This window comes from Cellulomonas sp. URHB0016, assembly GCF_054057935.1.
The window spans coordinates 739168-854510 of sequence record NZ_JBSRZU010000001.1 but is presented as its reverse complement, the minus strand read 5'-3'; the positions used below and the strand labels follow the sequence as shown (position 1 = coordinate 854510).

Here is a 115343-nt window from a genome sequence, read left to right as displayed (position 1 = left end):
GGGGCCCGTGGTGCTCGTGGGGGCGGACGGCACGGCCGTGCAGAGCACGCAGGCGCCGAGCTTCGCGTTCGGGTACGACCCCCGCGACCGGGCGGTCCGCCTCGTCGCCGGCGACGCCCCCCAGGGCCCGGACGAGGTCGTCGTCGAGGCCGGCACGCTCGACGCGTCCGGCCTCGCCCTCGGCGACGCCACCACGCTCGTCATCGGGGGCGAGCTCCGGCCCGTCCGGGTGGTCGGCGAGGCGGAGCTCGGTGCGGCGCTCGCGGGCGCGACGGTCGTCTTCGTCGACCGGGCGACCGCGGAGGCCGCGTTCGCGCCCGACGGCACCGCGACGTCGATCGCCGTGAACGCCCGGCCCGGCGTCAGCGAGGACGAGCTCGCCGACCGGCTGGCGCCCGTGCTGCGGGCGCACGCCGTGCCGGGTGCGCCCGCTGTGGCGATCACCGGCGACGAGATGCGTGCGGAGGCGATCGAGAGCATCGAGGAGGTGCTGGGGTTCGTCACCACGTTCCTGCTGGTGTTCGCCGGGGTGTCCCTGTTCGTGGGCGCGTTCATCATTGCCAACACCTTCGCGATGTGGGTGCGACAGCGCACGCGTGAGCTCGCGCTGCTGCGCGCCGTCGGAGCGTCGCCGTCGCAGGTCTTCGCGTCGATCGTGCTGCAGGCGTCCCTGGTCGGGGTGGTCGGCGCGATCCTCGGCGTGGCCGGGGGGCTCGGCCTGGTGGTGCTGCTCCGTCGGGTGCTCGCCTCGTTCGGCATGGACCTCGCCGGGCGGGTGCCGATGGACGCCTTCACCGTCGTCGTCTCGGTGCTGCTGGGCACCCTGGTGAGCGTGGCGGCGGCTGTCGTGCCTGCGCGACGGGCGGCGCTCGTGCCGCCGGTGGACGCCCTGCGTGACGAGGTCACGCTGCCCGAGCGGTCGCTGGTACGCCGGGCGCTCGTCGGCGCGGCGTTGCTCGTGGTGGGTGCCGCGGCCGTGTCCGGCGCCCTGGTCCGACCCGAGCGGGACGGTGCGGACCGCCTGCTCGGCCTCGGGGCGTGCGCGGTCGTCGTCGGTGTGCTCGGCGTGGCACCGGTCGTCGCACGGACCGTCCTGACGGCGGTCGGCGCGCCGCTGCTGGTGTTCCGGCCGGTCGGACGGCTGGCGCGCGGCAACGTGGTCCGCAACCCGCGACGGACGGCCAACACCGCGGGTGCGCTGATGATCGGCATGGCGCTCGTCGGCGCGTCGGCGGTCATCGCGGCGACCGCCCAGGCCTCGACGCGCGCGATCGTCACCCAGGAGGCCAGCACCGACTTCATCCTGCGCGTGGCGCCCGCCGGCACCGTCCCGGCGCAGGCGGTCGCCGACGTCCGTGCGCTGCCCGACGTGCGGGCCGCCGACACGTTCGCGACGGCCGCCGTCCGGGTGGCGCAGGGCGGCGACGACTCGTTCACCGTGACCGCCGTGGACCCCGAGGCGATCGGGCGCAGCGTCCGGACCACCGAGGTGCAGGGGTCCTTCCACGACGCCCTCGCGGGTGGTGCCGTCGCCGTCCAGCGGACCACGGCGCGCGACGAGGGGTGGAAGGTCGGCGACGAGCTGACGCTCACGGGCACGGGGGAGCCGCTGTGGGTCCGGATCGGCGCAGTCATCGACTCGCCCGCTTTCGGGGTGCCGCTCGTCGCGCCGCAGGCGGTCCTCGACGAGCTCGTGCCTGCAGACCAGCAGCAGGTCACGACCGCCTTCGTCACGGCGGTCCCGGGCGCCGACCTCGAGGTGCTGCGCACGCACCTCACCGAGACCGTGCGCCCTTACGTGGTGGTCACCGTGATGGACCCCGAGCAGTTCGTCTCCGACCTTGCCGAGCAGGTGGACCAGGTGCTCGTGATCCTGTACGCGCTGCTGGGGCTGTCCGTGGTGATCGCGGTGCTCGGCATCGTGAACACGCTGGCGCTGTCGGTCATCGAGCGGACGCGCGAGATCGGCCTGCTGCGGGCCGTCGGGCTGGGCCGTGTCCAGCTCGGCTCGACCATCACCGTCGAGTCCGTCCTCACGGCGGTGTTCGGCACCGCTGTGGGACTCGTGGTCGGGGTCGCCCTCGCGTCGACGCTGCCCACGGTGTTCGCGGACCGCGGTCTTCGGACGCTGGCCGTGCCGTGGGGGAGCCTGCTGGTCATGCTCGCGCTCGCGGTCGCCGTCGGGGTGCTCGCCGCGGTCTGGCCGGCGGTCCGTGCGGCGCGCCTGCCGGTGCTGGAGGCGGTGAGCGCGGAATGAGCGACCCGTCTCGATAGGCTCCGGCCATGCACCGCACGGGGAGCACGGCGCGATGAGCGACACCGGCTACGGCGACTTCGAGTTCGAACGGCGGTTCTGGGTGGAGCGCCCGCCCTCCGAGATGCTGGAGACCGCCCCGGCCCTGATCGTCCAGTCGTACCTGCTGGCGCGGGACGGGTTCGCGGTTCGGGTCCGAGCACAGGTGTCGGCCGTGACGGAGGCCGTCGACCCGGGCGACGACGAGCTCGCTCTCCTCGAGCGGCACGTGCGTGCGGTCGACTTCTGCGCGATCACGGTCAAGGGTCCGATGGTCGAGGGGACCCGGTACGAGGCGGAGCGCGAGCTCGACCCCACGGTGGCCGTCGAGCTGATCCGCCGGGCGGAGGCGCGCGTCGCCAAGCTGCGGCACTCGGTCTGGCTCGGCGAGGACGGCTGGGTGATCGACGTGTTCGCGGGCGCGAACGCCCCGCTCGTGGTCGCCGAGGTGGAGCGCGGGAGCCCGGTGACCGACCTGGTGATCCCCGGCTTCTGCGTCACGGAGGTCACCACGGACGGCCGGTTCTCGAACGACGGGCTCGCGTGGTCGCCGTACGGTGCGTGGGCGGAGTCCTTCGCGACCGAGCTCGTCGCGACGGGACCGCGGTTCCTCGAAGGGCTCGGTCACAACCACCGCGCCGGTGAGCCGCGGCCTCCCGCCTGAGGAACAAAGTTGAACTCTCAACCATTGTGAGAGGCATGCCCACTGCACCCACCCCCGGATCGGGCCGGGCCGTTCCCCTCCGGGCGTCGCACCCGCACGACGCCCTGCCGGCCGGCACCGGCATGGACGCTGTCACGCTCCTGGTCGGCGATCTCGACCGCCAGCTGCGGTTCTACCGCGACGGGCTCGGGCTCGACGTGGTGACCGAGCAGGCGGAGCGCTTCGGCGCGAGGCGGCGGGAGGACACCGTGACCCTCGGTCGCGGCAGCACGCCGCTCGTCGTCCTGCAGCACGCGCCGGACCTGCCGCCCGCGTCCCGCAGCTCCGCCGGCCTGTTCCACACGGCGCTCCTGTTCGAAGACCGGGCCGCCCTCGCGGCCAGCCTCGCATCGGTGGCCCGACGTGAACCTGGCGCGTTCGCCGGTTCCGCGGACCACCTCGTCTCGCTCGCCTTCTACCTCACCGACCCCGAGGGCAACGGGGTCGAGCTCTACTGGGACCGTAGCCGGGCCGTCTGGGAGCATGACGCCGACGGCCGCGTGCGGATGGACTCCCTGCGGCTGGACCCGAGCGCGTTCCTGCGCGACCACCTCACCGACGCGCCCGGTGACCGGCCGGGAGCCGGTGACGCCGTCGTCGGGCACGTGCACCTGCAGGTCGGCGACGTGGACGCCGCCCGGCGCTTCTACGTCGACACGCTCGGGTTCGACGTCACCGCCCAGTGGCAGGGCGCCCTGTTCGTGTCTACCGGCGGATACCACCACCACCTGGCCATGAACACGTGGAACAGCGCCGGCGCCGGGCCGCGTGCGTCGTCCCTCGGACTGGGCGAGGTCCGGATCACCGTGCCCACGGCCGACGGTCTCGGGTCGCTCGTCGACCGGTTGCGGTTCGCGGCGGTGCCGCTGGCCGACGACGGCGTGACCGTGCGGTTCGAGGACCCGTGGCGGAACGTCGTGCGCGCCGCGGCGGACTGACGGGCCGCGGCAACCGTTCCGGGACCAGGCTCAACCCATCCAGGAGCGGTGCCCCGACCGCCGCGCCCGCGCGAGCGACCGGTCCGCCTCCCTCGCCGCGACCTCGCCGCCCGCCTGCTCGAGGGCGTGCAGCCGGCCGAACGTGAACGAGTTCTCGCCGTCGAGGTACGCCTGCACCCCGATCCGGCGGAGGGTCTCGCGCCGCACGACGGTGTCGTGCTGCGCGCCGAGCACGTCCTGCACGTCGCGGGCCCGCCGCGCGCTCCTGCGAGCCGGGCGCCCGACGACCGGGACGGCCACCTCGGCGGCGTACCGCGCCCGACGGGCCGCCTTGCGGACCTCGTGCCGAGCCTGGTCGGCCGCAGGACCGGGCGCGACCTCCGCGACCTCGGAGAGCTCCTCCGTGCGGCGGTCCAGGCGGCGCCACGCGCGTCGGGCCCGCCTCGGCACCACGTCGGCGGCCGGCCGGCCGGCCGCCGGTCCGGCCGGCGCGTCGTCCGCGAGGTGGTCGAGCTCGTCGAGCATCCGCCAGTACCTGGACGAGCCGAGCAGGTCCGCGAGCCGCTCCACACCGTCCCGACGGGCACGCGACCTGTCGTCGTCCAGCCGGCGGGCCACGGGACCGATCACGAGCTCGACGGGTTCCTGCTCGACGAGGCGCAGCAGGCCCTGCAGCTCGACGTGCGGGTCGCGCGCCGCGCCGAGCGCGTGCCCGAGCTCCGCCAGCCGGTCGCGCAGCGGCTCCGTCACGTGGCGGCCGAGCATCGGCCGGTACACCGACAGGACGGTGCGCAGGCGACGCGCGGCGACCCGCGCGTCGTGCACGGCACGGTCGTCGCCCTGGCGCGCACCCGCGTCCGCGCGCAGCAGTCGTTCGACGTGACGCGCCGCGTACGCGCGGACCACCTCGCCGGCCGTCTCGTCGCGCGGCTCCGTGCGGCGGCGGTCCGCACCGAGGTCGCGCAGGGCGCGCTCCAGCTTCGACGAGCTCCGTGCGACCGCACCGGGCACCGCGGCGAGCAGCTCGCTCACCGCGGAGAGCGCGCTCTCGTCCCCATGGACGAGCTCGACCTCCCACTCGCGCCACGTCTCGACGACCTGCCCGTCGCGGTCGGGGCGGTGGACGACCGCGTGGACGTGGTCGTCGGTCACCTCGACGACCGCTCGCCCGGTGTCGTCCAGCCATCGGTACGGCACCCGTCGCGTCCTCAGCTCGGCGACGAGCGTCGTCGGCCGGTCGCGCAGCCGGGCGCGCACCGGGTCGAGGAGGGCCTCCGGCGCGGCCGGGTCATCGAGTGGCAGGCGGTGCTCGGTCCGGGCGCGCGCCTCCCGCCCGGCGGCCGTCGTCGGGACCTTGAGGTGCCACCCCTCGTCCGACCCGCCGGTCCGCCGGCGCAGCGTGACACCCGCGCGGAGGAGGTCGAGCGCGTCGGTGTCGTAGTACTGCGCAACGAGGTCCACGGGCTCCGGCCGGTCCACCTGGGTGAGCCCGCCGACGCCGCTCAGGTCGGGTGGTGAGGCGTCCTCGGGCACCTCGAACGCCGCCTCGACCTCGCCGTAGGTCCTCATGTCCTGAGGCTGCCAGGACCGGCCGACGCACGCCTCCCGACCGTCGAGCAGGGGGAGCGCTCAGTTCCCGGCGGGCGTGGACGTCACGGAGACGACGGCGTGCGCGACGACGTGCCGCACGTGCCGACCCGCAGCGAGCCAGCCGGCGGCGACGGCACCGAGCACCTCGGCGAGGTCACCGTCGAGACGGGTGACGAAGTGCTCCGGCGACACGGTCGCGCGGGTACGGGCCACCGCCACCGCCTGCTCGATCGCACGCATGTGGTCGCCCGGGTGCCCCACCCGGCCGTCGTCGAGCGGGTAGAGCGCCCAGTGGGCGGCGGCGCGCAGGCCGGTCGCCGGGAGCTCGGGGGGCTCGACGTCGGCGAGGACGGCATGGTCGGCCAGGCCGCACGCCACCTCACCGGGGCAGCCGCGGGACAGCTGCACGTGCGCGACGACATGCCCCGCCACCCTCGCGCCGGCTGCGACGACGTGGTGCACGAACAGCAGGACGTCGCTCTCGGTGCCGCGCACCAGGGTGGACAGGTCGTCGACGGTGACCTCGAGCCCGGACCGGTCGGCGGCGGCGGCGACGTCGACCAGGCCTCCCGTCGCGGGGTGGAGGGAGAAGCGGGCGCCGACCCCGAGGTCGGTGGGCGTGAGGGCCTGCCCGGAGGCGGTGGTCGCGGTGCTCATGAGGGTGCTCCTGGTGTCGCGTGCGGACCCCCGGGGCGGACCGCACGTGTCCTTCCGGCACGTGAGTCCCGTCGCCCGGCACGCCGACGGCGCACCGGCCCGACGGCACGGCCACCGGCGTCCGGCCGGCGACCTGCGCCCTGCTCCCTACGCTGGTGCGAACCAGGTCAGGTTCCACGGGTCTGCGGGGAGGACGTGGTGTCCGGCCGCACTCTCAGCGCGCTCTCTGCGCTCCCCGGGGGCTGTGTCCCGCCGACCGTAGACCGTCGACGTCACCCGCGGATAGGGGGCTTCCGGTCCGTGGGCGGCGGACGCGCGACCTACAGTGGCGACGATGCCGACGATGCCGGACCCCCTCGTGCCCTCCGGTACCCGACGGGTACGCGGTCCGCTCCTCGTCGCCCTCGCAGCGCTGCTGGTCCTCGTCGGGTGCACGCCGGACGGCCGCGCCGCCGGCCCGTCGCCGACCCAGGCCTCGAGCGGGTCGCCGACGCCGACGCCGACACCCGTGCCGCTGACCGCGACCGTCGCTGCACCCGTACCGGCCGCGGTGGTGCTGCCCGCGGCGACCGACGAGTCGGCGGCCCTCGAGGCGTCGAGGGCGCTCTTCACGACAGCCCCCGTCGTGGTCCTCGCCGCTGCCGGGGACGCGGCCGCGCAGGTCGCCGCCGCGGCGGCCGCGACGGAGGTCGGTGCGCCCCTGCTGCTCACCGGTCCCACGGTGGCGCCCGATGCGCTCCTCGGCGAGCTCGACCGCCTCGGTACCCGGTGGGTGCTGGCAGTGGGCGCCGCGGACCTCGCCGTGCGGGCCGGTGTCACGGTGGTCCGTCCGGCGGCCGCGCCGTCGACCACCCCCGGCCCCAGCGGTGCAACCACTGCCCCCGCCGCAAGCACTGCCTCGGCCGCAAGCTCTGCCTCTGCCTCTGCCTCTGCCTCTGCCTCTGCCTCTGCCTCCGCATCCGCCTCGGCGACGCTCCCGCTCACCGAGCGCCCGCAGCCCGTGCACGGGACGGTGGCCCTCACCGGCGTGGGCCCGGTGCCGGCCGCGGCGCTCGCGACGATCGCAGCGGCCGGCGTCCCTGTCGTGGACGTCCCGGGCGGCGACCCTCGCGCGACCACGCCCGGTGTGCGGGCCGTGGCCGAGCACCGTCCGGAGCACGTGGTCGCGCTGGGTGCCGCGTTCGGCGACCCCGCGCTGCTGGCGTCCCGGGTGGCGACCGCTTCCACCGGCGTGCTCGCCCCGGGAGGTGGCCAGCTGATGTTCCCGCAGGTGAACGGCGTGCCGGGCAAGAAGTACGTCGCGCTGTACGGTGCCCCCGGCATACCGGCGCTCGGCGTGCTGGGGGAGCAGGACGTCCCCGCGACCGTCGCCCGTGCCCAGGCCCACGCCGACGCGTACCGACCCCTGACCGGGGACACGGTGGTCCCGGCGGTCGAGATCATCGCGACCGTCGCGTCGGCCGCCCCCGAGGCCGACGGCAGCTACTCGCGGGCGATCCCGGTCGACACGCTCCGTCCTCTGGTCGAGGCGGCCGGCGCCGCGGGCATGGCCGTCGTGCTCGACCTGCAGCCCGGCCGCATCGACTTCCTCACGCAGGCTCAGCAGTACCAGGACCTCCTGGCACTCCCGTACGTCGGCCTGGCGCTCGACCCGGAGTGGCGGCTCGCTCCCGACCAGGTGCACCTGCGGCAGATCGGCTCGGTCGGGGTGGACGAGGTCAACGCCGTCGCCGGGTGGCTCGCCGACCTGACCCGGCAGCGGGGCCTCCCGCAGAAGATGTTCGTGGTCCACCAGTTCTCGACGCGGATGGTCGACGGGCGGGAGCGGCTCGACACCTCGCACGACGAGCTGGCGGTCGTCATCCACGTGGACGGTCAGGGCACGCAGCCCGCCAAGGCCGGCACGTGGGCGCACCTGCGTGAGGGCGCGCCACCGGTGCACTGGGGCTGGAAGAACTTCTACGACGAGGACCAGCCGATGCTCGACCCGGCCGCGACGTACGCGGTGCAGCCGGTCCCGGACCTGGTGACGTACCAATGACCTCGACGTCGTTGCCGCCGGCAGTGACCTGCGCCAGGGGAAGGCGCCCCCTAGGCTCCTGCGCATGACTCCTCCCGTCCGCGTCGGCGTCCAGATCCAGCCGCAGCATGCCGACTACGCACAGATCCGTGACGCCGTCCGCCGGTCCGAGGACCTCGGCGTGGACGTGGTCTTCAACTGGGACCACTTCTTCCCGCTGAGCGGTGACCCCGACGGCCTGCACTTCGAGTGCTGGACGATGCTCGGCGCCTGGGCGGAGCAGACCAGCCGCGTCGAGATCGGGGCGCTCGTCACGTGCAACTCGTACCGCAACCCGGAGCTGCTGGCGGACATGGCCCGGACGGTCGACCACATCAGCGGCGGCCGGCTGATCCTCGGCATCGGTGCCGGCTGGTTCGAGAAGGACTACGACCAGTTCGGCTACGAGTTCGGCACACCGGGCGGCCGCATCGCCGACCTGGCGGCGGCTCTGCCCCGCATCAAGTCACGGTGGGCGGCGTCCAACCCGGTGCCGACGCGGGACATCCCGGTGCTGGTCGGCGGGGGAGGGGAGCGCAAGACGCTCCGGGTCGTCGCCGAGCACGCCGACGTCTGGCACGGGTTCGGAGACGCCGAGACGGTGCGGCGCAAGAGCGCGATCCTCGACGAGCACGGCGCGGCCGTCGGCCGGGACACGGCGTCGCTGGTCGAGCGGTCCACGGCCGTCTCGGAGCCGCCGGAGGCGGTGGCCGACGACCTGCTCGACGCGGGTGTCAGCCTGTTCACCGTGGGTCTCAGCGGACCGGACTACGACCTGTCGCTGGTGCAGCGGTGGGTCGCGTGGCGCGACGCCCGGGCCTGACCCGGCGGCCGAGAGTTCGCCCACGGGTTCGCCCCCTGCGGAGGGCCTCCAGCAGGATCGTGGGACGTCGGCGCGTCTAGGCTCGTAGTCCCATGGACGGACCGACGAGCACCGAGCCGGCACCGGCGGCCGGCGACCGGCGTGCCGCCCCCCGGTGGGCGCGTGTCCTGCTCGCCGTGGTGGCCGTGATGGCCGCGCTCGTGTTCGGTGTCACGACCGCGTCGGTGGACGGCAGCCTCGGCCCGCACAAGGCGCGGTACGACGTGACGACCGACGCGACCGTCACGCTCGACCTCGGACCGCTCGGCACGCTGGAGATCGACTCGCCCCTGCCGTTCACGCTCGGCCTGCGGGTGACGGTGCAGGAGATCCCGGAGTCGTTCACCCAGCTCGAGCGTCCCACCACGATCCAGGCGCTCAACGGGGACCTGCAGGGCTACGTGCAGCTGTTCTCGACGCCGCAGGCGACCGTGCACGACGTCGCACGCGAGCTGCTCCTCGACGTGGCGGGCCGCACGGCGGGGGCGCTCGCGGTGCTGGCCGTCGTGTGGTGGATCGGCCGGCTGCTGCTCGGGGCCGCCCGCCGCCAGGAGCTCGCGGCTGCCCTCGCCCCCCACGCGCGGACCATCACGGCCGGCGGGCTGGTCGTCGTCCTGGGGGCGACGGTGCTCACGTCGAGCGTCGGCGAGCAGGACCGCCCTTCCGGTGCCGTGCCCGCCTCGGCGGTGTTCGACGGCACCCCTCTGGAAGGCGCCAGGGTCACGGGTCGCCTCGGCGGGGTGATCGACACCTACGGCGGTCAGGCGGTCTCCGCCTACCGCGCCAACCAGCAGTTCTACGTGCGGGCCGGCCAGTCGCTGGACGACGCCTGGGATGCCCGGGAGGCGTTGGACGACGAGCTGGCGCAGGTCCATCCGGTCCCGACGCCGGTGCCGAGCGGCACCGCGCAGCCGGAAGCGGTCGAGCCCTTGATCCTGGTCCTGGTCTCGGACCTGCACTGCAACGTCGGCATGGCCCCGCTCGTGCGCGACGTGGTGAAGCGGACGGGTGCGCGCCTGGTGCTCGACGCCGGTGACACGACGATGAACGGCACGACGGTCGAGCAGTACTGCGTGACGACGTTCGGGCGGGCGATCCCGAAGGGCGTGGAGCTGGTCACGTCGCCGGGCAACCACGACTCGGCCGAGACGACCGCGATGTACGCGCGGGCGGGCGCCAAGATCCTCGAGGGCGAGGTGGCGGAGGTCGACGGGCTGCGGATCCTCGGTGACAGCGACCCGAACCAGACGCGGGTCGGCAGCGGGACGTCGTCGGCGGGCCGGGAGTCGGCCACGGAGGAGGGCCAGCGCCTGGCGTCGGTCGCCTGCGACGACGAGGACGGCGTCGACCTGCTGCTCATCCACACGCCGTCCGTCGGCCAGGCGGCGCTCGACGGCGGCTGCGTGGGCGTCCAGATATCGGGCCACCTGCACCAGCGGATCGGCCCGCTGGTGGTCGGCGACGGCGTCCGCTACATCAGCTCGAGCACCGCGGGAGCGACCCTGGGGGAGCCGACGATCGGCCCGCTGCACGGCGTCGCGGAGATGACCGTCCTGAGGTGGGACAAGGTGTCCCGCCGGTTCCTCGACTACCAGATCATCCAGGTCCGGCCGGACATGTCGGCGTCCGTGAGCCCGCGGCTGCAGTGGCCGGTCGTCTTCCCGAAGGGACCACGTCTTCCCGGGAGCGGCGCCAGCCCGTCACCGGTGTGACGGCGGCTGCCTCTGCGAGAGCCGGCCTCGGCGTCGGACGTGGCCACCGCCGTGGACCGCGCTGGTCTGCCCGGCCGGAGGCGGTCCTGGTCCTACGCTGGTCGCCGTGAGCCTGCCGCCGACCATCCCCGTGCTGACCTCCGTGACGCAGGACTACCTCAAGGTGATCTGGTCGGCGCAGGAGTGGTCGGACGTGCCGGTCACCACGAAGCTGCTCGCCGCCCGGCTCGGCGTCGGCGCCTCCACGGTGTCCGAGACGGTCCGGCGGCTCGCCGACCAGGGGCTCGTGACCCACGAGCCGTACGGGGCGGTCGAGCTGACCGCGGACGGGACGCGCCATGCGCTGGTGATGGTCCGCCGCCACCGACTGGTCGAGACCTTCCTGGTCGAGGTGCTGGGCTACGGCTGGGACGAGGTGCACGACGAGGCCGAGGTGCTCGAGCACGCGGTGTCGGACGTGTTCGTCGACCGGATCGACGCCCAGCTGGGCCGTCCGCGGCGCGACCCGCACGGCGACCCGATCCCCGGCCCCGACGGGTCGCTCGACGTGCCGCCGGCACACGTCCTGTGGGACGTCGCGCCCGGGCGGTGGGCGGTGGCCCGCATCTCTGACGCGGACCCCGAGCTGCTGCGCTACGTGGAGTCCGTCGGTCTGGTCCTCGACGCGCCGGTCACGGTGGTGGAGCGGCGGGCGGTGACCGGGGTCGTCTCCGTCCGGGTCTCCGAGGCGGACGGGACGGTCGAGCTCGGCGAGGTCGCTGCGCGCGCGATCTGGCTCGTCCCGGGCGGCGTCGCCTAGCCTCCGGGCGCCCACCAGCGCTGCGCCGGTCCTCGTCGGATGACGCCCGCGCCCCTGCCCTCCGTCGGCCCGCGGCGTCCCTGGTGAGGCCGGATCCACGTGGCCGTGCGCCCCGGTCCGGCCGGTAAACTCGCCGGGTGACCGCGCAGCACGTCCCCGCCCCCGCCTCGTCGTCCACGGACGACGTCCCGTTCCGCTACACCGCGGACCTCGCCAACGAGATCGAGCTCCGCTGGCAGGACGAGTGGCAGGACCGTGGCACGTTCTTCGCCGCCAACCCCGCCGGCGAGCTCACGGACGGTGAGGGGCGGCTGGCGGACCCGGCGCAGCGCTCGTTCTTCGTGATGGACATGTTCCCCTACCCGTCCGGCGCCGGCCTGCACGTCGGCCACCCGCTCGGGTACATCGCCACCGACGTCGTGGCCCGGTTCCGGCGCATGCAGGGCGACAACGTCCTGCACGCCCTCGGCTTCGACGCGTTCGGCCTGCCGGCGGAGCAGTACGCGGTCCAGACCGGTGAGCACCCCCGGACCTCGACCGAGGCGAACATCGTCATCATGCAGCGTCAGCTGCGCCGCCTCGGCCTGGCGCACGACCCGCGCCGGTCGTTCGCGACGATCGACCCGGGCTATGTGCGCTGGACGCAGTGGATCTTCCTGCAGATCTTCGACTCCTGGTACGACGAGGACGCGGTCCGCCCGGACGGCGGGCGTGGGCGTGCCCGGCCGATCGCCGAGCTGGTCGCCCGGTACGAGTCCGGTGAGCGCGCGCTTCCCGACGGCGCCGAAGGGACGTGGGCCGAGCTCGACGAGGTCGGCCGCCGCCAGGTGGTCGACAGCCACCGGCTGGCCTATGTGTCGGAGACGCCCGTCAACTGGTGCCCCGGGCTCGGCACCGTGCTGGCGAACGAGGAGGTCACGTCCGAAGGCCGCTCGGAGCGCGGCAACTTCCCCGTGTTCCAGCGCAACCTGCGTCAGTGGAACATGCGCATCACCGCCTACGCGGACCGGCTGATCGACGACCTCGAGCTCATCGACTGGCCGGACAAGATCAAGGCCATGCAGCGCAACTGGATCGGTCGCTCGTCCGGCGCCCGCGTCCGGTTCGCCGTCCAGGGAGGCGCCGAGGTCGAGGTCTTCACCACCCGACCCGACACGTTGTTCGGTGCCACCTTCATGGTCGTCGCCCCGGAGCACCCTCTGCTCGACGAGGTCCCGCCCGCCTGGCCGGACGGCACGCACGCGGCGTGGACCGGCGGTCACCGCACCCCGGCCGAGGCCGTCGCGGCGTACCGGAGGGAGTCCGCGGCCAAGACGGCGGTGGAGCGGCAGGCCGACGCGGGCCGCAAGACGGGCGTGTTCACCGGGCACCTCGCCACGAACCCGGTGAACGGCGAGCTGTTGCCGGTGTTCACCGCCGACTACGTCCTGATGGGGTACGGCACCGGGGCGATCATGGCGGTCCCCGGCGGTGACGCACGCGACTACGCGTTCGCGCAGGCGTTCGAGCTGCCGGTCGTGTACACGGTGGACGCCGCTGAGGGGACGCCCGAGGGTGCGCGCACCGGGGACGGGGCGACGATCAACTCCTCGAACGAGGAGATCAGCCTCGACGGCCTGCAGGTCGCCGAGGCGAAGGCCGCGATCATCGGCTGGCTCGAGGCGCGCGGGGTCGGCGAGGGCACCGTCACCTACCGCCTGCGGGACTGGCTGTTCAGCCGGCAGCGGTACTGGGGCGAGCCGTTCCCGATCGTCTACGACGAGAACGACCTCCCCCTGGCAGTACCGGAGTCGGCCCTGCCGGTGAACCTGCCCGAGGTGCCGGACTATTCGCCCCGGACGTTCGACGCGGACGACGCGCACTCGACCCCCGAGCCGCCGCTGGGCCGCAACGAGGACTGGGTGCACGTCACGCTCGACCTCGGGGACGGCCCGAAGGTCTACCGCCGCGACACGAACACCATGCCCAACTGGGCAGGCTCGTGCTGGTACTACCTGCGCTACCTCGACCCGACGAACGACGACGTGCTCGTCGACCCGGCGCTCGAGAGCTACTGGATGGGTCCGGGGCACGGTCACCAGGCGCCCGGCTCGGTCGGCGGCGTCGACCTCTACGTGGGTGGCGTCGAGCACGCGGTCCTGCACCTGCTGTACGCCCGGTTCTGGCACAAGGTCCTGCACGACCTGGGCCACGTGACCAGCGGTGAGCCGTTCCACCGGCTCTTCAACCAGGGCTACATCCAGGCCAGCGCCTACACGGACGACCGCGGCGTGTACCTGCCGTGGCAGGAGGTCGTGGAGGATCCCGCGTCCGCGAGCGGCTTCTCCTGGCAGGGACAGGCCGCGCACCGCGAGTACGGGAAGATGGGCAAGTCCCTGAAGAACGCGGTCTCGCCCGACGAGATGTACGCCGAGTACGGCGCCGACACCCTGCGCGTGTACGAGATGTCGATGGGCCCGCTGGACCTGTCCCGCCCGTGGGAGACCCGGGCCGTCGTCGGGGCGCAGCGCTTCCTGCAGCGGCTGTGGCGCAACGTCGTCGACGAGGGGTCGGGAGAGGTCACCGTCACCGACGGTGACCTCGCGGCGCAGACGCTGCGTGTCCTGCACCGGACGATCGCGGATGTGTCGGTCGACATGGAGGCGATGCGCATCAACACCGCGATCGCCAAGCTCATCGTGCTGAACAACCACCTGACCACGCTGCCCGAGGTACCCCGCGGGGCGGTCGAGCCGCTGGTGCTCATGACGGCGCCGATCGCACCGCACATCGCCGAGGAGCTCTGGGCGCGGCTCGGCCACGGTCGCTCGCTGGCCCACGAGCCGTACCCGGTGGCCGACCCGGAGCACCTCGTGGAGGACACCGTGACCTGTGTCCTGCAGGTGCAGGGCAAGGTCCGGGGCCGCGTGGAGGTGAGCCCGGACGTCGCCGACGACGAGCTGCGAGCCCTCGCGCTCGCCGACCCCGGGGTGCAGCGGGCGCTCGACGGCCGCGACGTGCGGACCGTCGTCGTGCGCGCGCCGAAGCTCGTCAACGTGGTGCCGGCCTGACCACCGGGCCGCCCGACGGTCCGGCCGCCACCCGTCCGACGGCGGACGGCAGCCGGTCCGGTCCGGCTGGACGGCCGACGGTCGCGGTCGTCACGGACTCGACGGCCTCCCTGCCGCCGGGCGCGGCCGAACGGTGGGGGATCGGCGTCGTCCCCCTGGACGTGGTCGTCGGCGGGGTGCGGCATGCCGAGGGGGTGGACCTCACGCCCGCAGAGCTGGTCGACGCGCTCACGCGCGGCGGCCGGGTCACGACGTCGCAGCCGCCGCCCGCCGCGTTCGCCGCTGCCTACGCTCGGGCGGCCGCCGCCGGCGCACGGGAGATCGTCTCCGTGCACCTGTCCGGCGAGCTCTCGGGCACCGTCCGGGCCGCCCGGATCGCGGCGGCCAGCTCTCCCGTCCCCGTCCACGTGGTCGACTCGCGCGTGGTCGGCATGGCCCTCGGGTTCGCCGTTCTCGACGCCGCCCGGTGCGCCGCGGGCGGTGACCTGCCCGAGGAGCCACTCCCGGCCGGCCGGCTGGCCGCCGCAAGGTCGTGGTGGCGCGCGCGCCGCCGCACCGCCCCCGCCGGACCCGACGCCGCGACGGTCGCCGCCCGCGCGTCCGCGACGGCGGCGGCGACCCGGGTCTGGTTCCTCGTGGAGTCCGTCGACCACCTGCGCCGCGGCGGGCGGCTCAGCGCCACCGCCGCGGCCATCGGGACCGTCCTCGGACTGCGTCCGCTGCTCGCGCTGCAGGACGGCAGCGTCATCGTCGTCGAGAAGGTGCGCACCCGCCGGGCCGCCAGGGACCGGCTGGAGGCCGTCGCGGTCGCTGAGGCCGCCACCAGGCCGGCCGTCCGGGTCGCCGTGCATCACCTGGGACAGGCTGAGCTGGGCGCGTCCATCGCCGCGCAGGTGGCCGCCTGGGCGGGCGACCGCGTCACCGAGACCGTGGTGTGCGAGTCGAGCGCGGTGCTCGCCGCCCACGCGGGACCAGGCCTCCTGGCGATCGTCGTCGCCGACGGCTGACGCGGCCGGGTCCGAGCCGTCCACAGCGACGCTCCGTCGGAGCACCGTTCACCCCGGTGGTGCTCCGAGGGCCGTCGGCCGTGGCGGGCACCTAGCGTCACGGCGTGGCCAGACGCGACCGGACGCCGTCCGACACCCTCCGACGCCTCGGCATGCTCAGCGCCGCAGGCCCTGCTTCGGCTCGGGTCGGGTGGACGCCCCTGCCGGAAAGGTCTCCCCGGACCGCCTCGGACCCGCGGCCGAGCCACCGTCCCGACAGCGAGCCGTTGCAGGAGGCCGCCCTGGACGGGATCACGGCAGAGGGCCCGACCGCCGTGACCAAGGCGTCCGACCCGCTTCCACCGGCGACGCCAGGACCGCTCGCAACCGCAGGCCCCGACCGGGACCCGACACCGGCGTTCGACCAGCCCGTCGTCGAGGGTGGGCGGACCACCCGTACCGAGCGGGCGTGGGGGACGGCGCGTGCCGGGTACTCCCGCTCCCACGGCCACCCGCTCGACCGGACACCGCATGTGGTCCGTCGCCGTGTCCGGTGGGCCGTGCCGTGGCGGCTGGCGGGCGCGGCCGGAATCGTCCTGCTGGTCGTGGCGGGCGCGGTGGCCCTGCGAGCGGCGACGGTGGCGCCGGGGGCACCGGTCGCACTGCCGACGCCGGCTCCTGACGGCAGGTCTGCCGTCCGGGTGGACCCGCAGGCAGCGGGAGCCTCCGTCGGGCCGGTGCCCGGTCCGACGGACGGGTCGGGGGCGTCGGTCGTGCCCTCCGCCCAGGTCGTGGTCCATGTCGCGGGTGCGGTCATGAGCCCGGGTGTCGTCCGCCTGCCGGTGGGCTCCCGTGTGGTGGACGCGCTCGCCTCGGCGGGAGGCGCCACGGCGGACGCCGACCTCACCTCACTCAACCTCGCGCGCGTCCTTGTGGACGGCGAGCAGGTCCTGGTCCTGCGGCCGGGCGAGAGCGGCCCGGTCTCGGCACCATCGGCCCCGGGCGCCCCGGGCGCCCCGGCGGGTCTGGTGGACGTCAACACCGCCGACGCTGCCGCCCTCGACGACCTGCCCGGCATCGGTCCCGTGCTCGCCCAGCGGATCGTCGAGCACCGCGACGAGCGGCCGTTCGCGACGGTCGACGAGCTCGGCGACGTCCCGGGCATCGGTCCCACGCTGCTCGAACGCCTCCGCGCCCTGGTGTCGACATGACCAGGACCGCTGACCGCACCTCGAGCGTGCCGACGGTGACCGTCGACCTCCGGCTCGTACCCGCGGCCCTCGGCGTGTGGATCGGGTCGTTCGCGGTCACCCGGATGCCTGCCCGGGTGTCGTGGACACTGGCTGCCGTGCTCGTGCTGGCCGCTCTGGTCGCGGCCCGGGCGGCCGCTGGACGGTGTCCGGGCCACGGGACACGTGGCCCCACGGGCAGCCGTCGTTCGAGGGCTGCCACGTACCCAGCTGCCGATTCGCTCGCGGCGACCGCCGCGCTGGTGGCCGTCGCCGTCGCGGCGCTCCTCGCCGCCGGCGCCGCACAGGTCGGCTGTCGCTCGGCCGGTCTGCTGCCCGACCTGGCCGCCGCGGGTACCGGCGCGGTGGTCGTCGGGGTCGTCGACGGCGACCCGCGGGTGGTCCCGCCGGCGTGGCCGGGCGCGCCGATGCGGGTCCGGGTGACGCTGTCCGCGCGGCACGTCGAGGGTGCCGGCCGCACCGGCGCGGCGGCAGGCCCGGTCGTCGTCCTCGGCCCGCCGTCCTGGTCGGCCGTGCCGTTCGGCGCTCGTGTCGAGGTCCACGGGAAGCTCGCTCCGGCGACGGGCGGGCGGGACGAGGCGCTCGTGCTGACCACGGAGGACCCCGTCGTCGTGGCATCGGCGGCCCCGTGGCACGCCATCGCTGCTCCGGTGCGGGCGCACGTCGTCGACCTCGCGTCGGGGCTGCCGGGCGACGCCGGATCACTCCTGCCCGGTGTGACGGTCGGCGACACCACGCACGTCCCCGAGGACCTGGTCGCTGCGATGCGCTCCGCGGGGCTCACCCACGTCACGGCGGTCTCCGGGGCGCACTTCTCGCTCGTGGCGGCTCTCGTGCTCTCGGGGGGTGCGGCGCTGGGGATCCCCCGGCGAGCGCGGGCCGTGTCGGTCGTCGCGTCGACGCTCGCTCTCGTGGTGCTGGTCCACCCGGCCGCGAGCGTGCTCAGAGCCGCGCTCATGGGGTCGGTCGGGGCGCTCGGGCTGGTGGTCGGGCGCCCGTCCCGGGCCCCGGCTGCGCTGGCGCTCACCGTCATCCTGCTGCTCGTCGTGGACCCGTGGCTGGGAGCGGACCTCGGCTTCGCCCTCTCGGTCGTCGCGACCGCCGGCCTCGTCCTCGTCGGCGGACCGCTCGCGGAACGATGGTCGGGGCGCGTCGGCCGGCCTCTGGCCACGGCGCTCGCGATGCCCGTCGCCGCGCAGGCCGTCTGTGCGCCGCTCGTCCTGCTCGCGACACCGACCGTCGCACCGCTCGCCGTCCCGGCCAACCTGCTCGTGGCGCCGGCCGTCGGGCCCGCGACCGTCCTGGGACTGGCGGCCGGCGTCATGGACCAGGTGTGGCCGGCGGGTGCGCAGGTGCTCGCGTGGTGCGCCGGGGCGGCATGCTGGTGGATCGGCGAGGTCGCGCGGCTCGCCGCAGGTGCGCCCCTCGCCCAGCTCTCGTGGGCGGGCGGCCCGATCGGCATCGCGCTGCTCGCGACGAGCGGGCTCTGCGTCGTCCGGCTCCTGCTCCGTGCGCCCGCCACGGTCCGCGGTGCCCGCCGAGCGCTGCCCGACGACGGTTGAGCGGTGGCGTGCCGGACTGTGCCGGACGGGTGGTGTCGGTGACGTCTGGCAGGCTGGGAGTGTGCCACCAGCCGCTCGCCGAGCCTCGTCCCGTGCCGCACGCCCGTCGGGCGGGCTCTCGTGGGAGGAGGTCGCCCTCGCTCCTGTCGTCCTGGTCAGCGGGTCGGAGGGTCTGCTCGCGGACAGGGCGGTCGATCGGCTCGTCGGGTTGGCGCGTGCGGCGGACCCGGCCGTCGAGGTCACCCGTCTGGACGCGGCCGAGTACAGCACCGGGATGCTCGGGGTCGTCACCAGCCCTTCGTTGTTCGCCGAGGACCGTGTGGTCGTCGTCGACGGCCTGGAGCGCGCCGGCGACGACCTGCTCGCCGACGCACTCTCGTACCTCGACGCGCCGCCGTCGGACGTCGTCCTGGTGCTGCGCCACGGCGGTGGTCAGCGCGGCAAGAAGCTCCTCGACGCGGTCCGGGCGTCCGGCGCCCCCGTCGTCGCCTGCGACGTCGTGAAGTCCGACGCCGACAAGTCCGCGTTCGTGCTGGCCGAGTTCCGACGCGCAGGCCGTCGGGCCGACGCCCAGGCCGTCCGGGCGCTCGTCGACGCGGTGGGCAGCGACCTGCGTGAGCTGGCGTCGGCGTGCTCCCAGCTCGTCGCCGACACGTCCGGGCTCGTGGGTCCCGACGTCGTCGAGCGGTACTACGGGGGACGCATCGAGGCGAGCGGCTTCCGCGTCGCTGATGCGGCGGTGGCCGGGCAGTCCGGCCAGGCCGTGGCACTGCTACGGCACGCCCTCGCGACCGGCGTGGATCCTGTCCCGATCGTCGCGGCGCTGGCACTGAAGCTGCGCACCTTGGCGAAGGTTGCCGCGGTCCGCGGCCGAGGCGCCGGGGCCCTGCGCGACCTGGGTCTGGCCCCATGGCAGACCGACAGGGCCGTGGCCGACCTCCGGCGGTGGACGCCCGAGGGGCTCGCGAGCGCCTTCGCAGCCGTCGCCCAGGCGGACGCCGAGGTCAAGGGGGAGGGCCGCGACCCTCAGTTCGCCGTGGAGCGGGCGGTGCTGCGCGTCGCCGCGGCGGCAGGACGCTGAGTCACAGGGGGAGTGTGACTGCAGGCCCGAGGATGTCACCCTGGAACAGGTCGAAGCCGAGGCTTGTGCACGCCGTGAGTCGTTCCGCGGTGGACACCCGCTCGGCGACGAGACGGCCGCCGCGGCTGCGCGCGAGGTCCACGAGCGCGTTCCCCTGGCTCTCGACGGCCCGGCAGTCGAGCTTCACGTAGTCGGCGTAGGGCAGCATCCGCTGCTGCCCGGCGGTCGCCTCGAAGTCGTCGATCGCGATGAGGTGGCCGACGGCGCGCAGGGCTGCCAGGCCTGCCAGCACGTCGTCGTCGACCACGACCGACTCCACGACCTCGAGCACGAGCCGGTCGTGGGCAGCCGGCAGCGGTCGGTCCTGCACGAGGAAGGAGCGGGTGACGTTGACGAACGCCCGGGCCTCGCCGGGCGGCTCACCGGCGTCGTACAGCGTCTCGAGCACCGACGCCGTGGCGAGGTCCTGGTCGGAGGCCGACCACAGGTCCACGTGTGCCGGACGCCCCTGCCGGGAGCGGTACAGGTACTCGTAGCCGTGCAGCTGGCTGGCCGTGGTCCAGATCGGCTGACGGGCGACCGGCAACCGTGCGGGCGTCCGCGGACCGGCAAGTGAGGCAGTCACATCGGATGAGAGGCGCGGAGAGACAGATCATGACGCGACTTCGTCGAAATTGGTTGCCCGATGCGACGAACCGAGGGAGGAGGCCGTGGATCGGCAGGTCAGAGGCTCACGCGGCGGGCGCCGGCGCGATCCAGAACGCCGGCACGCTCGAGCAGGTTCCCCTGGAACAGGGTGAAACCGAGGCTCCGGGCGTGGCGCAGCGTCTCCGGGTTCTCGACGTACTCGGCCACGAGCAGCGCTCCGTACGACCGTGCCAGGTCGACGACAGGGTGCCCCTCGACGTCGAGGTCGCGGACGTCGATCTTCACGAAGTCCGCGTGCGGGAGGAGCCGGCGCTGGTCGGCCGTGCTCACGAACGACGGCACCGCGATCCGGAAGCCCTCCTCACGCAGCCGTCGGACACCGGCGAGAACCGCGGTGTCGACGCACATGTCCGTGACCTCGATGACGAGCCTGTCGGGCCGTCGCGGGATGGGCAGCTCCCCCACCAGGTACGCACGTGGGCACCGGACGAACAGCAGCCTGCCGTGGGCGACATGCTCCAGGTCGGCCCGTCCGAAGGTCGCGCCGAGCACGTGCGCCGTCGCGCGTTCGTGCTGGTGGGCGCTCCAGGTCCCCGCCGACACGGTCAACAGGTCCGGCGACCGGAAGGAGAGCTGGTAGGCGAAGGCGCGCCCATGGGAGGAGAAGATGCCCTGCCTCGCCACCAGGACGGGCTCGTGCGCGACGTGGCGGTCCCACTCCTGGCGGAGAGCGCTCGGGATCGCATCCTCGACGGCTGCAGCCAGTCGCGCGAGTCGCCCGTCGGCCTCGTCCGGTGTCATGGGAACTATGACACCACAACTTCGGCGTTGTGAACCGGCGGATCGCGGGTGGATTTCGAGCGATTCGCGCAGGATGATCTCGACAACCCTGCAGAGGTGTCACCATCTCCTCTAGCGGGTGACGGCGCTCGATTCCAGAGACAACCTGGCAGTGCGGGCGTCATCATGTACATGACCTTCAACGTGCCCAGCATGACAGGAGCCTCGCCCATGTCCCGTCCTCTCAAGAACACCGCTGCTACCTTCGCGTTCCTCATCTTCCTCGGCCTCGGCGGCGGGGCGGCGCTCGCGGACGGCGCCACCACGCAGACCGGCGGCGCATCAGGGTGCTGCCGCCAGCTCATGGAGTGACCTGACGCGGGACGGGTCGTACCCGGGGCGCGGCGACGGAGCCGGCGTCGCCCCGGGAACGATCCGTCTGCGCAGGTCAGGCGAGGCCGTCGCTGTGAGATCGGGCTCGATCGGCGCCGGTGGTGGACAGAATGGTCGTCACACATACAATGACTTGACATGACGACCATTGCTGACCGGGTGCGCGAGGCCCGGCTCGCTGCAGGACTCTCCCAGACCGCCCTCGCGGGGTCGGCCTTCTCCCCGAGCTACATCTCTCTCATCGAGGCGGGGCACCGGGAGCCGACCGACGCCGCACTGGCGGTGCTGGCGGGCCGGCTCGGTACGACGCTCGAGTACCTGCGCCACGGCGAGGACGGTCCGAACGAGGCGCGGACGCGGCTCGAGATCGACTATGCGCGTCTCGACATGTCCCAGGGTGACGCGGCAGCGGCGCTGCGTCGGCTCCAGAGCCTCGACCTCGACGTCATCACACCGGCCCTCCGCGTGGTCGCTCTGACCTCCATGGCCCGGGCGCACGAGTCCGTCGGCGAGCTGGAGGAGGCCGTCGCGATCCTCGAGCCCCTGCTGGCGGACGCCCGCGAGCGCGGCAGCCACCTCGAGTCCGCCAGTCTCGCGACGGCGCTCGTGGGCTCCTACATGGATGCCGGTGACCTCCACCGCAGCGTCGAGGTGGGGGAGCGGGTGCTGGCCGAGCTCGAGCAGGCAGAGCTGGCCGGCGTCGACGAGCACCTGCGTCTCGCGTCGACGGTGCTGTGGTCCTACGTCGAGCGCGGTGATCTTCTCTACGCGACGCACCGCGCGGCCGAGCTCATCCGGCTCGCCGAGTCGCTCGGCACGCCACGCGGTCGGGGCAGCGTCTACTGGAATGCCGCCCTGGTGGCGGAGCAACGGCGTGACTACGTGCTGGCACAGCGCTACACGGAGCGGGCACTGGCGCTCCTGGCTGAGGGGGGCGAGCCGGACCGTGACCTGCCGCGGCTCCGCCTGAACTACGCGTGGCTCCTCCTGCGGTCCGACCCGGCCGAGCCCCGTGAGGCGCTCGACCAGATCGAGCGTGCCGCGCCCGATCTGGCGCTCCTCGGGTCCGAGCTCGACCTCGCGCGGCTCGACGTCGAGCGGTCGCGTGCGCATCTCCTGCTGGGTGACCTCAGCGCGGCCGACGCGTTCGTGAGCTCCGCGCTCGAGCGGCTCGGCGAGCCGCCCCGGCTGGAGACCGCGGTCGCCCAGCTGTCGCTCGGCGACGTGCGCCAGGCGCAGGGCGACAGCGTGGGAGCGACGCGTGCCTACCAGTGGGCTGCCGACATGCTCGGCATGATGTCCGCGTCACGCCAGTCCGCGGCGGCCTGGCGTGACCTCGGCGACCGCTTCGTCCGTCAGGGCGACGCCGCTGCCGGCGCGCAGGCCTATGACAGGGCGCTGCGCGAGGCAGGCTTCCGGCCGTCGGTCCCGCTCAGCAGCTGGGAGACCTGGTCGCTGACCTGACCGGGCTGGACGACAGTGAAGGCGTCACCCCGCAGGGGGGGTGACGCCTTCACTGTCGTCTCAGGCGGGGCGTGACCCGCTGGACTGGACGTGCCCGTGGGCGGTGGCTCAGATGGCCTGGACCGACTTCGCCAGCGCCGACTTCTTGTTGGCGGCCTGGTTCGAGTGGATGACACCCTTCGAGACGGCCTTGTCGAGCTTGCGCGACGCAGTCACGAGCGCGGCCTGGGCCGCCTCCTTGTCACCACCGGCGACGGACTCGCGGACGCGACGGATGTGCGTCTTGAGCTCCGACTTGACGGCCTTGTTACGCAGGCGCGCCTTCTCGTTGGTGGTGATGCGCTTGATCTGGGACTTGATGTTGGCCACGTGTGGACTCTCTTGTGCGTTCGCCGAAGCGATCTGACAGGTCTAGAGGGCGCGCACAGCTCCGGGACTAGGGCGTGGGGATACCCGCGGAGAGGAACTGGGCTTGTGCCCGCCGACCCGGGCGGACACGCGAATCTCCATGCTACCAGCCGTCGAGGCGGCTGCGAGACCCGCACTCGGGCCCGACCTCTCACCGTCTCTCGTGCGTCTCGCCGATCTCCGCGACATCTGCGGGGCCCACGCAGGCGGGTCCACAGGTCCCGGACCTGGGCGCCGGCCGCCGCTCAACGGAGCTCGCGCGCGACCTGGTCGAACAGTGCACGGTCCAGCACCGCACCCTCTCGGCGCACCGAGCCGGGGTCGATCCGGAGCACGCGGTCGAGCCGGACCTCGCTCGGCCGGCCCTGCCGGTCCCACGCGCCCGGACCCAGGTCCAGCCACCGCCGGCCCCACCGTTGCTCGTCCGCAGCGTCACGGCTGTGGTCCTTGCTCGTGAGCATGAGGGCGAGCAGCACGCCGCGGTCCCGGCCGACGACCAGGACGGGGCGGTCCTTGCCCTGCGTCGGGTCGTCCTCGAACGGCACCCACGTCCAGACCACCTCGCCGGGGTCGGGCGCGCCGTTCGGTGACGGTGCGTACTCGGTGCGGACCGGACCGCGGTGGTCGGGCAGCGCACGAGGTGCGGGGGCGAGCGTCGGCCCCGCGTCCCGCCGGACCTTCGGGCCGGCAGCCGGTGCCGTCCGGGACGTGCGACGGCTGGGTCGGTCCGCGCCGACGAGGCGACGGACGGCGGCGGTCAGGCGGCTGGTCAGGCGGCTGGTCCTGGTCACGGCATCGACCGTACCGGGGCGCTCGGCGAGCGGTGCCCGGATGTAACGCAGCGTTGACACGCCAGGTCTAGGGTCGCGGCATGGCGGACCTGTTCGACGACTACCCGGCGGGGCCGGCCTGGGACGAGATGATCGCGCCGGGCGGCGAACCGAGAGCGGCATACCAGCGCGTGCACGAGGCGCTCGCCCAGCTGTCGGCCGGCGAGCTGCGCGCGCGTGCGGACACCCTGGCGCGCTCCTACATGGCGCAGGGCGTGACGTTCGACTTCGCGGGCGAGGAGCGGCCGTTCCCCCTGGACGTCGTGCCCCGGGTCATCGCGGGCGACGAGTGGGAGCACATGGCCCCCGGCGTCGCGCAGCGGGTCCGCGCGCTGGAGGCGTTCCTCGCCGACGTGTACGGACCCCAACGGGCCGTCGCGGACGGCGTCGTGCCGCGGTCGTTGATCGTGTCGTCGACCCACTTCCACCGCGCCGCCCGAGGGATCCAGCCGCCGAACGGCGTGCGGGTGCACGTCTCCGGCATCGACCTGGTTCGGGACGGCAACGGGGACTGGCGGGTGCTCGAGGACAACGTGCGCGTGCCGAGCGGCGTCAGCTACGTCCTGTCCAACCGTCGGGCGATGGCCCAGACGTTCCCGGAGGTGTTCGCCGCACTGCGGATCCGCCCGGTGTCCGACTACCCCCGCCGGCTGCTCGACGCGTTGACCGCCGCGGCACCGTCCGGGGTGGACGAGCCCACCGTCGTGGTCCTCACGCCCGGCGTGTTCAACTCCGCCTACTTCGAGCACTCGCTGCTGGCGCGCTCCATGGGCGTCGAGCTCGTCGAAGGGCGCGACCTGTTCTGCGCGAGCGGGCGGGTGTGGATGCGGACCACCCAGGGCCGGCGCCGCGTCGACGTGATCTACCGCCGCGTGGACGACGACTACCTCGACCCGGTCGCGTTCAAGTCCGACTCCCTGCTGGGCAGCCCCGGGCTACTGAGCTGTGCGCGCAACGGCACCGTCACCATCGCGAACGCGGTGGGGAACGGCGTCGCCGACGACAAGCTCGTCTACACCTACGTGCCGGACCTCGTGCGGTACTACCTCGGTGAGGAGCCGATCCTGCCGAACGTCGACACGTGGCGGCTCGAGGACCCCGGTGCACTCGAGGAGGTCCTGGATCGCATCGACGAGCTCGTCGTGAAGCCCGTCGACGGGTCGGGCGGCAAGGGCCTCGTCGTGGGACCGGCCGCGTCGCGCGTCGAGCTCGCCGAGCTGCGGACCCGGCTGATCGACGACCCCCGCGGGTGGATCGCGCAGCCGGTCGTCCAGCTCTCGACGGTGCCGACCCTCGTCGAGGACGGTCTGCGGCCCCGGCACACGGACCTGCGGCCGTTCGCGGTAAACGACGGCGACTCGGTGTGGGTGCTCCCCGGCGGCCTGACGCGGGTGGCGCTGCCGGAGGGGCAGCTCGTCGTGAACTCGTCGCAGGGTGGCGGGTCGAAGGACACCTGGGTGCTCGGTGGTGCAGTCCCGCGCCGTGCGACCAGGCCGTCGGACCTGCCGCACCCGGTACCGCTCGACGCAGCGGTGCCCATCGACTCCAACCCGAACGACGTCCGAGCGCAGGTCATGCAGCAGCAGCAGGCCCGTGTCCGCGAGAACGGGGGCCGCCCGTGCTGAGCCGCATCGCCGAGTCGCTGTTCTGGATCGGACGGTACGTGGAGCGGGCCGACGACACGGCGCGGCTGCTCGACGTGCACGTGCAGATCCTTCTGGAGGACCCCTGGGCGGAGGAGGACCTCGCGTGCCGGTCGCTGTTGTCCGTCATGGACCGACCGGCCCCGCCCGTGCAGATCGAGGTGGGCCGCGAGTACGTGCTCGACATGCTCGCGTACGACCGGTTCGCACCGTCGTCGATCGCGGGGTCGCTCGTGTCCGCCCGGGAGAACGCCCGCCGTGCGCGGGAGATCATCTCGACCGAGCTGTGGGAGTGCCTCAACACGACCTGGAACCAGCTGCCCTCCCACCTGCGACCGGCCCGTCCGCACGACTACTTCACCTGGGTGCGGGAGCGAGCCGCGATCGTCGCCGGGATCATGGACTCCGCCACGTCCCGCGACGACACGTGGCAGTTCATGGTGCTCGGCCGGTCCATCGAGCGCGCGGACATGACCGCCCGGCTGCTGACCACGCGCGCCCTGGCGGGTTCCGCCGGGCCGAGCTGGACCACGTTGCTGCGGTCCTGCGGCGCGCACGAGGCGTTCCTGCGGACGTACCGGGGCACCGCGTCCGACGAGCGGGCAGCCGGATTCCTGCTGCTGGACCGGTTGTTCCCGCGGTCCATCGTGTTCGCGCTCAACCAGGCCGAGACGTGCCTGTCCCTGCTGGAGCCGGTGACGGATCGGTCCTTCGTGGACGACGCGCGCCGGCACATCGGCTTCGTCCGCACCAGCCTGGAGTACCGCCCGCTGGACGAGGTGCTCGGCGACCTGCCGAAGGCGATGGAGCAGGTGCAGCGGGCGTGCTCGTCGGCGTCCAACGCGATCCGTGGTCGGTACTTCCCGTCCGGGTCGGCGACGAAATGGGTCGGGGAAGCACTGTGAGGGGATCGCTGTGAGCAGGCTGCGGGTGGTGCACACCTCGACGTTCCGGTACGCCGGGGCGGTGCTGGCGTCGTACAACGAGGCGCGGATGACCCCGTTGTCCCAGCAGGGCCAGACGGTCATGGAGTCGACGCTCGACGTGCAGCCCCACACGTGGTGGCACGAGTACCGCGACTACTGGGGCACCGTCGTGACGGCGTTCGAGGTGCTGACCCCGCACGACTCGATGGTCATCACCGCGGAGCACCTGGTGGAGGTGGCCGAGCGGGGACCGGTCCGGACGCCGGCCACATGGGACACGCTCCGGGGTGCGGAGCTGCGCGACCGGCTCGCCGAGTTCCTCTCCGACACGCCGACGACGGAGCCGCCCGACGACGTGGTCGCCCTCGCGCGTCGCGTGGCAGGCGAGCTCGACCCGGCGGACGCCGCCCTGGCCGTGTGCGCTGCGCTGCGCGACGAGATGGAGTACATCCCCGGCGTCACGACCGTCCACACGCCGGCGGCCGAGGCGTGGGGAACCCGGGCGGGCGTGTGCCAGGACATCGCGCACCTCGTCACCGGCGCGCTGCGCGCCATCGGCATCCCGGCGCGGTACGTCTCCGGGTACCTGCACCCCGACTCCGCCGCGGAGCTGGGCACCACGGTCCTCGGCGACTCGCACGCCTGGGTGGAGTGGTGGGTGGGCGAGTGGTTCGCCTACGACCCGACCAACCGGGCGATCGCCGGTGACCACCACGTGGTGCTGGCCCGGGGCCGGTCGTACGACGACGTGCCGCCGCTGCGCGGCATCTATGCGGGCGCGGGCACGCAGGACGCCGAGGTGCAGGTGAAAATCACGCGCGAGGCGTGACGAGCGTCGCCGGTCACGGGGTGAGCGGCCGTGCGAGCGCGTCGGCGAGCACCGCGCGGTCACCGGTGACCCGGGCGCCGTCGTCGTCGGGCGCGCGGCGACCCCACAGGAGGAGGGCGAGGTCCTGCGCCGTCCCGTCCACGGACACGGGGGCCGCAACCGGTCCGCGGGCCTCGGGAGCACCACCGAGGAGCCAGCTCCGGCCCGCGTCCGTGGCGTGCAGCTGGACCGGGACGGGCAAGGGCTCCATGCGGCCCATGCGCACCTGGCGCGGCGCGAGGACCGTGACGACCTCGTCGACGGTGTCGGCCCAGACCGCCGGCTCGACCGTGAGGACCAGACCGCCGGCCGTGCACAGGTCCCAGAGGTGCACGAGCGTCTCGTGGGTCTGCCGGCGGTGCCAGAAGGACGCCGGGCCGTCCCCGACGAGCGTCCACGAACGGGCGTCCGGTCCGAGCGCGGCCAGGGTGGCGCGGAGCTCGGCGGCGCACGACGCGTAGAGGTCGGTGAGGTCGAACGGGCCGCGGCCGAGCGGTGTCTCGGGCCGGCGACCGGCCTGTGCGGCGGCCCAGTGGTGGATCCGCGCGAGGTGGACGACCAGGTCCTCGACGCGCCAACGCCCGCACCACGGCACGCGGGTCGCGGGGTCGACGCCCGGGATCGTCGTCAGGAACGTGTCCTGAAGGCGGGCGAGCGTGCCGAGGAGGTCGAGATGGGCGGCGGGCGGATCGGTCCGGCTCGTCGTCATGGGACCATGATGGGATCGACCACCGGCAGCCGACAGGCTGTCCTCGGTCACCGTTCGTCGGGAAGCCGCCACGTCGTGCTCCCGACTCCGACGCCCAGGAGCAGTCCGCTTGTCCCCGATCCCGAGTGCAGCCGTCGCGTCGCGCATCCGTCCCGCTGCCACGACGCCCGAGCTGCTGCGCAACTTCTGCATCATCGCGCACATCGACCACGGCAAGTCGACGCTGGCCGACCGCATGCTGCAGCTCACCGGTGTCGTGGACGCCCGGGCCATGCGCGCGCAGTACCTCGACCGCATGGACATCGAGCGGGAGCGCGGCATCACGATCAAGTCGCAGGCGGTGCGCATGCCCTGGGGCGTGGGCGAGGAGGCCTACGCGCTGAACATGATCGACACTCCCGGGCACGTCGACTTCACCTACGAGGTGTCCCGGTCGCTCGCCGCGTGCGAGGGTGCCGTGCTTCTGGTCGACGCGGCACAGGGCATCGAGGCGCAGACGCTCGCCAACCTGTACCTGGCGCTCGAGAACGACCTCACGATCATCCCCGTGCTGAACAAGATCGACCTCCCGGCCGCACAGCCGGAGAAGTATGCCGAGGAGCTCGCCAAGCTCATCGGCGGCGACCCGGAGGACTGCCTGCGGGTGTCCGGCAAGACGGGTGAGGGCGTCGAGGCGCTGCTGGACCGGATCGTCGAGCTGGTCCCGCCGCCCACGGGCGACGCGAACGCCCCGGCCCGCGCCATGATCTTCGACTCCGTGTACGACACGTACCGCGGTGTCGTCACGTACGTCCGGGTCGTCGACGGCAACCTCAACCCGCGCGAGAAGATCGTCATGATGTCGACGCGCGCGACGCACGAGCTGCTCGAGATCGGCGTCATCTCACCGGAACCCGTGCCCACGAAGGGCCTCGGTGTGGGGGAGGTCGGCTACCTCATCACCGGCGTGAAGGACGTGCGCCAGTCGAAGGTCGGCGACACCGTCACCAACGCGAGCAAGCCGGCCGCGGCGGCGCTGGGCGGGTACTCCGACCCCAAGCCGATGGTGTTCTCGGGCCTGTACCCGATCGACGGCACCGACTACCCGATCCTGCGCGACGCCCTGGACAAGCTGAAGCTCAACGACGCCGCGCTCAACTACGAGCCCGAGACGTCGGTGGCGCTCGGCTTCGGGTTCCGGGTGGGGTTCCTCGGCCTGCTGCACCTCGAGATCATCCGCGAGCGCCTGGAGCGCGAGTTCGACCTCGCACTCATCTCGACCGCCCCGAACGTGGTCTACGAGGTCACGCTCGAGGACAAGAGCGTGGTCACCGTCACGAACCCGAGCGAGTTCCCGTCCGGGAAGATCGGCGAGGTCCGCGAGCCCGTGGTCAAGGCGACGATCCTGGCGCCGAGCGAGTTCATCGGCGCCATCATGGAGCTCTCGCAGACCAAGCGTGGCGACCTGCAGGGCATGGACTACCTGTCCGAGGACCGGGTCGAGCTGCGCTACCTGCTGCCCATGGCGGAGATCGTCTTCGACTTCTTCGACCAGCTGAAGTCCAAGACCCGCGGGTACGCGAGCCTCGACTACGAGCGCATCGGCGACCAGGTGGCCGACCTCGTCAAGGTCGACATCCTGCTGCAGGGCGAGACGGTCGACGCGTTCAGCGCGATCGTGCACAAGGACAAGGCCTACGCGTACGGCGTCATGATGACCGCCAAGCTCAAGGACCTGATTCCCCGACAGCAGTTCGAGGTGCCCATCCAGGCGGCGATCGGTGCCCGCGTGATCGCGCGCGAGACCATCCGGGCCATCCGGAAGGACGTCCTCGCCAAGTGCTACGGCGGCGACATCACCCGCAAGCGCAAGCTCCTCGAGAAGCAGAAGGAGGGCAAGAAGCGCATGAAGACGATCGGCCGGGTCGACGTTCCGCAGGAGGCCTTCATCGCCGCGCTCTCGAGCGAGCCCGCGGGATCGGCCGGCGGCAAGGACGCGAAGAAGAAGTGAGCCCGGCCCTTCCGGAGGGCGACGTCGCTCCGGACGACGGGCGCCTGCCGGCCTCGGCGGCGCACGGGGCGCACGACCGCGCGTTCGGCGTGTACCTGCACGTGCCGTTCTGCACCGTGCGGTGCGGCTACTGCGACTTCAACACCTACACCGCGACGGAGCTGGGCGGTGGCGCGAGCCAGGCCGCGTACGCCGACACGGCGCTGCGTGAGATCGAGCTCGCCGCCGGTGTGCTCGCAGACCTGCCGCGGCGGCCCGTGCGCACCGTGTTCGTCGGGGGCGGGACGCCCACGGTCCTCGCGGTCCCGGACCTCGGCCGGATGCTGGGCGGTGTGCGCGACGCCTGGGGCCTGGCCGACGACGTCGAGGTGACCACCGAGGCCAACCCGGACTCGGTGACCCCCCGGTCGCTGGCGGCGCTCGCGGACGCCGGGTTCACACGTGTCTCGTTCGGTATGCAGTCAGCGGTGCCGCACGTGCTCGCGACCCTCGACCGGACCCATGACCCACGGCGCATTCCGGACGTGGTCCGCTGGGCCCGCGACGCCGGCCTCGCCGTGTCGCTGGACCTCATCTACGGCACACCGGGGGAGTCCCTCGACGACTGGCGGACCTCCGTCGAGACCGCCCTCGCGACCGGCGTCGACCATGTGTCGGCGTACGCGCTGGTCGTGGAGGCGGGTACGCGGATGGCCGTGCAGGTCCGCCGAGGTGAGCTGGCGCTGCCCGACCAGGACGACCAGGCCGCCAAGTACGAGCTCGCGGACGAGCTGCTGGTCGCCGACGGTCTTCGCTGGTACGAGGTCAGCAACTGGGCCCGGAGCCCCGACGACGAGTGCCGGCACAACCTGGCCTACTGGCGTGGGGACGACTGGTGGGGTGTCGGGCCCGGGGCCCACAGCCACGTCGGCGGCGTGCGGTGGTGGAACGTGAAGCACCCGCGGGCGTACGCGGACCGGCTCGCGCGAGGGCTCAGCCCGGCTGCGGGCCGGGAGGTCGTGGACGGGGACTCCGCCGAGCTCGAACGCCTGATGCTGGGCGTGCGACTCGCCGAGGGGATGCCGTTGGACGAGCTGCCCGGTCCCGCGCGGACCTCGGTGGCGGGTCTGGTGGCCGACGGGCTCGTCGACGGTCCGGCCGCGCTGGGCAGCACCGCCGACGGCCGCCGGCGCGTCGTGCTCACCCGGCGCGGCCGGCTCCTGGCCGACGCCGTGGTGCGGACGCTCGCGGCCTGACCTCCGGTGCGGGCCCGCCCTGCGGGCCCGAGCGCGAGGTCAGCGGACGAGCTCGAGCGAGAACGGGTAGCGGTAGGCACCGCCGCGCTGGACCGCGAGGGCCGCGAGGATCGACACGACGAGGCTGATGATCGCGAGCGCGAGGAACCCGATCCAGCCGATGACGCCGATGCCCGGGATCTCCTGGAGGATGCGGCACACGACGAGGCCGACGAGCACGGTGATCTGGAAGTTCAGGGCGGTCCGCGCCTGCTCGGCGGCGACCCCGCCCCGCTCGCGGTGCACCAGCCACACGACCAGGGCGGCGACCCAGCCGACCCAGAAGTACGCGAGGATCCCGCCCAGGTGGGCCACCGTCGCCCACGTGCGCTCGTCCGTGGGAGCCGAGGGACGGCTGGCCGGCGGGTACTCGTTCGACATCGGGTGACTCCTCGGTATGCGTCGGGGCCGCCGTGGCCCGCGGCCTGGGAGCCTACCGACGGTTCACCGCCCCCGCTGCCGAACGGTCCGGATCGTGCGTCACCCGTCCGTGTGCAGCGGCCTGCCCGAGATGTCCGGACGGCCGGGTTCCTTGACACGTCCACGTGGCTTCGGTTCGCTCAGGCGGAGGACCCTCCAGGCAGGACCAGCCAGAGCACGAGCTTGCACCCTCGGCACGACCAGGCACGACCGGGCTCGACCAGGCACCATCCGCGCACGGCCCAGGCATGGCCTCGAAGGAGACGCATGACCGAGAACCCTGGCGGCACGCCGCCCCGCGACGACGAGGCCGACCCGGCCACCCCCGTTCCGCCCGTCCACCCGCCTGCCCCACAGGAGCCCGAGGTCGTCGGTCCCGTGCCGCCGGGAGCGCCGCCGTCTGAGCCCGAGATGCCGGCAGCGCCGGCCTCCCCGGCGCCGCCCGTCTACCCGCCGCCGGGGGTGGGCGCGTACCCGCCGCCCGGGGTAGGCGCGTACCCGCCGCCTCCCGCTGCCTACGGTCCGCCGGCACCCGGGTACGGGCAGCCCGCAGCGGGCCAGTACCCGCCGGGAGCGGGCCAGTACCCGCCGGCCAGCGCGGGCCAGTACCCGCCGGCGGGCGCGGGCCAGTCCCCGTCACCGGGAGCCGGCCAGCACCCGCCGGCCGGCGCGGGCCAGTACCCGTCACCGGGGGCGAGCCAGTATCCGCCGGCAGGTGCCGGCCAGTATCCGCCGGCAGGTGCCGGCCAGTATCCGCCGGCAGGTGCCGGCCAGTATCCGCCGGCGGGGGCGGGCCAGTACCCGCCGCCTCCTCCGGGGCCGTACCCGGCAGGGCCGGGCCAGTACCCGCCGCCCGGCGGTGGCTACCCGCCGAACGCCGCGACGCCGCTGGGGGAGTCGCTCTCGTACGGGTGGAACAAGTTCACGCGGCACGGCGGCACGTTCATCGGCGCGGGCCTGGTGTGGATCGTCGGTGCCTCCCTGGTGGGCTCCCTCGTCCTGCTGGTCTTCGGAGGTCCGGGCGAGGTGTTCGGCACGCGTACAGGGATGGGCATGGGCCGGTTCTCCTTCCCGTGGATCCTGGTCTCGACCCTGTGGTCGTTGTTGGCCTTCGTGGTCCAGGCCGTGTTCCTCCGGGCGGCGCTGCGCGTGACCTACGGGCGGGAGATCGGGTTCCGCGACTTCTTCGACTTCGCCGACCTCGGTCCCGTGCTCCTGACGGCCCTCGTGCTCGCGGGCGTGAACCTGGTCGTCGGGTTCGTGAGCTGGATCCCGGGCATCGGATTCCTCGTGTCGGTCGTCGTGAACTTCTTCCTGTACTTCACGCTGTTCTTCGTCGTCGACAAGCGGCTGCAGCCCGTCGAGGCGATCCGGGCGAGCGTCGACCTGATCCGCGCCAACCCCGGGAGCACGGTGCTGTTCGTGCTGGTGGCGGGTCTGCTCGTGCTCGCGGGCTTCGTCGCGTGCGTCGTGGGGTCGTTCGTCGCGATTCCGGTGGTGCTGCTCGCCAGCGTGTATTTCTACCGGCGTCTGCTGGGCGAGCCGATCGCCCCGTGACGCACGGATGCGGCGGCCGCCGGGGCGGACCCGGCCGGCCGCCGCGTCATGTGGTCACGAAGTCGATGAGCTCCTCCACACGGCCGAGCAGGCTCGGTTCGAGGTCGGCGTAGCTGCGGACCGTGCCGAGGATCCGCTTCCAGGCGTGCGCGACGTCCGCCTGGTCGTTCGCGGGCCAGCCGAGCTCCCGCAGGATGCCGTGCTTCCACTCGGTGCCGCGCTCGATGGTCGGCCAGGCCGCCAGGCCGATCCGCTCGGGGCGGACCGCCTGCCACACGTCGACGTACGGGTGGCCCAGGACGAGCACGCTGCCCGCCGGGGCCGCCTTGACGGCCTCCGCGGCGATCCGGCTCTCCTTGGACCCCGCCACGAGGTGGTCGACGAGCACGCCGACACGACGTCCGGCACCTGGGGAGAACTCGCGGATCGCGTCCGGGAGGTTGTCCACGCCGTCGAGCAGCTCGACGACGACGCCCTCGACGCGCAGGTCGTCGCCCCACACCTTCTCCACGAGCTCGGCGTCGTGGCGGCCCTCCACCCAGATCCGGCTGCCCCGGGCCACGCGGGCCCTCGCGTCGTGCACGGCGACCGAGCCGGACGCGGTCCTGGTCGGACGCGCGGGTGCCGTGCTCCGCCCGGGGGCGACCAGCGCCACCGGTTCGCCGTCGAGCCAGAAGCCCGGGCCGAGCGGGAACGTGCGCGTGCGGCCCCGCCGGTCCTCGAGGACCACGACGTGCATGCCGCCGGACTTCTCCACCCGCACGACGGCGCCGACCCACCCGGTGGTGACCTCCTCGACCACCAGGCCGGGATCGGCCGGCTGTGGGCGCGAGGTGCGCGCGGGGCGGTGGTGGGTGGAGCCGGAGCCCCCGAGCACGTCCGAGCCGTAGCGGTCCTGGGTCACGCGGGCACTCTAGAGTGCCGGGGCCGCCGGAGCCCGGGCTCGCCCCGTGCCCGGCGTAGGATTGGCACTCGTGTCGGGGGAGTGCTACTCCGGCCGCCCTGAGCGAGAGAGCGCGAGGCAGCGCTGGACGGTGCGGGACAGTGCGAGGCATGAGGGAGGCGAGATGAGCGAGGACCGTCGGCTGGATGTGCTGCGGGCGATCGTCGAGGACTACGTCGCGACCCGCGAGCCCGTCGGCTCCCGAGCCCTCGTGGAGCGGCACTCGCTCGGTGTCTCGCCGGCCACCATCCGCAACGACATGGCCGCGCTCGAGGAGTCCGGGTACATCGCGCAGCCGCACACGTCGGCGGGCCGGGTGCCGACGGACAAGGGGTACCGCCTGTTCGTGGACCGCCTCTCGACCGTCAAGCCCATGTCCGTCCCCGAGCGGCGCGCGATCGGGGCGTTCCTCGAGGAGGCGCAGGACCTCGACGACGTGGTCGACCGGGCGGTGCGCCTCATCGCGCAGCTCACACAGCAGGTCGCCGTGGTCCAGTACCCCTCGCTGCGCCGTTCCGCGCTGCGGCACGTGGAGCTGGTGCCGGTCGGTGCGCGCCACCTGCTCGTCGTGCTCATCACGGACACGGGTCGCGTGGAGCAGCGCACCCTCGAGCTCGGCGCCGACCTCGACGAGGTGGTCGTCAGCCAGCTGCGGGCCCGCCTGAACGTCAGCGCCGCCGGCCGCCGGCTCTCCGAGCTGCCGGTGGCGCTCGCCGAGCTCGCCGACGCGTTCGGTCCTCAGGACGCCGTGCTCGTCCAGGCCGTGGTCGGCGTGGTCGAGGAGACGCTCGCGCAGGAGAGCGAGGAGCGCGTGGTGCTGGCCGGCGCCTCGCACCTCGCCCGGGGAGGCGCGATCGACTTCGCGGGCAGCATCGGGCCGGTCCTGGAGGCGCTCGAGGAGCAGGTGGTGCTGCTGCGTCTGCTCTCGGAGATGGCCGAGGACAACGCGACCGTGGCCGTGCGGATCGGCCGCGAGACGCAGCACGAGGGCCTGCTCGAGACGAGCTTCATCACCAGCGGCTACGGCGACGAGACCGGGACCTCGGTGGCCCGCGTCGGGTCGATCGGGCCGCTGCGCATGGACTACCCGGGCACCATGTCGGCCGTGCGAGCGGTCGCCCGGTACATGACCCGGATCCTGGCGGGGTAGGTGCCGTGCCTCCCCGCTGCCTCGTCCACGCACGCCTGAGCACAGGAAGCGAGCACAGTCTCACGTGACCGACTACTACGAGATCCTCGGGGTCCCGCGCGACGCGACGCCGGAGCAGATCAAGAAGGCGTACCGCAAGCTCGCCCGGGAGCACCACCCGGACGTGGCGGGCGAGGACGTGGCCTCCGAGGACCGTTTCAAGGACGTGTCCCGCGCGTACGACGTGCTCGGCAACCCCGAGAAGCGGCGCGCCTACGACATGGGTGCCGACCCGGCATCGCCCGGGGGCGGCATGGGCGGCGGCTTCGGCTTCCAGGACATCTTCGAGACGTTCTTCGGCGCCGCGTCCGGGGCGAGCGCCCAGCGTGGGCCGATCCCGCGGGCCCGCCGTGGTCAGGACGCGCTGGTCCGCCTCGACCTGGACCTCGCCGAGGTCACCTTCGGCGTGCACCGGGACGTCCCCGTCGACACGGCCGTCCTGTGCCCCACCTGCGGCGGGTCCTGCTGCCGGCCGGGCACGGCCCCGCTGACGTGCGAGGTGTGCCACGGCCGCGGGTCGGTTCAGCGGGTGGCGCGATCGTTCCTCGGGCAGGTGATGACGACGCAGCCGTGCGCCGCCTGCCACGGGTTCGGCACCGTCATCCCCGAGCCGTGCCCGGAGTGCTCCGGCGAGGGTCGGGTCCGGTCGCGCCGGACGCTCAGCGTCGACGTGCCCGCGGGTGTCGACACCGGCACCCGGATCAAGCTGACGGCCCAGGGCGAGGTCGGCCCGGCCGGTGGCCCCGCGGGTGACGTGTACCTCGAGGTCCGTGAGCGCAAGCACGACACGTTCGTGCGACGCGGGGACGACCTGCACGCCACCGTCCAGGTGCCGATGACCGCCGCCGCGCTCGGCACGCTGCTCAAGCTCGACACCCTCGACGGCGAGCGTGAGGTGGACCTGCGTCCCGGCACCCAGCCCGCTCAGGTCGTGACGATCAAGGGGCTCGGCGTGGGGCACCTGCACGCCGCCGGCCGGGGAGACCTGCACGTGCACGTCGACGTGCAGGTGCCGACGACGCTCGACGACGAGCAGACCGAGCTGCTGCGCCGGCTCGCCGTCCTGCGCGGCGAGGAGCGTCCCGAGTCGCGCCTGGCGACCGCCAGCTCCGGCGTGTTCTCCAAGCTGCGCGACAAGCTCGCCGGGCGCTGAGGGTGAGCGCACCGGTCTTCCTCACGGAGCCCGGCACGCTCGGCGCGGTGGTGACGGGCAGCACGTACCTGCTCGGCGGCACCGAGGGACGGCACGCGGGCGTGGTGCAGCGCCGCGGTCCCGGCGAGCGTGTCGACGTGGTGGACGGCGCAGGTGTCCGGCTCGCCGGTGCCGTCGCCTTGGTCGGCCCGGACGGGGTGCTGCTCGACGTCCTCGACGTGGTCGTCGAGCCGGTCCCGGACGTCGCGCTGGTGCTCGTGCAGGCGCTCGCGAAGGGCGACCGCGACGAGCTCGCGATCGAGGCCGCGACGGAGGTCGGCGCGGACGCGGTGGTGCCGTGGCAGGCCGAGCGGTCGATCGTCGTCTGGCGTGGCGACCGGGCGGCGAAGAGCCGGGCACGGTGGCTCGGGACGGTCCGTGCGGCGGCGAAGCAGGCCCGGCGGGCGCGCGTGCCGGACGTGGCGACCGCCGTCGACACCGGTGCGCTCGCCGACCGGGTCCGGGCGACCGTCGCGGCCGGCGGGGTCGCGCTCGTGCTGCACGAGGAGGCCGTGGTGCCCATCGCCGACGTCGGTCTGCCCGGCGGGCCCGGCGTGGAGTGCCTCGTGGTGGTCGGCCCCGAGGGCGGCATCGGCGACGCGGAGCTGGCGCGGCTCACGGGCGCCGGTGCCCACGCCGTGCGGCTCGGCCCGCACGTGCTGCGGACGTCCACGGCGGGCCCTGTCGCCCTCGCGGTCCTCGCCCAGAGGCTCGGTCGTTGGTCGTGACCACCGTCCCCTCGAGCTGACCGCTCAGCCGCGCGCGCAGGGCGGTGTTGTCCGCCCTCGTGGCGGGTGTGCGCCGGAGCGGCTCACGGACGAGACCCTCGTCAGGTGACCCGGAACGTGGACTGCACCAGGTGGGAGGCGTCGTCCGGGGCCGTCGCGTCGTCCGCCACGTCCGGCTCCCACACGCGGACCGTCCAGGTCCCGGGCGGGAGGTCGACGGTGAACGAGAACGGGCCGATCTCGCCGTTCGAGCCGGCGGTGGTGGAGCCCGCGGCGACAGCCGGCGAGCTGAGGTCGGCCGCCGGGTGCACGTCCCACGCCATCGTGGCCTCGAACGCGGTGCCGGTGCCGGAGACGGTGACCGTGGGACCCGGGACGGTCGAGCCGGAGGAGGGCGAGGAGAGGGTGCTGGTGCCTGCGCGGGCGACGTCGCCCGGCGGGGGCAGACGGTCCGGACGGGTCTGAGGGACCGGACGGGTCAAGGGCGCCCGAGGCGGTGGGGGACGCCGCGGGAGGCACGGTCGCCGACGTGCCCGCCGGCCCGCCGGCGCCGTCGTCGGACCCCGACGGGCGACCGCCGCAGCCCCCGACCACGAGAGCGGCGGCGAGCGTGGCGAGCGCGATCCGGGTGTGCGTGCGGGCGGTCCCCATCGGCGGTCCTCCGGTGCTCTCGGACCCGTGCGGCCTCGGCTCGTAGCCCGTGCGGCCTCGGCTCGTAGACTGTCCCGGTCACGCTACGGCGTCGGACCGTGCCGGGACAGGACGGCGAGCCGGACGCAGCGCGGCGGAGCACCGCCACCGACCTCTCGACCGAAGGAGCGCACGGCGTACGCCGAGCACATGACGCAGCCGATGTCATCCCCACACCAGCCTGGGACGCCCGCGCGCGTCGAGCACAGGATCAGCGTCCCTGCCGACGTCTCCATGGTCGAGCTGCTCGGTCTGCGCGACGAGGTGCTCCGCGCGATCGAGTCCGGCTTCACCACGGTCGACGTGCACGTCCGGGGCAACGAGGTGACGCTCGCCGGACCGGTCGGCGACGTCGCGCTCGTCGCACGGCTCGTCGACGAGCTCGTCGAGATGGCGGCGTCCGGGACGCCGCTCACGCCCGACGTGGTGACGCGGTCCGTCGCGATGCTGGCCGCCGGGTCCACGGCCCGGCCCGCGGACGTCCTCACCTACAACATCCTGTCGTCGCGGGGACGCACCATCCGGGCGAAGACAGCCGGGCAGAAGGAGTACGTCGACGCCATCGACCGGCACACCGTGACGTTCGGCATCGGGCCGGCGGGCACCGGCAAGACGTACCTGGCGATGGCGAAGGCCGTCCAGGCGCTGCAGGAGCGCAAGGTCAACCGGATCGTGCTGACCCGTCCCGCCGTGGAGGCGGGGGAGCGGCTCGGGTTCCTGCCCGGCAGCCTGTCGGAGAAGATCGACCCGTACCTGCGACCGCTGTACGACGCGCTGCACGACATGGTGGACCCCGAGTCGATCCCGAAGCTCATGGAGGCCGGCACCATCGAGGTGGCGCCGCTGGCGTACATGCGCGGCCGGACGCTCAACGACTCGTTCATCATCCTCGACGAGGCGCAGAACACGTCCGTCGAGCAGATGAAGATGTTCCTCACGCGCCTCGGCTTCGGCTCCAAGGTGGTCGTGACCGGTGACGTGACGCAGGTGGACCTCCCGTCGGCGACCACGTCCGGGCTGCGGGTCGTCGAGCAGATCCTCAGCGGTGTCGACGACGTCGAGTTCTGCCGCCTGACGTCGTCGGACGTGGTCCGGCACCGCCTGGTCAGCGACATCATCGACGCGTACGCGCGGTGGGACAGGAGCTGACCGTGAGCATCGAGGTGAACAACGAGTCGGGGTTCGACGTCGACGAGGCGGAGTTCGCCGCGCTGGCGCGCTACGTGCTCGACGAGATGCACGTGCACCCGCAGACGGACCTCTCGATCCTGCTCGTCGGCACGGACGTGATGACGGACCTGCACGTCAAGTGGATGGACGAGCCCGGCCCCACGGACGTGCTGTCCTTCCCGATGGACGAGCTGCGACCGGGCCGGGACGGCGAGCCCACGCCGGCCGGCCTGCTCGGTGACGTGGTGCTGTGCCCCGAGGTCGCCGCGCAGCAGGCCCGGACGGCCGGGCACTCGACCGCCGAGGAGCTGCTGCTGCTCACCACCCACGGCATCCTGCACCTGCTCGGGTACGACCACGCCGAGCCGGTCGAGGAGAAGGAGATGTTCGCGCTGCAGCGCCGTCTGCTGCTGACGTTCCTGGCTGGTCGATGAGCGACGAACCGGTCGCGCTGCTGATCCTGCTGGCGGTGCTCGGGATCGCCGGCGCTGCCGCGCTGTCCGCCGGCGAGGTCGCGGTGAACCGGGTGTCCCGGGCCGCGGTCACGGAGCTCGTCGTCGAGCGGCACCCGGCCGCCGGTCGGGTCCGGGCGCTCGCCGACCACCCGGTCCGGGTCACCGCCGCGGCGTCCTTCGTGCGGCTGCTCCTGGAGATGACGGCGACCGTCTGCATCGTCCTCGCGGTGTCGTCGGGGTCGTGGCAGTGGTGGGTGGTGCTCGTCGTCTCGGTCGCCGTCTGCGGGCTCGTCGCGTTCCTGTTCGTGCGGGTCAGCCCGCGCAGCCTCGGCCGCCGACACCCCGTGCGGACCCTCACCCTGCTGTCCCGGCCGCTCACCGTCGCGACCGCGCTCGCCGGCCGGCTGGGCCGGGCGGCGAGCAGCCCCGGGGGCTCGACGGAGGAGGACGAGGAGGAGCTGCGGGACATGGTGCAGCGCGTCAGCGAGTCCGAGGCGATCGAGGACGAGGAGCGCGAGATGTTCCGGTCGGTCCTGGGCCTCGGGGACACGCTCACGCGCGAGGTCATGGTGCCGCGCACCGACATGGTGACGACGACGGCGGACACCCCGCTGCGCAAGGCCCTCGCGCTGCTGCTGCGGTCGGGCTTCTCGCGCGTCCCCGTGGTCGGCGAGTCCGTCGACGACATGCGGGGGGTGCTGTACCTCAAGGACATCGTGCAGCGACTCACCGAGGGGCCGGACGACGGCCTCGACGCGCCCGCCTCGGCGCTGGCGCGGCCCGCGGTGTTCGTCCCCGAGTCGAAGCCGGTCGACGACCTGCTGCGCGAGCTGCAGGACGGCGCGTCGCACATCGCGCTCGTGGTCGACGAGTACGGCGGCATCGCCGGCCTCGTCACCATCGAGGACGCGCTCGAGGAGATCGTCGGGGAGCTCACGGACGAGCACGACCCGAGCGCCCCCGTGGTCGAGGAGGTCGCGGACGGCGTGTACCGGGTGCCCGCCCGGTTCGGTCGCGACGAGCTCGGCGAGCTGTTCGGCATCGAGGTGGACGACGAGGACGTCGACACCGCCGGCGGTCTGCTGGCCAAGGCGCTGGGTAAGGTTCCCCTGCCGGGGTCCGAGGGCGAGATCCACGGGCTGCACCTCGTCGCCGACCGCGCCGAGGGTCGTCGCCGCAGGCTCGCCACGGTGCTGGTCGACCTGGTCGAGCCGCACCCGCCGGTGGAGGACACCCCGCCGCCGGCGCGCACCACGAACGAGAACCACGGAGCCTCACGATGACCTTCCGCTCAGGATTCGCCTGCTTCGTCGGCCGGCCCAACGCCGGCAAGTCGACGCTGACGAACGCCCTCGTCGGGCAGAAGGTCGCGATCACGTCCGGCCGCCCGCAGACCACGCGGCACACCGTGCGCGGTGTCGTGCACCGGCCCGACGCCCAGCTCGTCCTCGTGGACACCCCCGGTCTGCACCGGCCTCGCACCCTGCTCGGGCAGCGGCTGAACGACCTCGTCAAGGACACGCTCACGGAGGTCGACGTCGTCGGCTTCTGCCTGCCGGCCGACCAGAAGGTCGGGCCCGGCGACCGGTTCATCGGCGAGCAGCTCACCCAGCTGGCGGGGGACGGCCCCGGCGACCGGTTCATCGGCGAGCAGCTCACCCAGCTGGCGGGGGACGGCCGCGGTACGCCCGTCGTGGCCGTCGTCACCAAGGCGGACCTCGTCGGCAAGGGACGGCTCGCCGAGCACCTCATGGCCGTCGCGAAGCTCGGGGAGTGGGCCGACATCGTCCCGGTGTCCGCCACGTCCGGGTACCAGGTGAAGGTGCTGGAGGACGTGCTGGTGAGCCACCTGTCGGAGGGCCCGGCGCTGTACCCCGACGGTGAGCTGACCGACGAGCCGGAGGCGGTCATGGTGGCCGAGCTCGTCCGCGAGGCCGCGCTGGAGGGCGTGCACGACGAGCTGCCGCACTCGCTCGCGGTGGTGGTGGACGAGATCGTGCCGCGCGACGAGCCGTCGAGCGACGGTCGCCCGTTCCTCGACGTGCGGGTGCACCTGTTCGTCGAGCGGGACAGCCAGAAGGCCATCATCATCGGCAAGGGCGGCGCCCGGCTGCGGGACGTCGGCAGCCAGGCACGCCGGGGCATCGAGGCGCTGCTGGGTGCGCGCGTCTTCCTCGACCTGCACGTCAAGGTCGCGAAGGACTGGCAGCGGGACCCCAAGCAGCTCGGCCGGCTGGGGTTCTGACGTGCTGCGCAGCGAGCGGAGCGTGCGCGTGCGCCGCAGGCTCGCGCGGGTCACGCACGTCGCGGCCGGCCCGTACCGCCTGGTGGCGAGCACGGCGCTGGGCATCGTCGTCCTGGCGGTCCTCGGTGCGGTGACGGGACCGCAGTGGGACCCGGTCCCGCTCGAGGACCCGCTCCCGGTGACGTCGTCGTCGACGGTGATCGGGAACGCGCCCCCGCTCACCAGGTACGAGGTGCGGACGTCCGTCGTGGACGTGGAGCTCGCCGACGGCACCACCGTCGAGGCGCAGATCAGCGAGCCCGTCGGGGTCGACGGCCCGGCGCCCGGCGTCGTGTTCGTGCACGGCGCCGGCACGGGCGAGTTCGCCGTGGCCTTCCTGGCCCAGGCGCGGGCGCTCGCCGCGTCGGGCGTCGTCGCGATGGTGCCCAACAAGCGGCTCGACACCTACACCACCCGGCACCGGGACTACGTCCAGATGGCGCACGACTACGACGCGTCCGTCGAGCTGCTGCGCGGCCGCCCGGGTGTCGACCCCGACCGGGTCGGCGTGTACGCGGAGAGCGAGGGCGGCTGGATCGCGCCGGTCATGGCGACGGTCGACCCCCGGATCGACTTCGTGGTGCTCGTCTCGTCGCCGGTGGTGCCCCCTCGCGAGCAGGCCGCCTTCGCCGTCGACTCCTACCTCCGCAACACTGGCGTCCCGCAGGAGGTGTTCCGGGCGATCCCGCGCGCGGTCGGCATGTCGTTGCCCGGCGGGGGGTTCGAGTACGCGGACTTCGACGTCACGCCGTACCAGCGCGGGCTCACCCAGCCGGTGCTGATGGTCTACGGCACGGGCGACGCGTCCATGCCGGTGCTCCAGGGGGCGGAGCAGCTCATCGGTGATGCCGCGGTGAACGGCGACACGGACGTGACGGTGCGCTACTACGAGGGAGCCAACCACGGCATCCGGGTGGGCGGCGTCGTGTCCGCCACGTTCCTGCGCGACCTGTCCGGCTGGGTCCTCGGGCTTCCCGCCACCGCCGACGCCACGCCGCGGGTGGCGGGCGCGACTCCCGAGCAGACGTACGTCGCCGCGCCGGTCCCGGAGCCGCGGTGGCTCGGCGACGGTGACGTGGTGCTCGGGACGGTGGCGGGGTCCGTCGCGCTCCTCGTCCTCGGTCCGCTCCTCGTGCTCGTCGCCCGCGGCGCCGAGCTCGCCGGTCTCGGACGCCGGCGCACCGTGGACCGGCGACCGAGGTTCGCCCCGGGGATCCCCGGGCGCCTGACCGGCCTGGCCGTCGGAGCGTTCGCGACCGTGGTGGGACTCGCGTGGTACCTGGTCTCGATCGCACGGCTCGCGCTCGACTACGAACGCAACGACTGGGTCGTGCGGGGCGGTTGGGTCGCCGTGCGGCTGCTCGGGGTCGCCGCCGTCGTCTCCGCCGTGCTGCTGATGCGGCGCGTGCACGAGCTGCACGTCGCGGAGCGCATCGCCGCCGGCGGGGTCGTGCGCAAGCTCGCGTTCGGGGCCGTGGCCGCCGGCTCGACCGTGCTCCTCGCTGTGCTCGCATACTGGGGCGTGTTCCAGCTCGGGATCTGACCCGGACCCGGCGTCCGGGCGGTGCTCGGCTCTTCGTACCTGCCCGCCAGGTGGACATCTGCCCACCAACCGGTCGCAGGTGTGACCTCGGCGCTCAGGTAAGGCACGATGTGCGCCGATGCTTTCCATGATGGCCCCGACGACGGGGTCACCGGGGGGCAAGTGATGAGGGGGTCGCGTGCGTACGTCGTGGGGCTCCGCGACCGACCGCGGGCTCGTGCGGGAGGTCAACGAGGACGCGCTCCTCGCCTACCCGCCCGTCTTCCTGGTGGCCGACGGGATGGGCGGTCACGACGCGGGCGACCTCGCCAGCCGGATCGCCGTGGAGGAGTTCGCCCAGCTGGCCGGTCAGGCGGCTGCGACCGCGGACGACGTGCACGCGTGCTTCACCCGGACGGCCGGTCGGATCCGCGGCGAGTTCACCGGTGGACGACAGGGCGGCACGACCGTCGCAGGCGTGGCCGTGACGGAGCACGACGGCGGCTCGTACTGGCTCGTGTTCAACGTCGGCGACTCCCGGGTGTACCGGTGGGCCGACGAGGTGCTCGAGCAGGTGAGCGTGGACCACTCCGTGGTCCAGGAGCTGCTGGACCTGGGCGAGATCGACCAGGCCGGAGCGGAGTCGCACCCCGAGCGGCACGTGCTCACGCGCGCCCTGGGCACCGGTGACGCCCCCGAGCCCGACTACTGGCTGCTTCCCGCCGGGCTGAACGACCGGCTGCTGATCTGCACCGACGGGCTCACCCGCGAGGTGCAGGACGCCGACCTCGCGGGCGTGCTCGCCGCCGCCGAGGACGCCCAGGACGCGGCGGCCGCGCTCGTGGGTCTCGCGCTGGAACGCGGCGCCCGCGACAACGTCAGCGTCGTCGTCGTCGACGTGGCGACGTCGGCGGGCGCCCACGACGACGTGCACATCACCGTGCCGCGGGTGGGCGCCGAGCTCGGTGCCCACCAGTGGGACGAGATGCTCAACGGCGCGACGGTGCCGCGACCGGCCCGCCCGCGGGGACCTGTGTTCCCCGCGACGGACCCGACCCCCGCCCGTGGCATCGACCGGCTGCGCAGGGAGGAGCCGGCCCAGACGCCGTCCCTCGACGAGGGTCACGGCGACGGAGACGACGACGGCGGTACCGGCGGCCGCCCCGACGACGAGAGCACAACCCCTGAGGAGACCCGGCCATGACCGTTCCCGAGTACATCACCGGAGATCTGACCGCCGTCGTCCGCCCGGGTTTCGTCGCCCTCGTCGGCCCCGAGGTGAGCGACGACGTCGTGCGTGCCCTGTGGGACGCGGCCGGAGACGGCGTCGTGGGTGCGCTCGCGGTGCTCGCGCGCGACGGTCTGACCGGCCTGCCCTCCTTCGCGCTCGTCGCCTCGACGGGAGGACGCGTGCACGTCGCCCTGCGCGGCGACGTCGAGGTGGTGCTGACCGGTGGGACCGACCAGGTGCTGCGCGCAGGCGAGGTCAGCACGTGGAGCGAGCGGACCGTCGAGGGCGTGACCGAGGTCAGTGTCCGGGTGCCCGGCGACGAGGCGGACGGCTCGGCGCTCCCGATCGCCGACGGCGTGGTCCGTGCGGCGGAGGTCTGGGTGGCGCTGACGCCGGTCGACCTGCCCGCCGTGGAGCCGGTGCGGGCGTCACGCCGTGCTGCTGCACCGCATGACGCGGTGGTCCCGCGCGACGTGCCGGTCGGCGACGCGCCTGTCGAGCCGGTGGAGCCTGAGGTCCTGGCCTCCGACCACCGCCGGTCCGGCGACGTCCCCGTGCCCGGCGACGTCCCGGTCGTCGGCGACGTCCCGGTGGTCGAGGAGGCGCACGACGACGGGGCGCACGACGACGGGGCGCACGACGCGCGACGGGGTGCACGACGACGAGACCTCGGAGCACGACCCGGTCGTCGATGTGCCGGGCGCCACGGACCTGGGGTCGGACGGCGCTTCCGGGGCCGACCCGGACGACGAGCGTCCGCAGCTCGCCGCGACGCCGGACGGTCGGCTCGACGACGGCCCTGGCGTCGGGGAGGGTCGGTTCGACGACGGCCCCGGCGCCACGGAGGGTCGGCTCGACGACGGCCCCGGTGCGGCGGACCTGGCCGAGGTGGTGGCGGCGGCGGAGGCGTTCCTGGCAGGACCGCGGCACGTCGCGCCGCACCGGCTGATCGACCTCCCCGACGTCCCGACGGCGTCCGCGACGCAGGAGCACGCGGGGGACACGGCGCTGGGCGCGGCGTCCGCCGACGACCACGACGGCCTGACGATCCTGTCGAGCGACCTCGCGGCGATCCGCGACCAGCTGCCGTCCTGGGCGGCCGACGAGGCGCCGGGGCCGTTCCGCGCGCCGACCGTCGTCCAGCCGGCCCGCATCGTGCTGTCCACCGGCCTCGTCGTGACCCTGGACCGCGCGGTGCTGCTCGGTCGCGCGCCCCAGGTGGCCCGCGTGACGAACCGGGAGCTGCCCCGGCTGGTGACCGTGCCGAGCCCCCAGCAGGACATCTCGCGCACGCACGCCGAGGTCCGGGTCGAGGGCGAGCACGTGCTGGTCACCGACCTGGACTCCACGAACGGCGTGCACGTGTCGCGCCCCGGCGAGGGCGCGCGCCGCCTGCACCCGGGCGAGGCGAGCGTGGTGGGCACGGGCGAGATCGTCGACCTCGGTGACGGCGTGACGTTCACGGTGGAGCGGGGTTCGTGACCGCACGCCGCGAAGCCTCGACGCCGCCCCGGCTCCCGGGGTACGAGTACGTCCGCGTGCTCGGACTCGGTGGCTTCGCGGACGTCTTCCTGTACGAGCAGGAGCTTCCACGGCGTGAGGTCGCCGTCAAGGTGCTCCTGGCGGGCAGCCTCGACGACGACGTGCGCAGCCGCTTCCAGACCGAGGCGAACCTCATGGCCCGCCTCTCGCACCACCCGTCGATCGTGACGATCCACCAGGCCGACATCGCCGCGGACGGACGCCCGTACCTCGTCATGGAGTACTGCTCGAGGCCGGGTCTGGCGGAACGGTACCGCCAGGAGCGGCTGTCCGTCGCGGAGTCGCTGCGGATCGGCGTCCGGCTCTCGGCGGCGATCGAGACCGCGCACCGTGCGGGGATCCTGCACCGTGACATCAAGCCCGCCAACGTCCTCACCACGGACTTCGGCTGGCCGGCGCTCACCGACTTCGGGATCGCCGCGACCACCGGTGGCGTCGGCGCGACGGTGGGCATGTCGATCCCGTGGTCCCCGCCCGAGCTGCTCGCCGACCGTCCCACGGGCGACGAGCGGTCCGACGTGTACTCGCTCGCGGCGACCATCTACTCGCTCCTGGCCGGCCGCACCCCGTTCGAGATCCCCGGCGGCCAGAACGGCGCGCAGCAGCTCGTGGCGCGCATCGAGCGCAGCCCGCTGCCGCCGACCGGGCGCGACGACGTGCCGTTCGACCTGCAGGCGCTCCTCGAGCGGGCGATGTCGAAGCACCCCGCACGCAGGCCGGCGTCGGCAGCCGCGGTGGGCCGCGCCCTGCAGCAGATCGAGGCGGAGCTCCGTCTCCCGGTCACGCCGCTCGACCTGCTCGACGACGTGGACGACGCCCTGGCGCCGACCGGGCCCGTGACCGGTGGCGGCCCGGTCAGCGACGACGCCACCCGGCTGCGTTCCATCGTCACGGTCCTCCCCGCGCCCCTGTCCGCACCTCCGGCCCCACCGCGGGCCGCCCCGGCAGGAACGGTCCCGGCGACGAGGACCGCGACCGCCCCGGACGACGACTCGACGCGGCTGCGGCCCGTCGTGACCGTCGGCCCGACCGCTCCCAGCGCGCCGGCGGCTCCGACCGGCGCGCCGTGGCCGCCGAGCGGTCCGCAGGCGACCACCACCGGCACCTTCCGACCGGTCGTGGTGGACCCGGGCGTGCCCCGACGGGCGCGCGGCGGGCGCCGGACGCGAACGGTGGTGGGGTTGCTGTCCGCCGCGGTCGTCGTGGTCGCGGGCGTGGCGATCGCCATGTACGGGTCCCGGGACGCGGGTCCCTCGACGCCGCCGGCTGCGACGCAGGACTTCACCGACGGCACGCAGGCCGACGTCGCGCAGGCACCGGTACCGTCGCCCCACTCGCTCGCGGGCACCCGGCAGGCGGACGGCTCCGTGGTGTTCACCTGGGAGAACCCGACACCGCTGGACGGCGACCACTACCTGTGGGGGATCCGCACGGCGACCGGCGAGCCCGCGCTCGAGATCGTCGAGGTGCCGACCGTGACCGTGGCGGCGGCGTCGGCGGCGGGTCAGGTGTGCATCGAGGTGTCGATCGTCCGTGCGAACGGGCAGGCGTCGGCGACACCCGCTGAGGGATGCGCGCCATGACCTGGCGCTCGTTGAGGTCGCGGACCACGACCACCGCCGCGGTCGTGACCGTGCCCGTCGTCGTCGCCGTGCTCGCCCTCGTGCATCCCGGCTTCCCCCTCGCGCGCCTCGACCTCAACGACGGCGCGGTCTGGCTGACGGCGACGAGCCAGCACAAGGTCGGCCGGTTCAACGTGCCGGTCGAGGAGCTCAACGCCGGACTCGTGACGGAGGGCAGCTCGTTCGACGTCTGGCAGGACGAGGGCGACGTGCTGCTCGTCGGGTCCGGGGGTGCGGTCTCGGTCATCAACCCGGCGGACGTCGCGCTGTCGGCGCCGGTGCAGGCGCCGGGCACCCACGTGTCGATGGCGGGGGGCACGGTGGCCCTCGTCGACGGCGGCGGGGACGCGTGGGTGCGTCCTGTCTCACGGCTCGACGGCCTGCAGGTGGCACAGGACCCGCCCGACCTCACGCTCGGTGAGGGCGGCGCGGTGGTCGTCACACGGTCGGGGTCGGTGCTCGGCGTGTCACCGAAGGACGGCGCGGTCACCCGCGTCGCGAAGGCGGCCGACGGTCCCGAGCTCGAGGAGGTCGGGTCCCTCGGGGCCGGCGACGTCGACCAGCTGACCGCCGTCGGTGACGAACCCGTCGTCCTGTCGGGCAGCACGCTGCGGACCCTCCGGGGAAGCGTGGAGCTGGACGGTCAGGACCTGAAGCTGCAGCAGGCCGGCCCCGGGGCGTCGACGGTCCTGGTCGCGAGCCGGACGGCGCTCCTCGAGGTCCCGCTGGACGGTGGCAAGGTCGTCGAGCACCCCACCGGGGGAGACGGCGTGCCGGCCGCGCCCGTCCGGGTGGGGTCGTGCGCGCACGGGGCATGGGCCTCCGCGCAGGGCTCCTACGCCGAGCTGTGCGACGGTGCCGACGCCCGCGTGGAGAACCTGCAGGACATGTCGTCGTCGGACGTCCTGGTGTTCCGCGTGAACCGCCAGATGGTGGTGCTCAACGACACGGTGCAGGGCCGGCTCTGGATGCCCACCGAGGACACCGACCTGCGGGTGCCCAACTGGCAGGACATCGTGCCGGAGGAGGAGCCGGACGACTCGCAGGAGGAGTCCGAGAGCCCGGACACGACCCAGGACCTCGTGACCACCTGCACGGAGGAGTCCTCCCCGCCGACGGCGGCGGACGACACGTTCGGGGTGCGCGCCGGGCGGACCACGATCCTGCCCGTGATCGACAACGACTCGTCCTCCGACTGCGGGATCCTCGCGGTCACGGAGGTGGACCCGGTGCCACCGGAGTTCGGACACCTGGAGAAGATCTACGGCGGTCGGGCGCTCCAGGTGGTCGTCGCTGCCGGCGCGACCGGCAGCATCGACGTGAAGTACACGATCAGCGACGGACGGGGCACGAGCGCCCCGTCCACCGCGGACCTCCACCTGACGGTCCGCGACGACGGCGAGCAGGAGCCGCCGGTACAGGTGCGGACGGGCTCGGTGCAGGTGGAGCAGGGCGGGCAGGCCGAGCACGACGCGCTCGCCGACTTCGTGGACCCGGACGGCGACGACCTGCTGCTCGTGGGCGCCACCACGGACCCGACGAGCGGCTCGGTGCGCTTCCGCCAGGACGGCTCCGTGACGTTCAAGGCGGACGGCACGTCCCTCGGTCGCACGCGCGTGACCTTGCAGGTCTCCGACGGCACCTCGGTCGTGGAGGGCACGCTGGACGTCGACGTGCGGGCGGCCGGGTCCATCGCGCCGCAGGTCGACCCCGTGCACGCCGTGACCTACGTCAACCAGCCCGTCACGTTCGACCCGCTGAGCGCCGTACGGAGCACGGGCAGTGAGCCCGCGCGGCTCGCGAGCGTCGACGACGTCGTCGGCGCGACCGTCGTCCCGGACTTCGGTGCGGGCACGGTCAGGTTCGAGGCGGCCCGTGCCGACACCTACTACGTGCGCTTCGTCATCACCGCAGGCCCGCAGCAGGCCGTCGGCCTGGCGCGGATCGACGTGCGTGAGTGGCCCGAGCGGGCCGAGCCGCCCGTCGCCGTGCGGGACCGCGCGCTCCTGCCGGCCGGTGGTGAGGTGACCGTCGACCCGCTCGCCAACGACAGCGACCCGGCCGGCAAGGTCCTGGTCCTGCTCTCGGTCGACGGCGGCGAGGCCGCCGGCCTGAAGGTCGCGATCCTCGACCACCACCTCGTCCAGGTGCGCGCGCAGCGCACGCTCGACGGCCCCGCCGCCCTCCACTACGTCGTGTCGAACGGCGCAGCCGAGGCCGCGGGCGAGATCGTCGTGCATCCTGTGCCGCCCTCCACGACGTCGCAGCCACCGGTGGTCAAGGACGTCGAGGTGAGCGTGCGGACCGGCGGGGTGGTCACGATCCCCGCCCTGGAGTCCGCGTACGACCCGGACGGCGACCACCTCACCCTCGAGCGTGAGCTCCCGGAGCCGCTCGGGCCCGGTCAGGGCCTGCTGTTCGTCTCCGGCGACGTGCTGCGCTACCAGGCGCCGGACGAGCCGCTGACGGCGCACGCGACCTTCTCGGTGCGGGACGCCACCGGCAACCGCACGGCGGCACAGGTGACCGTCCGGGTGCACGCGTCCGACGCGTCGACGAAGGCGCCGCCCCGTCCGAGGGACCTCGTCGGCCGGGTGTTCGCCGGTGACACCGTGCGCATCGACGTGCCCCTCGTGGGCATCGACCCGGACGGCGACGGCGTGACGCTCCTCGGCGTCGCCCAGGCGCCCGTCAACGGGCGCGTCACCACCGTGGGCGCGGACTACCTGCTCTACGAGTCGCTCCCGGGCGAGTCCGGCACGGACACGTTCACGTACGCGGTCGAGGACTGGACCGGGCAACGCGCCGTGGCGACGATCCGCGTGGGCATCGCACAGCGCCCCTCCGGCGCGGCCAGCGTCGTCGCGCGCGACGACGCCGTCACGGTGCGGCCGGGGCGGACGGTGGAGGTCCGCGTGCTCGCGAACGACGTGGACTCCAGCGGCGCCGAGCTGGAGCTCGCACCCGAGCTCGAGATGCCGGAGGGCACGGCCGCGAAGGTCGACAACCGCAGGATCATCGTGCAGGCCCCGTCGGAACCGACCGTCATCCAGATCGCGTACACCGCGCAGAACGCCCGCGGCGGGCACGACACGGCCGTCCTCACCATCACGGTGACGGACGACGCCCCGGTGCTGCCGCCGACCGCGCGCGACGTGGTCGTCCCGCCGACCGACACGATCGGCAGGCTCGACGTGTCGGTGGACGTGCTCGCAGTGGCGCAGAACCCGAGCGGACCGCTCAGCGACCTCAAGGTCTCGGTCCCGACGTCCGTGGCCGACGTCGCCCAGGTGACCGCGGACGGGCACGTCCTGGTGACGCTCGTGGACCACACCCAGACGCTGCCCTACCTGCTGACCAACATGACGGCGCCGAAGGGCGCGTCGGCCTCGTCGTACGCGTTCATCACGGTGCCTGCGCTCGGGTTCTTCCCCCCGACGGTGCGGCGCAACGCTCCCGAGCTGCGGGTCGCCTCGGGCGAGAAGCTCGTCATCTCCCTCGACGAGCAGGTCAAGGTCGCTCCAGGCAAGCACGCGTCGGTGAAGGACCCGGTCGGGGTCACGGCGACGAAGTCGGACGGCACGACCCTGGTCGCCGACTCCCACACCCTGCAGTTCACGTCGGCGCCCGGCTACGCCGGACCTGCGTCGATCTCGTTGGAGGTCACGGACGCCGCGGGCGCGGGCGACGGCTCGGCGAACTGGTCGTTCATCACGCTCCCGATCGAGGTGTACGCGGTCGACGACCACCCGCCGACGTTCACGCCGTCGACCATCACCGTCGCGCCCGGCGAGGCCCCGATCTCCGTGGACCTGCGATCGTTCACCACCGGTCCGGAGGGGCAGAGCGCCGACGACGACCGGTACACCTACCAGATCCCGTCGGCGAACCCGGACGGCTTCGTGGTGACCCTCGACAAGAGCGTCCTGCGCGTCTCGGCTGACGCGAAGACACCCAAGGGACGCATCGACCAGGTCAAGCTGCGGATCGGGTACGGCCAGACCGGCTCGCTCGACGCGACGCTGGACCTGCGGGTCATCGCCAGCACGCGGGCGGTGGCGCGCGTCGACCCGCAGGAGCAGATCGGTGTCGAGGGCCGCGAGACCACCTTCGACGTGCTCGGCCACGCCTGGAACCCGTTCTCGGAGCCGCTGACGGTGCTCGGCGCGACCGTCGAGACGCCGGAGGCGGGCACGGCGTCCACCAACGGCGGCGCGGTCAGCGTGCGCCCGGCGGTCGGATTCATCGGCCGGATGGTGACGCGGGTGCGTGTCCGCGACGTCACGGGCGACCCCGACCGCGAGGTCGAGGCGCGCATGACGGTCGTGGTGCGCGGCAAGCCCGCCCAGCCCACCGCCCCGAAGGTCGTGGAGGTCCGCGACCGCACGGTCGTGCTGCAGTGGGACGCTCCCGACAGCCGCGGCGCGGAGATCACCGGGTACCGCGTCGTCGCCAGTCCCGGCGGCAGCGCCCGCCAGTGTGCGAGCACGACCTGCACCATCGACAACCTCACCAACGACGTGGACTACACGTTCACGGTCGCCGCCCAGAACGCGGTGGACCTGTCCGACCCGAGCAACCCGTCCGCGCCCGCGCGGCCGGACGCGGTCCCGGACGCACCCGGTGCTCCGACGTTGGAGTTCGGCGACCGGTCGGTCACCGCGCAGTGGGCGCCGGCCACGTCGCCGGGCTCTCCCGTCACGAGCTACACGGTCGAGATCTCGCCGCTCCCGGAGGCGGGAGTCGCCTCCATGACGGTGTCGTCGCCCCGGGCCGTGTTCACAGGCCTGCGCAACGGCACCGCCTACTCGGTCCGGGTCCGGGCGCACAACAGGGCGCCCGACCCCAGCTCCTGGAGCCCGTTCTCCCAGCCGATGGCCCCCGCCGCGCCGCCAGACGCCCCGACGGTGACGGCGACCCGCAGCACCACTGGCTGGTTCGGCGACGCCCGGATCGACGTCGCCTGGAGCGCGCCCGCGGACAACGGTGACGACGTCCAGGGCTACGAGATCGTCATCGACGGCGGCGCCGCGGTGGCCGTCGGGGCGGACGTCACGACCTATGCCATCGCACCGGCCCAGCGCGGCCACGACTACCAGATCGTGGTCCGGGCCCGGAACAAGGCCGGCTGGTCGGCCTACGGGTCGACCACCGGTCAGAGCTGGAGCGCACCCTCGCCGCCCCAGGCGGTCACGCTGGCGGTGCCGGCCGGCGACGCCCCCGCCTGGGGTCAGGGCCGCGTCGAGCTGTCGTGGCAGGCGCCCGCCCAGACCGGCGGCGCCGGCATCGCGATCGAGCGCTACGTCGTGACCGGCCCCTCGTTCAGCAGGGAGGTGGGCGGAGGCACCCTGTCGTTGCTGATCGACGGCCTGGCCGCCGGCAGTGCAGGTCCCTTCACCGTGGTCGCCGTGAGCACGCGGGAGCACCTGACCAGCGACGCGGCGACCTCGGGCACGACGACGGTCCGCACCGCGCCCGAGAAGCCGGTCACCACGGCGGCGACCGTCGGTCTCGACCTCGTCCAGCTCACGTTCATCGACCGGGGTGACGGCGCGTCCGCCATCACCGACCGGGAGTACGACGTGGACGGGACGGTGACCACGGAGCCGCCGCCGTCGCCGTACCCCTCCGACAAGCGGGTGACCGCACGGTTCAGGGTCCGCAACGCGATCGGCTGGAGCGAGTGGTCGGACACCGCGTCCGCGCAGCCGGGCCAGCCCTCGGCACCCGGTGCGCCCACCGTCGTGGTCGCCACCGGCTCCCCGGCCGGCGCCCTGTCGTTCTCGTGGACGGCACCGGACAGCGACGGCGGGCGCTCCGTCAACCGGTACGACTGGGTCGTGGTCTCCGTCGCCGACGGGCACACGATCGACGAGGGGCACACGGGCGGCACGCCCTCGCCGGTCGAGCTCACCGGCCTCGACCCCGGCGATGTGCTGATCCGCGTCACCGCACGCAACTCCGTCGGCAGCGGTCCTCCCGGCGAGACCCGCGCCACCATCACCGCCGAATGACCCGCCCCACCACCGCCCCCGCACCAAGGAGACCCTTCGCCATGACCCCCGAGCAGAGCACGTGGTTCGCGGAGACGTTCGACGCGCTCGTCTCGAACGTCGGGCAGGCGCTGCTCGGCAAGGAGCACACGATCCGCCTCGCCCTCACGGCGATGGTCGCCGAGGGGCACCTGCTCCTCGAGGACGCCCCGGGGACGGGCAAGACGTCGCTCGCCAAGGCGCTGGCGGCGACGGTGCAGGGCACCCAGCACCGCATCCAGTTCACGCCGGACCTGCTCCCGTCGGACGTCACCGGCGTGACGATCTACGACCAGGGCACGCACCAGTTCGACTTCCACCCGGGGCCCATCTTCGCGTCGGTGGTGCTGGCGGACGAGATCAACCGGGCATCGCCGAAGACGCAGGCCGCCCTCCTCGAGGTGATGGAGGAGGGCAACGTCACGGTCGACGGCGTGACGCACCCGGTGGGCCGCCCGTTCATGGTGATCGCGACGCAGAACCCCATCGAGCAGGCCGGCACCTACCGGCTCCCGGAGGCGCAGCTCGACCGGTTCCTCATCAAGACGTCGCTGGGCTACCCGGACCGTGCGTCGGCCGTGGAGATCCTCGGTGGCGTCAAGGACCGCACCACCCACCTCCAGCCGCGGATCACGACGCAGGCGGTCGGGACGATGGCGGACATCGCGCTCACCGTGCACGTCGACGCGACGGTGCTCGACTACGTCGCCCGGCTTCTCGAGGCCACCCGCCACGACGCGCAGACGGCGCTGGGCGCGAGCGTCCGTGGCGGTCTCGCGCTCGTGCGGTGCGCGAAGGTGTGGGCCGCGTCGCAGGGCCGCGACTACGTGATCCCCGACGACGTCAAGGACCTCGCCCAGCCCGTCCTCGCACACCGGCTCATCCTGGACACGGAGGCGGAGTTCGCCGGTGTCAAGGCCGCCGACGTGCTCGAGCGGATCCTCGAGCACACGGCGCCGCCGGTGCTGCGGGCGGCGGTCTGAGCGTGAGCCTGCGCATCTCCCCGCTCGGCTGGGGCATGGCGGCGGTCGCCGTCGTCGCGCTCGTGCTGGGCCGTCGGTTCGGCTGGCTGGAGCTCGCCGCGCTCGGCGCCGCCCTGGTCGCGGTCGTCGTCGTCGCGCTCCTGCTCACGACCGGCCGGAGCCGCTACGAGGTGCGTCTCGACATGGCGGACCGTCGCGTGCGGATCGGGGAGCGGGCCGTCGGTCGGGTCGAGGTGCACAACGTCGGCCGGCGCCGTGCGATGCCGTCGCGCATCGAGCTCCCGGTCGGCGCGTCGGTCGCCGACCTCGGCGTCCCCGCGCTGGCGTCGAACGCCCGGCACGACGAGCTGTTCGCGATCCCGACGTCCCGGCGTGCGGTGGTCGTGGTGGGCCCGGTGCGCTCGGTGCGCGGCGACCCGTTCGGGCTGGCCCGCCGCAGCGTGCTGTGGACCCAGCCGGTCGACCTGTACGTGCACCCGCTGCTCGTCTCGCTCGCCGGTGCGAGCGCGGGCCTGCTGCGTGACCTCGAGGGGCAGTCGACGCGGGACCTGTCGGACTCCGACCTCTCGTTCCACGCGCTGCGCGACTACGTCGCGGGCGACGACCGCCGGTACATCCACTGGCGGACGACCGCCCGCCGCGGCGTCCTCATGGTCAAGCAGTTCGAGGACACCCGCCGCACGCAGACGGCGCTCGTCCTGGCGACGGACGCCCGGGACTACGCCGAGGACGACGAGTTCGAGCTCGCCGTCTCCGTGCTCGCCTCGGTGGGGGTGCAGACGATCCGCGAGGAGCGCGACCTCGCCGTGCTCGCCGGTCCGGGAGCGTTGCGCGTGCAGACCCCGGCGCTCCTGCTCGACGACTGCTCGGCCCTCGCCGTCACGTCCGGCGGTGCGGGCGCCGCGCTGCTGGGCCGTCGCGTGGCGCGCGAGGCCCCCGACGCGTCCGTCGCGATGCTCGTCACCGGCTCGGTCCCGTCCGAGGCGGACCTGCGCGTGGGCGCCCGCCACGTGGCGGCAGGCACGCGCACGGTCGTGGTGCGGTGCGCGCGTGGTGCCGAGGTGTCGGTGCGGACGCAGGGGTCGCTGAGCCTCGCGACCATCGGTGCCCTCGACGACCTGCCGAGGCTGATGCGTCGGGTGATCGCGTGACGGCGGCCGCCCGGCCGCGCACCACGGTCCAGGCCGTGGTCGACGTGGTGTGCCTCGTCGGTTGTCTCGCGGTCGTCCTCGTCCCGCTCCTCGCCGTGTACGGCGGCCTGGCTGCCCTGCCCGCCCTCGCCGGCGGGCTCGTCCTCGGGACGGCCGTCGCCGTGGGGTCCGCCGTATGGCGCTGGTCGGCGGTCACGACCGTCGCGGCCGCCATCGCGGCCTACGCGGTGGCAGGCGGCCCGCTCGCGGCGCCGTCGACGATGGACGGGCTGCTGCCCACCGCACAGACCGCGACCGCGCTGGTGTCCGGGCCGGCCGCGGCGTGGAAGCAGGTCCTCACCCTCCAGCCACCCGTCGGCTCCACGGGGTCGCTGCTGGTCGCCGCGTTCCTGCTCGCGCTCGTGGGCTCGGTCACCGCCGTCGCCGTGGCGCTGCGCGTGGAGCGGCCGGCGGCGGCCACGGCCGCCGCCCTGGTGCCGTGCGGCGTGCTGGTCGCCGTGATCGTGCTCGGTACCGCGCACCCGACGGTGCCGCCCGTGCTCACGGGCACCGTCCTCGCCGTCGTGCTCGTGCCCTGGGCGGCCGCACGGTCCGGGGCCTTCCGGGTCCGCCGCGTGGTCGCCTCGACGCTGCTCCTGACGGTGGCCGCCGCGGCCGGCGTCGCGGGCGCGCCCGTGGTCGTCGGCCAGACGCCCCGGCTCGTGGTGCGTGACGAGATCGTGCCGCCGTTCGACCCTCGCGCCTACCCGAGCCCGCTCTCGGCGTTCCGCGAGTTCACCAAGAAGAACAAGGACACCACCCTCTTCACCGTCGAGGGCCTGCCGGCGGGCGCCCGGGTGCGGCTCGCGACGATGGACCGCTACGACGGTGTGGTCTGGAACGTCGCCGGTGACGGCAGCGCCGAGGCGTCCGGCGAGTTCCGTCGGGTCGGCGACGACCTCGACCCGTCGATCCGCGGCGACGACGCGCAGGTCGAGGTCACGATCGAGGGCCTGGACGGCGTGTGGCTGCCGACCGTGGGTCAGGCCCGGTCGATCCGGGTCCACGACGCCGCCGCGGCCACCGGTCTGCGCTACAACGACGCGACCGGCGGAGCCGTGCTGACCGGTGGGGTGCACCAGGGGTTGAGCTACACCGCGGACGTGGTGGTCCCGCGGACGCCGAGCGACGAGGAGATCGGCCGCGCCCCCGCGGGCGACATCGTGCAGCCGGCCGTGCAGGGCGCGCCCGACTCCGTGGCCGTCACGGCCGCGGACGTCGCGCGGGAGGCCGGCAGCCCGGTGGAGATCGCCCGGGCGCTCACGGACCAGCTGTCGCAGGAGGGCTACTTCAGCCACGGCAACGTGGAGGCCGGTGACTTCCCGTCGCTCTCGGGCCACGGCGCCGACCGGTTGAACACCCTGCTCGCCGGCGACCTCATGGTGGGCGACGGCGAGCAGTACGCCGCGGCGCTCGCCCTGCAGGCCCGTGACAGGGACCTCCCCGCGCGGGTCGTGATCGGGTTCGTGCCGCAGGGCGTGGGGGGCAAGGGCCCGGTGAAGGTCCGGGGCGAGGACGTCGAGGCCTGGGTCGAGATCGCGTTCGCCGGCGAGGGGTGGGTGGTGTTCGACCCGACCCCGCCGCGCACGCAGACACCCCAGGAGGACACCGAGCAGAAGCCGACCGAGCCGGATCCCCAGGTCGTGCAGCCCCCGCCCGCGCCCCCCGCCGCGGTGAACCCACCGGACGAGGACACCGAGCAGCCGAACAACGACGCCGACGACGACGCGGACCGGTCGCACCCGCTGTGGCGTCAGGTCGTCCAGGTGGCCGGCATCGTGTCGCTGCCGCTGCTGGTGCTCGCCGCACCGTTCCTGGTCGTCGGCGCGCTCAAGGCACGGCGTCGCCGCCGCCGTCGGCGGGAGCCGGACTCCGTGGTCCGGGTCGCCGGGGGCTGGGACGAGGTGCTCGACGCGGCCCGTGACCTGCGCCGGCCCGCGCCGCCCACCGCGACCCGTCTCGAGTCGGCGCACCTGCTGGCGTCGTCCTTCGCGGACGTGCGCGCCGAGCACGCCGTGACGGTGCGGAACGCCGTCCGCGATCTCGCGCGCTCCGCCGACCGGGCCGTGTTCGGGCCGGGGGCGCCCGACGACCGGACCGTCGCGGCGTACTGGACACAGGTGGAGGCGGCCGTCGCGGCGATGCGCTCCGGTGTCGGCTGGCGGCGCCGCTGGCGGTCGCGCGTCTCGACCGCCTCGCTGCGGCACCGTCGCCGACTGCGTCGGGACCGTGGTCGTGCACGCGGACGGGGACCCGCGGACAACCCGGGACGCAGGCCCGACCGGCGGGCCGCACGGTCCGGGCGAGGTGCCCCGTCGTGAACCCGGCGCCACCGCGCACACCCCCGACCACGCCACCCGACGGAGTCCCCGTGCAGCACCACCCTCCCGCCTCCACGGCGGACGACGCCGCGCTCGCCTCGCTGGGGCGGCGTGCCGTCGCCTACCTCGTCGACCAGGCCGTCGTCCTGGCCCTCGGCGGCTGGCTGGTGCTGCGCGCGTCGCTGGGCTGGACCGCGGACCTGCGTGCTGCGGCCGGCGAGGGTTCCGGTGCGGTGGCCGCGGCTCCGTCCGGTCCTGCCGTCGTCGCCGGGACGGTGCTCGTGTCCACCGTGCTCGTCGTGCAGTGGCTGACCCTCGGCCGGTCGGGGTGGACCGTCGGCCGGCTCTTCACCGGGCTGCGCACGCTCGACGTCGAGACCCGACGGCCGATCGGCCTGGCCAGGGCGCTCGTCCGTGGCCTCGTGCTGGTCGCGGGCGCGCTCGCGTGCGTGCTCGGGCTGCCGCTCGTCCTCGCGTCGCCGCTCCTGGACCGGACGGGCCGGCGGCGCGGATGGCTCGACCTCGCGGCGCAGGACGAGGTGCTCGACGTGCGCGGAGGCAGGGTGGCGGAGCGTGCGGCCGCCCTCGCCGTGCCGGCGAGCACACCGTGGCCGCCGGACGGCAACGAGCACGTCGAACCGAAGGCCGTCACCGCGCAGGTGCCGGCGTGGGCGGGCCGGAGCTCCGGTGGGACGGAGCAGCTGGACGCGTGGCTCGACGAGGGCGCGCAGCCGGCGCTCGTGCTCGCACCGCTCGCCCCCCGCCGCAGGGGACCCGACCTCGACACGCGGGCGGTGCCGCTGGTCCGGCCGGCGAGCGACCCTGCGACGGTCGAACCGGCGGCCGAGCCGCTCGTCGGGCGTCCAGGGCTGGACCCCCAGGTGGAGGCGACCCGCCGGGTGGCACCGCGGGGGGACCTGGTCGCCGAGGACCACGGGGGCGGCGCCCTGCGCCCTGCGAGCGCGGAGATCGAGCTCAGCGACGGCCGCCTGCTCACGATCGAGCGGACGGCGCTCGTCGGGCGCAACCCGGCGGCCGACGTGGACGTGCAGCTCGTCCGTGTCGTGGACCCGGACCGCTCGGTCTCGAAGACGCACCTGCAGATCGGCGTGGAGCTCGGCGGCGTGTGGATCGCGGACCGGGGCTCGACGAACGGCACGGTCGTGACGCTGCCCGACGGCGCCCAGGTGGTGTGCGGCGCCGACCAGCAGGTGCGGCTGCGGGTCGGGTCGACCGTGACGTTCGGCGACTGCTCGCTCCGACTGGTCCGGGCGCCCGGACTGCCCACCGTGTCCTAGGCTCGGCGGCATGACGGGCAGGCGCCCCGCTGCACGGATGCAGCAGATCGAGGTCGACGACCCCGGTCTGGAGGGTGGCGCCGTCCTCGGTGCGCTGGACAACGGCCGACCCCACCACGGCCGCGGAGCCGTGCGGGACCAGGACCGCGCGGGGCCCGGCGACGCCGGCCGTGACGACACGCAGGAGCAGCCGCCCGCCCGGACCCGCGCCCTCGCCCGCCTACGACGGTGGTGGTGGCTGGGGGCCGTCGGGGTCGCGGCCGTGGTCGCCACGTCGTTGGTCAGCGCGGCTCGGGACCGGGCCTACGTGGCGCGCATCGGTGCCGTACCGGGGTTGGTGCGGCCGATCGACGGTGTCCCCACGGAGGCGTGGCGGGCGCCCGGCGTGCCCGCGGACGGTGGGCTCGTCGCCTCCGGCGACACGCTCGTGCTCGTGAGCGAGACGCCCCAGGGGTGGCTCGCCACCTCCAGGGACGCCGCGACGGGCGAGGTCCGTTGGACGGTCACCCTCGGCCCACCGCAGCGCGCCGGGTTCGAGAGCAGCGCGGCGTGGTGCCCCTCGGACGGCGGCGACGTCGGGCCGACGATCCTGTGCCTCGTGACGCGACCGGGGGTCCTGTACTCGCGGTCGGCGGTCGGGGAGGTGCCCGTCCGCACCCGGGTCGTGGCGCTCTCGGCGGCGGACGGTCGCACGCTCGGCGCCTGGGACGCTCCCCGGGGGATGGTCGACGCCTCCCGGGCCGGCGACGACCTCGTGGTCGCGTGGGTCGACGAGAGGCACGTCGCCGTGGAGCGCCGGCGAGGAGCGGCGGGGACTGCCGTCTGGTCCTACCGGGGCACTGAGGTGCTGCAGTCCTGGACGCACCCGACGGTCCGCACCGACCGCGGCACGGTCGTGGTCGCCGACTCCGCGACGGTCGTCCTCGACAGCGCGGACGGCGCCGTCCTCCTCGCGGGACCCCCCTTCCGGTCGCTCCAGGTGGCGACGGTCGGTGACCACTTCGCGACGTGGGCGCCGGTCGGCGACGGGCACATGTACGACAGTGACGGCACGGTCCTGTACGGCGTGCGCGGCCTGCCGGTCCAGCCGTCGGTCGACGACGGGAGCACCGCCGACGTGGTCGTCGTGGACGACGGCGGCTCGCTGTCGGCCGTCGACGCGGACACCGGTGCGCACCGATGGACGACGGAGCAGGCCCTCGACGTGGGGACGGTCGTGTCCCACCGGCTGGTGGTGTCCGGCCTCACGCACTACGGCGTCGTGGACCCGGCCGACGGCCGGCAGCTCTGGTCGTACGACGTGGGGCAGCAGGTGCCGTGGTCGCCGATCTCCGACGGCAGCCTCGTGCTCGGCCCGGCGGTGGACGACCTGGGTGCCCCCGTGCTGGTCGGTCTCGGGCTGCAGGACGGCACCCGGTTCTGGTCGGTGCCGCTGCCGTCGCACGTGCAGCGCGTCGTCGGGGTGGGTGGGCATCTCGTGGTGCTGACCCCGAACGAGACCGTGGTCCTGCGCTGAGCCGGCAGCACGTCCCTCCGGTCGGAGGGCGGTCTACCGTGGGGGCATGAGGCCCCCGAGCCTCGGTGCCCCCATGCAGTCCGTGGTGGTCGACGAGGTCGACGCCGACGGCCTGGTGGTCGCGCGCCCTGCACCGCCCCGCTGGCAGGACGAGGGCCGACGCCTGGGTGGTTGGGCGGTGCGCCGCCCGTTCGTCGCCGCCGGCCTGCTGGCCGCGCTGGTCGGCCTCGTCGTCGGGGTCGGCCTGACCGCACCGGCGCTCGTCACCGCCCACGAACGCCGGCAGGTGCTGGCGCCGACCGCCTTCGCGGAGGCGGTGCACGTGCTCGACGCCGGTCCGGCGGTCCGCTGGTCGGTGCCGTTCGACGACACGGTGGACCCGCTGCTCGTGGACGACACGGTCGTCGTGGTCGCCGGTCCCGACCTGCGGCACCGCTCGCTCGTCGGGCTCGACGTGGTCACGGGGGAGCGACGGTGGTCGCTCGGGCTCGCCGCGGACCCGTCGCCCACGCAGGTCCGGTGCCACGGGATCGACCACCGCCTGGTGTGCGCCGTCGGCGAGGGCCCGTCGCCGGACCAGCGCACCCTCGCGCCGGGCGAGCGCCCGCCCGACCCGGCGCCGGCGGTGCTGCTCGTCGTCGACGCGGCCACCGGCGAGGTCCTCGCGTCGCACCACATCACCGGCCGGGTCGTCGCCACCGCCACGGCCGGCGGCGACCTGGTGGTAGCGACGTACTGGTGGGGGGCCTTCGCCGTCCGGCGGATCGACCCCCTCACGGCCGAGGTGCGCTGGGAGCGTCCGAACGGGACCGCCACGACCGTGCCGGCGGTCGGCGACGTCGTCCTGCGGGCCGGCGGTGGTCTCGTCGTCGCGACGGTGAGCGGCGCCACGCTGGTGCTTCGTGACGCGACCGGCGAGCGGGTGCGTCCCGGGCAGCGCACGGCCGGCACCGACGAGACCCGCATGCTCGAGGACGGGACGCTCGTGCGGACCCGGTACCGGCTCGCCGCCGTCGGTGTCGACGTCGTCTCCGACCTGTCGGCGGGCGACGGTGCGCCGTGGCTCACGGCCCGGGGTGTCCCCGTGGAGCCCGAGGTCAGCGACGGCAGGTCCGGCCTCGTGTTCACCTCCGGCGCGCTCGCGGGCGGCCCGCTCGTCGGCCGGGTGCGCGCCTACCGGCCGGGCGCGTCGGAGCCGGCGTGGCGTGCGTTCGCGCCGGCCCGCGAGATCGCGGCCGACGTGGGGGACCGCGTGGTCCTCCGGGTGGCGGGCGCTCTCGTCGGGGTCGACTCGCACGACGGGGCGCAGGTGTGGCGGCGCGCCTTCGGGCTCGGGCTCGGTGACGCGTTCTCCGACGGCGTCCACCTGATCCTGGAACGGACCACGCCGGAGGAGGGTGCGACTCTGGTAGCCCTGGACCTGGAGACAGGGCGCCTGGACTGGACGTCCCCGCTGCCCGAGGGGACGGGCGGGGCGGTGAGGCTCGGTGGCCATCTGTACGCCGTGGGCGAGGGCCGGCTCGTCGCGCTCCGGTGACCGGCGCGGCCCGCAGATGGCGTGTCGCGCGCCGGACCGGCTTGCGGACCGGCACGTGCGCGGGGGTATGGTGACGACGTGCTGCGGACCACCCTCCTCCTTCTCCGCCGCGACGAGGCCCTCTAGGCCGCATCCTCGTCGCGGTGTTCCGTGCGCCGGCTGAGCCCGCCGATCCCGCAACGAAGGACGAGAACCCGATGAGCTATCTCGACACGAGCCCGCAGCAGCCGTCGTCGATGCCGGTCCACAAGTACCGGCCGTTCCACGAGCAGATCCGCGTCGACCTGCCGGACCGCCGGTGGCCCGACGCGAGGATGACGAAGGCCCCTCGCTGGTGCGCCGTCGACCTGCGGGACGGCAACCAGGCCCTGATCGAGCCGATGAACCCGGCCCGCAAGCTCGAGATGTTCGAGCTGCTGGTCCAGATGGGGTTCAAGGAGATCGAGGTCGGCTTCCCGTCGGCGTCCCAGACGGACTTCGACTTCGTCCGGATGCTGATCGAGGAGAACCGCATCCCGGACGACGTCGTGATCCAGGTGCTGACGCAGGCCCGCGAGCACCTGATCGAGCGGACGTACGAGGCGATCGCCGGCGCCAAGCAGGCCATCGTGCACCTGTACAACTCGACGTCCACGCTCCAGCGCGAGGTCGTGTTCCGTTCCGACGAGGACGGGATCGTCGACATCGCCGTCTCCGGGGCGCGGTTCTGCAAGAAGTACGAGGAGCTGGTGCCGGACACCGAGGTGTTCTACGAGTACAGCCCCGAGTCGTACACGGGCACCGAGCTGGAGTTCGCGCTGCGGATCTGCAACGCGGTGCTCGACGAGCTGGGCCCGACGTCGGACAAGAAGGTCATCATCAACCTGCCGGCGACGGTCGAGATGGCCACGCCGAACGTCTACGCCGACTCGATCGAGTGGATGAGCCGGAACCTGCGCCACCGCGAGAACGTGGTGCTGTCGCTGCACCCGCACAACGACCGCGGGACCGCCGTGGCGGCCGCCGAGCTGGGCTACCTGGCCGGCGCGGACCGCATCGAGGGCTGCCTGTTCGGCAACGGCGAGCGCACCGGCAACGTGTGCCTGGTGACGCTCGGCATGAACCCTGTTCAGCCAGGGCATCGACCCGGAGCTCGACTTCTCCGACATCGACCACGTCCGGCGCACCGTCGAGCGCTGCAACCAGCTGCCGGTCCACGAACGGCACCCCTACGGCGGCGACCTCGTCTTCACCGCGTTCTCGGGCTCGCACCAGGACGCGATCAAGAAGGGCCTGACCGCCATGGAGGCGAGCGCGGCCCGGCAGCACCAGGCCGTCGACGACCTCGTGTGGGCCGTCCCGTACCTGCCGATCGACCCGAAGGACGTCGGCCGCTCGTACGAGGCGATCATCCGGGTGAACTCGCAGTCCGGGAAGGGCGGCATCAGCTACCTGATGAAGTCCGAGAAGGACCTCGACCTGCCGCGACGGCTGCAGATCGAGTTCTCCCAGGTGGTGCAGCGGCACACCGACGAGCACGGCTCCGAGGTCACCGCGGACGACCTGTGGCGGATCTTCAACGACGAGTACCTGCCGGTCGAGCCCGGCGGGCCCCTGGACCCGTGGGGCCGGTTCACGCTGCGTGCCACGCGGGCGACGAGCGCCGAGGAGGGGCCGGACACGCTCGGGGTCGACCTGCTCGACCGTGGCGTGCCGCGGACCCTCGAGGGGTCGGGCAACGGCCCGGTCGCGGCGTTCGTCGACGCGCTCAAGAAGGTCGGCGTCGACATCGCGGTCCTCGACTACGCCGAGCACGCCCTCTCGTCCGGCGGTGACGCGACGGCGGCCGCGTACGTGGAGTGCGCGATCGGCGACCAGATCCTGTGGGGGGTCGGCATCGACCCGTCGATCACGACGGCCTCGCTCAAGGCCATCATCTCGGCCGTCAACCGGCACGAGCGCTGAGACCACCGCCGCGTCCCTGCCGGGCCGTCCCGGCAGGGACGCCGGTCCTGATCGTCCGTCGCGCCGCCCACCACCGCCGCGCGACGGATGCGGCAGGCCGGTCGTCGGCGACCCCGACGACCGGCCCGACCGTGCAAGCCTCGGCGCCGCCGACACCCGATCTGCACGCCGCTCTCACCCCGGGCGAGGCGTGTCCCGCGGAGGGTGTCGGCGGCGCAGGGGATGATGTCCCGGTGAGCCTCTACCGCGACGAGGCGATCGTCCTGCGCACCCACAAGCTGGGCGAGGCCGACCGGATCGTCACCCTCCTGACCCGCACCCACGGCAAGGTCCGTGCGGTCGGCAAGGGCGTGCGCCGCACGTCGTCCCGGTTCGGGTCGCGACTCGAGCCGTTCATGCAGGTCGACCTGCAGCTGAGCACGGGGCGCAACCTCGACATCGTCACGCAGGCGGAGACGATCGGGGCGTACGGCCGCGCCGTCTGCGAGGACTACACGCTGTACACGGCGGGCACGGTGATGCTGGAGACCGCCGAGCGGCTCGTCGAGGCCGAGCACGAGCCGGCGCTGCAGCAGTACTGGCTGCTGGTCGGTGCCGTCAGGGCGCTGGCCACCCGCGAGCACGCCCCCGGGCTGGTCCTCGACTCGTACCTGCTGCGGGCGCTGGCCGTCGCCGGCTGGGCGCCGAGCTTCACCGACTGCGCCCGGTGCGGTGCGGACGGCCCGCACCAGGCGTTCGCCGTCGCGTCCGGCGGGGCCGTGTGCCGGTCGTGCCGCCCGCCCGGGGCCGCGGCACCCGCTCCCGAGACGTTCGAGCTCCTGGCGGCGCTCCTCGCGGGAGACTGGGCTGTCGCCGACGGGAGCGCCGAGCGGCACCGGGGCGAGGGCAACGGGCTCGTCGCGGCGTTCTGCCAGTTCCACCTCGAGCGTCAGCTGCGCTCGTTGCCGATGGTCGAGAGGGTCTGAGTTGCCTGTCGCACCCCCGCCGCACCCGAGCGGCGCACGTCCCCCCGCGATCCCGCTGGAGTTCGTGCCCAAGCACGTCGCGATCGTCATGGACGGCAACGGCCGGTGGGCGAACGCCCGCGGGCTGCCGCGGGTCGAGGGGCACCGCGCGGGCGAGGCGTCGCTCCTCGACGTCGTGGCGGGGGCCATCGAGATCGGCGTCCAGCACGTGTCGGCGTACGCGTTCTCGACGGAGAACTGGTCCCGGTCGCCCGACGAGGTGCGGTTCCTCATGGGCTTCAACCGGGACGTGCTCCGGCGCCGCCGCGACATCATGAACGACTGGGGTGTGCGGGTCCGCTGGGCCGGCCGCCGGCCGCGGCTGTGGCGGTCCGTGATCTCCGAGCTGGAGGAGGCCGAACGGCTGACCGCCGGCAACAGCACCTGCACGCTGACCATGTGCGTCAACTACGGGGGGCGGGCGGAGGTCGCCGACGCAGCGCAGGCGATCGCGCGGGACGTGGCGGCGGGCAAGGTCAAGCCGGACAAGGTGAACGAGAAGCTGTTCGCGCGCTACCTCGACGAGCCCGACCTGCCGGACGTCGACCTGTTCCTGCGCTCGTCGGGGGAGCAGCGGACGTCCAACTTCATGATCTGGCAGGCGGCGTACGCCGAGCTCGTGTTCCTCGACGAGCCGTGGCCCGACGTGGACCGGCGGTTCGCTGTGGCGCGCGTGCGAGATCTACGCGCGGCGCGACCGGCGGTACGGAGCCGCGGTGGACCGTCCGGGCCTCTCCTCCGCCTGACGTGCCGGCACCGGCCGTGCTCAGTCGAGCGCGTCGGCGGGCTGGTCGTCACGGACGTCTGCCGCCCGCCGCAGGAGGCGGCGCCGGACCAACCACGCGGAGCCGGCGAGCAGCACGGCCACCACGACCAGCAGCGCCCAGGGGGAGGCCGCGAACAGGGCCAGCGCGCCCCAGACGGCACCGAAGCCGACCGTGGCCCACACCACGGCCCACACCAGCGCCCCGGGTACCGAGGCGATCGCGAACCGCAGGTACGGCATCCTGACGAGGCCGGCGGAGGCGAAGATCGCCGTCTGCAGGCCGATCGTCAGGTAGGCCAGCGTCACGGCGACCGCACCCCAGCGGCGCACGAGATCGAGTCCTCGCTGGGCCGCCCGCGTACCGGTCCACGCCTCCAGGCGCACGATCGTGGCGCGCCACCAGCCGGGGCCGCGGTCGTTCTCGTGGACCTGCTGCGCGCCCCGGACCACCGCGCGTCCGGCCCAGTACGTGCCGTGCGAGCGGGCGATCACGATGGCGAACAGCACGACGACGGCGATGCCGACGGGCACACCGCCGAGCCTGTACGCCTCCCGGACCTCCGTCACGTGCCGATCTTCTCCTGCCGAGCCGGTGCGGGCCGAATCCAGGGGTCTCAGCGGCTGGGGGTGGCGGTGCCCGGCTCGTCGACGCAGACCTCGTCCACGTCGTCGTCGGCGAGCAGCACGTCGTCGACCATGTCGGGATGCGGGTCCCTGGCCGGCTGCGGGCGCCGCAGCGCGGGCCGCACCGCCGCCGCGACGGCGTACACGAGGATCGCGAGGACGACGATCGTGGCGCCCGGCGGGATGTCCTGCCAGTAGGTCAGCACGAGCCCCACCACGCTGACGGCCACGCCGATGACGCTGGCGACGGCCATGGTCCGCCCGAACGAGCGTGCGTAGAGCTGCGCGATCGCGACCGGCACGATCATCAGCGCACTCACCAGCAGCAGTCCGACGACGCGCATCGCGATGGTCACCGTGAGCGCGGCGATCGTTGCCACCAGCATCGAGAGCACGCGCACCGGCAGGCCGCTGGCGCGGGCGAACTCCTCGTCGTGGCTCACCGCGAACAGGGCGGTCCGCAGCCCCAGGCCGACGCCGAGCACGACGGCGGCGAGCGCGGCGGTCCACCACAGGTCGGAGGGGGACACCGTCGAGATGGAGCCGAAGAGGTAGCTGATGAGGTTGGCGTTCGTGCCGCCCGCCACCTTGATGAGCAGCACGCCGCCGGCGATGCCGCCGTAGAACATCAGCGCCAGCGCCAGGTCGCCGCTGGTGCGGCCGCGCTCGCGGACGAGCTCGATGACGACCGAACCGACGACGGCCGCGACCACCGCGCCGGGCACCGCGAGCGTGTCCTGCGGCACGAGGTTCGCCCAGCTGCCGACGAGCCAGCCGACCGCGACACCCGTGAGCGCCACGTGCCCGATGCCGTCGCCCATGAGGGCCATGCGGCGCTGCACGAGGAACGTACCGACCACCGGTGCCGAGGCGCCGACCAGCACGGCGGCGAGGAGTGCGCGCTGCATGAGCGGGGAGGTGAGCATCTCGACGACCTGGTCCCACGTCACTGGCGCACCTCCACGGAGAGCGTCGGACCGGTCGGCGGTGGTCCGGGGTCGGGATGGGCGTGCGTGTGGTCGTGCAGGGCGTCGGCGTGGTCGCCGCGGGGACGTGGGGGAGCGCCGTCGTGCACCACACGCCCGTGCCGCAGCACCACGGCGCGGTCGATGAGCGGAGCGAACGGCCCGAGCTCGTGCAGGATGACGACGATCGTGGTGCCGGCGTCGCGCAGGCGGGCCACCGTGTCGACGAACGTCGCCTGCGTGGGGACGTCGATGCCGGACGTCGGCTCGTCGAGGACGAGGAGGTCCGGCTGCCGGACCAGCGCGCGGGCGATCAGGACACGCTGCTGCTGGCCGCCGGACATGTCCTGGACACGCTGGTGGACGCGGTCGGCCAGGTCGACCTCCGCCAGGGCCTGCGTCGCCCGCTGCCGCGCGCCGTGCGGGAGCCGGAGCGTGCGACCGTGCAGCAGGCCCGACGTGACCACCTCGAGCGCCGTCGACGGCACACCGGAGGCGGCGGGCAGGCGTTGGGGGACGTACCCGATGCGGGACCACGGGGCGGACGGCCCGAGCGGCGCTCCGAACAGGCGGACGGTGCCGGAGCTGGTGGGGACCACGCCGAGCAGCGCCCGGACGAGCGTGGACTTGCCCGACCCGTTCGCGCCCAGCAGGGCCAGGACCTCCCCGGCGGCGACGCTGAGGTCGACACCCGTGAGGATGTGTTGGCCGCCGAGCGTGACGCCCACGCCGTCCGCCGCCACGACGGGTCGCTCGGCCGCACGTCCCTCGGCCTCGGGCGCGGTGCTCACGAGCAGGACAATGCCATGCGCAGCGCCGCGAGGTTGTCGTCGGCGATCGTGAAGTAGTCCGCGTCGTCGCTCGTGACGCCCTCGGCGGGGTCGAGCACCGCTGCGTCGATGTCGAGGTCGTCCGCGAGCGTGCGCGCGACCTTGGGGCTGACGAGGGACTCGAAGAAGATGGTCGTGACCCGCTCCTCGCGGGCGATCCTCTCCACGGCGGCGAGCCGGGCGGGCGAGGGCTCCGCGTCGGGGTCGAGGCCGGAGATGCCCACCTCGTGCAGGTCGTACCGGTCGGCCAGGTAGCCGAACGCCTCGTGCGACGTGACGAAGGTCCGGGTGTCGCAGGTGGACAGGCCGTCGCGGTAGCGCCGGTCGAGGTCGTCGAACCGGGCCTTCAGCTCTGCGGCGTTCGCCTTGTAGACGTCGGCGCCGTCGGGGTCCACCGCCGTGAGCTCGGCCGCGACGGCGTCGACGACGGCCGGCATCCGGCTGGGGTCGAGCCAGAAGTGCGGGTCGGGGCCCGCGTGGTCGTGCGAGCCGTGCGCGTGGGTCGCCGCGTGCTCGTCCTCGTGCACGAGCAGATGCTCCACGTCTGCCGCGTCGACGGTGTGCTCCGGCGCCGTCTGCTCGACGGCGTCGTCCACCGCCGCCTGGAAGCCCGAGAGGTAGACGACCAGGTCGGCGCGGTCGACGCGGGACACCTGGGCGGGGGAGAGCTCGACGTCGTGCGGTTCGGCGCCCGGCGGTGTCAGCGAGTCGACGGTCACCCGGTCGCCCCCGACCTGCTCGGCCACGAACTGGAGCGGGTAGAAGGACGCGAGCACCGAAAGCGTGGTGTCGTCGGCCGACGAGCTCTCGGCGCAGCCGGCGAGCGCGAGCGTCACGGCGGCGAGGGGCGCGAGGCTCAGGACCGCCCGTCGACCGGGAGAGAACATGACAATGATTCTCAGTGAATCGAGAACCATTGTCAAAACACTGCCCAGCGGCGTGCCACCTGCCCGGTAGCCTGTGCGACAACGCCGACCGTGGCACCCGGCCACGGTCCTCCCAGCCCGCGACCTCCAGCCGCGGGCGCCATCCTCTGGAGTGATCGCACGTGGCTGCACCGTCCCGCCTGGACTCCGTCGTCTCCCTGGCCAAGCGCCGGGGCTTCGTCTTCCCGAGCGGTGAGATCTACGGAGGCACCCGGTCGGCGTGGGACTACGGCCCGCTCGGCGTCGAGCTCAAGGAGAACATCAAGCGGCAGTGGTGGCGCTCGATGGTCACGAGCCGCGACGACATCGTCGGGCTCGACTCGTCCGTCATCCTGCCCCGCCAGGTCTGGGTCGCCTCCGGCCACGTCGGCGTCTTCACCGACCCGCTCACGGAGTGCCTCAGCTGCCACAAGCGGTTCCGCGAGGACCAGATGCTCGAGGAGTTCGAGGAGAAGAAGGGCCGCGCCCCCGAGGGTGGCCTCGCCGAGATCGCCTGCCCCAACTGCGGCACCCGTGGCCAGTGGACCGAGCCCCGCGACTTCAACATGATGCTCAAGACGTACCTCGGCCCGGTCGAGGACGAGTCCGGCCTGCACTACCTGCGGCCCGAGACTGCCCAGGGCATCTTCGTGAACTTCCAGAACGTGCTCACGGCCGCGCGCAAGAAGCCGCCGTTCGGCATCGGCCAGATCGGCAAGTCGTTCCGGAACGAGATCACCCCCGGCAACTTCATCTTCCGCACGCGCGAGTTCGAGCAGATGGAGATGGAGTTCTTCGTCGAGCCCGGCACGGACGAGACGTGGCACCAGTACTGGATCGACCTGCGCACCGACTGGTACACCGACCTGGGCATCGCGCGCGACAACCTGCGGCTCTACGAGCACCCGGCCGAGAAGCTGTCGCACTACTCGAAGCGCACCGTCGACATCGAGTACCGCTTCGGCTTCCAGGGCAGCGAGTGGGGCGAGCTCGAGGGCATCGCCAACCGCACGGACTTCGACCTGTCGACGCACACCAAGCACAGCGGCCAGGACCTGTCGTACTTCGACCAGGCGTCCGGCCAGCGCTACGTGCCGTACGTCATCGAGCCGGCGGCCGGCCTGACCCGCTCGCTCATGGCGTTCCTCGTGGAGTCCTACACGGAGGACGAGGCGCCCAACACCAAGGGCGGCGTCGACACCCGCGTGGTCCTCAAGCTCGACCCGCGCCTCGCGCCCTTCAAGGCCGCCGTGCTGCCGCTGTCCCGCAACGAGAACCTCTCGCCCAAGGCCCGCGACCTGGCCGCCGAGCTGCGCAAGAGCTGGAACGTCGACTTCGACGACGCGGGCGCCATCGGCCGCCGGTACCGCCGCCAGGACGAGATCGGCACGCCGTTCTGCATCACGGTGGACTTCGACACGCTCGACGACCAGGCCGTGACGATCCGCCAGCGTGACGACATGTCGCAGGAGCGCGTGTCCCTGGACCAGGTCACCGGCTACCTCGCGCAGCGCCTCGTCGGCGCCTGACGGGCCCACGGGCACGACGACGCCGCGCGCCCCTCAGGGCACGCGGCGTCGTCGTCCGGCGGGGTCAGTCCCTGAGCGCCGCACGCACCTCGTCGGTGAGCCGCGGGTCGTTCGCCGCGGGGCACCCGCCCACAGCCCACTCGTGGCAGCCGGGCACCACGGTCGAGCCGTCGCCCGAGGCGAACACCAGCTGAAGCATGGCGAAGACCAGGTCCCTGACCTGTGTGCCGGAGAACTGCACCGCGAACCACGGTGCACGAGCGGCCGGGGACCGTTCGACCGACTCCGAGACGTGGAACGTCGGGATCTCGACGACGTGCGTCACGTCACCGTCCGGACCGGTGAAGCCCTTCGGGTAGTAGAGGAGCACCCGACCGTCCTCCAGGTCGGCCGGCACCGTCCCCGTGAGGAGGGTGGCGCCCTCCCACGGGTCGGCCGTGGTCGGGTCGTCCGACGCGCCGTCCCCGTTCAGCACCACGGCGCCGAACAACGCGTGAGGAAGCGGGATCACGGCGCTCTCGCCTTCCGATCCCCGCCCGTCCAGGACGAGCAGCGGCGCCGTCGGTCCGTCCGGACCCACCCGCCCGGGCTCGATCCGCGCGGAGGTGCCGTCCTGCTCGCCGAGCAGCACGTCGCCGCCGGGCACTTCGACACCGACCGCAGCGACGACTCCCGGTCGGAGCTCGACCGTGAGCGGTCGGCCGGTCGACGTGTCCGCGGGCGGTGCGCTCGCATCGCGTGCCCACGGGCCGGGCACCACGAGGGCCGCAGCGAGCGCGACGACCGCGAGGCCGGCGACCGCACCCGTGCCGCGCAGGACGCGACGGCGGCGCCCGGCGGCGATGACCGTGGGGACGTCCCACGTGGCGTGCGGGGCGAGCGCGGTGACCCGGGCCTGCAGCTCGGTGGCGAGCTCGTCGTCGGTGAGGTTCACGGGGTGCTCCGTTCGGTGGTGGTCGTGCGGTCGGTGAGGGCGGAGCGCAACGTCGCGAGGCCGCGGGACGCCGTGGACTTCACGGTGCCGACGCTCACTCCGAGCTGCGCGGCCACCTCGGCCTCGGGCAGGCCGACGAGGTGCCGGAGCACGACGACCCGGCGCTGCCTCGGCGTCAGGAGAGCCAGTGCGCGGACCAGCTGGTCCCGGTCGTTCGCCCGTCCGTGAGCGTCGGCCGAGACGACCTCCGGCAGGTCGTCGGGGGCGCTCAGCACCTCACGGCGCCGCCGCCGCCAGGTGTCGACCCGCAGGTTGACGAGCACCTGCCGGGCGTAGGCGAGCTCGCTGCCCCGACGTGCCCGGCCCCAGGAGGCGTAGGTGCGCACGAGCGCCTGTTGCGTGAGCTCCTCGGCACGGTGCGCGTCGCCGCACAGGAGCCACGCCGTCCGGTGCAGGTCGTCGGCGTGGGCGGACATGAAGGCCGTGAACTCGACGTCCCGCGTCCGGCCGTCCGTGCGGGACCGCCCCGTCGTCACCACCTCGATCCGCTCGGTGGTCTCGTCCGGCGGGTCGACGGCCCGGACCGGGGGCGGGTCCGCGGCGTCGCGGCTGACAGGTGTCGGCATCGTGCTCACACCGTAGGAGACGCACGACCGGCTCCCGAGGTTGAGTCCTCGTATGACATCCGTCATGTGCAGGACGTGACGACCGGCGGGGGAACGTGCAGGTCAGGGCCGCCAGGCTCGTGCCATGACCTTCACCGACACGCTCCCGACACCGGCACCGTCCGGCGCGGGCCCCCTCGCGATCGACCTGCGGGGCCTGCACAAGTCCTTCGGCACCGTGCGTGCCGTCGACGGCATCGACCTGGCCGTCCGGCCGGGCGAGGTCGTGGCCTTCCTCGGCCCCAACGGCGCCGGCAAGACGACGACGATCGACATGCTCCTCGGTCTGGCGAAGCCTGACGCGGGCACCGTCCACCTCAACGGCATGGACCCCAGCCGGGCGATCGCCGAGGGGCGCGTCTCGGCGGTCATGCAGAGCGGCGGGCTCCTCAAGGACCTGTCGGTCCTCGAGACCGTGCGCCTCACCGCCTCGTTCTTCCGCGCCACGCGTTCCGTGCGCGAGGTCATGGAACGGGCGGGCATCGCGGACATCGGCTCCCGCCAGGTCGGCAAGTGCTCCGGCGGCCAGCAGCAACGGCTGCGGTTCGCGCTCGCGCTGCTGCCGGATCCCGACGTCCTGGTGCTCGACGAGCCCACGACGGGCATGGACGTCGAGGGTCGTCGGGACTTCTGGAACGCCCTGCGCGCCGACGCCGCCCGCGGCCGCACCATCCTGTTCGCCACGCACTACCTCGAGGAGGCGGACGCGTACGCCGACCGGATCGTGCTGGTCAGCCACGGTCGCGTGGTCGCCGACGGCTCCGCGGCGCAGATCAAGAACCTCGCGTCGGGCCGCCTGGTCACCGCCCACCTGCCCGGGCTCGACGCCCGGGGTGCGGACACCCTCCGGGCCGTGCCGGGAGTCCAGTCCGTGGAGGTCCGCGGCGACCGGGTGCTCGTGCGCACGGGGGACTCCGACGGCGTCGCCCGCTTCCTGCTCACCGAGACAGCCGCCCGGGACGTCGAGATCACCGCCCGTGGGCTCGAGGACGCGTTCCTGGCCCTCACCGGCGACACGACCAGCACCGACGACACCTTTGGGAGCCTTGCATGAGCACCGTCGCCAGCACCTCGACCAGCCCCTCGACCGTCGTCACCGACGCGTCCCGCGTCCCGCGCACGGGCCTGATCAACCTGCCGTTCCTCGCGATCGAGCTGCGCCGCCTGCTGCGCAACCGTCGCTCCATCGTCTTCACGCTCATCATGCCGCCGGCGTTCTTCCTCATCTTCGGCACGGCAGACGAGTACAAGACCCAGTCGGTCGGGCACGCCAACGTGACCGCCTGGATCATGGTGTCGATGGCCCTGTACGGGGCGATGCTCGCCACGACCGGCGGCGGGGCCACGGTCTCCGTCGAGCGGGCCCAGGGGTGGACCCGTCAGCTGCGCCTCACCCCGCTGAGCCCGGCGACGTACGTGACCACCAAGGTCGTCGTCGCGATGGTGCTCGGCCTGGTCTCGGCGCTCGTCGTCACCGCGGTCGGCCTGGTCTCCGGTGCCGACGGCGACGCGGGCCGCATCGCCCTCGCCGTCGCGCTCGCCTGGGTCGGCTCGGCGGTGTTCGCCGCGTTCGGCCTGTTCATGGGCTACCTGCTCCCGGCCGAGAACGTCATGCAGATCCTCGGCCCGGTCCTGGCGCTCATGGCCTTCGCCGGCGGCCTGTTCATGCCGCTCGGTGACGGCCTGTTCGCCGACATCGCCAAGGTGGTCCCGACCTACGGCCTCGCGGAGATCGTCCGGGCACCGCTGACCGGCGAGGGCGTCTCCGTGTGGGCCGTGGTGAACGTGCTGGGCTGGGCGGTCGTCTTCGTCAGCGGGGCGGCGTGGCGGTTCAAGCGCGACACGGCTCGCGTGTGACCCGGAGGCTCGACCTGGGAGCGGGCGGTCGCCCGGTTACGGTGGGCGCCGTGAGGCGCAGACCGCAGACCGGCGACCGCCCGCCCGGCGTGCCCGCCCGGCGCGTCTGGTCGCGCGGTGACTGGGCCGAGGGCGACTCGGCGATGTGGCCGGCGTCCCATGACGAGACACCGTTCGCCCCGGAGTGGGGGCCGCCGGGCCGGGCACGGCGCGTGATGCGCGTGGCCGGCCCGGCCATGGGCGTGGTGTGGCTGGTCTTCCTGCTGCAACCGTGGAAGTCGGCCTGGGCCAGCCCGCCCGGCGTGGAGCGCACGGTGTCGCTCCTCGCCGTCGCCGCGCTCGCCGTGAGCTTCGGGTGGGTGGTGCTCACGCACGCGGGCCCGCACGGCACGCGGATGCCGACGGACCGGGCGGTGGCGTTCCTCGGTGGCCAGTGCGTGCTCGTGGCGCTGGCGTGCCTCGCGGCCGACCAGGACGGGCTCGTCGGCCTGGTGTTCGTGTGCGTCTCGTCGGTGTTCCTGCTGCGGGACCCGCGGGCGCTGCTCGTCGCGGTCGGCGCCGCCTTCGCGGTCCTCGTGATCCCGCGGCTGGTCCCGGGCTGGAGCACGATCGACGACCTCGTCGCCTCCGTGTTCCTCGCGACGTTCTCGGTGCTCGGGTTCACCCAGCTGGTCCTGCGCAACCGTCAGCTCCAGCTCGCCCGCGACGAGGTCGCCGTGCTCGCCGTCGAGCGGGAGCGCGAGCGCATCGCCCGGGACATGCACGACATCCTCGGGCACAGCCTCACCGTGATCTCGGTCAAGGCGGAGCTCGCCAGCCGGTTGTTCGAGGTGGACGCGGACCGTGCGCGGGGGGAGATCCTCGAGGTCCAGGCGCTGGCCCGGTCCGCGCTCGCGGACGTCCGCGGCATGGTGAGCGCGACCCGGGCGGTGACGCTGGCCGGTGAGCTGGCCGGTGCCCGGCAGGCGTTCGACTCGGCGGCGATCGACGCCGACGTGCCGGGGAGCATCGAGGGGGTGCCCGACCGGTTGCGCGAGCTCTTCGCCTGGGCGATTCGCGAGGGCACGACCAACGTGCTGCGGCACGCGGCCGCCTCGCACGTGAAGGTGAGCATGACACCGGACACCCTGACGATCGACGACGACGGGGCCGGCCCGGACGGCGACGTGGCCTCGGGCAACGGCCTCCACGGTCTCGCGGAGCGGGCTCGTCAGGTGGGCGCACGCGTCGAGATCTCCCGCGGGCCGCTCGGCGGGTACCGCCTGCTCGTGACCACCGCCCCGGACGGAGCCCGATGACCGACCGCCCGATCCGCCTGCTCCTGGCGGACGACCAGGCGCTCGTCCGCGGCGCCCTGGCCGCCCTCCTCGACCTCGAGCCGGACCTGACGGTCGTGGCTCAGGTCGGACGCGGCGACGAGGTGCTGCACGCCGCCCGGGAGTCGGCGGCCGACGTCGCGCTGCTCGACGTCGAGATGCCCGGTCTGGACGGCATCGCCGTCGCCGCCGAGCTCCGTCAGCGGCACCCCGCGTGCCGGTCCCTCATCGTCACCACGTTCGGGCGGCCCGGGTACCTGCGGCGCGCGCTCGACGCCGGTGCGAGCGGGTTCGTCGTGAAGGACACGCCCTCCGACCAGCTCGCCGACGCGGTCCGGCGCGTGCACCGGGGGCTCCGCGTCGTCGACCCGGAGCTGGCGGTCGAGTCGCTGGCCGTGGGCACGAGCCCGCTGACGGACCGCGAACGGGACGTGCTGGTGTGCGCGGCCGCCGGGGGCACGGTCGCGGACATCGCCCGGGACGCGTTCCTGTCCGAGGGCACCGTCCGCAACTACCTGTCGTCCGCGATGGGCAAGACGGGCGGCCGGACCCGTGCCGAGGCGGTCCGGATCGCCCAGGAGAACGGCTGGCTGCTCGGCTGAGCCCGGCGCCGTCGTCCGGAGCGGGCCGGGCCGCCGTCCTGCGGCTTCGTCGCCGGGAACGTCGGATGGGACACTGGTCGGATGACCACGACGACCCCGGCGGCCGAGGTGCGCCCGGCCGGCACCGGCACGGCCACCGGTGCCGTGCTCCCGCCGCTGCGCATCGGACCGCTCACCATCGACACGCCCGTCGTGCTCGCGCCGATGGCCGGCGTGACGAACGCCGCCTTCCGCCGGCTGTGCCGTGAGTCCGGCGCCGGTCTGTACGTGGCCGAGATGGTCACCAGCCGGGCCCTCGTCGAGCGCGGTGAGGAGTCGATGCGGATCATCTCGCACGAGCCCGACGAGCGACCGCGCTCGGTGCAGGTGTACGGCGTCGACCCGACAACCGTGGCGGCCGCCGTGCGGCTGATCGCGTCGGAGGACCGGGCGGACCACGTCGACCTGAACTTCGGCTGCCCGGTGCCGAAGGTCACCCGCCGCGGCGGGGGAGCGGTGCTGCCCTGGAAGCGCGACCTGTTCCGGGCGATCGTGTCGGCGGCGGTGGACGCGGCGTCCCCGTACGGCGTGCCCGTGACGGTCAAGATGCGCAAGGGGATCGACGAGGACCACCTCACGTACCTGGAGGCCGGGCTCGTCGCGCAGGAGGTCGGCGTCGCCGCGGTCGCGCTGCACGCCCGCACCGCCGCCGACTACTACTCGGGCACGGCCGACTGGGAGTCGATCGCGCGCCTCAAGGCGACGGTGACGGACATCCCCGTGCTCGGCAACGGGGACATCTGGTCGGCGGAGGACGCCGTCGCCATGGTCGAGCAGACCGGGTGCGACGGCGTGGTCGTCGGCCGCGGCTGCCAGGGGCGGCCGTGGCTGTTCGCGGACCTCGCGGCGGCGTTCGCGGGCTCGTCAAAGCGCGTGCGCCCGGGCCTGCAGGACGTCGCGCGCGTCGTGCGCCGGCACGCGGAGCTGATGGTCGAGCACTTCGGCGACGAGTCGAAGGCGCTGCGTGAGATGCGCAAGCACATGGCGTGGTACTTCAAGGGGTACGTGGTCGGCGGCGAGACCCGGGCGGCGCTCGGCCTGGTGTCGACGATGGCGGAGCTCGACGACCGGCTCGCCGGGCTGGACCTCGACCAGCCGTACCCCGGCGCACCGGCCGAAGGGCAGCGGGGTCGGGCGGGGTCGCCCAAGCGGCCGATCCTGCCCTACGGGTGGCTGGACTCCCGCGACCTGTCCGAGGACTTCCGCCGCGACCTGCACGAGGCCGAGCTCAGCGTCTCGGGCGGCTGACCGGCTGCCGGACCCGAGCTCACGGGCCCGTCAAGGCGTGGTGGTCCCCGAAGCCCGCGCCGGCTCCCGGGGGATCGATGTCTCGGCTGGTCGGACGCTGGTGGGGAGCTGACCGTCATCACCTGCCGAGACGGCACCATCGCCCGGGAGGGTGACGCCAGCACCGTGGCCCGCCTGGCTTGTCCGACCTGTCACCGACCGGGCCAGCGCGTCTCGTGTCACACGTGGGAGTTCTCGTTCCGAGGTGGACGGACGCGCGAGCCGCGACGCTCGCTCGGGGTTGCCCGAGGGCCGGCGGGCTCGACGCGGTGGGCCGGTGACCAGGACGGGCGGCGGTCAGGTGCGCAGCCAGACGGTGACGTCGGACGGGACCGAGAGCGACCCGTCCGCGGCCGCGGCGAGGCCGGCGGAGTGGTGCAGCACCTGCGCGCCTGCCGGCAGCGGGACGGGAGTGCCGCCGAGGTTCGCCACGACGAGCACCCCGCGGTTCGCGAACGCGACGACGTCGTCGCCGAAGCCGTCGGCCCAGGTCAGCCCGCCGGAGCCGAGCACCTCGGCGCGTCGCACGGCGAGCGCTTTCCGGTACGTCTCGTACGTCGACCCCTCGACCCCCCGTTGCGCGTCGAGCGCGTACCGGGACCACTCCTGCGGCTGGGGGAGCCACGTGACGCCGGTCGGCGAGAAGCCGAACCCCGGCTCGTCGGCTGCCCAGGGCAGCGGCACGCGGCAGCCGTCGCGCCCACGCTCGGCACCCCCGGTGCGGAAGTAGGCGGGGTCCTGCCGCAGGTCGTCGGGCAGCAGGGTGTGGTCCGGCAGGCCGAGCTCCTCGCCCTGGTAGAGGTAGGCCGATCCGGGCAGACCGAGCATGAGGAGGGTGGCGGCCCGGGCGCGGCGCAGGCCGAGCTCGACGTCGGGCTGCTCGTCGCCCCGGCCGATGCCGTGCGGGCGCGAGCCCGGCACGGACAGTCCGAGGCGCGACGCGTGGCGCACCACGTCGTGGTTGGACAGCACCCACGTGGTGGGTGCCCCGACCGTGTCGGCGCTCGCGTACGACGCCGCGATCACCGAGCGCAGCGCGTCCGCGTCCCAGCGCGTCGCGAGGAACGCGAAGTTGAACGCCTGCTGCATCTCGTCGGGCCGCACGTACCGGGCCAGCCGCGACAGCGGCTCCACCCACGCCTCGGCGACGAGCGCCCGGTCGCCGGGGTACTGCGCGAGCACGCGGTTCCACGCGCGGTAGATGTCGTGCACGCCGTCCTGGTCGAACATCGGCCCGTGGTTGCCGGAGCCGGTCACCGCCTCGGCCGGTTCGGCGTCCTCGGAGCCCTCGATCATCGAGACTCGACCGTCCCAGTCGGGAAGTCCCGGCTCCTTGACCATGCCGTGCGCCACGTCGATCCGGAAGCCGTCGACGCCGCGGTCGAGCCAGAACCGCAGCACGTCCTCGAACTCGGCGCGGACCTCGGGGTGCTCCCAGTCCAGGTCGGGCTGCCGTGAGTCGAACAGGTGCAGGTACCACTGGCCGTCGGGGACACGCGTCCACGCCGGGCCGCCGAAGATGGACTCCCAGTTGTTGGGCGGCAGCTCGCCGGCCTCACCCCGGCCCTCGCGGAACAGGTAGCGCGCCCGCTCGGGCGATCCGGGGCCTGCGGCGAGGGCGGCCCGGAACCACACGTGCTCGTCGGACGTGTGGTTCGGCACGAGGTCGACGATCACGCGCAGGCCGAGGTCGTGGGCGCCGGCGAGCAGCACGTCGAAGTCGGCGAGCGTGCCGAACAGCGGGTCGACGTCGCGGTAGTCGGCCACGTCGTACCCGGCGTCGGCCTGCGGGGAGCGGTAGAAGGGCGAGAGCCAGACGGCGTCGACGCCGAGCTCGGCGAGGTGTCCCAGCCTCGCCGTGACGCCGGGCAGGTCGCCGATCCCGTCGCCCGAGGCGTCCGCGAAGGACCGCGGGTACACCTGGTAGATCACGGCGTCCCGCCACCACTCGCCGTCGGGGGACCCGGGGGCGTGCACGAAGGTGCCGGTGGGCAGCGTGTCGAGAGTCGTCATGCAGGCATGCCTCATTTCGGGGGCCGGGCAGGGGAGGCGGCGTCGCCGGCTCGGAGCGGTGCGGCTCGTGGCGCGCGGTGCTCCGGCGATGTCAGAGTACGGCGGACGCCCGGGTGGTCGCAGGTGCAGGGGCGGTGCCGGTGGAGCCGCGCACCACGAGCTCCGGGTGGAACTTCAGCTCCGTGCGGGAGGTCGGGGTCCCGTTGATCTCGGAGACCAGGGCGGACACCGCCGCGTGCCCCATGGCGGCCACCGGCTGGCGCACGGTGGTGAGCGGCGGGTCGGTGAACGCGATCAGCGGGGAGTCGTCGAACCCGACCACCGACACGTCCTGCGGCACGGACAGGCCGCGCGACCGGGCGGCGCGGACGGCGCCGAGGGCCATCAGGTCGGACCCGCAGATGATCGCGGTGTGCCCGCTCTCGATGAGCTCCAGCCCGGCGGCCTGACCTCCTTCGACGGTGAACAGCGTCGAGACGACGTGCCGGTCGGGGTCGGTGATGCCGAGGTGCCGCTCGAGGTTGACGGCGAACTCCTGCTGCTTGCGCAGCGCCGGCACGAACCGCGTGGGGCCGACCGCGAGGCCGATGCTGCGGTGCCCCAGCGAGACGAGGTGCCGGAACGCCTGGTCGAGCGCTGCGGCATCGTCGGTGCAGAGGCTGGGTGCGTCGACGCCCTCCGCGTAGCCGTTGACGAGCACGACGGGCATCCCGCGGCTGCGCAGCCGGTGGTACCGCTCCTTGCTCGCGGTGGTGTCGGCGTGCAGGCCGGAGACGAACACGATCCCGTCGACCGCGTGGTCGAGGAGCATGTCGACGTACTGGTCCTCGGTCGTGCCGCCCGGGGACTGCGTGCACAGCAGCGGCGTGTAGCCGCGTTCCGTGAGCATCGACTCGATGACCTGCGCGAAGGCCGGGAACACCGGGTTGGACAGCTCCGGGACCACGAGGCCCACCAGACCGGCCGACCGGGTGCGCAGCTTCTCAGGGCGCTCGTAGCCGAGCACGTCCAGGGCGGCCAGGACGGCCTGCCGGGCCTGGGCCGACACGCCGTGCTTGCCGTTGAGGACACGCGAGACCGTGGCCGTGCTGACGCCTGCCTGCTCGGCCAGGTCGGTCAGACGGGTGCGCACGGTGGCAGCGTAAGGGACCCGGCACGTCCTCGTCCCGGTCGGTGGAGGGCCCGTGCGGGTCGGCCGCGTCCGCCGACCTCGCGCGGGGGAGGCGCGGGCTGCTGGGCCTCCGAGCGCCGGCACGCCGAGGCACGGCTCGACCGGTTCCGCACGCTGCAGCGCAGCGGGTGTTCGTCCTCGACGAGGCGGGTACGGTCGTCCATCGCCACAGGGCCGCGGTCCTGAAGCGGCCGCCCTTCAGGGCGCCTGCGGAGAGGTGCTGCCGGGTGCGACCGGCAGCACCTCTCCGTCCAGGAGCAGCTGCCCGGCACGGGCCTTCGACTCCGCCGACTCGCTGTGCCAGAGCTCGTTGAGCGCCTGGAGGTCGTCGACGGTGTAGCCGGCCTCCCAGAACGCGTCGTACTCCGCCTGGTGCCCGTCCGGTGGGACCGGCGCGTCGGGGACCGTGGCCGGGGGGCTCGCCGGCGCGTGGGCCGGGAGCGGCCGCCCGTCCAGGAGCAGCTGCCCGGCACGCGCCTTCGTCTCGGTCGGCTCGGTCCCCCACAGGGCGGACAGCGCCTGCATGTCCTCGACGGTGCACGATGCCCAGAACGCCTCGTACTGCTCGCGTGTGTACCCGTCGGGCATGGCCGACCAGTCGATGCCCACGGCGTGCGCCACGTTCTCGACCGTGCGTGCCACGGGGGAGTAGGGGTTCGCCGCTGCGGCCGCACCGGCTCCGGCGACGGCGAGCGCACCCGTCACGACACCGGCGGCCACGACGTAGGTACCGCGACGCGCCAGGGTCGTCACCGGCGCCGGCGGCAGCAGCGCGAGGCGCGCCTCGAGCCGGGCGGCGATGTCCGCCGGATCGGGCTGAGCCGCGTCCCGGGAACGCAGCGCCCGGGCGATCCGTTCGACGAGCTCGGGGTCCTCGCCATCGGGGACCCTGTCCCGGGCCGGCCCGCCCGAGCCTCGCAGGTGGTCGTTCATCGTGTCTCCGGTGAGGTGGGGAGGGAGGTCTGACGCAGGCTGGCCAGCGCGCGGCTGGCGTGGGAGCGGACAGTGGCGCTGGAGGTACCCAGCACGTCCGCGATCTCGGTGTCGTCGAGGCCCTCGTAATAGCGCAGTACCAGGACCGTCCGCTGTCGCGGTGGCAGCTCGGTCAGGCGGCGCCACATGGCGTCGTCCTCGACGACGTGCTGCGCGTGGTCCGCCTGCGGGGTGGCGCGAGCCGCGAGGACGTCGTCACCGGCGACGTCGATGGTCCGCACGTGCCAGCGCCGGCGCCACGAGAGGTGCTCGTTGGTGACCATGCGGCGCAGGTAGAGGTCCGGTCGGGCCATGAGCGCGATGCGCGTCCAGCGCACGTGCGCCCGGAGCAGCACCTCCTGCACGAGGTCCGCGGCGACGTGCCCGTCCCCGGTGAGGACCGTGGCATACCGCAGCAGTCCCGGCAGGTGGTCCCGGACGACGTCGTCGAGCCGCCGGCCGACGACGTCGGTCCCGTGGCGCTCGGTCGTCGTCCCGAGGTCCGGGCCGGGGTCGTCGGGCACGGGGACCGCAGCGCTGCCCGTCTCGCCGGTCGTCGCCCACGGGCTCATCGACGCACCACCCCCGCCAGCTCGTCGAGCGCGCCGCGCGGGTCGCGCGCCGCGCCGGTGCCGGGCCCCGGGAGCGGACGGGCGTCCAGGCAGCGCAGCAGCAGGCGTTCGACGACGGCCGCGGTCCGCACCACGGCGTCACCGTCGATCTCACCGGGCAGGATCCGCACCTCCACCGTGTCCCGCAGGGGACGCGGGCTGACCAGCTGGGTGAGGTTCACGTCCGCGTACTTGGTGAGGCCCACGGAGCGGGCGGCGTCGCACAGCAGACTCCACCCGGCCTCGTCCCACGGCCGCTCGACGAGCTCCACCAGGGCGGGGGGCAGGGGCGCGAGGCGCACGCAGGCCGGGTTCGTGCCGAGCGCCGACCACAGCACCTCCCGCCAGTGGCCGAAGAGCCGCACGAGGTTGGCGAACGCGGCCGGGCTGCGGAACGGCGCGGCGTCCACGTGGACGTGCACCGCCGCCTCCCGTGGGACGACGAAGCCCAGGTCGCGCGCCGGTCCGAGCAGGAGCTCCAGGGCGTCCCGGTGCCCGGCGGCCAGCGGCGGCGTGACGATCTCGCAGGGCCGCTCCCGCCCCGGGGGCAGCGGCAGCGCCACCGCGACGGTGGCACCGCCGGTGTCGTCCACGCGTGCGCCCGCCGCCAGCACCTCGACGCCCACGCCGAACAGCCGCGCGACCGGCTCCAGCACCGTGGTCAGCGGCGCGCCCGGGTCCGACTGGTGCTCGACCAGCCGGAGCAGGCGCGCGTCGTCCGACAGCACCCGGTACCAGCCGCGGTGCCCGGGACGTCCGGGCACCGCGACGAGGTCCGCCGCGATCGTGATGTCGTCGACCAGCCTGGCGACGGGTCGCCCTCGCCGGTCGACCACGTCGAACGCAGGGGAGAGGTGGCGGAACACCCCGACCCCCGGGACCGTCGACGGCTCGCTGTCCGCGTGGAACGAGGGCCGCACCTGACCGTCGCAGCGCGCGGCGATCTCGTCGGCGAGGACCCGCCGGTCGGACCCGGCGGGCGCCAGCAGCTCGATCTCGAAACCGGTGCGCAGCGTCAGGGTGTCCACGTCGGTGCTCGTCTCCTCGGATGCGTCGGGCCGGCCCACCGGTGGGGCGGCGCAGGCGTGGGGTCAGGACCGGCCACCCGCGGGCGTGCTGCCCGGCGCCACGGGAGGAGTCTGCCCGTCCAGCAGCATCTGGCCGGCCCGGGCCTTGGTCTCGATGGCCTCCATGTGCCAGATGCCGCTCAGCGCGGCCATGTCGTCGACCGTGTACCCCGCGTCCCAGAAGGCGGCGAGCTCGGCCTCCGTGCGCTCGTCGGTGCCGTCCGCCGGACCCGCCGGGCCGTCCTCGTCGGGCACGTCGAGGTCGCCGTCGCCGAGGTCGCCGTCGCCGGGGTCCGAGCCAGGCAGGGCGGTCTCACCGGAGGGCGCGACCGGAAGAGGCTGCCCGTCGAGGAGCAGCTGGCCCGCCCGCGACTTCGTCTCCGTGTCGTCCGTGCTCCAGAGCGCGCCCAGTGCGGCCACGTCCTGGGGCGTGTAGCCGGCGCCCCAGAACGCCTCGTACTGGGCCCGCGTGTACCCCTCCGGCATCTGCGACCAGTCGACACCCACCTGGTGGAGCGCACCGGCGACCACGTGGGCCACCGGCGACGTCGGCGCGACCGCCACGGAGGCTCCGGCACCGGCCACCGACAGCCCGGCGGCGGCGACGCCCACCACGACGAGACGGCGTCGGCGGCGTCGGGCGGCGAGCGTGGTGGTCGGGTTCATCAGTTCCTCCTGGTGTGGGGCGAACGTGCTTACCTCCTTGAAACGCGGCTCGGGCCCCAGATGTGGAGTCGGCTCGCAGACGGAGGTCGGGCGTCGCCGCACGCCTGGATACCCTGACCCGGTGACAGCCCTCGAGACCGTGGACATCGACGGCTACGTCGACGCCGACCGGGAGCGGTGGGTCCCCGAGGCGCCGAAGTCCCGGGAGCGCTCGGCCTTCGAGCGGGACCGGGCCCGCCTGGTGCACTCCTCCGCGCTGCGCCGGCTCGGCGCCAAGACGCAGGTGCTGGGGCCTTCCTCGGACGACTTCGTCCGGACCCGACTCACGCACACCCTCGAGGTCGCCCAGGTGGGCAGGGAGATCGGCAAGGCACTCGGCTGCGACCCGGACGTCGTCGACACCGCCTGCCTCGCGCACGACCTCGGCCACCCGCCGTTCGGGCACAACGGCGAGCGTGCGCTCGCCGAGCTCGCCAAGGGCATCGGTGGGTTCGAGGGAAACGCGCAGACGCTGCGCCTGCTGACCCGGCTCGAGCCGAAGGTCGTCGCGACCGACGGTCGGGCGGTCGGCCTCAACCTCACGCGCGCATCGCTGGACGCGTCGGTCAAGTACCCGTGGCGGCACAGGCAGGGCCCGGTGTCGGCTGCGAGCGGCCGGCCCACCCACAAGTTCGGTGTCTACGAGGACGACCTGCCGGTGTTCGCGTGGCTGCGCGCCCGGGCGCCGGAGGGCCGCAAGTGCCTCGAGGCGCAGGTCATGGACCTGGCCGACGACATCTCGTACTCCGTGCACGATGTCGAGGACGCCGTCGTGGGCGGACGGCTCGACCTGTCGGTCCTGGCACGGCCTGACGAGCGAGACCGGGTGGTCGACGCCGTGCAGACCTGGTACGGCGACACGGTCGACGACGCCGGACTGCACGCCGCGATGGACCGGCTCGTCTCCGCCCGGCTGTGGAGCACCGGGTTCGACGGGTCCCGCGGTGCGCTCGCCATGCTCAAGGACGCCACGAGCCAGCTCATCGGCCGGTTCGCGGAGGCTGCCCAGCGGGCGACCCGCGCACAGTACGGCCCCGGTCCGCTGACCCGGTATGCCGCCAACCTCGTGGTGCCCGTCGACACGACCGCCGAGATCCTCGTCCTCAAGGGCCTGGCCGTCGCGTACGTCATGGCGCCGCGTGAGCTCGAACCGCTGTACCACCGGCAGCGTGAGGTCCTCACCGACCTGGTCCGCGTCATGTCGGACCGGGCGCCGCTGGCGCTCGAGCCGCCCTTCGCCGCGGACTGGACGGCCGCCCCGGACGACGCCGCGCGGCTGCGTGTCGTCATCGACCAGGTGGCCTCCCTGACCGACGTCTCGGCTGCCGACCTGCACGCGCGGCTCGTCCACCCGCCGCGGCACTGACCGTCCCGCCCGGCACCTGGGCGAACCCCCGAGCTCGACCGGTCCGGCACCCGTTCTCCGGCCACTCGCTCACCGGCCACCCGCTCACTGCGCAGCGTCAGGCGCCTGCTCGGCCGACCATGCGTCCACGCGGCGCTGCAGCTCCTCGGACGAGAGCTCCTCTGTCTGGTGGTTCAGGAACCAGCGGTGGCCGTACGGGCAGCGGACCTGGGCGATCCGTCCCCCGTGGAAGGCGTCCTCCGGCTCGCTGACAGCACGGGCCCCGGCCTCGACGGCCCGGGCGAAGGCGGCGCCGGTGTCCTCCACCTCGATGGTGAACGACGCATGCGTCGGCTCGTCGGCACCCGGGGCGGCCGACCCGAACGTCGGCCAGGCCTCCGCGACGGTGAAGGTCGAGTCGCCGAGCCTGAGGTCGGAGTGCACGACGGCACCCTGGGCCTCGACCGCGGACACGATCTCGGCACCGAACGCCCGCACGTAGAAGTCGATGGCGTCCCGAGCGCCGACGACGGAGACATTCGGGTGCAGCGTGGGCATGAGGGCCTCCTTGACGGCGACGAGTCGAACACCTGTTCGAACTTCGTCGAGCATGCCACAGGTCACCGACGTCGCACCAGCCCCACGCCGCGGCGGCTCGGTGGGGCGCCGACCGCCCTCGTCTGACGCCTAGACTCGCCGCGTGGCGGGACGCATCGTGCGCGAGGACGTGGAGGCGGTCCGTGAACGCGTGCGCATCGAGGAGGTCGTCGGGCAGCACGTCACCCTCAAGACCGCGGGCGTCGGCTCGCTCAAGGGTCTGTGCCCGTTCCACGACGAGCGCTCCCCGTCGTTCCACGTCCGCCCCCAGGTCGGCCGCTACCACTGCTTCGGCTGCGGTGAGGGCGGCGACGTCATCTCGTTCGTGCAGAAGGTCGACGGGCTGGGGTTCGCCGAGGCCGTCGAGCACCTCGCCGGGCGGGTCGGCATCCAGCTGCGGTACGAGGACGGAGCGGCCCCGCGCACGGGCGAGGAGCCGGGCCGTCGACGCCGGCTGCTGGACGCGCACCGGGTGGCCGAGGAGTTCTACCGCGAGCAGCTGAGCGCCCCCGGGGCCGCCGCCGGTCGGGCGTTCCTCTCCGAGCGCGGCTTCGACCGCGGCGCAGCCGAGCAGTTCGGCGTGGGGTTCGCGCCGCAGGGCTGGGACGGGCTGCTGCGGCACCTGCGCGGTCGCGGGTTCACGGAGGCCGAGCTGACGGCGTCCGGGTTGGTGAGCCAGGGGCAGCGCGGCATCTACGACCGGTTCCGCGGCCGGCTGGTCTGGCCGATCCGGGAGGTGACGGGCGAGACCCTGGGCTTCGGTGCCCGCCGCCTGTTCGACGAGGACCAGGGGCCCAAGTACCTGAACACCCCGGAGACGCCCCTGTACCGCAAGTCGCAGGTGCTCTACGGCCTTGACCTCGCCAAGCGGGACATGCAGCGCGACAGGCGCGTGGTGGTCGTCGAGGGCTACACGGACGTCATGGCGATGCATCTGTCCGGGGTCGGCACGGCGGTCGCGACCTGCGGCACGGCCTTCGGCCCGGACCACGCCCGCATCGTGCGCCGGTTGCTCGGCGACTCCGGCTCCACCAGCGGCGTCCAGCTGGCGTCCGGCACGTCCGTGGGCGGCGAGATCATCTTCACCTTCGACGGCGACGCCGCCGGTCAGAAGGCCGCCCTGCGGGCGTTCGGCGAGGACCAGTCGTTCTCCGCCCAGACGTTCGTCGCCGTGGAGCGCTCGGGCATGGACCCGTGCGAGCTCCGGCAGGCGAAGGGACCGGACGCGGTGCTGGCCCTCGTGTCCGCCCGCACGCCGCTCTACGAGTTCGTCATCCGCTCCACCCTCGCCGCGCACGACCTGACCACCGTCGAGGGTCGGATCGGCGCCCTGCGGACCGCCGCCCCCGTGGTCGCGGGCATCCGGGACGCCGCGCTGCGACCCGAGTACACCCGGCTCCTCGCCGGCTGGCTCGGCATCGACGACCACGACACGGTCCGCCGGGCGGTGGCGGCGGCGTCCCGCGGGCCCGCGCGGTCCACCGAGCAGCGCCCTTCCCGTCGCGACGACGCCCCGGTCCGCAGGAACGGATCCGCCGGCCCCGGCAGCGAGCCGCAGCGGGCGCCGGTGGCGCGCATGCCCGTCCCGGACCGTCGAGACCCCGTCGCCCAGACCGAACGGACGGCCCTCGAGGTCGCCCTGCAGCAGCCCGTGCTCGTCCCGCTCGAGTTCGACGCCCTGCCGTCCGACGCGTTCGCCGCCCCGGCATACCGGGCCGTGCACGAGGCGGTCAGGGCCGCGGGCGGGGTGGCCGCAGCGCGGGCCGTCCAGGTGGCGTCCGGGGGAGCCGCCACGGGCTGGGTCGGCATGGTGAGCGAGCAGGCGGCCGACGCCGTGCGGGCGCTCGTCACCGAGCTCGCCGTCGCACCGCTGCCCGAGGACCGGCCCGAGAGCCTGCCGAACTACGTGCGAGGCGTCGTGATGAGCCTCATCGAGATCGGGTACACCCGGCACATCGCCGAGCTGCGGGGCCGCCTCCAGCGGATGGATCCGGCCGCCGAGGGGTACCGCGCCGCATACGCCGAGCTGGTCGAGGTCGAGGGCCGCCGCAGGCTGCTGCGCGAGAGCGCCTGACCGGCTCGGGGGCCGCGCGGTCGCCGTGGCGGTCCGTGCCCGCCTGACCGGTTTCGCATCCGCCGACCGAGTGAACCTCCGGCACCGGTTTCGTGGCACCGGACGCGGCTGTTACGAATGCCGGATGCCCGAGCCCACGTCGACGTTGCTGCCGCCCGTCCGTCCGGTCACCCGACCGGTCGTGACGAGGCGCGACGAGGCGACGGTGGACGAGGCTGCAGGGCCGCTCGGAGGGCCGGAGGGAGGGACCGGCGCCACGCCGCGCCGACGGTCCCGGAGGCGCAAGGTCGTGGTCCGGGGTATCTGGTCCGTGGTGGCCCTGGTCGTCCTGTCGGTCGTGTGGGTCGGGGCACGTGGCGCGCTCGCGGTCCAGGCCCTCGTCGGCGCGACTCCTGCGATGCAGGACGTGGCGTCGGCACTGTCGCAGGGCCCGACGCCGACCGTGCTGACGAGCGTCGCCGACGTGCGCGACGCGGTCGGCCGGGCGCGCGGCCTGCTGGACGACCCGGTGTGGCGGTTCTACGAGCACGTCCCCGGCGTCGGGGGCCGGATGGAGTCCGTCCGGGCGACGGTGGAGGCGGCGGACATGCTCGCCGACGACGCCCTGCCGCGCGTGGTCGACCTCGCCGGCACGCTCACGTTCGGTCCGTTCGACGACCCGGACGACGGCTACGCGATGCTGGTCCGGGCGAGCGAGCACGACACCGACCTGGAGGCGATCGCCGACGCGGTGCAGCGGGCGCACGCCCGGCTCGACGGCGTCGGCACCGACCTCGTGGTCCCGGAGCTGACCCGCTACCTCACGTCGGCCGTCGAGACGCTGGACGCCGCGGCGGACGTGGCGGCGGTCGCTGCTCCGGCGGTGCACGGGGTGCTCGAGGTGGCCGGTGGTACGGGTCCGGCGAGCACCGCGGTGGTGTTCCTGGACGACCGGGCCGCGCTCCCGCTCGGGGGTCGGGTGGAGCGGGTGGTGCTCGTCACCACCGACCACGGCGTCGTGCAGGACGTCCGGCCCGTCGACCCCGGGGCGGTCGCCGCCGTGGCCACGTCGTCCCCGACGTACGCCACCGCTGCGGCGGGTCCGCTGGCCGCGCTCGTCGCGGCAGGCACGCCCGACGTCGCGCGGCTCTCGTCGACGAGCGAGGCGTCCGCCGCCCTGCAGGCCGGGGTCGCCGTCGCGACGGGGACGACCCCGACTGCCGTCGTCCTGCTGACCGCGCAGGGCGTCGACGCCCTGGGGTCCGCCGCGCCGGCCGCGGTGCCCGCCGCACCCTCGTTCGTCACCACGTTGGCCGGGCTGCCGCCCGAGGCCCGCGCCGGGGCCGTCGACGCCGCCGTGGAGGCCGCGGTGCGCGGTGCCCTGACGTTCCAGGGCCGGGCGGACCTCCTGGCGTTCGCGGTGCGCGACGCCGTGACCGGCGGCGGTCTGCGCATCTGGTTCGGGAACCCTGCCGTCCAGGGCGCGCTGGCCGGGACACGGGGCGCCGGTGCGTTGCCCGCCGACCCGGCCGGCGGCATGCCGCTCGTCGTCGCCCTCGACGCCGGCGTCGGGCCTGCCGCTGTGGTCCCGGAAGCGCTCGAGGTGGCGCAGGGGACGTGCGGACGCCTCTGGGCGGAGCGGCCGGGTGTGCGGCTGACGCTGCGGACGGCGAGCGGCACGGTGGGCGGTACCGAGCCGCGGCTGCTCCTGCAGGTCCCCGCGCAGGTCGACGTGGCGCAGGTCGCCGTCGACGGGGTGGCACGGACCGCCCCCGACCTCGTCGCCGTCGACGGCCACGGGCTGCTCGTGGTCGACGTGCCGGCCGGCACGAGCACCGTCGAGGTGGCCTTGCAGGGTCGAGCGGACGACGCCCACGGGGTGCAGGTCGTCGCACGCGGTGCGATCCCTGCAGCGGTCACGGGCCCGTTCGCCTGCGCCTGACGCCCGCGACGTACCCGTGACCCGCTTAGGTCCGGCCCGGCCCCACCGGGTTCACCAGGGGGCGGGGACGTCCACCACGCCGTCGCCCTGACGGGCCTTGTCGCCCACCCCGCCGTCGCCGGTGCTCGGGCTGTCCTGCTGCGCCCGCTGGGTGCGCTGTGCCAGCTCCTGGTCGCGGGGGGCGCGCTCGCCGGGGGCAGGTGGTGCCGGTGCGTCCGCAGCGGCGTCCGCGGCCGCCTGCTGGGTCGCTTGCTCGGTCGCCGACGACCCCTTGGACTCCGCGCGGCCGGCCGCGTCGGCGAGGTCGTCGGCGGCGGTCCGGCCGTCGCCCCCGTCCCCGGATCCGTCGGGTCCCTCGTCGCCGGCGGTGTCCTGTGCAGGCTGTCCGGTGGCGGCCTCGTCGGCGTCCTGCTGCGCCTGCGACACCGACGGCTCGTGCGCGCACCCGGCCGGCGCGGCCCGTGCGACGTCCCGTGCGGCGGCGTAGTCGGCGGCCGCGGCGGCCGGGGTGTCGGCCTCGAGGTCGCCGAGCGCCTCCAGCACCGCGGAGAGGTTGATCCGGACGGCGCACTGCGCCTCGGGCGGCGCCGACCGCAGCGCCTGGCGCAGCAGCTGCTCGGCTTCCCGCAGCGCGGGGACGGTGGTCGCGCGGGACGCGGCGACCGTGCCGGCGTCGAACGGGGCCTTCCACCGCTCCACGACGTCCACGAACCCGAGGACCGCGGCGGCGCGCGCGGCGGTCCCGGACTGGCCCACGACGTAGGCGGTGCGGGTGACGTCCGCCGCGCCGCAGCCGAGCAGGAGGGTCCCGCCGCCCACGAGCGACAGGGCGAGCGCGGGCGCCGACCATGCCAGGGCGCGCCGGCGCAGGCGCCGGGGGTCGTCGACCGGGGCGCTCATCGAGCACCACGCGGCAGGGCGGCGCGGCCGAGAGCCAGGACGGTCCCCGCTCCGTCGAGGAGCAGGAGCAGCACCACGGCCAGGGCAGCGATCCAGGTGTACTCGGTGGTGCCCGGCGGGAGGCCGCCGACGTCGGTGGTGACCTGGCGCTCGGTCGGTGCCGGGACCGTCGGTGCCGGACCGCCCTGGCGTGCGACCGAGCCCACTCCCAGGTCGGACGCCAGGGCGTGCAGCGCGGCGGCGTCGGCGTGCGAGACGGCGGGCTGGCCCGTGGCCGGGTCGAGCAGCGGGGCGGCGCCACCACCGCTGAGACGTGCGGTCATGGGCGCTCCTTCGGTGGTGCCGTAGCCCAGCACGAGACCGCCCTGGACCAGCCCGTGCAGCGGGGCGAACGACTCCCGCTCGCCGCCGGCCGTGTTCTCCCCGTCACCGAGGTACACCACGACGGTGGAACGGTCGGGGTAGGTGGCGGCGACCTCCCGCAGCGTGCGGGAGAGCAGTGGCGCGGCGGCCGTGATGCTCGAGCCGTGGGACGTGAGGGCGAGCTCGGGCTGCAGGATCGCGACCGCCCGGGGCACGGCCGTCGTGTCGGTCGTCAGGGGGACGACGGTGCGGGCGACCCTGTCGAACGTCACCAGCGACGTCCGTGCGCCGCTGCCGGCCAGCTGGGCACTGATCGCGGCCACGTCGGACCGGGCGGCGTCGAGCCGCGTCGTCCCGTCGGGGCCGTCGCTCGCGCCCATGCTCGCGGTGGTGTCGAGCACGAAGTAGACGTCGGCGTCGGACAGCGACGCCGACGTGAGCTCGGCCGGGGCACCGGGACGCACGCACGCGGCCGCGGCGGCGAGGACCACCAGGGCCCGGGTCAGCCAGCGCGCACGGCCGAGCACACCGACCGACGACCACGCACCTTGCACGCACACCGCGACGCCGACGAGCACGAACGCGGCGACCAGGGCGAGAGGGACGACGGGATGGAGCGTCACGGGCGCACCACCCGCCACGCGACCAGGAGGCCGACGACGAGCGGGAGCAGCAGGTCCAGGGCCACGCCGGGGACGTCGAAGGTCGACGTGACCTGCGGGCCCACGACCGTGCGCGACGGCAGGGCGTGCACGATGGACGTGATGGCGCCGACCGCGGAGTCGCCCTCGACCGCCGCGTACGTCTGGCCGCCGGTGGTCTGCGCGGCCGCGGCGAGCTCCTGCGAGTACGGGTCGCTCCGGTCGCTGTTGGCGTCCAGGACGACGAGGACGGCACCCAGGTCGGCGGTGCGCTGAGCAGCCTCCTGCACGGTGAAGAGCTGGCCGCCCCGTTCGTCGTACTGCTGGTTGTCGGTCGCAAGGATGACCACGCGGGACCGGCCGGCGGGCTCGTCCGGCGCGGTCGACGCGGACCCCTGCAGCCGGGCCAGCTCCTCGTCGCCCCGGAACTGCTCGGCGCACCCCGTGAGCCCGTCGCCGACGAGCGACCCGCCGATCGTCATGTCCCGGGCCCCCGCGGCGATGTCGGGCGCCCCGCTCTCCTTCGCGATGCTCGCCTCCGTCGCCTCGAGCCGGTCGCGCACCAGGTCGTAGTCGTCGGTCAGCGGGAACAGGACGAGCGGCATGCTGTCGAACACCACCAGCCCGATGCGCTCGCCGTTCAGCCCGCTCACGAGCTGCCGGAACGTCCTGATCACGGCCAGGTTCTCCCCGGCCATGGAGCCCGACACGTCGAGGCACAGCACGATGTCCCGGTTGTCGAGCTTCGACTGGCGGGACTCGAGAGCGGAGGGACGCGCCCCCAGCCAGCCGGCGGTCGCGAGCGTGACGAGGGTGAGCAGCGCGACGACGACGAGGCCCGCACGTCGGCGGCGCACCGCCTGCCGGTAGCCGGGCAGGCCGTGCAGACGGGCGACGTGCGCGACGCGGACCGCCCCGGGGCGGGACCGGACGGTCCGGCGCGACAGGACGGCCGCGACCGCCCCGACGACGACCACGAGCACGGCCGTACCGACGAGCACGGCCGGCTGGCTCAGCTGGTGCTCCACCGGGTCACCACCTCTCGGACGGCGCGTGCGTGGGCGGCGACGTCGGTGGTACCGGCGGACGGCGCGAACGTGGCGGCCGAGAGCGTGGACACGACGTCGTGCAAGGGGCGGGGACCCGCACCGGCGAGCTGGCTCGGTGTCATCGCGTCGTAGGGCACGCCCGTCCACGCCGCGGCGAACCCGCGCACGGCCTGCGACAGCTCGCTGGCCGCCCCGGGCGCGTCGAGGCGCCCCGCCTCGTACGACGCCACGACCTCGTCGACGCGGGCGAGCGTGGCGCGCCGCACGCGGGTCGAGCGCCGCACGGCACGCACCCTCGGGAGGCCGCCGGGCCGGGTGGCGAGCACGACGACGACGAGGACGAGCACCGCGACGGCGACGAGGCTCGTCCCCAGCACCGTCCAGGCGGGGCCATAGGTCACCGGCGGGTAGAGGGCCGGGCCCAGGGTCGGCTCAGTGGGCATAGGGGCGCCTCTGCAGCATCGTGAGCAGCTCCCGCACGGCCCCGTCGGACGACTCGAGCCGGCAGCGGGACACGCGGGCGTCGTCCAGGACGTCCGCGAGCCCTTGCCGAAGGCGCGCGGTCAGCGCGTCGTGCTCGCGGGCGATCCGCGCGGAGCGGGAGAGGTAACCCGGGACGCGCCACCCTCCGCCGGCGTCGACGACGGCGCCGCTCGCGAGCTCCCGCGCCGGGTTGGCGTCCGCCACGGCGACCCACAGCGTGTCGTGCGCCGCGGCCAGCCGACGGACGGCCTGCTCCAGGCGCTCGTCGACCGCGACGTCGTCGGTGACGACCACGACGATCGAGTCACGGGACAGCCGCGGCCGAGCGTGGTCGATCACGGCGGCGAGGTCGGGCGCGGCCCGCGACGCGTCGATCGCCGTGCGCGTCGCGCCCAGCAGCTGCTCGAGGTGGCGCTCGCCCTCCCGGGGACGGGCCGTGACGACGCCGGACGCGTCGCCGCGCACCAGCCCCACGCGGTCACCGTGCTGCAGGGCAAGGAACCCCAGGACCCCGACCGCCAGCACCGCGAGGTCGCCCTTGTCCTCGCGGGCAGGCGTGCTCGCGTTCATCGTCGCGGCGGTGTCGACGATCGCGACGAGGCTGCGCTGACGGGTGACGAGGTGCCGGCGCACCAGCGGCTCCCCGCGCCGGGCGGTCGCCTTCCAGTCGATGTCCCGGACGTCGTCGCCGGGCTGGTACTCGCGGAGGTCCTCGAAGTCGAAGCCCCGTCCGCGGGAGCGGGACGCGTACTCGCCGTCGAGGGCGTGCATGATACTGCGCCGGCTGCGGACGTACAGCTTCGACTTGACGCGGACGAGGTGCGAGGGCACGGCGGCTACGGGGCGGTGACGGAGTCGACGATCGCGTCGATGAGGTCCTCGACGCGGATGCCGTCCACGTCGGCGTCGAAGTGCAGCAGCACACGGTGCCGCAGCACGACGTGGCGCAGCTCGCGGACGTCCTCGGGCAGCACGTGGTCGCGGCCCTGGAGCACGGCGAGAGCGCGGGCGGCCGTGACGAACGCGATGCCCGCGCGGGGGCTCGCACCGCACTCGACGTACCGGGCGCGGTCGGCGCCGATGTAGGTCGCGGCGTCGCGCGTGGCCGCGACGATGGTCAGCGCATAGCGCAGGACCGCGTCGCTGACGTGCACGCGAGCGGCGACGTCCTGCAGCCGGCGCACGGTCGTCACGTCCAGCACCGGGCTCACGGTCGCGGGGTCGCGCAGCGTCCGGTCCGTGAAGCCGCGCAGCATCGCGAGCTCGTCGGACACGGCCGGGTAGTCGATGACCTCCTTGAGCAGGAACCGGTCCAGCTGGGCCTCGGGCAGCGGGTACGTGCCCTCCTGCTCGATGGGGTTCTGGGTCGCGATGACGATGAACGGTGACGGCAGCGGGTGGGTGTGGCCGCCGATCGTGACGCGCCGCTCCTGCATCGCCTCGAGCATCGCCGCCTGGGTCTTGGCGCTCGAGCGGTTGATCTCGTCGAGCAGCACCACGTTGGCGTGGACCGGGCCGAGCTGGGTGCGGAACTCGGCGGTCCGGGCGTCGTACACCTGGGTGCCGGTGATGTCGGTCGGCAGCAGGTCGGGGGTGCACTGGATCCGGGCGAACGAGGAGCCGGCGAGCGTCGCCAGCGTGTTCGCGGCCGTCGTCTTCGCCAGGCCCGGAAGGCTCTCGAGCAGGATGTGGCCTCCGGCCAGGAGCGCCACGAGCAGGCTCCGACGCAGCCCGGGCTGCCCGACGACCGACTCCCCGAACGCGGTCTCGAGGCGGCGGAGCACGTCCTGCGCGCCGGCCAGCTCGGCCGCGCTCGTCGGCGGACACTGACGGGTCGTGGTGGCGGTCACGGGGGTGTCCTTCCGATGGGCAACAGCCCTGGACATCGGCAGGTCGGACCCGGCACGTGAGGGTGACGTACGTGACACCGTGAGGTCCCGGCCGCCGTCGGCGTGCCGGCGAACGCGGCCGGAGGGCGCCCGCACCGGGCGCCCGCACCGTGCGCCGTCAGCGCAGGGCGACCGCCCCGGTCCCGTCGTCGACGGGCAGCGCATGGTGGAACGCGGCCGTCACGGTCATCGCCCGCACGGTCAGCCCGCCGCCGTAGTACGACAGGAACGCCGTGTCGGTCGCGTCGCGACCGGTCGCGATCCGCAGGAACGTCGGGCGCGGGGCGAGCCGTGTCGCGTCGACGACCTGCCACGCACCGTCCACGTAGGCCTCAGCCACGGCGTGGAAGTCCATCGGCTTGAGACCGGGGGCGTAGACGGACGCGAGCCGTGCCGGCACGTCCTTGGCACGCAGCAGCGCGACGACGAGGTGGGCGAAGTCCCGGCAGACCCCCCGGCGCTTGAGGAGCGTGTCCGTCGCGCCGTCCGTCGGAGAGCTCGAGCCGGACAGGTAGGTGACGTGGCCGCTGACCCACGCGACGACCGCGTCGAGCAGCTCGCCGCCGGACAGGCCGCTGAACTGGTCGCGGGCGAACGCCAGGAGGCGGTCGGACTCCGCGTACCGGCTGGGGCGCCGGTACTCGATGAGGTCGATGTCCTCGATCTGCGGAAGGTCCGCCTGCCCCGTCACGGTGGCGTGGTAGTCGACGACCACGCGGCCCTGGGGGGCGAGCACCCGATGGGTGCGGCCGCCATGCGGACCCTTGATCTCGACGACGTCCAGGGGGCCGTCCTCGTGCCGCACCGACAGCACCTCGGTGCGGTCGTAGGACCCGTCGGCCACGGCGACGGACAGGAGCATCTCGAGCGGTGCGCGCACGTCGAGCGAGAGGTGGGAGGTCACTGTGCGCAGCACGGCCGCAGGTCCTTTCCCGGCCGTCGGTGGCCGGACCGTCCAAGGGAGCAGCGCAAGTGTGAGGCCCACCAGGTCATCCGTCCAGTGCGTGGACATTGATCACCCGCTGCTGCCCGCACGAAGGCCCCGACGCGGCCCGGCCCGGCCGTCGTCGGGGCCTTCGGCGCCGGTCAGCTGCGCGAGGGCGCCCCCGTGGCAGCCCGGGTCCCACCGGCGTCGGCACCACCCGTGAACGGCTGGATCACGAGCCCCGCGGCCGACGGCGAGCCCTCGTTCACGAGCGACTCGAAGTTGCCGACGTCGTCGAACGCGAACGCGTACGCCTTGCCGTCGGCCATGCTCTCGTGGACGAGCCGGCCGTACTGGTTGGCAGGGCTGCTCGCGTAGAACGCCGACGCGTCCGTGCTCGGCTCGGTGTCGACCGTGCCCAGGGTGCCGCGGTTGAGGGCGGCGCACAGCGTCCGGGCGATGGGCCCGACCACGAGGTCGTTCGGTGCGAGCAACGCTCCGTCGCAGCCCCACACGTCCGCGCTGGTCGGCCGTTCGAACGAGGCGACCTGCCCGCCGGAGGCGTCGGTGAACGTCATCACGGTGCCCGTCGTCCGCCCGAAGTACCTCGTGCCCGGCCGGTCGGCGAACGGCACCACCGTCAGCGGCCTGGTCGCGTAGGCGCTCCAGGCCGAGGCGATGTACGGATCGAGGTACGTGGTGCTCAGCAGGCCGGCACCTGCCGCCTTGCCCGGCGCGAGCACCCGCAGCACCGTGCCGTCGGTCCGCCGCACCACCGTGTCCGCCCAGCCCGGCTGCGCGGCGATGGCGTCGATGGCGCGGTCGCGCCCGTTCGCGACGAGCTCGCCCGACGTCTTCGTGCCCGACGCCCCGGTGACGGTGACCGCGTGCGGCACCGCGAGCATGTCGACCTGCGAGCTGTTCAGCCACAGCCCGGAGTCGTTGTAGGTGAGCTCGCTCCAGTCGAACAGCACGTCCTTGTTCGGGTCGTCCGGGGACCACGGCGCCGGCTGCACGAGCCCGCCCGGCGTGAGGAAGAACGCGAGCTTCTCGCCGAGCGAGAAGTAGACCCGGCCGGAGATGCCGCGCGGCAGGGAGATCGTCGTGCTGCTGCCGTTCGACGGCCCCGCGATCGCGACGTCCGGTGCCGCCGTCGGAGGGTTGCCGCCCGCCGGCCAGGCGGTGAACGTGCCACCGGCGTCCACGTACCCGAGGCCCCCGGTGCTCAAATCCGTGCCGAGCACGTACACATAGACCGCCTCGCTGCGGCCGCTCGAGTTCGTGATGGTGAACGGCAGCCGGTCCGGGCCGGCCGCCTCTGCCGCCGGGGCGACCGCGACCGCCGCCGACATTGCGACGACTGCCGCCACCAGCGCTCCGGACAACGTGCTCGTCATCGACCTGCTTCTCATGACCTGCTCCTCATCGACCTGCTTCTCATCGACCTGCTCCTCTACGTGTTGCCTGCGGGCCGCGCGGGCCGACGAGGTCCGCGCAGCGGTGGTGCCGGGGAGGAGGGGTCACCTCCCCGGCACCGGGTCGGACGTCAGCCGTGCAGCGTCCACTTCTGGCCCTGAGAGCCGTTGCAGTCCCAGATCTGCACCGGCGTGCCGGCGGTGGCCGACGCGCCCGGGTCGTCCAGGCAGCGGTCGGACGCCGGGTTGTAGTAACCACCGTTCTGCGGGATCCAGACCTGGGCGCCGGTGCGGTTGCAGCCGTCCAGCTGCACCCTGGCGCCGTTGGCGGTGCCGGCCCCGACGACGGCGAGGCACTTGCCCTGGGCGTGCAGGGTCGAGCCGGCCTCCACGAAGGTCCACCTCTGGGCGACCGTGCCGTTGCAGCCCCAGATCTGGATCCGGTTGCCGTCGGCCGCGCTCGCGCCCTCGTTGTCGAGGCACATGCCGTTCGGGTTGGTGATCGAGCCCGCGGCGGCCGTGCCACCGCCACCGGTGCTGCCACCGGCGCCGTCGCCAGTACCGTCACCACCGGTGCTGCCACCGCCACCGCCACCGGCACCGCCGCTGCCGCCCGCGGTGTATGCCGCGACGTAGTCGACGACCATCGGCGCCCCCGACTGGGTAGCGCTCGTCGGGCCGCCGCCGAACGCCGCGGGGAACCCGCCACCGATCGCGACGTTGAGGATCATGAAGAACCCGTGGTGCGTGGCGTTGTCCCAGGTCGTCGCGTCCACCTGGTCGGCGTTGATGGTGAAGAAGTTGCTGCCGTCCAGGTAGAACCGCAGCTGCTCGGGCGAGACGCTGCGGTCCTGCTCCACCGCGTACGTGTGGAAGCCGCTCTGGCACCCGGCGCAGGCGTGCTCGCCGCTGCCGACGCCGGTCGTCTCGTTGCACGGGCCGCCAGGGTTGGAGCCGCAGTGCAGCGCCGAGAAGACCGAGCTGCGCCCGTTGATGTCCTCCATCACGTCGATCTCGCCGATCGACGGCCAGCCCGTCGCACCCGTGCCTCGTGCGGCGTTGCCGAGGGCCCAGAACGCCGGCCAGTAGCCGGCCGCTGCGGCGCCGCTCACGTCCGGCTGCTGCAGTCGTGCCTCGAGACGGAGCCTGCCGCCTGCCGGTGCGGCGAGGTCGGTCCGCTGGGTCTCGATGCGGCCGCTGGTCCACTGCCCGGAGCTGTCGCGGACCGGCTTGATGACCAGGTTGCCCGCACCGTCCTGGTAGACGTTCCGGGTGCTGCTGGTCATCGTCTCGATCTCTCCGGTGCCCCAGTTCCAGGCACCGCCCGGGTAGCCGGTTCCGGTCGCGTACTGCCAGTCGGCGGTGTTCACGCCGGTGTTCGCGGCACCGTCGAAGTCGTCGAGGAACTGCTGGGTCCATCCGGTGGGTGTGGACGGCGCGGTCGCCGAGGCGTCCCCGGTCCCCGCGAGCACGGCTGCCACGAGGGCGGCCGTGACGAGGGCGGCTCGGGGGAGGAGCCTGCGGCGGTGTGCGGGAGGGCGGACGTACGTCATGGAGGTGCACCACTTTCGCGGGGTGGGCTGCATGAGACGGCGGCGGTCGACGGGCGCACCGGAAGCCGTGGGCGCGGGCGCGCCACAGCTGCTGCGAGGTGCGGAGGTCGTCGGCGCGGCGCGTGGAGGGCGCTCCGGGGGAGAGCACTCGGTCGGCGCTCGTCGGTGAGCGCGGTGCGACGCTGTGTCGGTTCGGGGCGAGATCGCTGATCAGGTCGCTTTCGCCCGTGTCACCGTAGGGGCATAGGTGACACGAGTCAACACGAGCGTCTCGCGGAGCAGAGGCGGGCCCGGTGCCCGCGAGCTGCCCTGAGGTGCGGCCGGGTCGTCCGCCGCGCTCGGCTCGCTGGTTCGGTCGACCGCGACGACGATGGGGCGGTCGGCATCCAGCGATGAGAGGTCAGCATGAGCGTGTACCGAGTGATCGACGTGATCGGGACCAGCGACTCGTCGTGGGAGGAGGCCGCTGCCGAGGCGATCGCCACCGCGTCCGGATCGCTGCACGACCTGCGCGTCGCGGAGGTCACGAAGCAGGACGTCGTCGTCGGCGAGGACGGCGCACTGGTGTACCGGACCCGGATCCAGCTCTCGTTCAAGTACAAGCCCGAGTAGCGGTACCGGCCTGTCGGCGGCACAGGCGCGCCGCCGGTCGGTGATGCCTGGGACCGGGTCCCGTCATCGGGACGGCGGCTCGATCAGGTCCCACGCGCCGCCGTCAGGTCCTCGAAGACGGTGACCGTGCCGTACAGCTCCCGCCCTGGCGCCTCCCGGAAGCGCACCCGTGCCGGAGCATCCGCTCGTGCTGCGCCTCGACGCCGTCCGTCTCGAGGTAGGACGCCACGGCGCCGCCGGTCTGCCGACCGACCGGAGCGCCCTCGCCGGCCAGCGCGAGGACGAGCCCTGTCCCACCGTCCGCGCAGCCGGATCCTCCAGGGCCTGGCCACCGGTCCTCGTGCGCCCGGGCGCGGGTCCGCGCCGCGTCCGGGCTGTGCCAGGATCACCCGAGCGCGACGCGCGCCCGGACGAGGGAGAGCTGATGGCAGGCGGTCTGGCCGCACTTCTGGACGACATCGCCGCACTGGCGAAGGTCGCGGCGGCATCGGTCGACGACGTCAGCGCGGCCGCCGGCCGGGCGAGCGCCAAGGCCGCAGGCGTCGTGATCGACGACACGGCCGTGACTCCCCGCTACGTCACGGGTTTCACGCCGGACCGTGAGCTGCCGATCATCCGGCGGATCGCCGTCGGCTCGCTGCGCAACAAGCTGCTGTTCATCCTTCCCGCCGCGCTGGTGCTCAGCCAGTTCGTCCCGTGGCTGCTCACGCCGATCCTCATGGTCGGCGGCGCCTATCTCTCGTACGAGGGCGCGGAGAAGATCTGGGAGCTCGTCAGCGGACATGCCGAGGAGCACACGACCACCCCCGTCGCGGCGCAGGGCCCCGACACGGAGAAGGCGATGGTCGGCAGCGCGATCCGCACCGACTTCATCCTGTCGGCCGAGATCATGGTCATCGCGCTCAACGAGGTCGCCGACGAGCCGTTCGTGTCCCGCGCGATCATCCTGGCGGTCGTCGCGCTGGCGATCACGGCGCTCGTCTACGGGGTCGTCGGCCTCATCGTGAAGCTCGACGACATCGGCCTGCACCTCGCCGGTCGCAGCAACAAGGCCGTCGCCGGCACCGGACGCCTGCTCGTGCTCGCCATGCCCAGGATCCTGTCGGTGCTGTCGTCGGTGGGCATCGTCGCGATGCTCTGGGTCGGCGGGCACATCCTGCTCTCCGGCGTGGACAAGCTCGGCTGGCACGTCCCGTCCGAGGCGCTGCACCACCTGGAGGAGGCCGTGCACGGCGTCCCGGGCGTCGGTGGTCTGCTGGCGTGGCTCGTGGACACCCTCGGCTCGGCGCTCGTCGGCCTCGTGGTGGGCGCCGTGATCGTCGCCGTCATGCACGTGGTCCCGCGACGCCGGAAGGTCCAGCCGGCGGGCGAGACGCACGTGCAGGACGACCCGGCGGCGTAGGTCGCCGACCCGACGTCGCCACCGCTGCCACGGGAGGCCAGGAGCCGTCCTGAGTGCCGGGCCAGGGAGGTCCGGGGCCGGCGTGGCGACCTCCTGAGGTGGTCGTCATGCTCCCGTCATGGTCCGCGCCGTGGCCGTCGTGCGAGTGTGAGGCCGTGGGACGACGCCCGCCGGCCGCCGGCGAACGCGAACGCACGGCACCGGCGGCGAACCACCGGGCCGGGGTCGCGGTGGCCGTCTGGATCGTGAGCGTCGCGGGTCTCTGGCTGGTCGGGCGCTCGCTGGCCGACCGTGGTGCGGTGCTCACGTACGGGAGCGCTCCGCCGTTCGTCGGGTACCTGCACGGGCGGGTGTCGGTCGCCACCCTGGCGGCCGTGCTCGTCGCGGCGGCCGTCGTGGGCGTCGGCCCGAGGTTCGTGCTCTCGGGCGCGTGGGTGCCCGTGCTGCTCGTCGGCTGGGCGGCGACGGCGACCTTCGCGGTGACCCTGGCGGCGACGGACGGGCCCGCAGCGCTCACGGCACCGCTGACCAACGAGAACGACTACCTGGCCGTGGTGCCCCGTGTCACCCAGGCTCCGGGCGCCTTCCTGCGGACGTTCACCGACCACGCCCTCTCGTACCCCGTGCACGTCCGGGGACACCCGCCGGGCATGCCGCTCCTGCTCGCCGGCCTCGACGGGATCGGGCTCGGCGGCGCGACCTGGGCGGCGGCGCTGTTCGTCGCGGTGGGATCGAGCACGGTGGTGGCCGTCGGGCTGACCCTGCGCGTGCTGGACGGCCCAGAGGGTGAGATCACGGCCAGGCGGGCGCTGCCGGCCGCCGTGCTCGCGCCGGCGGCGATCTGGGGGGCGACGTCGGCGGACGGGTTCTTCGCCGGTGTCCTGGCCTGGGGGGTGGCCCTGCTGGCGGTCGCCTCGACCCGGCGCCGACGATCGTGGCCGTGGGCGCTGGCGGCCGGCCTGGTGCTGGGCGCCTGCCCGTTCCTGTCCTACGGGCTGCTGCCGATGGGAGCGCTGGCGCTGGTCGTCGGCGTCGTGACGCGCCGCTGGGCGCCCACGGTCGTCGCCGGCGCGGTGGTGGTGGGGAGTGCCGGAGTCTGGGCCGCGGCCGGGTTCTGGCTGCCGGACGGGATCGCCGCCACGCACATCGCGTCGTCCTTGGGCCGCGCGGCGGACCGGCCCTACCTCTACTTTCTCGTCGCCGACCTCGTGCTGCTCGGTGTCCTCGTCGGGCCGGCCGGCGTCGGCGGCGTGGTGGGTGCCCGTGCCCTCCCGCGTGCCGTGCGGTTCCTGGTCCTCGTGGCACTGGGCGCGGCGCTCGTCGGGGCGGTCTCAGGCGTGGAGCGCGGCGAGGTGGAGCGCATCTGGCTGCCGCTGGCGTGCTGGGTGCTGCCCGTGGCGGCCACCCTCGCAGGCAGGCGGGCGTGGCTCGTCGCGCAGGCGGCCGTGACGGTCGGGCTGCAGATCGTGCTGGTCTCGCCGTGGTGACGCTGATCGTCAGGTAGCCGTCATCGACGGTCCCGGTCGTGCCCTGCGCTGCCGACCTAGGGTCGAGAGCATGGCCCGCACACGGCTGAGCAACCTGCGCAGACGACCGCCGGAGCAGGCGGACTTCGGTTCACCGGTGCACGACCCACGCGTGGTGGCCCGGGTCGGTGTCCTGCTGGCCGCGGCCATCGTCACGGCGTTCGTCACGGGTCTGCTGTCCCACCTCCACCAGCACCCTGCGGCCTGGCTCCCGCTCCCGCCCGCGCCGGTCTGGGGCTACCGGCTGAGCCAGGGCGTCCACGTCGCCGCGGGCCTCGCGGCGATCCCGCTGCTGCTGGCCAAGATGTACGCCGCCTACCCGGCCCTCTTCCAGCGTCCGCGGCTGCGCGGCCCGCTGCACGCCCTCGAGCGCGGGTCCGTGGCGGTCCTCGTCGCCACGGCGATCTTCCAGCTCGCCACCGGGCTGCTGAACATCTTCCAGTGGTACCCGTGGTCGTTCTCCTTCGTGAAGGTCCACCTCGCGGTCGCCTGGGTGCTCGTCGGGTCCGTGGTCGTGCACGTCGCCGTGAAGCTCCCCACGATCGTCGACGCGCTGCGGGACCCGGTGGCCGGTCCCGCGGAGCCCGACGACGACAGCACGACGCGGCGTGGCTTCCTCGCCGGTGTCGCGGTCACCGTCCTCGGCGTCACGGCGCTCACGGTCGGCCAGACGGTGAGCCCGCTGTCGGGGGCGGCGATCCTCTCGCCGCGGCGGTCGGGGGTGGGGGTGCAGGGCCTGCCGGTGAACAGGACCGCGAGCAGCGCGGGCGTGCTGGACCGCGCGACCGATCCCGCGTGGCGGCTGACCGTCCGGGGCCCGGGCGGCACGGTGCAGCTGTCGCGCGCGGAGCTCGAGGAGCTTCCGCAGGTCGCGGTCGTGCTGCCCATCGCCTGCGTGGAGGGCTGGAGCACGACCGCGACGTGGCGTGGCGTCCGGGTCGCCGATCTCGTGGACCTCGTCAGCGAACGCGACGACGTCGACGTGAGGTTCGTCAGCCTGCAGGAGGTCGGCTCCTACCGGCAGTCGGTGCTGCCCGCCGCGTACGTCCGGCACCCCGAGAGCGTCGTCGCGCTGCAGCTCGGCAGCGAGGCGCTGGACGTGGACCACGGGTACCCGGCCCGGTTGGTCGCGCCGAACCGTCCTGGTGTCCTGCAGACCAAGTGGCTGGACCGGCTCGAGGTGGTGGAGGCATGAACGAGCGATGGGGCACCGGCCGGCTGGTCCTGCTCGGTCTCGGGACGGCGATGGTCGGCACCGGCGTGGTCGTCGGGCTCACCTCGGTACCGCAGGGCCAGTGGCCGTCCGTCCTGCTCTGGCTCGCCGGAGGGGTGGCGGTGCACGACGCGGTGCTGGCGCCGGCGGCGGTGCTCCTCGGTGCGGCGGTGCTGGGACGCGTTCCGCCACCCTGGCGCCCGGCCTTGCGGGCGGGGGCGCTCGGCGCGGCCGTCCTGGCGGTGTTCGCCGTGGTGATCGTCGTGGCCTCGGGCATGCGACGCGACCCGTCGGTGGTGCCTGTCCCGCCGACGACGTCGCTCGTCGTGGCGACGAGCGTCCTGGTCCTTGCGGTGCTGGTCGGCGCCGCCGTCGGGTCTGTCCGTCACCGCCCCAGGGCGCCCGGCGCCGCGGACCCGGGACTCCTGCCGCGGGCGGACACCGCCTGACCGCGGGGTCACCGCGCGCGCAGGGCCACGACCGTGCGACCGCGCAGGTTCCACTGCTCCAGCACCACGAACCCGCACCGCGGGGCGAGCCGGGCGAGCGTGCGGGCGCCCACGCGGGCCCACGGCATCGGCCGGCTGGTGCGTCCGTCTGCGTGACGCAGCGTGAGCGGGGCGCTGTCGTCGGCGTCGTGGTCGGCATCCGTCTCCACGAGCACGAGGCCGTGCGGGCCGACGAGCAGGTGGCAGCGGTCCAGCAGTGCCGCGGGGTCGCCGCCGATGCCGATGTTCCCGTCGGCCAGCAGCACGGTTCCCCATCGTCCCTCGGCCGGCACCTCGTGCTCGACCGCGCGCAGGAGCGCCATCGCGCCGCGGTCGCGGGCCTGCTGGACGGCCCGTGCGGACACGTCGATACCCAGGGCGGGCATGCCCCGCGCGTTCAGTGCACCGACGAGCCTGCCCGGCCCGCAGCCGACGTCGAGGACGGGCGCCTCGCAGCGCGCGAGCATGACGTCGTCGATGGCGTCGGGCTCCGCCCGCCACCGGGAGACGGCCAGAGAGACGACGCCGGCCGACCCGAGCGCGACGACCGGCTCACCGTCGAGGGCGGCCTCGTACACGGTCAACGGGTGCGGGCGCATCACGACACCGACCGGAGCCCGACCAGGTGCCGCCAGGTGCCCGCGAACCTCGTCGTGGGGTCGGCGAGCGCGACGGCGCGCGCGTCGGCCGGCTCGTCCACGTCGCGCAGCCGGGGCAGGAGCCTCACGCGCAGGCCGAGGTCGTGCAGCCGGCGGAGCTGGGTCTCGCCGGTGCGGGCGGTCGACATCGGGATGCCGTCGAACACGCGGTCGTCAGCCGTCCGGAGCCCGATCGCCCAGAAGCCGCCGTCATCGGTGAGACCCAGCAGGGCGTCCGCGCCGTCGAAGTCCGCGGCCGCCAGGTGCTCGCCGAGCTGCGGGGTGTCCATGCCGACCAGGAGCGCGGGGGAGCGGTCGGGCCGAGCAAGGACGTCGCGGAAGGCGGCGGCCAACCTGACCGCGAGCCCGCCGGGCGGCTGAGCCACCACGTCGAAGCCCGGTGGGACCCATGGGCCGGGCGCACCGTCGAGGGCGACGACGCGGTGTCCGGCCCGTGTCGAGGACATCGCGGCGAACGTGTCGACGAGGGCGGCGCGGGCCAGCGTGGCAGCCTCGTCCGGGCTGAACTCGCTGTGCAGCCGGGTCTTGACCAGTCCCGCGACCGGCTCCTTCGCCACCAGCACCACGCACCGGGCCGGCTCGAGCGGCGCGGTCACGAGCTGAGGACCGCTGACATGTCACGGACCGTGCGGACCAGACCCAGCGGCGTGCCCGTCACCTTCGACCGGCCGGTCCGCGGCGCGTAGTCCACGTCGGCCTCGGCGACCCTCCACCGACGGTCGGCCGCGCGCACGACCATCTCCAGGGGGTAGCCGGATCGCCGGTCGCGCAGGTCGAGGTCGAGCAGCGCGGTCCGACGTGCCGCTCGCATCGGACCCAGGTCGTGCATGCGCAGGCCCGTGCGCTGGCCGAGCCGCCGCACCAGGACACGGTTCGCGACGCGCAGGTGCCACGGCCAGGCGGCTCGTGAGGTCGGCGTCCGTCGGCCCAGCACGAGGTCCGCGGAGCCCGTGCGCACCGGCTCGAGCACGCGTCCCAGCTGCCACGGGTCGAGGCTGCCGTCGGCGTCCATGAACGCGACGACGTCGGCCGTCGCCGCGAGCAGGCCGGCATGGCAGGCGGCGCCGAACCCCCGACGGTCCTCCCGGACGACGAGCGCGCCGTGCGCGCGCGCCACCTCGGCGGAGCCGTCGCTCGAGCCGTTGTCGACGACGATGGCCCGCACGTGCGGGGGGACCCGGGGCAGCAGCCACGCGAGTGCCGGGGCCTCGTCGAGGCACGGCAGGACGAGGTCCACCCTCACGTCACCAGCAGTCACCTCTCCACGCTAGGTCGCGGCTCCGCTGCAGCGACGGTCGGCCGCGATGACCGTTCGATGACGGATCCGGCAGAGGGCGGTCTCCGGCCGGTGCGGGGGCCGCTGCGTGCCGAGCCGCGGGCTAGCGTGACGTCCATGCCCAGGGTGCTGGTGGTCGACGACGAGGATCTCGTGACGCGTAGCGTCGCGGCCTACCTGGAGGCGGACGGCGTGCAGGCGAGCGTCGCCGGGGACGCGAGCGAGGGCGAACGCCTCTGGCGGGAGACCAGACCGGACGCCGTCGTGCTGGACGTCCGGCTCCCCGGTGCCTCGGGCCTCGACCTGCTGCGCAGGATGCGGTCGGACGCGGACCGGACCCCGGTGGTCCTGCTCTCGGGACTGGACACGGTCGACGACCGGATCGTCGGTCTCGAGCTGGGCGCCGACGACTACCTGACCAAACCGTTCAGCCCGCGCGAGCTGGTGCTCCGCCTGCACGCTCTCCTGCGACGAGGCGACATCCGACCCGGTGACGGCTTGCGGCCCGTCACGGTCGGACCGCTGACGCTGGATCCCGCGGTGCGTTCGGCGACGCTCGACGGCGAGGCGCAGGTCCTCACGCCGCGCGAGTTCGACCTGTTGCTGTTCCTCGCACAGCACGCGGGGTCGACGTTCGGCACCCGCGAGCTGCTGCGCCGGGTGTGGGGCTGGGACTTCGGTGACGACTCGACGGTCGTCGTGCACGTCCGCCGTCTGCGCCGCAAGTTCGAGCCCGACCCGGGGGCGCCGGTGCTGCTGACGACCGTGCGGGGCACCGGCTACCGGCTCGGTACCGCCGCCGAGCTGACGACCGCGCTGGCCCGGGTGGCCGGATGAGCCGGGACCTGTGGTTCATCGCCGGGATGACCGCGCTGTGCGCGGCGACCGTCGGGATGCTCGGTGCGCTCGTCGTCACCCGGGCACGGCGCGTGTCGCTCGTCGCGGCGATGGTCGTCACGGCCCTGGTCCCGGTGGCGGTCGTCGCGCTCGCGATCTGGGTGAACGTCGGGGCGATGTTCCTCTCGGAGCACGACGCGGCAGTCGCTCGGCTGGTCCTCGGGCTCTCCTCGGTGCCCGCGGTCGTGCTGGCCGTGGTGCTGGGGCGGCTGGTCCTGGCGGACGTCCGTGCGCTCGGCGCGCAGGCGCGGGACCTGACCGGCGGCCCAGGCGCGTCCACGCCGACCCCGGTGACCGCCGAGCTCGCGGAGCTCGCCGCCGAGCTCGCTCGGACCCGCCTCAGGCTCGAGGAGTCCCGGGAGCGCGAGCGCGCACTGGAGTCCGCACGCCGACAGGTCGTCGCTTTCCTGAGCCACGACCTGCGCTCGCCGCTGGCGGGTATCGGTGCCACGGTCGACGGCCTCAAGGACGGGGTGGTCACGGACGCCGACGCGGCCTACGTGGGCATCGGCGCAGCGGTCGACCGTCTCGGTCGCATGATCGACGACCTCACCGAGCTGTCCCGGCCCGAGGGACCGGCACCGACCCGTCCGGCGCAGACCGTCGAGCTCAGCGCGGTCCTGAACGGCGTGCTCGCGCACTGGGCGCCCGCAGCAGCCGCACAGGACGTCCGTCTCCTGGCGGACGTGGAGCGCGGGCTCGACGTCGTCGGCGTCCCCGACGAGCTGGCCCGGGTGCTCGACAACCTGGTCGGCAACGCGATGCGCAGCAGCGGCCGCGGAGGAACGGTGCGCGTCGCCGGCTACCGGTCCGACGGCCAGGTCCGGGTCGCCGTCGAGGACACGTGCGGCGGGATCCCGGAGCACGAGCGCGCCCACGTGTTCGACGAGGGTTTCCAAGGCGGCGGTGCGCACCGCGACCAGCAGCGGGAGATCGGGTCGGGAGGGTTGGGCCTGGCGATCGTCGGGACGGTCGTCGCTGCTCACGGCGGCCGTGTCGGTGTGGAGCCGACCGACGCGGGTTGCCTGTTCGAGGTGCTGCTCCCGGTCGCGGGCGACGGGACCGACCCCGTGCTCCAGGACTGAACGACGCGGATCAGCAGTTCGCCAGACCGGCCTCGAGCCCCACCTGCGCCGACCAGTCGAGCACCTGCGCGGCGCGGTCCGACGACGCGGTGACATGCCGGACGTCACCGATCCGGTACTCCCCGGTGGTCCGCGGGGCGGGGCCGTGCACCGCGTCGGCGAGCGCCGACGCGAGCCCGCCCACGGTGGTCACCGTGCCGGAGCCGATGTTCAGCGGGACGACCTCTCCCGGTGTCCCCTGCGTCGCCGCGGCTCGCACGACGGCGGCGGCGACGTCGTGCACGTGCACGAAGTCGCGTCGCTGACGGCCGTCCTCGAAGACCCGGGGTGCTCGGCCGGCTGCGAGCTCGGACCGGAACAGCGAGGCCACGCCGGCGTACGGCGTGTCCGTCGGCATCCCCGGTCCGTAGACGTTGTGGAACCGCAGGGCGAACGCGCCGCCCGACGTCTCCCTCGCCCACGCCCGGAGCAGGTGCTCGCCGTGCACCTTCGTCGCGGCGTACACGTTGCGGGGGTCGAGCGGGGCGTCCTCGGTCACCACCGTCGGCGCCAGGACCCGGTCGCACGCCGGGCAGCGCGGGTCGAACACGCCGGCGTCCAGGTCCGACCTGCGACGCGGTCCGGGCGCGACCCGGCCGTGCTCCGCGCAGTCGTAGGCCCCTTCGCCGTAGACCACCATCGAGCTCGCGTACACGATGTGCCCGACCCCGGCGCGGTACGCCGCGCGCAGCACCACCGCCGTGCCCAGGTCGTTCGCCGACGCGTAGTCGGCGATGTCGTCCAGGTCGACCCCGAGGCCCACCTTCGCCGCGAGGTGGACGACGGCGTCCACCCCGCTGACGACCGTCGCGACCGCGCGCTCGTCCCGGACGTCACCCACCACCAGCCGCGCACCGGCGAGCATCTCGGGGTCCCGCCGCCGCGGCCCGTCCGACCGCAGCGAGTCGAGCACGGTCACGTCGTGTCCCGCGACGACCAGGCCGGCGACCGTCGGTCGACCGATGAAACCGGCTCCACCGGTCACGAGGATGTGCACGCTCCCCAGCATTCCCCGACGTCCCGGCCCGCGCGCATGACGAGAGGCTGACGGATCTGGGTCGCCGGCCGGCTGACGAGTCACGGCCGTTACGGTCGGTGCCATGGTCACCAGCGCGTCCCCGATCGGCGTCATCGGTGGTTCAGGCCTCTACCGGCTTCTCGAGGACACCGAGGAGGTCCGTGTCGACACGCCGTTCGGGCAGCCCAGCGACCCGCCGCTCGTCGGTCGCCTGGGGGCGCGGCAGGTCGTGTTCGTGCCGCGGCACGGTGTGGACCATCGTCTCCCTCCGCACCGGGTCAACTACCGCGCCAACTTGTGGGCGTTGCGCGCGCTGGGGGTCCGCCGCGTCCTCGCCCCGTCGGCGGTCGGTGCGCTGCGTCCCGACCTCGCGCCGGGCACGCTGGTGGTCCCGGACCAGGTGATCGACGGCACCTGGGGCCGCCCGTCGACGTTCTACGACGAGGTGGGCGCCGTGGTGCACGTCGGGCTCGCCGACCCGTACTGCCCGCAAGGTCGCGACTCCGTCGTCGGACTCCCACGACCCGCCTTGCCTGTCGTCGACGGCGGCACGATGGTCGTGATCCAGGGCCCGCGGTTCTCCACGCGGGCCGAGTCCCGACGGAACGCGGCGGCCGGCGGTGACGTCGTCGGGATGACCGGCATGCCGGAGGCCGCCCTGGCCCGCGAGCTGGCCCTCTGCTACACCTGCCTCGCCGTGGTGACCGATGCGGACGCCGGTGTCGAGGCAGCCGGGGCGGTCTCGCACCAGGCGGTCCTGGCGCAGTTCGCGCGGAGCGTCGACCAGCTGCGGGTGCTTCTCGCGCAGCTCGTGGACGCACTGCCGGTCGACGACAGCTGCAGCTGCCGCGCAGCCCTGGACGGGCTCACCCTTCCCTTCGACCTGCCCTGAACGGGCCCGACCGCGCCGCCACACGGTCGCGCTCGGGCGGGTGTCGGTCGTCGCGGTGCGCGCGGTGCGTGGCTACGTCAGCTCGAGCTGCGACCACGTCCTGACCGTCGCGAGCCACGCGGCGGCGCCGACGACGCCGACGAGCACCACGCCGAGCGGGCTGACCGCGGTGGCGGCCCGGTCGCCGCCGGTGCCGACCAGGAGCGACGGGACCGACCACGGGAACCAGGAGCCGCCACCGAGGAGCACCACGACCTGGCTCACCATGACGACCCCGAGCAGCGCGCCGACGGCCGGGAGGTATCCCTTGCCGACGGTGGCGACCCACGCGAACGGCAGCGCCAGCCACGCGGCCGCGACCGCGGCGAGCACGCCGGCGGCGAGGTCGCGCAGGTCGTGCGCGCCGGGAAGTCCGATCCCTGCGACGAGCCCCCCGCCGAGTGCGAGGAAGGCCGCCGTGACCGCGGCGAGGGTCGCGGCGAGCAGGGTGACGCCGAGCTTCGCCGCCGCGACGCGGGACGAACGGGTCGGCAGGGCCAGCAGCTGCCCGAGCGTCCGGTCGGAGTACTCCCGACCGCACACCCACGCGGCCACGACGCCGGTGCCCAGGAGCCACAGCACCGAGACGACCTGCCCGAAGGCGCTGCTCACGGCAGCCCATCCGACGCCGTCGACCATCGCCGCCACCTTCGCCCCGGTGAGTGTCCCCGAGCCTGTGCCGTGAGCGGTGAGCAGGGCCGCGCCCACCGAGAAGAACGCGGCGACCCCGGCCATGGCCGTGAACGCGGTCCTCGTCACCGGTGACCGGCGCATCTTCAGCAGCTCGACGGTCCATGCGGCGCTCACGGGTGTGCCTCCTGCCGATGCGTGAGGGGAAGGTCCTCGGCGGTGACGTCGATCCCGTCGGAGCGCGCGAGCATCGCGAACAGCTGGACCTCCAGGTCGGTCCCACCCGGCTCGAGAGAGCCGACGACCCGGCCGCGGTGCAGCACGGTGATGCGGTCGGCGATCCGGGCGAGCTCGTCGAGGTGGTGGCTGGAGACGAGCACGGCACACCCGTGGGTGCGGGCGCGCTCGACGAGCAGGCGACGCACCGCCAGGACTCCTGCCGGGTCCAGCCCGTTGGTGGGCTCGTCCAGCACCAGCACCTGCGGGTCGTGCACCAGCGCCGTCGCCAGGCCGAGCCGTTGCCGGTTGCCGAGCGACAGCCCGCCTGCCCGGCGCCCACGCAGGTCCACGATGTCCACGGCGGTCGACGCCGCCGCCACCGCGGCGTGCACCCGGTCCCGGTCCACCGCGCGCAGCAGGGCCGCGGCCCGCAGGTTCTCCTCGACCGTGAGCTCGGGATAGGCCGCCGGCACGTCGATGAGGTGACCGACGCGGGCCTCGGGTGTGCCGTCGTCGCCGATGCGCACCTGGCCGGCATGGGGACGCAGGACGCCGACGAGCATCCGCATGAGGGTGGTCTTGCCCGACCCGTTCAGCCCGACCAGGGCGTGCACCTCACCGGCCGCAACCTGGAGGTCGACGCCGTCCACGGCGGTCAGCGTCCCGAACCGACGTACCAGGCCTCGCGCCTGCAGGAGTGTCATGACCGCGGCGCGAGCACGTCGAGGGCGGCGCCGAGCGCGTCGACGAGCCCGCCGGCACCGTCCGTCGGCTCCGTCGCGCCCCAGTGCAGCAGGGCCGACGTCGTCGCGCCGAGGACCGCGCCGGCAGACGCCTCCGCGACGGCGGGATCGACGTCCTGGGAGACGAGGGCGTCGACGACGGCGGCCTGCGTGCGTGCCATGTTCTCCCAGATCCGTGCCCGGAGGGCCGGCACGCCGGCTGCCAGTCGCAGCCGCTGCCGCGACTCACGGTCGAACTCGTCCGAGTCCAGGCCGCCGAGCGAGTCGAGCAGACCGAGGCGGACCCGCTCGAGGGGCATGAGGGCGGGCGGTTGTGCCCGGACGGCCTCGGCGAGCACGGGGTCGTACGGGTCGTCCAGGACGACGTCCTCCTTGGTCGGGAAGTACCGGAAGAACGTCATGTGGGACACGCCTGCGGCCGCGGCGATGTCCGCCACCGTGGTCCGTTCGTAGCCGCGCTCCTCGAACATGCGCAGCGCGTGCGTCTGGAGCGAGCGACGGGTCTGCGCCGCTCGCGGCGTCATGGAGGTGCTCATGTTCCGATGTTAGTTAGTAACTAACATCGGAGACAAGAGTGCTCGGTCAGGTATAGCGAACCAGGACGTACGGGACGCACAGCGCGATCGAGACCGACGCCGTCGGCAGCCCGTAGCGGAGCCAGCCGCGGAACGTGAGCAGCAGCCCGTTCCGGCTCGCCACCCCTGCCGCGACGACGTTGGCGCTCGCGCCGACCAGGGTGGCGTTCCCGCCGAGGTCGGCCCCGAGGGCCAGTGCCCACCAGAGCCCTCCGTCCTTGCCGAGGTCGGGGTTCGTCTCGATGAGTGAGGCCACCACGGGCGACATCGCCGTGACGTACGGGATGTTGTCGACGAAGGCGGAGATCACGGCGGACCCGATCAGCATGACGAGCATGGTGGGGACGACCTCGGCGCCGGTGGCCTGCGCGATGCCCCCCGCGAGGGCGTCCAGGGCCCCGACCTGGACGAGCGCCCCGACGAGGATGAACAGTCCCATGAAGAACAGCAGGGTCTCCCACTCGACGTCGCCCAGCAGCTCGCGGGCCGTCAGCGGTGAGAGCAGGATCATCACACCCGCGCCGACGAGCGCCACGACTGCCGGAGCCACACCGGTCTGCCGCTGCAGCAGGAAGCCCACGAGGATCAGCCCCAGCACCACGAGGCTGCGCGCCAGCATCGGTGAGTCGGTGATCGCCTCCCGCTCATCCAGTGCCAGCAGGTTGTCGGCGCGGCCCGGGTCGCCGTGCAGCGACGACCTGAACATCGCGCGGGACATCGCGACGAACGCGAGCAGCACGACCACGACGATGGGACCGAGGTTCACGAGCACGTCGGTGAAGCTGAAGCCGGCACGGCTCGCGATGATGATGTTCGGCGGGTCGCCCACCAGGGTCGCGGTGCCGCCGATGTTGGATGCCAGCGTCAACGCGACCAGGAACGGGACCGCCGGCAGCCCGAGCCGGTCGCAGACCAGCAGCGTGACCGGCGCGACGAGCAGGATCGTGGTCACGTTGTCCAGGAACGCCGACGCCACCGCGGTGACGAGCACGAGCAGGACGAGAACCCCGAACGGGCGGCCACCGGCGACCTTGGCGGCGCGGATCGCGAGGTACTCGAACACACCGGTGCGCTTGAGCACCGCGACCACGAGCATCATCCCGAGCAGCAGGAAGATGACGTCCCAGTCGATGCCGGTCTCCGCGGAGTAGAAGGCCTGCTCCGAGCTCAGGATGCCCAGGCCGAGCACCAGGCCCGCGCCGCCGAGCGCGGCCGCGACCCGATGGATCCGCTCGGTCGCGATGAGCACGTACGCACTGACGAAGATGGCGACGCTGACCCAGCCGAAGGCCGTCATCGCGCCAGATGGCCGATGAGCTGGTGAGCCGTGACCACGCCGAGCAGGGCGTCGTCCTCGACCACCACGACGAGCGGGACGTGGGCGGCCGCCATCACCGCCGCGATCTCGACGAGGGTCGCGTCACCGTCGACGCCGTGCGGTCGCCCCGGCCGTTCCTGTGCCGCCAGCAGGTCGGACACCTGCAGGCTCGCGAGCCGGGCAGCCACCGCGTCGGCGGACGACTCGTCCCAGACGCGCCCCAGCGCCGGGTCGTCGAGCACGTACCGAGGCAGCGCGACCCGCAGCACCTGCGAGGCAGGCACCACGACGAAGCCGTCGCGGGTCCGCACGACGAGCCCCGGCAACGAGGAGGACTCGATCCGCTGGAACGCCGCGGTGAGCGGGTCCGACGGAACCAGGACGTCGACGTGCCGGGCAAGGTCACGAGCGTGCATCTGGCCAGTCTGGCAGCGCCCGGTGCGCGCTCCGGCAATCCTGGGCTCGGCGTGTGCAGGTGACCACGAGCCTGGAGACGGCAAGAGTCCCTGTGTCACGCCCTCAGGGCCGAGCGCACCCGCATGGCGTCCTGATCAGCCGCGACAGCACGAAGGCCCCTCAAAAAGGGGGCCTGGCCAGCGGTTCTACTTGCTCCCTCGACTGGACTCGAACCAGTAACCGTCCGATTAACAGTCGGATGCTCTGCCAATTGAGCTACGAGGGATCGTGCGGGAAGAAACTCTAGCAGCCCTCCAGGGCTCCGCCGGACACCCGGATCCGGTCGGCGTGAGCGTCAGCGGGGGAGGCCCACGGCATCCCGGATCTCGGCCTCGGCAGCGTCGACGGCGGCGGCCATCGCGGCGTCGCCCAGGTCGACGTTCCCGTCGGAGATGACC

The 115343-nt window shown here is 73.9% G+C and carries 99 protein-coding genes, 1 tRNA gene, 2 pseudogenes and 1 riboswitch (2 of these 103 only partly in view); of the genes and pseudogenes, 58 read left to right on the top strand and 44 right to left on the bottom strand.

Annotated elements, in window-relative coordinates; translation table 11 throughout:
- The 3 genes in view from ACVW07_RS04060 to ACVW07_RS04050 are tightly spaced (at most 52 nt apart) and all read left to right on the top strand, a layout consistent with a single transcriptional unit that may run on beyond the window.
- Window positions 1-2257: the 3' portion of an ABC transporter permease gene (locus tag ACVW07_RS04060; protein WP_456817998.1), read on the top strand. It extends 299 nt beyond the left edge of the window; only the last 2257 of its 2556 coding nucleotides appear in the window; its start codon lies off the left edge, out of view; it ends in the stop codon at window positions 2255-2257.
- A gap of 52 nt (window positions 2258-2309) precedes the next feature.
- Complete coding sequence (locus ACVW07_RS04055) at window positions 2310-2957, top strand: hypothetical protein (RefSeq protein ID WP_456817997.1); 648 nt, start codon at window positions 2310-2312, stop codon at window positions 2955-2957.
- A 35-nt stretch (window positions 2958-2992) separates the two neighbouring features.
- On the top strand, window positions 2993-3934 hold the full coding sequence (locus ACVW07_RS04050; RefSeq protein WP_456817996.1) for a VOC family protein: 942 nt from the start codon (window positions 2993-2995) through the stop codon (window positions 3932-3934).
- A gap of 30 nt (window positions 3935-3964) precedes the next feature.
- Here the strand turns inward: ACVW07_RS04050 and ACVW07_RS04045 are convergent, their stop codons facing one another.
- Both ACVW07_RS04045 and ACVW07_RS04040 read right to left on the bottom strand, forming a co-directional pair.
- Window positions 3965-5503: a CYTH and CHAD domain-containing protein gene (locus tag ACVW07_RS04045; protein ID WP_456817995.1), complete on the bottom strand. Its 1539-nt coding sequence runs from the start codon at window positions 5501-5503 to the stop codon at window positions 3965-3967.
- A gap of 60 nt (window positions 5504-5563) precedes the next feature.
- Window positions 5564-6181, bottom strand: a complete 618-nt coding sequence (locus ACVW07_RS04040) for a YkoF family thiamine/hydroxymethylpyrimidine-binding protein (protein WP_456817994.1) — start codon at window positions 6179-6181, stop codon at window positions 5564-5566.
- Window positions 6182-6306: 125 nt separating this feature from the next.
- A riboswitch (TPP riboswitch) is annotated at window positions 6307-6429 on the bottom strand.
- An 86-nt stretch (window positions 6430-6515) separates the two neighbouring features.
- Here ACVW07_RS04040 and ACVW07_RS04035 point away from each other — a divergent pair.
- The 9 genes from ACVW07_RS04035 to holA all read left to right on the top strand — a co-directional run bounded on the left by ACVW07_RS04035 (window position 6516) and on the right by holA (window position 19542).
- Complete coding sequence (locus ACVW07_RS04035) at window positions 6516-8222, top strand: hypothetical protein (protein WP_456817993.1); 1707 nt, start codon at window positions 6516-6518, stop codon at window positions 8220-8222.
- Between the two features lie 64 nt (window positions 8223-8286).
- The gene (locus ACVW07_RS04030; protein WP_456817992.1) at window positions 8287-9063 is read left to right on the top strand and encodes an LLM class F420-dependent oxidoreductase; all 777 of its coding nucleotides are present in this window, start codon (window positions 8287-8289) and stop codon (window positions 9061-9063) included.
- A 92-nt stretch (window positions 9064-9155) separates the two neighbouring features.
- A complete protein-coding gene (locus tag ACVW07_RS04025; RefSeq protein WP_456817991.1) occupies window positions 9156-10814 on the top strand; it encodes a metallophosphoesterase family protein in 1659 nt (552 codons plus the stop codon).
- Window positions 10815-10920: 106 nt separating this feature from the next.
- Window positions 10921-11613 carry a metal-dependent transcriptional regulator gene (locus ACVW07_RS04020; RefSeq protein ID WP_456817990.1) on the top strand — a complete coding sequence of 231 codons (693 nt, stop codon included), beginning with the start codon at window positions 10921-10923 and terminating at the stop codon, window positions 11611-11613.
- A gap of 137 nt (window positions 11614-11750) precedes the next feature.
- Window positions 11751-14663: a leucine--tRNA ligase gene (gene leuS / locus ACVW07_RS04015; protein WP_456817989.1), complete on the top strand. Its 2913-nt coding sequence runs from the start codon at window positions 11751-11753 to the stop codon at window positions 14661-14663.
- The gene (locus ACVW07_RS04010; RefSeq protein WP_456821021.1) at window positions 14660-15670 is read left to right on the top strand and encodes a DegV family protein; all 1011 of its coding nucleotides are present in this window, start codon (window positions 14660-14662) and stop codon (window positions 15668-15670) included. The genes leuS and ACVW07_RS04010 overlap by 4 nt, the downstream gene beginning before the upstream one ends.
- Window positions 15671-15936: 266 nt before the next feature.
- Window positions 15937-16860 carry a helix-hairpin-helix domain-containing protein gene (locus ACVW07_RS04005; RefSeq protein WP_456817988.1) on the top strand — a complete coding sequence of 308 codons (924 nt, stop codon included), beginning with the start codon at window positions 15937-15939 and terminating at the stop codon, window positions 16858-16860.
- Window positions 16857-18461, top strand: coding sequence for a ComEC/Rec2 family competence protein (locus ACVW07_RS04000; RefSeq protein WP_456817987.1), 1605 nt, complete (start codon window positions 16857-16859; stop codon window positions 18459-18461). Before ACVW07_RS04005 ends, ACVW07_RS04000 begins: the two co-directional genes overlap by 4 nt.
- Window positions 18462-18522: 61 nt before the next feature.
- Window positions 18523-19542, top strand: a complete 1020-nt coding sequence (gene holA / locus ACVW07_RS03995; protein ID WP_456817986.1) for a DNA polymerase III subunit delta — start codon at window positions 18523-18525, stop codon at window positions 19540-19542.
- Window position 19543: 1 nt separating this feature from the next.
- Here the strand turns inward: holA and ACVW07_RS03990 are convergent, their stop codons facing one another.
- Both ACVW07_RS03990 and ACVW07_RS03985 read right to left on the bottom strand, forming a co-directional pair.
- The gene (locus ACVW07_RS03990) at window positions 19544-20167 is read right to left on the bottom strand and encodes an EAL domain-containing protein (protein ID WP_456817985.1); all 624 of its coding nucleotides are present in this window, start codon (window positions 20165-20167) and stop codon (window positions 19544-19546) included.
- A gap of 98 nt (window positions 20168-20265) precedes the next feature.
- Complete coding sequence (locus ACVW07_RS03985; protein ID WP_456817984.1) at window positions 20266-20991, bottom strand: EAL domain-containing protein; 726 nt, start codon at window positions 20989-20991, stop codon at window positions 20266-20268.
- A 210-nt stretch (window positions 20992-21201) separates the two neighbouring features.
- Between ACVW07_RS03985 and ACVW07_RS03980 the strand changes: the two genes are divergently transcribed.
- A complete protein-coding gene (locus ACVW07_RS03980; RefSeq protein WP_456817983.1) occupies window positions 21202-21342 on the top strand; it encodes a hypothetical protein in 141 nt (46 codons plus the stop codon).
- A gap of 159 nt (window positions 21343-21501) precedes the next feature.
- Window positions 21502-22827, top strand: a complete 1326-nt coding sequence (locus tag ACVW07_RS03975) for a helix-turn-helix domain-containing protein (RefSeq protein WP_456817982.1) — start codon at window positions 21502-21504, stop codon at window positions 22825-22827.
- Window positions 22828-22935: 108 nt separating this feature from the next.
- On the opposite strand, the gene rpsT is transcribed toward ACVW07_RS03975, so the two are convergent.
- Together rpsT and ACVW07_RS03965 are read right to left on the bottom strand one after the other, a co-directional pair.
- A complete protein-coding gene (gene rpsT, locus ACVW07_RS03970; protein WP_456817981.1) occupies window positions 22936-23196 on the bottom strand; it encodes a 30S ribosomal protein S20 in 261 nt (86 codons plus the stop codon).
- A gap of 284 nt (window positions 23197-23480) precedes the next feature.
- Window positions 23481-24026, bottom strand: a complete 546-nt coding sequence (locus ACVW07_RS03965) for a type II toxin-antitoxin system PemK/MazF family toxin (protein WP_456817980.1) — start codon at window positions 24024-24026, stop codon at window positions 23481-23483.
- Window positions 24027-24106: 80 nt separating this feature from the next.
- On the opposite strand from ACVW07_RS03965, the gene ACVW07_RS03960 reads away from it, so the two are divergent.
- From ACVW07_RS03960 to ACVW07_RS03950, 3 genes are read left to right on the top strand one after another with little or no spacing between them, the layout of a single operon-like run.
- Window positions 24107-25690: a circularly permuted type 2 ATP-grasp protein gene (locus tag ACVW07_RS03960; protein ID WP_456817979.1), complete on the top strand. Its 1584-nt coding sequence runs from the start codon at window positions 24107-24109 to the stop codon at window positions 25688-25690.
- A complete protein-coding gene (locus tag ACVW07_RS03955; RefSeq protein WP_456817978.1) occupies window positions 25684-26613 on the top strand; it encodes an alpha-E domain-containing protein in 930 nt (309 codons plus the stop codon). Before ACVW07_RS03960 ends, ACVW07_RS03955 begins: the two co-directional genes overlap by 7 nt.
- A gap of 10 nt (window positions 26614-26623) precedes the next feature.
- Window positions 26624-27463: a transglutaminase family protein gene (locus ACVW07_RS03950; protein ID WP_456817977.1), complete on the top strand. Its 840-nt coding sequence runs from the start codon at window positions 26624-26626 to the stop codon at window positions 27461-27463.
- 13 nt (window positions 27464-27476) lie between these two features.
- Here the strand turns inward: ACVW07_RS03950 and ACVW07_RS03945 are convergent, their stop codons facing one another.
- Window positions 27477-28211: a maleylpyruvate isomerase family mycothiol-dependent enzyme gene (locus ACVW07_RS03945; RefSeq protein ID WP_456817976.1), complete on the bottom strand. Its 735-nt coding sequence runs from the start codon at window positions 28209-28211 to the stop codon at window positions 27477-27479.
- A 109-nt stretch (window positions 28212-28320) separates the two neighbouring features.
- Here ACVW07_RS03945 and lepA point away from each other — a divergent pair, with 109 nt between their 5' ends.
- Both lepA and hemW read left to right on the top strand, forming a co-directional pair.
- Window positions 28321-30201, top strand: a complete 1881-nt coding sequence (lepA, locus tag ACVW07_RS03940) for a translation elongation factor 4 (protein WP_456817975.1) — start codon at window positions 28321-28323, stop codon at window positions 30199-30201.
- A complete protein-coding gene (gene hemW / locus ACVW07_RS03935; protein WP_456817974.1) occupies window positions 30198-31436 on the top strand; it encodes a radical SAM family heme chaperone HemW in 1239 nt (412 codons plus the stop codon). The genes lepA and hemW overlap by 4 nt, the downstream gene beginning before the upstream one ends.
- A gap of 39 nt (window positions 31437-31475) precedes the next feature.
- Here hemW and ACVW07_RS03930 read toward each other — a convergent pair whose 3' ends face one another.
- Window positions 31476-31856: a DUF4870 domain-containing protein gene (locus ACVW07_RS03930; protein ID WP_456817973.1), complete on the bottom strand. Its 381-nt coding sequence runs from the start codon at window positions 31854-31856 to the stop codon at window positions 31476-31478.
- A gap of 306 nt (window positions 31857-32162) precedes the next feature.
- On the opposite strand from ACVW07_RS03930, the gene ACVW07_RS03925 reads away from it, so the two are divergent.
- Window positions 32163-33452, top strand: coding sequence for a hypothetical protein (locus ACVW07_RS03925; RefSeq protein ID WP_456817972.1), 1290 nt, complete (start codon window positions 32163-32165; stop codon window positions 33450-33452).
- 46 nt (window positions 33453-33498) lie between these two features.
- Here the strand turns inward: ACVW07_RS03925 and ACVW07_RS03920 are convergent, their stop codons facing one another.
- Window positions 33499-34356, bottom strand: coding sequence for a DUF3097 domain-containing protein (locus tag ACVW07_RS03920; RefSeq protein WP_456817971.1), 858 nt, complete (start codon window positions 34354-34356; stop codon window positions 33499-33501).
- Window positions 34357-34519: 163 nt separating this feature from the next.
- Here ACVW07_RS03920 and hrcA point away from each other — a divergent pair, with 163 nt between their 5' ends.
- The 3 genes from hrcA (at window position 34520) to ACVW07_RS03905 (ending at window position 37504) form a co-directional block, all read left to right on the top strand.
- A complete protein-coding gene (gene hrcA / locus ACVW07_RS03915; RefSeq protein WP_456817970.1) occupies window positions 34520-35545 on the top strand; it encodes a heat-inducible transcriptional repressor HrcA in 1026 nt (341 codons plus the stop codon).
- 64 nt (window positions 35546-35609) lie between these two features.
- On the top strand, window positions 35610-36737 hold the full coding sequence (gene dnaJ / locus ACVW07_RS03910; protein ID WP_456817969.1) for a molecular chaperone DnaJ: 1128 nt from the start codon (window positions 35610-35612) through the stop codon (window positions 36735-36737).
- Between the two features lie 2 nt (window positions 36738-36739).
- Window positions 36740-37504, top strand: coding sequence for a 16S rRNA (uracil(1498)-N(3))-methyltransferase (locus ACVW07_RS03905; RefSeq protein WP_456817968.1), 765 nt, complete (start codon window positions 36740-36742; stop codon window positions 37502-37504).
- 101 nt (window positions 37505-37605) lie between these two features.
- Here the strand turns inward: ACVW07_RS03905 and ACVW07_RS03900 are convergent, their stop codons facing one another.
- Window positions 37606-37986 (bottom strand): Gmad2 immunoglobulin-like domain-containing protein, encoded by a 381-nt coding sequence (locus ACVW07_RS03900; RefSeq protein WP_456817967.1) that lies wholly within the window; start codon window positions 37984-37986, stop codon window positions 37606-37608.
- 358 nt (window positions 37987-38344) lie between these two features.
- Here ACVW07_RS03900 and ACVW07_RS03895 point away from each other — a divergent pair, with 358 nt between their 5' ends.
- From ACVW07_RS03895 to ACVW07_RS03870, 6 genes are all read left to right on the top strand, one after another.
- Complete coding sequence (locus ACVW07_RS03895; RefSeq protein WP_456817966.1) at window positions 38345-39343, top strand: PhoH family protein; 999 nt, start codon at window positions 38345-38347, stop codon at window positions 39341-39343.
- A 2-nt stretch (window positions 39344-39345) separates the two neighbouring features.
- Entirely contained in the window at window positions 39346-39798 is a 453-nt protein-coding gene (gene ybeY, locus ACVW07_RS03890; protein WP_456817965.1) for an rRNA maturation RNase YbeY, read from the top strand.
- The gene (locus tag ACVW07_RS03885; protein WP_456817964.1) at window positions 39795-41102 is read left to right on the top strand and encodes a hemolysin family protein; all 1308 of its coding nucleotides are present in this window, start codon (window positions 39795-39797) and stop codon (window positions 41100-41102) included. The genes ybeY and ACVW07_RS03885 overlap by 4 nt, the downstream gene beginning before the upstream one ends.
- Complete coding sequence (gene era, locus ACVW07_RS03880; RefSeq protein ID WP_456817963.1) at window positions 41099-42064, top strand: GTPase Era; 966 nt, start codon at window positions 41099-41101, stop codon at window positions 42062-42064. Before ACVW07_RS03885 ends, era begins: the two co-directional genes overlap by 4 nt.
- Before the next feature lies 1 nt (window position 42065).
- Window positions 42066-43646, top strand: a complete 1581-nt coding sequence (locus ACVW07_RS03875; RefSeq protein WP_456817962.1) for an alpha/beta hydrolase family protein — start codon at window positions 42066-42068, stop codon at window positions 43644-43646.
- Between the two features lie 178 nt (window positions 43647-43824).
- Window positions 43825-44829, top strand: a complete 1005-nt coding sequence (locus ACVW07_RS03870) for a PP2C family protein-serine/threonine phosphatase (protein WP_456817961.1) — start codon at window positions 43825-43827, stop codon at window positions 44827-44829.
- Between the two features lie 455 nt (window positions 44830-45284).
- Here ACVW07_RS03870 and ACVW07_RS03865 read toward each other — a convergent pair whose 3' ends face one another.
- Window positions 45285-45494: a hypothetical protein gene (locus ACVW07_RS03865; protein ID WP_456817960.1), complete on the bottom strand. Its 210-nt coding sequence runs from the start codon at window positions 45492-45494 to the stop codon at window positions 45285-45287.
- A gap of 13 nt (window positions 45495-45507) precedes the next feature.
- On the opposite strand from ACVW07_RS03865, the gene ACVW07_RS03860 reads away from it, so the two are divergent.
- The 12 genes and pseudogenes from ACVW07_RS03860 to ACVW07_RS03805 all read left to right on the top strand — a co-directional run bounded on the left by ACVW07_RS03860 (window position 45508) and on the right by ACVW07_RS03805 (window position 66591).
- Window positions 45508-46338 carry an FHA domain-containing protein gene (locus tag ACVW07_RS03860; protein ID WP_456817959.1) on the top strand — a complete coding sequence of 277 codons (831 nt, stop codon included), beginning with the start codon at window positions 45508-45510 and terminating at the stop codon, window positions 46336-46338.
- Complete coding sequence (locus ACVW07_RS03855; RefSeq protein WP_456817958.1) at window positions 46335-47981, top strand: serine/threonine-protein kinase; 1647 nt, start codon at window positions 46335-46337, stop codon at window positions 47979-47981. The genes ACVW07_RS03860 and ACVW07_RS03855 overlap by 4 nt, the downstream gene beginning before the upstream one ends.
- On the top strand, window positions 47978-54034 hold the full coding sequence (locus tag ACVW07_RS03850; RefSeq protein WP_456817957.1) for an Ig-like domain-containing protein: 6057 nt from the start codon (window positions 47978-47980) through the stop codon (window positions 54032-54034). Before ACVW07_RS03855 ends, ACVW07_RS03850 begins: the two co-directional genes overlap by 4 nt.
- A 41-nt stretch (window positions 54035-54075) precedes the next feature.
- The gene (locus tag ACVW07_RS03845; RefSeq protein ID WP_456817956.1) at window positions 54076-55035 is read left to right on the top strand and encodes an AAA family ATPase; all 960 of its coding nucleotides are present in this window, start codon (window positions 54076-54078) and stop codon (window positions 55033-55035) included.
- Between the two features lie 2 nt (window positions 55036-55037).
- The gene (locus ACVW07_RS03840) at window positions 55038-56186 is read left to right on the top strand and encodes a DUF58 domain-containing protein (RefSeq protein WP_456817955.1); all 1149 of its coding nucleotides are present in this window, start codon (window positions 55038-55040) and stop codon (window positions 56184-56186) included.
- Window positions 56183-58546: a transglutaminaseTgpA domain-containing protein gene (locus ACVW07_RS03835; protein ID WP_456817954.1), complete on the top strand. Its 2364-nt coding sequence runs from the start codon at window positions 56183-56185 to the stop codon at window positions 58544-58546. The genes ACVW07_RS03840 and ACVW07_RS03835 overlap by 4 nt, the downstream gene beginning before the upstream one ends.
- Before the next feature lie 50 nt (window positions 58547-58596).
- On the top strand, window positions 58597-59844 hold the full coding sequence (locus ACVW07_RS03830) for an RDD family protein (protein ID WP_456817953.1): 1248 nt from the start codon (window positions 58597-58599) through the stop codon (window positions 59842-59844).
- Between the two features lie 10 nt (window positions 59845-59854).
- The gene (locus ACVW07_RS03825) at window positions 59855-61360 is read left to right on the top strand and encodes a hypothetical protein (protein WP_456817952.1); all 1506 of its coding nucleotides are present in this window, start codon (window positions 59855-59857) and stop codon (window positions 61358-61360) included.
- Between the two features lie 46 nt (window positions 61361-61406).
- Complete coding sequence (locus ACVW07_RS03820; protein ID WP_456817951.1) at window positions 61407-62897, top strand: outer membrane protein assembly factor BamB family protein; 1491 nt, start codon at window positions 61407-61409, stop codon at window positions 62895-62897.
- A 197-nt stretch (window positions 62898-63094) separates the two neighbouring features.
- Window positions 63095-64841: pseudogene (gene leuA, locus ACVW07_RS03815) on the top strand (2-isopropylmalate synthase).
- 233 nt (window positions 64842-65074) lie between these two features.
- Complete coding sequence (recO, locus tag ACVW07_RS03810) at window positions 65075-65806, top strand: DNA repair protein RecO (protein ID WP_456817950.1); 732 nt, start codon at window positions 65075-65077, stop codon at window positions 65804-65806.
- A 1-nt stretch (window position 65807) separates the two neighbouring features.
- Window positions 65808-66591 (top strand): annotated as a pseudogene (locus tag ACVW07_RS03805) (isoprenyl transferase).
- A gap of 20 nt (window positions 66592-66611) precedes the next feature.
- Here ACVW07_RS03805 and ACVW07_RS03800 read toward each other — a convergent pair.
- Genes ACVW07_RS03800 through ACVW07_RS03785 form a run of 4 tightly spaced genes read right to left on the bottom strand, consistent with a single transcriptional unit; the run spans window position 66612 to window position 69917 of the window.
- Window positions 66612-67178, bottom strand: coding sequence for a DedA family protein (locus tag ACVW07_RS03800; protein ID WP_456817949.1), 567 nt, complete (start codon window positions 67176-67178; stop codon window positions 66612-66614).
- Between the two features lie 47 nt (window positions 67179-67225).
- Window positions 67226-68161, bottom strand: a complete 936-nt coding sequence (locus ACVW07_RS03795) for a metal ABC transporter permease (RefSeq protein WP_456821020.1) — start codon at window positions 68159-68161, stop codon at window positions 67226-67228.
- A gap of 20 nt (window positions 68162-68181) precedes the next feature.
- Entirely contained in the window at window positions 68182-68991 is an 810-nt protein-coding gene (locus ACVW07_RS03790; protein ID WP_456817948.1) for a metal ABC transporter ATP-binding protein, read from the bottom strand.
- Window positions 68988-69917: a metal ABC transporter substrate-binding protein gene (locus tag ACVW07_RS03785; protein ID WP_456817947.1), complete on the bottom strand. Its 930-nt coding sequence runs from the start codon at window positions 69915-69917 to the stop codon at window positions 68988-68990. Before ACVW07_RS03785 ends, ACVW07_RS03790 begins: the two co-directional genes overlap by 4 nt.
- A 161-nt stretch (window positions 69918-70078) precedes the next feature.
- Between ACVW07_RS03785 and ACVW07_RS03780 the strand changes: the two genes are divergently transcribed.
- A complete protein-coding gene (locus tag ACVW07_RS03780; protein ID WP_456817946.1) occupies window positions 70079-71464 on the top strand; it encodes a glycine--tRNA ligase in 1386 nt (461 codons plus the stop codon).
- Window positions 71465-71528: 64 nt separating this feature from the next.
- Here the strand turns inward: ACVW07_RS03780 and ACVW07_RS03775 are convergent, their stop codons facing one another.
- Both ACVW07_RS03775 and ACVW07_RS03770 read right to left on the bottom strand, forming a co-directional pair.
- A complete protein-coding gene (locus tag ACVW07_RS03775) occupies window positions 71529-72398 on the bottom strand; it encodes a hypothetical protein (protein WP_456817945.1) in 870 nt (289 codons plus the stop codon).
- On the bottom strand, window positions 72395-73024 hold the full coding sequence (locus ACVW07_RS03770) for a SigE family RNA polymerase sigma factor (protein ID WP_456817944.1): 630 nt from the start codon (window positions 73022-73024) through the stop codon (window positions 72395-72397). The genes ACVW07_RS03775 and ACVW07_RS03770 overlap by 4 nt, the downstream gene beginning before the upstream one ends.
- A gap of 124 nt (window positions 73025-73148) precedes the next feature.
- Here ACVW07_RS03770 and ACVW07_RS03765 point away from each other — a divergent pair, with 124 nt between their 5' ends.
- The 5 genes from ACVW07_RS03765 to dusB all read left to right on the top strand — a co-directional run bounded on the left by ACVW07_RS03765 (window position 73149) and on the right by dusB (window position 78125).
- Entirely contained in the window at window positions 73149-74117 is a 969-nt protein-coding gene (locus tag ACVW07_RS03765; RefSeq protein ID WP_456817943.1) for an ABC transporter ATP-binding protein, read from the top strand.
- Window positions 74114-74920 carry an ABC transporter permease gene (locus ACVW07_RS03760; protein WP_456817942.1) on the top strand — a complete coding sequence of 269 codons (807 nt, stop codon included), beginning with the start codon at window positions 74114-74116 and terminating at the stop codon, window positions 74918-74920. Before ACVW07_RS03765 ends, ACVW07_RS03760 begins: the two co-directional genes overlap by 4 nt.
- A 50-nt stretch (window positions 74921-74970) precedes the next feature.
- Window positions 74971-76218 (top strand): sensor histidine kinase, encoded by a 1248-nt coding sequence (locus tag ACVW07_RS03755; protein ID WP_456817941.1) that lies wholly within the window; start codon window positions 74971-74973, stop codon window positions 76216-76218.
- Window positions 76215-76838, top strand: a complete 624-nt coding sequence (locus ACVW07_RS03750; protein WP_456817940.1) for a response regulator — start codon at window positions 76215-76217, stop codon at window positions 76836-76838. The genes ACVW07_RS03755 and ACVW07_RS03750 overlap by 4 nt, the downstream gene beginning before the upstream one ends.
- A gap of 81 nt (window positions 76839-76919) precedes the next feature.
- A complete protein-coding gene (gene dusB, locus ACVW07_RS03745) occupies window positions 76920-78125 on the top strand; it encodes a tRNA dihydrouridine synthase DusB (protein ID WP_456817939.1) in 1206 nt (401 codons plus the stop codon).
- A gap of 336 nt (window positions 78126-78461) precedes the next feature.
- On the opposite strand, the gene ACVW07_RS03740 is transcribed toward dusB, so the two are convergent.
- From ACVW07_RS03740 to ACVW07_RS03715, 6 genes are all read right to left on the bottom strand, one after another.
- Window positions 78462-80177 carry a glycoside hydrolase family 13 protein gene (locus ACVW07_RS03740; RefSeq protein ID WP_456817938.1) on the bottom strand — a complete coding sequence of 572 codons (1716 nt, stop codon included), beginning with the start codon at window positions 80175-80177 and terminating at the stop codon, window positions 78462-78464.
- Between the two features lie 91 nt (window positions 80178-80268).
- The gene (locus ACVW07_RS03735) at window positions 80269-81309 is read right to left on the bottom strand and encodes a LacI family DNA-binding transcriptional regulator (RefSeq protein WP_456817937.1); all 1041 of its coding nucleotides are present in this window, start codon (window positions 81307-81309) and stop codon (window positions 80269-80271) included.
- A 237-nt stretch (window positions 81310-81546) separates the two neighbouring features.
- Window positions 81547-82281: a hypothetical protein gene (locus ACVW07_RS03730; RefSeq protein ID WP_456817936.1), complete on the bottom strand. Its 735-nt coding sequence runs from the start codon at window positions 82279-82281 to the stop codon at window positions 81547-81549.
- Window positions 82278-82892 carry an RNA polymerase sigma factor gene (locus ACVW07_RS03725; RefSeq protein ID WP_456817935.1) on the bottom strand — a complete coding sequence of 205 codons (615 nt, stop codon included), beginning with the start codon at window positions 82890-82892 and terminating at the stop codon, window positions 82278-82280. The genes ACVW07_RS03730 and ACVW07_RS03725 overlap by 4 nt, the downstream gene beginning before the upstream one ends.
- Window positions 82889-83959, bottom strand: coding sequence for an amidoligase family protein (locus ACVW07_RS03720; RefSeq protein ID WP_456817934.1), 1071 nt, complete (start codon window positions 83957-83959; stop codon window positions 82889-82891). The genes ACVW07_RS03725 and ACVW07_RS03720 overlap by 4 nt, the downstream gene beginning before the upstream one ends.
- Before the next feature lie 63 nt (window positions 83960-84022).
- Window positions 84023-84664 carry a hypothetical protein gene (locus tag ACVW07_RS03715; protein WP_456817933.1) on the bottom strand — a complete coding sequence of 214 codons (642 nt, stop codon included), beginning with the start codon at window positions 84662-84664 and terminating at the stop codon, window positions 84023-84025.
- Window positions 84665-84785: 121 nt separating this feature from the next.
- On the opposite strand from ACVW07_RS03715, the gene ACVW07_RS03710 reads away from it, so the two are divergent.
- A complete protein-coding gene (locus tag ACVW07_RS03710; RefSeq protein WP_456817932.1) occupies window positions 84786-86069 on the top strand; it encodes a deoxyguanosinetriphosphate triphosphohydrolase in 1284 nt (427 codons plus the stop codon).
- Between the two features lie 84 nt (window positions 86070-86153).
- Here ACVW07_RS03710 and ACVW07_RS03705 read toward each other — a convergent pair whose 3' ends face one another.
- Window positions 86154-86606, bottom strand: coding sequence for a VOC family protein (locus ACVW07_RS03705; RefSeq protein ID WP_456817931.1), 453 nt, complete (start codon window positions 86604-86606; stop codon window positions 86154-86156).
- Window positions 86607-86748: 142 nt separating this feature from the next.
- Between ACVW07_RS03705 and dnaG the strand changes: the two genes are divergently transcribed.
- Both dnaG and ACVW07_RS03695 read left to right on the top strand, forming a co-directional pair.
- Window positions 86749-88719, top strand: coding sequence for a DNA primase (dnaG, locus tag ACVW07_RS03700; protein WP_456817930.1), 1971 nt, complete (start codon window positions 86749-86751; stop codon window positions 88717-88719).
- 124 nt (window positions 88720-88843) lie between these two features.
- Complete coding sequence (locus ACVW07_RS03695; RefSeq protein WP_456817929.1) at window positions 88844-90640, top strand: hypothetical protein; 1797 nt, start codon at window positions 88844-88846, stop codon at window positions 90638-90640.
- Between the two features lie 51 nt (window positions 90641-90691).
- Here the strand turns inward: ACVW07_RS03695 and ACVW07_RS03690 are convergent, their stop codons facing one another.
- The 9 genes from ACVW07_RS03690 to ACVW07_RS03650 form a co-directional block, all read right to left on the bottom strand.
- Entirely contained in the window at window positions 90692-91540 is an 849-nt protein-coding gene (locus ACVW07_RS03690; protein WP_456817928.1) for a hypothetical protein, read from the bottom strand.
- Window positions 91537-92526 (bottom strand): vWA domain-containing protein, encoded by a 990-nt coding sequence (locus tag ACVW07_RS03685; protein WP_456817927.1) that lies wholly within the window; start codon window positions 92524-92526, stop codon window positions 91537-91539. The genes ACVW07_RS03690 and ACVW07_RS03685 overlap by 4 nt, the downstream gene beginning before the upstream one ends.
- Window positions 92523-93572, bottom strand: a complete 1050-nt coding sequence (locus ACVW07_RS03680) for a vWA domain-containing protein (protein ID WP_456817926.1) — start codon at window positions 93570-93572, stop codon at window positions 92523-92525. Before ACVW07_RS03680 ends, ACVW07_RS03685 begins: the two co-directional genes overlap by 4 nt.
- Window positions 93557-94036, bottom strand: a complete 480-nt coding sequence (locus tag ACVW07_RS03675) for a hypothetical protein (RefSeq protein ID WP_456817925.1) — start codon at window positions 94034-94036, stop codon at window positions 93557-93559. The genes ACVW07_RS03680 and ACVW07_RS03675 overlap by 16 nt, the downstream gene beginning before the upstream one ends.
- Entirely contained in the window at window positions 94026-94907 is an 882-nt protein-coding gene (locus tag ACVW07_RS03670) for a DUF58 domain-containing protein (RefSeq protein WP_456817924.1), read from the bottom strand. The genes ACVW07_RS03675 and ACVW07_RS03670 overlap by 11 nt, the downstream gene beginning before the upstream one ends.
- 5 nt (window positions 94908-94912) lie before the next feature.
- The gene (locus ACVW07_RS03665) at window positions 94913-95926 is read right to left on the bottom strand and encodes an AAA family ATPase (RefSeq protein ID WP_456817923.1); all 1014 of its coding nucleotides are present in this window, start codon (window positions 95924-95926) and stop codon (window positions 94913-94915) included.
- 157 nt (window positions 95927-96083) lie between these two features.
- Window positions 96084-96881, bottom strand: a complete 798-nt coding sequence (locus tag ACVW07_RS03660) for a transglutaminase-like domain-containing protein (RefSeq protein WP_456817922.1) — start codon at window positions 96879-96881, stop codon at window positions 96084-96086.
- 170 nt (window positions 96882-97051) lie between these two features.
- Window positions 97052-98302 (bottom strand): beta-1,3-glucanase family protein, encoded by a 1251-nt coding sequence (locus tag ACVW07_RS03655; RefSeq protein ID WP_456817921.1) that lies wholly within the window; start codon window positions 98300-98302, stop codon window positions 97052-97054.
- A gap of 134 nt (window positions 98303-98436) precedes the next feature.
- Complete coding sequence (locus tag ACVW07_RS03650; protein ID WP_456817920.1) at window positions 98437-99858, bottom strand: ricin-type beta-trefoil lectin domain protein; 1422 nt, start codon at window positions 99856-99858, stop codon at window positions 98437-98439.
- Window positions 99859-100263: 405 nt separating this feature from the next.
- On the opposite strand from ACVW07_RS03650, the gene ACVW07_RS03645 reads away from it, so the two are divergent.
- From ACVW07_RS03645 to ACVW07_RS03625, 5 genes are all read left to right on the top strand, one after another.
- Window positions 100264-100470 carry a dodecin domain-containing protein gene (locus ACVW07_RS03645; RefSeq protein ID WP_456817919.1) on the top strand — a complete coding sequence of 69 codons (207 nt, stop codon included), beginning with the start codon at window positions 100264-100266 and terminating at the stop codon, window positions 100468-100470.
- A gap of 424 nt (window positions 100471-100894) precedes the next feature.
- Window positions 100895-101872 carry a DUF808 domain-containing protein gene (locus tag ACVW07_RS03640; protein ID WP_456817918.1) on the top strand — a complete coding sequence of 326 codons (978 nt, stop codon included), beginning with the start codon at window positions 100895-100897 and terminating at the stop codon, window positions 101870-101872.
- A 155-nt stretch (window positions 101873-102027) separates the two neighbouring features.
- Window positions 102028-103359 carry a hypothetical protein gene (locus ACVW07_RS03635; protein ID WP_456817917.1) on the top strand — a complete coding sequence of 444 codons (1332 nt, stop codon included), beginning with the start codon at window positions 102028-102030 and terminating at the stop codon, window positions 103357-103359.
- 70 nt (window positions 103360-103429) lie between these two features.
- Entirely contained in the window at window positions 103430-104593 is a 1164-nt protein-coding gene (locus ACVW07_RS03630) for a molybdopterin-dependent oxidoreductase (protein WP_456817916.1), read from the top strand.
- Window positions 104590-105060, top strand: a complete 471-nt coding sequence (locus tag ACVW07_RS03625; protein WP_456817915.1) for a hypothetical protein — start codon at window positions 104590-104592, stop codon at window positions 105058-105060. Before ACVW07_RS03630 ends, ACVW07_RS03625 begins: the two co-directional genes overlap by 4 nt.
- 8 nt (window positions 105061-105068) lie before the next feature.
- On the opposite strand, the gene ACVW07_RS03620 is transcribed toward ACVW07_RS03625, so the two are convergent.
- The 3 genes from ACVW07_RS03620 to ACVW07_RS03610 are packed head-to-tail and all read right to left on the bottom strand — an operon-like array spanning window position 105069 to window position 107016.
- The gene (locus tag ACVW07_RS03620) at window positions 105069-105698 is read right to left on the bottom strand and encodes a class I SAM-dependent methyltransferase (RefSeq protein ID WP_456817914.1); all 630 of its coding nucleotides are present in this window, start codon (window positions 105696-105698) and stop codon (window positions 105069-105071) included.
- Window positions 105698-106354: a TIGR04282 family arsenosugar biosynthesis glycosyltransferase gene (locus tag ACVW07_RS03615; RefSeq protein ID WP_456817913.1), complete on the bottom strand. Its 657-nt coding sequence runs from the start codon at window positions 106352-106354 to the stop codon at window positions 105698-105700. The genes ACVW07_RS03620 and ACVW07_RS03615 overlap by 1 nt, the downstream gene beginning before the upstream one ends.
- Window positions 106351-107016 carry a glycosyltransferase family 2 protein gene (locus tag ACVW07_RS03610; protein WP_456817912.1) on the bottom strand — a complete coding sequence of 222 codons (666 nt, stop codon included), beginning with the start codon at window positions 107014-107016 and terminating at the stop codon, window positions 106351-106353. The genes ACVW07_RS03615 and ACVW07_RS03610 overlap by 4 nt, the downstream gene beginning before the upstream one ends.
- Before the next feature lie 135 nt (window positions 107017-107151).
- Between ACVW07_RS03610 and ACVW07_RS03605 the strand changes: the two genes are divergently transcribed.
- Window positions 107152-107871 carry a response regulator transcription factor gene (locus tag ACVW07_RS03605; RefSeq protein WP_456817911.1) on the top strand — a complete coding sequence of 240 codons (720 nt, stop codon included), beginning with the start codon at window positions 107152-107154 and terminating at the stop codon, window positions 107869-107871.
- On the top strand, window positions 107868-109016 hold the full coding sequence (locus ACVW07_RS03600; RefSeq protein ID WP_456817910.1) for a sensor histidine kinase: 1149 nt from the start codon (window positions 107868-107870) through the stop codon (window positions 109014-109016). The genes ACVW07_RS03605 and ACVW07_RS03600 overlap by 4 nt, the downstream gene beginning before the upstream one ends.
- Before the next feature lie 10 nt (window positions 109017-109026).
- Here ACVW07_RS03600 and ACVW07_RS03595 read toward each other — a convergent pair whose 3' ends face one another.
- Window positions 109027-110052, bottom strand: a complete 1026-nt coding sequence (locus tag ACVW07_RS03595) for an NAD-dependent epimerase/dehydratase family protein (RefSeq protein ID WP_456817909.1) — start codon at window positions 110050-110052, stop codon at window positions 109027-109029.
- Between the two features lie 103 nt (window positions 110053-110155).
- Here ACVW07_RS03595 and ACVW07_RS03590 point away from each other — a divergent pair, with 103 nt between their 5' ends.
- Window positions 110156-110965, top strand: coding sequence for an S-methyl-5'-thioadenosine phosphorylase (locus ACVW07_RS03590; RefSeq protein ID WP_456817908.1), 810 nt, complete (start codon window positions 110156-110158; stop codon window positions 110963-110965).
- Between the two features lie 72 nt (window positions 110966-111037).
- Here ACVW07_RS03590 and ACVW07_RS03585 read toward each other — a convergent pair whose 3' ends face one another.
- The 7 genes from ACVW07_RS03585 to ACVW07_RS03555 all read right to left on the bottom strand — a co-directional run.
- Window positions 111038-111811 carry an ABC transporter permease gene (locus ACVW07_RS03585; RefSeq protein WP_456817907.1) on the bottom strand — a complete coding sequence of 258 codons (774 nt, stop codon included), beginning with the start codon at window positions 111809-111811 and terminating at the stop codon, window positions 111038-111040.
- A complete protein-coding gene (locus ACVW07_RS03580; protein WP_456817906.1) occupies window positions 111808-112557 on the bottom strand; it encodes an ABC transporter ATP-binding protein in 750 nt (249 codons plus the stop codon). Before ACVW07_RS03580 ends, ACVW07_RS03585 begins: the two co-directional genes overlap by 4 nt.
- The gene (locus tag ACVW07_RS03575) at window positions 112554-113132 is read right to left on the bottom strand and encodes a TetR family transcriptional regulator (protein ID WP_456817905.1); all 579 of its coding nucleotides are present in this window, start codon (window positions 113130-113132) and stop codon (window positions 112554-112556) included. The genes ACVW07_RS03580 and ACVW07_RS03575 overlap by 4 nt, the downstream gene beginning before the upstream one ends.
- A gap of 46 nt (window positions 113133-113178) precedes the next feature.
- Window positions 113179-114468 carry an SLC13 family permease gene (locus ACVW07_RS03570; RefSeq protein WP_456817904.1) on the bottom strand — a complete coding sequence of 430 codons (1290 nt, stop codon included), beginning with the start codon at window positions 114466-114468 and terminating at the stop codon, window positions 113179-113181.
- Window positions 114465-114905 (bottom strand): CBS domain-containing protein, encoded by a 441-nt coding sequence (locus ACVW07_RS03565; protein WP_456817903.1) that lies wholly within the window; start codon window positions 114903-114905, stop codon window positions 114465-114467. The genes ACVW07_RS03570 and ACVW07_RS03565 overlap by 4 nt, the downstream gene beginning before the upstream one ends.
- A 193-nt stretch (window positions 114906-115098) precedes the next feature.
- Window positions 115099-115171, bottom strand: a tRNA-Asn gene (locus ACVW07_RS03560).
- A 69-nt stretch (window positions 115172-115240) separates the two neighbouring features.
- A protein-coding gene (locus ACVW07_RS03555) for a hypothetical protein (protein ID WP_456817902.1) crosses the window boundary here: on the bottom strand, window positions 115241-115343 show its 3' end. 410 nt of this gene lie beyond the right edge of the window; only the last 103 of its 513 coding nucleotides appear in the window; its start codon lies beyond the right edge, outside the window; it ends in the stop codon at window positions 115241-115243.

What these genes read in the sequence shown, in the direction of transcription:
- ACVW07_RS04055 (WP_456817997.1), top strand. Translation starts at nt 2,310, where the DNA reads ATGAGCGACACCGGCTACGGCGACTTCGAGTTCGAACGGCGGTTCTGG.
- ACVW07_RS04050 (WP_456817996.1), top strand. Translation starts at nt 2,993, where the DNA reads ATGCCCACTGCACCCACCCCCGGATCGGGCCGGGCCGTTCCCCTCCGG.
- ACVW07_RS04045 (WP_456817995.1), bottom strand. Translation starts at nt 5,503, where the DNA reads ATGAGGACCTACGGCGAGGTCGAGGCGGCGTTCGAGGTGCCCGAGGAC.
- ACVW07_RS04040 (WP_456817994.1), bottom strand. Translation starts at nt 6,181, where the DNA reads ATGAGCACCGCGACCACCGCCTCCGGGCAGGCCCTCACGCCCACCGAC.
- ACVW07_RS04035 (WP_456817993.1), top strand. Translation starts at nt 6,516, where the DNA reads ATGCCGACGATGCCGGACCCCCTCGTGCCCTCCGGTACCCGACGGGTA.
- ACVW07_RS04030 (WP_456817992.1), top strand. Translation starts at nt 8,287, where the DNA reads ATGACTCCTCCCGTCCGCGTCGGCGTCCAGATCCAGCCGCAGCATGCC.
- ACVW07_RS04025 (WP_456817991.1), top strand. Translation starts at nt 9,156, where the DNA reads ATGGACGGACCGACGAGCACCGAGCCGGCACCGGCGGCCGGCGACCGG.
- ACVW07_RS04000 (WP_456817987.1), top strand. Translation starts at nt 16,857, where the DNA reads ATGACCAGGACCGCTGACCGCACCTCGAGCGTGCCGACGGTGACCGTC.
- ACVW07_RS03985 (WP_456817984.1), bottom strand. Translation starts at nt 20,991, where the DNA reads ATGACACCGGACGAGGCCGACGGGCGACTCGCGCGACTGGCTGCAGCC.
- ACVW07_RS03980 (WP_456817983.1), top strand. Translation starts at nt 21,202, where the DNA reads ATGTCCCGTCCTCTCAAGAACACCGCTGCTACCTTCGCGTTCCTCATC.
- ACVW07_RS03975 (WP_456817982.1), top strand. Translation starts at nt 21,502, where the DNA reads ATGACGACCATTGCTGACCGGGTGCGCGAGGCCCGGCTCGCTGCAGGA.
- ACVW07_RS03960 (WP_456817979.1), top strand. Translation starts at nt 24,107, where the DNA reads ATGGCGGACCTGTTCGACGACTACCCGGCGGGGCCGGCCTGGGACGAG.
- ACVW07_RS03945 (WP_456817976.1), bottom strand. Translation starts at nt 28,211, where the DNA reads ATGACGACGAGCCGGACCGATCCGCCCGCCGCCCATCTCGACCTCCTC.
- ACVW07_RS03930 (WP_456817973.1), bottom strand. Translation starts at nt 31,856, where the DNA reads ATGTCGAACGAGTACCCGCCGGCCAGCCGTCCCTCGGCTCCCACGGAC.
- ACVW07_RS03925 (WP_456817972.1), top strand. Translation starts at nt 32,163, where the DNA reads ATGACCGAGAACCCTGGCGGCACGCCGCCCCGCGACGACGAGGCCGAC.
- hrcA (WP_456817970.1), top strand. Translation starts at nt 34,520, where the DNA reads ATGAGCGAGGACCGTCGGCTGGATGTGCTGCGGGCGATCGTCGAGGAC.
- ACVW07_RS03895 (WP_456817966.1), top strand. Translation starts at nt 38,345, where the DNA reads ATGACGCAGCCGATGTCATCCCCACACCAGCCTGGGACGCCCGCGCGC.
- ACVW07_RS03885 (WP_456817964.1), top strand. Translation starts at nt 39,795, where the DNA reads ATGAGCGACGAACCGGTCGCGCTGCTGATCCTGCTGGCGGTGCTCGGG.
- era (WP_456817963.1), top strand. Translation starts at nt 41,099, where the DNA reads ATGACCTTCCGCTCAGGATTCGCCTGCTTCGTCGGCCGGCCCAACGCC.
- ACVW07_RS03850 (WP_456817957.1), top strand. Translation starts at nt 47,978, where the DNA reads ATGACCTGGCGCTCGTTGAGGTCGCGGACCACGACCACCGCCGCGGTC.
- ACVW07_RS03845 (WP_456817956.1), top strand. Translation starts at nt 54,076, where the DNA reads ATGACCCCCGAGCAGAGCACGTGGTTCGCGGAGACGTTCGACGCGCTC.
- ACVW07_RS03825 (WP_456817952.1), top strand. Translation starts at nt 59,855, where the DNA reads ATGACGGGCAGGCGCCCCGCTGCACGGATGCAGCAGATCGAGGTCGAC.
- ACVW07_RS03820 (WP_456817951.1), top strand. Translation starts at nt 61,407, where the DNA reads ATGAGGCCCCCGAGCCTCGGTGCCCCCATGCAGTCCGTGGTGGTCGAC.
- ACVW07_RS03795 (WP_456821020.1), bottom strand. Translation starts at nt 68,161, where the DNA reads ATGCTCACCTCCCCGCTCATGCAGCGCGCACTCCTCGCCGCCGTGCTG.
- ACVW07_RS03785 (WP_456817947.1), bottom strand. Translation starts at nt 69,917, where the DNA reads ATGTTCTCTCCCGGTCGACGGGCGGTCCTGAGCCTCGCGCCCCTCGCC.
- ACVW07_RS03770 (WP_456817944.1), bottom strand. Translation starts at nt 73,024, where the DNA reads ATGCCGACACCTGTCAGCCGCGACGCCGCGGACCCGCCCCCGGTCCGG.
- ACVW07_RS03765 (WP_456817943.1), top strand. Translation starts at nt 73,149, where the DNA reads ATGACCTTCACCGACACGCTCCCGACACCGGCACCGTCCGGCGCGGGC.
- ACVW07_RS03760 (WP_456817942.1), top strand. Translation starts at nt 74,114, where the DNA reads ATGAGCACCGTCGCCAGCACCTCGACCAGCCCCTCGACCGTCGTCACC.
- ACVW07_RS03750 (WP_456817940.1), top strand. Translation starts at nt 76,215, where the DNA reads ATGACCGACCGCCCGATCCGCCTGCTCCTGGCGGACGACCAGGCGCTC.
- dusB (WP_456817939.1), top strand. Translation starts at nt 76,920, where the DNA reads ATGACCACGACGACCCCGGCGGCCGAGGTGCGCCCGGCCGGCACCGGC.
- ACVW07_RS03740 (WP_456817938.1), bottom strand. Translation starts at nt 80,177, where the DNA reads ATGACGACTCTCGACACGCTGCCCACCGGCACCTTCGTGCACGCCCCC.
- ACVW07_RS03730 (WP_456817936.1), bottom strand. Translation starts at nt 82,281, where the DNA reads ATGAACGACCACCTGCGAGGCTCGGGCGGGCCGGCCCGGGACAGGGTC.
- ACVW07_RS03725 (WP_456817935.1), bottom strand. Translation starts at nt 82,892, where the DNA reads ATGAGCCCGTGGGCGACGACCGGCGAGACGGGCAGCGCTGCGGTCCCC.
- ACVW07_RS03715 (WP_456817933.1), bottom strand. Translation starts at nt 84,664, where the DNA reads ATGAACCCGACCACCACGCTCGCCGCCCGACGCCGCCGACGCCGTCTC.
- ACVW07_RS03705 (WP_456817931.1), bottom strand. Translation starts at nt 86,606, where the DNA reads ATGCCCACGCTGCACCCGAATGTCTCCGTCGTCGGCGCTCGGGACGCC.
- ACVW07_RS03695 (WP_456817929.1), top strand. Translation starts at nt 88,844, where the DNA reads ATGCCCGAGCCCACGTCGACGTTGCTGCCGCCCGTCCGTCCGGTCACC.
- ACVW07_RS03690 (WP_456817928.1), bottom strand. Translation starts at nt 91,540, where the DNA reads ATGAGCGCCCCGGTCGACGACCCCCGGCGCCTGCGCCGGCGCGCCCTG.
- ACVW07_RS03675 (WP_456817925.1), bottom strand. Translation starts at nt 94,036, where the DNA reads ATGCCCACTGAGCCGACCCTGGGCCCGGCCCTCTACCCGCCGGTGACC.
- ACVW07_RS03655 (WP_456817921.1), bottom strand. Translation starts at nt 98,302, where the DNA reads ATGAGAAGCAGGTCGATGACGAGCACGTTGTCCGGAGCGCTGGTGGCG.
- ACVW07_RS03650 (WP_456817920.1), bottom strand. Translation starts at nt 99,858, where the DNA reads ATGACGTACGTCCGCCCTCCCGCACACCGCCGCAGGCTCCTCCCCCGA.
- ACVW07_RS03645 (WP_456817919.1), top strand. Translation starts at nt 100,264, where the DNA reads ATGAGCGTGTACCGAGTGATCGACGTGATCGGGACCAGCGACTCGTCG.
- ACVW07_RS03640 (WP_456817918.1), top strand. Translation starts at nt 100,895, where the DNA reads ATGGCAGGCGGTCTGGCCGCACTTCTGGACGACATCGCCGCACTGGCG.
- ACVW07_RS03630 (WP_456817916.1), top strand. Translation starts at nt 103,430, where the DNA reads ATGGCCCGCACACGGCTGAGCAACCTGCGCAGACGACCGCCGGAGCAG.
- ACVW07_RS03625 (WP_456817915.1), top strand. Translation starts at nt 104,590, where the DNA reads ATGAACGAGCGATGGGGCACCGGCCGGCTGGTCCTGCTCGGTCTCGGG.
- ACVW07_RS03620 (WP_456817914.1), bottom strand. Translation starts at nt 105,698, where the DNA reads ATGCGCCCGCACCCGTTGACCGTGTACGAGGCCGCCCTCGACGGTGAG.
- ACVW07_RS03605 (WP_456817911.1), top strand. Translation starts at nt 107,152, where the DNA reads ATGCCCAGGGTGCTGGTGGTCGACGACGAGGATCTCGTGACGCGTAGC.
- ACVW07_RS03600 (WP_456817910.1), top strand. Translation starts at nt 107,868, where the DNA reads ATGAGCCGGGACCTGTGGTTCATCGCCGGGATGACCGCGCTGTGCGCG.
- ACVW07_RS03590 (WP_456817908.1), top strand. Translation starts at nt 110,156, where the DNA reads ATGGTCACCAGCGCGTCCCCGATCGGCGTCATCGGTGGTTCAGGCCTC.
- ACVW07_RS03580 (WP_456817906.1), bottom strand. Translation starts at nt 112,557, where the DNA reads ATGACACTCCTGCAGGCGCGAGGCCTGGTACGTCGGTTCGGGACGCTG.
- ACVW07_RS03575 (WP_456817905.1), bottom strand. Translation starts at nt 113,132, where the DNA reads ATGAGCACCTCCATGACGCCGCGAGCGGCGCAGACCCGTCGCTCGCTC.
- ACVW07_RS03570 (WP_456817904.1), bottom strand. Translation starts at nt 114,468, where the DNA reads ATGACGGCCTTCGGCTGGGTCAGCGTCGCCATCTTCGTCAGTGCGTAC.
- ACVW07_RS03565 (WP_456817903.1), bottom strand. Translation starts at nt 114,905, where the DNA reads ATGCACGCTCGTGACCTTGCCCGGCACGTCGACGTCCTGGTTCCGTCG.